Raw genomic sequence first — 112,558 nt, forward strand, 5'->3', positions numbered from 1 at the left:
GCGTTCACCACCACGGAGGCTTCGCCACCGGCGTTGTAGACGATCTCGCGCAGAGGCGCTTCGATGGCCTTGAGCACCAGCTTGATGCCGGCGTCCTGGTCAGCGTTGTCGCCCTTGATCTCGCCAGCCGATTGCTTGGCGCGCAGCAGTGCAACACCGCCGCCGGCCACGATGCCTTCTTCAACGGCAGCACGGGTAGCGTGCAGCGCGTCTTCGACGCGGGCCTTCTTTTCCTTCATCTCGACTTCGGTGGCAGCGCCGACCTTGATCAGAGCAACACCGCCGGCCAGCTTGGCCACGCGCTCTTGCAGCTTTTCACGGTCGTAGTCGCTGGTCGCTTCTTCGATCTGAACGCGCACTTGCTTGACGCGGGCTTCGATGTCGGCAGCGGCACCGGCGCCATCGATGATGGTGGTGTTTTCCTTGCCCACTTCGATGCGCTTGGCTTGGCCCAGATCGGCCAGCGTGACCTTCTCCAGCGTCAGGCCGACTTCTTCAGCGATGACCTTGCCGCCCGTCAGGATGGCGATGTCTTCCAGCATGGCCTTGCGGCGGTCGCCAAAGCCAGGTGCCTTGACGGCCACGACCTTCAAGATGCCGCGGATGGTGTTGACCACCAGGGTCGCCAGCGCTTCGCCGTCGACTTCTTCGGCAATGATCAGCAGCGGACGGCCAGCCTTGGCGACGGCTTCCAGCGTGGGCAGCAGTTCGCGGATGTTGCTGATCTTCTTGTCGAACAGCAGCACGAAGGGGTTGTCCAGCAACGCGGCTTGCTTTTCCGGGTTGTTGATGAAGTAAGGCGACAGGTAGCCGCGGTCGAATTGCATGCCTTCGACGACGTCCAGCTCGTTGTCCAGCGACTTGCCGTCTTCGACGGTGATGACGCCTTCCTTGCCGACCTTGTCCATCGCGTCAGCGATGATCTTGCCGATGGATTCGTCGCTGTTGGCCGAGATGGAGCCGACTTGCGCGATTTCCTTGGAGGTGGTGGTGGCCTTGGAGGCCTTCTTCAGCTCGGCGACCAGGGCGGTGACCGCCTTGTCGATGCCGCGCTTCAGGTCCATCGGGTTCATGCCGGCGGCCACGTACTTCATGCCTTCGCGCACGATGGCTTGTGCTAGGACCGTAGCGGTGGTGGTGCCGTCGCCAGCGTTGTCAGAGGTCTTGGAAGCGACTTCCTTGACCATCTGGGCGCCCATGTTCTGAAGCTTGTCCTTCAGTTCGATTTCCTTGGCGACGGACACGCCGTCCTTGGTCACCGTGGGGGCGCCGAACGAGCGCTCCAGCACCACGTTGCGACCCTTGGGGCCCAGCGTGACCTTGACCGCGTTGGCCAGGATGTTCACGCCTTCAACCATGCGTGCGCGGGCTTCGCCGCCGAAAATGACGTCTTTTGCTGCCATGAGTAATTCTCCGGATTCGTTTCAGTGAGTGGGTGGTAGGTGAGAAATTACTTCTCGACGACTGCGAACAGGTCGTCTTCCTTCATCACCAGCAGTTCGTCGCCGTCGACCTTGACGGTCTGGCCGGAGTACTTGCCGAACAGAACGCGATCGCCGATGCGGATGCTCAGTTCGATGCGCTTGCCGCTGTCATCGAGCTTGCCCGGGCCGACGGCCAGGACTTCGCCTTGATCGGGCTTCTCGGCAGCGTTGTCGGGGATCACGATGCCCGAAGCGGTCTTGGTTTCGCTCTCAACGCGCTTGACGATCACGCGATCGGCCAATGGACGAAGTTTCATATAGATCTCCTGAAATGGAATAAAGGGGGTGGCTGAACAGCCAGGAGGCCGAGGCCTCAAACACATGGGGCGGTGCTGTTAGCACTCAACCCCAGCGAGTGCTAATGATACGGCCTATTCGTGGCAATTCAAGCAAGCCGTCTGCAAAAGCATTCACAGGCGCACGCCCCTGGCTCCGACGGCGGCATGCCGGCTCATCCTGTGACGCCGATCGCGTCGAGATGGTTGATCAGGATGTGCGCGTTGGTGGTCCAGCTGTAGTGACGCAGGCGTGCGCGCCCCGCTTCCACGAGCTGGGCGCGCAGGTCCGGCTCTTCGGCCATGCGCGTCAACTGCGCTGCGACTGAGGCGGGGTCGTGCGGGTCGAAATACAGTGCGGCGTCGCCACAGATTTCGGGCAACGACGTGGCATGCGCGGCCAGGACCGGGCAGTCGTTGGCCATGGCCTCCACCGCCGGCAGCCCAAAGCCTTCGTATAGGGAGGGCAGCACGAAGCAGGCGGCCTGGCGGTAGAGCGCGGGCAAGTCGTCCTCCTGCACGAAGCCAAGGAACTGGAAGCCGGCCCCAGGGACTGCAGAGTCGTGCAGGCTGGCGAGGTCGCCTGCGCCCGCCACCGCGATCGGCCACGGAAAGTCCGGCAAGAGGTCCAAGGCGCGCGCGAGGACGCCGAAGTTCTTGTCCGGCCTTGCACTGCCGAGCGACAGCACGTAGGCACGGGGCGTCAGCCCGTGGCGGCGCAGCACGGCGGCGTCGTCCGTCTGGCGGCAGGCGTGTTCACCGCCCTGCACGCCCACGACGATGTCGGACCGCGAGAGCCCGAAGTGCAGCTGCAACTCATCGCGTGAGAAGTTGGAGACCGTCATGACCGATTTCGCGTGCCGCCCCAACAACGCGACACTGGCGTTGTGGAACCAGCGGTCGCTGCGCGAAAACGTCTCTGGCATCACGCGGACGGCGGCGTCGTGGACGGTGACGAGCTGGCGGTGCTTGAGCCAGGGGCCGGTATGGCTGAAATTGACGAGAAAGGCGCCGCGCGCGCAACGGCGCAGCGCCCACTGCTCCCACCCATGCCCGGCGCGACCTGGCACGTGCGCGACGCGCACCGCTGACAACACCGGCGCGGCGACGCCGTCGGGCAGCGCCAGTTCATAGCGCGCACTGCGCAGCCGAGCGGGGGATGCGTCCAGCAACTCGTCGAGCGCGCGCAGGGTTTCCAGTGCGTAGCGTTGGACGCCCATACGCGGCTGAGCCAGAAAGCGGCCATTGAAGACGACGCGTGCGCGAGGACCGATCAGTGGGGGCATCACCGTGCACCCTCGGGCGGGGTGGGCTGGTCGTCCACGTCCCATTGCGCGCGTGTCGCAGAAGAATGGTACGTAGAGGGGGGGGGAACACAGCGATTGAGCCTTGATTGTCGACAAGTATGCATTCGTGATATTTGTCATACAAGCTGGGTAAAAAAGTAATTTGTTCAGCTTTGTGTGTAGATGAAGAACGGTCAGATGGCCTGTCACATTCGGACACGATTTGCTGAATTCGCGCGCAGGCGCCCCTTTTGGCTCTTGCGGTGGTCGCTCAAGGTGGTCGTGCGTGGAGGACGAACGCCATGCGACGTGGGCGGTTGGGATCGGGCTGGCAGAACTTGCAGGTGTGCCGGCTGCAGCGTCGCGGCGCAGCAGGGATGGGGTGGCCGGCCTCGAAGCGCACACTGGTGCGTGCGAATGACGCCCGCCGTTTCAGCGGCCTACCTGCGCGAGGGACAGGTGTTCGGCGTCACATCGGCGTCTGGTCACACGGCTCAGGGTTGCTATACACGCAGCACGACGATTCATTCAGCAGGAGACCGCATGTACCAACCCTTTAACCTCACCGGGCGCACCGCCCTCATCACCGGCGGCAACGGCGGCATTGGCTACGGCATGGCGCGCGCGCTGCTGCAGGCCGGGGCGTCGGTGTCGATCTGGGGCTCCAAGGCCGACAAAACCCATCAAGCCGCGGCGGCTCTGATGGCGGAGTGCGGCGATGCGGACCGCGTGCACAGCACTGTGTGCGATGTGGGCGACGAGGCGGCCGTCGAGCAGGCCTTCGCGGCCACCGTTGCCGCGCTGGGATCGGTGCAGGCCTGCTTTGCCAACGCCGGGGTGTCGGGCAAGGGCACCGTGTTGATGGAAATGTCGCTGGAGGAGTTCCGCCGCGTCCAGCGCGTCAACGTGGAGGGCGTGTTCTTGACGTTTCGGGCGGCGGCGCGTCACATGGCTGCGCACGGGGGCGGTACGCTGGTGGCCACCGCCAGCACTGCGGCCATCGAGGGCGCGGCGCGCAACAGCCACTATGGTGCGTCCAAAGGCGCCGTCACGTCCATGGTGCGCGCATTGGCGATGGAAATGGCGCGCCACAAGATCCGTGTCAATTCCATCCTGCCAGGCTGGATCGAGACCGAGATGACCGAGCGCTCGTTTGGGAATGACAAGTTCGCCGCCGCCGTGCTGCCGCGTGTGCCGGCACGCCGTTGGGGCACCGGCGCTGACTTCGGCGGCATTGCCGTGTACCTGGCCAGTGACGCGGCAGCCTATACGACCGGCGAGCAGTTCGTCATCGATGGGGGCTACACGAAGTTCTGAAGAACTGAGTGGCTGGTGGGCCGGTGGACCGGCGCGCTGGCGGCGGTCCTTGCGCCCGCTCACTCGCGACGGCGATGGCTCGCCGCTGCGGTGACCAGTGACGCTCAGTTGCCGCCGCGCAACAGCTGCGCCGGCGCAATGCGCATCTGCTGCAGCAGATAGCGAGCGCCAAGCCCCAGGCTGACGGCACTCACGCCCAGCGCTGTCAAGGCGCCGGTCCAGTACAGGCCCTGCACAGTGAGTTCCAGCCGCCGCTCCAGCAGCAAGGTGGCCAGCAGGCTGCCCGCCGCGATGGCAAAGCCGGACGTGACCAGCGCCAGCAGCAAATACTCCCAGCGCAAGGTGCGGCGCAGGCTGGACAGCCGCGCGCCCAAGGTGTGCATCACGCTGGCCTCATACACCTGGCGCACCCGGCTGGCCGCGACCACGCTGGCCAACACCAGCAGGCTGGCCAGCAGGCAGGTGCCGCCGATCACAGCCAGTGCCGAACTGGCGCGGGCCATCAGCACGCGGGTCTCGTCCAGCAAGGCTGCGGTGCGCACGGTGACGATGTTGGGGGCGGCGGCGGCCAGGCGGTCCTGCGCGGCGATGGCTGCCTGTGGGGCCAGCCAGGCCGCGCCGACATGGCGCGTGACGAACGGGTCCAGCACGCCGTCGCTGAAGATGCCCTCCAGCCATAACCGCGCCTGCACGCGTCGCTGGCCATAAATGGCGGCGAGCTCGGCCTCAACCGCCTGGCCCTGGATGTCGAAGCGCAGTTGGTCGCCGACGACCAGGCCCAGCGCGTCGGCTTCGCGGTCTTCCATGGCCACCAGCGGCGGCCCCTGGTAGCTGGCCGGCCACAGCGCACCGCTTTGGACGACCACGTCGTCCATGTTGCCGGCGCGCGTGCTGAGCTTGTGCTCGTTGCGGGCTTCACGTGCGCGGCGCCCGTCGTTGCTGGCGCGCAGGTCCTCGCCATTCACGGCGGCCAGGCGGCCCAGTACCAGTGGCGCGGTCTGCAGCCGGTCGGCGCCTTGCAGGGTGTCGCGCAGCAGGTCGAGCTGTTCGGTTTGGACGTCGTGGAACACCATGCCAGGCGCCTGCTGCGGCACCGTCTCGTTGATCGTGCGCAGCAGCGAGGCGACGACCAGCGTGCAGGCCACCAGCAGCGTGAGCGAGGTGCCCAGCGACAGCAGCGCCGGGCGCAGCGGCGAGCCCGGCCGCTGCAGGCTGGCCAGCGCCAGACGCAGTTCGAAACCGGGTTGCCAACGCGGCAAGGCCAGCAGCCGCCGCGCTGCACTGCGCAGGGCGCGCAGCAGGCCTTCGAGCAATACCAACAGCAGGGCGGCCACGGCCAGGAATCCCAGGCCGAAGCGTGGGTCGGGCAGGGCCAGCACGAGCAGGGCCGCGATCGCCAGGCCGCACGCTGCGGTTGCGGCCCAGGCCAGCGGCGGCGTCCGCAGGCTGGCGCCATCGATGCCGCGGAACAGCGCGGCCGGCGTCACCGTCAGCGCACGACCCAGCGCCGGCAGCGCGAACGCCAGCGCGGTCAGCACACCAAAGGCCAGCGCCATGCCCATCGGCAAGGCAAGCTGGGCCAGTTCCGGGGTCAGCGGCAAGCTGCGCGCAGCAAGTGCCGCGCCGCCCAGCGCAAGCCCGGCGCCCAACAGCACGCCGACGCCACTGGCGGCCACCGCGAGCAAGAGGATCTGCAGCAGCACCATCCACGCAAGCCGGCCATCGCGCAGCCCCAGCGCACGCAAGGTGGCCAGCGTGCCCAGCTTGCCCTGCAGGTAAGCCTGTACGCTGTTGAACACGCCCAGGCCGCCGATGAAGAGCGCCGAGAAGCCGATCAGCATCAGCCCCGAACCGACTTGCTCCAGCACCTGCGCCACGCGTTCACTGCGCTGCGCGAAGCTGCGCACTTCGGCGTTCGAAGCGGGGAAGGCGGCGACGAAGTTGTCGCGCCACGCGGTCACGGGCTGCTCGGTGCGCACACGGTAGTGGTAGGTCACGCGCGACAGCGGTTGCACCAGGCCCGTGGCCTGCAGCGCGCCGTCGGCCAGCAGCACGGGGGCGCCGTTCCAGTCGGCACGCAAGCTGCGGTCAGGCTGGCGCTCGATCACGGCGCGCACGGCCAGTGTCAGATCGCCGACCTGGACACGGCCGCCAGTGGACAGCCCGAGCCGGCTGGCGAGCACGCGGTCCAGCGCGACGCCCCACACGCCATCGCGCTCGGCCAGCGCGTCGGCCAGCGGGCCGGCCGGCTCCAGCGTGACTTCGCCATACAGCGGGTAGCGCGCGTCCGCGCTCTGCAGTGCGATCAACTGCGCGCGGCCATCTGCGGTGCGCAGCATGGTGCGCAGCTCAACCAGGCGCGAGACGTCGCCGCGCGCGTGGATCCAGTCGAGCGCGATGCTGTCCAGCGGCTGCGTGTGCCGCACCTCCAGATCGCCGCCGAACAGCGCGCGCGCGTCTTGCTGCAGGGCACCGGCCACCTGCCGGTACAGGCCGCCGCCTGCTGCCACCAGCGCCACACCCAGTGCCAGGCAGGCACAGAACACCCACAGCGACCGGCCACTGGCACGCAGGTCGCGCCAGGCCAGGCTAAGCAGGAAGCGCATGCGCCGGCTCCTGTTCGTGCAGCCGGCCATCGTGCAGGCGCAGCACGCGGTCGCAGCGCGTGGCGAACTCCAGGTCATGCGTGACCAGCACCATGGTCGTGCCGGCATCGCGGTTCAGCTCGAACAGCAGGTCGCGCACCAGCGCGCCGGTGTGGTCGTCCAGGTTGCCGGTGGGCTCGTCGGCCAGCAGCAGGCGCGGGCTGTGCACCAGCGCGCGCGCGATGGCCACGCGCTGCTGCTCGCCGCCGGACAGCTGGCCTGGGTAGTGGCTCTGGCGCGCGGCCAGGCCGACGCGTTGCAGGAATTCGCGCGCACGCGGATAGGCATCGCGCTTGCCGGCGATCTGCAGCGGCAGCGCCACGTTGTCCAGTGCCGTCAGGCTGGGCAGCAGGTGGAAGGACTGGAACACGATGCCCACGCGATCGCGCCGCAGATCGGCCAGTGCGTCGCGGCCCAGTTGGTCCAGGCGCACGCCGTCGACGCTGACGTGGCCGGCGGCGGGTTGTTCCAGGCCAGCCAGCAGCAACAGCAGCGAGGTTTTGCCGGAACCGGAGGGGCCGGCCACCGCCACGCTCTGGCCGGCGGGAATCTGCAGGGACACGTCGCGCAGCACGTCGATGCGCGCATCGCCCAGGCGGTAGTGCATCGACAAGGCGTCGAGTTCGATCATGGTCATGGAGGAGGGGAGCGGCTGAAAACGAAGCCCATGGGAACCGCTGGCGCGCGATTCGTTCCATCGGCATGTCAGCCGGACGCGCTGGCCTCGCGCCCGATCTCGGGCCAGCGCCGGTGCAGCCAGACCCAGGCCACCAGGCCGATCGCCATCATGCACAGAGAACCCGCCGCCAGCAGCGCGGTGGAGTGCATGAGCAGCGGCGCGATGACGCCGGCGACGATCCCGTTGGCCGCGGAGCCCACGAAGGCCTGCAGCGACGAGGCCATGCCGCGTCGCTCAGGGTGCAGGTCCAGCGCCAGCAGCGTCACGACCGGCACCATCAGCGCCCAGCCGAAAGCAAACACCGCGATCGGCAGCAACGCCCACAGCGCATGGGCCGGCCACAGCAGGTTGGCCACGAGGTTGAGCACTGCCACCACGGTCATGATCAGAAAGCCGTGCCGTATCTGCCGCTTCGGCGTGATCCGGCCGGCCAACCGGCCGCTGAGCCAGGCCCCGCCCATGATGCCGGTGATGGTCAGGATGAAGAACCAGAAGAACTGCGTGGGCGCCAGGCCCAGCAGCGTGCCCAGGAATTCGGGTGCCGACAGCACGTACAGAAACATGCCGTTGAACGGCACGCCGCTGGCCAGCGCCAGCAGCACGAAGCGTGGGTCGGCGACCAGCAGCCGGTAGCCGCGCATGAGGTGCGGCACATTGAACGACTGGCGCAGATGCGGCTGCAGCGTTTCGGGCAGCAGCTTGTAGTTGCAGACCCACAGCAGCACGCCCACCAGCGTGAGGAACCAGAAGATGGCGTGCCAGTCCAGGTGCACGAACAGCCAGCCGCCCACGATGGGCGCAATCGCTGGCGCCACGCCAAAGTAAATGGTCACCTGGCTCATGACCTTCTGCGCCTGCGCCGGCGGAAAGACGTCGCGGATGACTGCGCGCGACACCACGATGCCGGCGCCGGTCGACAGGCCCTGCAGTGCGCGGAAGAACACCAGTTGCCCGATGGTCTCGGACAGCGCGCAGCCGGCCGAGGCCAGCGTGAACACGGCGATGCCCCACAGCACCACCGGCCGGCGGCCGAAGCTGTCCGACAGCGCGCCGTGGAACAGGTTCATGAAGGCGAACCCGAACAGGTAGGCCGACAGCGTCTGCTGCATCTGAACCGGCGTCGCGCCGAGGGAACGCGCGATGCCGGAGAACGCCGGGATGTAGGTATCGATCGAGAACGGCCCGAGCATTCCCAACAGGGCGAGCAGCACCGCCAGAGCCCAGCGCGGGCCGCGCCACAGCGGCGTGGCCTCAGCGCTCATCGCATCGCGGCCTTAGAGGCCAGCCGCTGCACGCAGCGCCGCAGCCTTGTAGCGCAAGGCTGCACATCCACTGGCGTGGATGATGGCCTTCACAGGCCAGCCGCTGCACGCAGCGCCGCAGCCTTGTGGCGCAAGGCTGCGCATCCACTGGCGTGGATGATGGCCTTCACAGGCCAGCCGCTGCACGCAGCGCCGCAGCCTTGTCCGTGCGCTCCCACGTGAACTCGGGCTCTTCTCGGCCGAAGTGGCCGTAGGCGGCGGTCTTTTCGTAGATCGGGCGCAGCAGGTCCAGCATCTGGATGATGCCCTTGGGCCGCAGGTCGAAGTGCTCCTGCACCAGGGCCGACAGCTTCTCGTCGGAGATGACGCCGGTGCCTTCGGTGTAGACCGTGATGTTCATGGGCCGCGCCACGCCGATGGCGTACGCCACCTGGATCTGGCACTGGCGCGCCAGGCCGGCGGCGACGATGTTCTTGGCCACGTAGCGCGCAGCGTAGGCGGCCGAGCGGTCGACCTTGGACGGGTCCTTGCCCGAGAACGCACCGCCCCCGTGCGGGCAGGCGCCGCCGTAGGTGTCCACGATGATCTTGCGACCCGTCAGGCCGCAGTCGCCCTGCGGGCCACCGATGACAAAACGCCCGGTCGGGTTGATCAGGTACTTGGTGTCCTTCAGCCACTCCTTGGGCAGCACCGGCTTGATGATCTCTTCGATGATGGCTTCGACGAACGAGGCCTTCATCTTCGTGGGCGTCTCGCTCTGGTCGGGGTGGTGCTGGGTCGACAGCACCACGGTGTCGATGCTGTGTGGCTTGCCGTCCACGTAGCGCATCGTGACCTGGCTCTTGGCGTCAGGCCGCAGGAAGGGCAGGCGGCCGTCCTTGCGCAACTGGGCCTGGCGTTCGACCAGGCGGTGCGCGTAGTAAATCGGCGCGGGCATGAGCTCAGGCGTCTCGTCACAGGCGTAGCCGAACATCAGCCCCTGGTCGCCAGCGCCGATGTTCAGGTGGTCGTCGCTGGCGTGGTCCACGCCCTGTGCGATGTCGTTGGACTGCTTGTCATAGCAGACCATGACCGCGCAACCCTTGTAGTCGATGCCGTACTCGGTGTTGTCGTAACCGATGCGCTTGATCGTGTCGCGCGCCACCTGGATGTAGTCCACGTGCGCGTTGGTCGTGATCTCGCCAGCCAGCACGACCAGACCGGTGTTGGTCAGCGTCTCCGCGGCCACGCGCGACAGTGGGTCTTGCTGAAAGATCGCGTCGAGGATCGCATCGGAAATCTGGTCGGCCACCTTGTCGGGGTGGCCCTCGGACACGGACTCGGACGTGAAAAGAAAGTCGTTCGCCATTGAATACACTCCATCGTTTCGTGAAAAGGCAGTTACGTGTGACGCGTTGCCTCTTGCGGGGAGCATGTGGCGAACGCTTTAGCAGATCTGTTTAAGGTCGCCCTGCAAGTAGTTCAATAACTCAGCGACCGGCGCGATTCTAGTTCCATGCTCCCACTCCCCGTGATTGCCGCCGAGAGGCCCTGCGCGAGATGATGTCGAGCGCCGCCATCGTGCTGATGCGCCTGCTGGCGCCACTGCCGCTGCCGTGGGTTCGCAGCCTGGGCGCCTTGCTGGCAGCGTTGCTGTACCGCGTGGTGGGCAGTCGGCGGCACATCGCGTTGACCAATCTGGCGCTGTGCTTTCCGCACATGCCGGCGGCCGAGCGCGAGGCCCTGGCCCGCCAGTCGTTCACCGTGTTCCTGCAGGCCTGGCTGGACCGCGCCTGGCTCTGGCACGGCCGGCCAGAGATCACGCGCCAGCGTCTGCAGATGACGGGCGACCTCACACAGTTCGACGGCAAATCGCCGCTGCTGCTGTTCGCGCCGCACTTCGTCGGCCTGGACGCCGGTGCCACGGCCCTGTCGCAGCAGATCGCGCGCCAGTTCGCGACGATCTACACGCCGCAGTCCAACCGCGTGGTCGACGCCTGGGTGGCGCGGGGGCGCCAGCGCTTCGGCAATGCCAAGCTGTACAACCGCGGCGACGGCATCAAGCCCATCGTCACCGCCTTGCGGGCAGGTGAGCCCGTGTACCTGCTGCCCGACATGGATTTTGGCGCGCGCGATTCGTTGTTCGTGCCCTTTTTCGGCGTACCCGCCGCCACCGTGCCATCGCTGGCGCGGTTCGCGCGCCTGGGCCGGGCACGCGTCGTGCCCGTGGTCACGCGGATGACGCCCACCGGATACGAGGTGTGCGTGATGCCGGGCTGGGAGCAGTTCCCCACGGACGATGTCGTGGCCGACACGACGCTCATGAACCAGCGGCTGGAGGCCTATATCGCCACCATGCCCGCGCAGTATTTCTGGGTGCACAAGCGCTTCAAGACGCGCCCGCCCGGGGTCGCCTCGGTCTACTGAGGTTCGGATTCGGGTGCCGATGCCGGCACCGGCACGGCCGGCCCGTCCGGGTGCGCCCAGCGCCACAGCAGCTGGCCGGCCTCGTCGATGCCCTGGCGCTTCAGCGCCGAGAACAGCATTGCCTGCCCGCCGCCGGCCTGCAGCTTGGCGATCGACAAGGCCTTGGTCGCTTCCATGCGCGTGAGCTTGTCGGCCTTGGTCAGCAGCAGCAGGAACTTGAGGCCCTGCTCAACGCGGGGGCGTATCACCTCCAGCAGCACCTCGTCCAGCTCTGTCAGGCCCAGGCGCGGGTCGCACAGCAGCACGATGCCGGTGAGGTTCTCGCGCGTGACCAGGTAGTTGGCCATGACCTGCTGCCAGCGCAGCTTGTCTTGCTTGGGCACGGCCGCGTAACCGTAGCCGGGCAGATCGGCCAGCACCGCATCCGTGATGCCCTGCTTGCCGAGCGAGAACAGGTTGATGTGCTGCGTGCGCCCGGGCTTCTTGGAAGCGTAGGCCAGCTGCTTTTGCTGGGTCAGCGTGTTGATGCAGGTGGACTTGCCGGCGTTGGAGCGGCCCACGAAGGCAATCTCGGGCAGATCCAGCTTGGGCAGGAACTGCAGTTGCGGCGCCGTGGTCAGGAAGCGCGCCGTGTGCAGCCAGCCGGAGGCGACGACGGGGGTAGGTCCGGTGGCGGGCGCCGAGGGGGCAAGTGGGGCGGCCGAGGTGGCGGCGGGAACGGGAGCGGTCATGTCGGCAATCGGGAGGGCGCGGGGTCGCATTGTAGAATCGTGAGGTTTTGCGCACCTAAAAAACCACCCTCGATATGAAGTTGCTCGCTCCCATGCTCCTGGCTGCCCTCTTCGCGGCAACGACCATCACCGGCTTTGCGGCTGATGGGAAGCCGGCCGCACCCAAGGTGCCCAAGCCCGATCTGGTCAAGGGTGAACAGAGCTTTGCTGCCGTGTGCGCCGCCTGCCACGGTGCCGATGGCAACTCAGCCATCCCCGCCAACCCCAAGCTCGCACAGCAGCACCCGGAATACCTGGTCAAGCAGCTGCAGGAGTACAAGGAAGGCAAGCGTGCCAACCCCATCATGCAGGGCTTTGCCGCCACGCTGAGCGCCGACGACATGCGCAACATCTCGTACTGGGCCAGCTCGAAAGAGGCCAAGCCCGGCTTCGCCAAGGACAAAGAACTCGTGATGCTGGGCGAGCGCATCTTCCGCGGCGGCATTCCCGACCGCCAGATCGCCGCCTGCGCGGGCTGCCACAGCCCCAACGGTGCCGGCATTCCTTCCCAGTACCCGCGCCTGTCGGGTCAGCACGCCGACTACACCGCCCTGCAGTTGGCCGCGTTCCGCGACGGCACACGCAACAACAACCTGCAGATGACCGGCGTGGCCGCCAAGATGAACGACCGCGAGATCCGTGCCGTGTCCGACTACATCGCCGGTCTGCGCTGATCTGCGCTGCTGAGTGCGCGCCTACGCGCGTGTTGCGGAACCAAATGCCCGAACTCCAGCCTAAGGATCGGGCCGAACGGGCGGGCCCTTCTTCGGATCGGCCCGCTTTTTGTTGGCCCCGTCTGCCTGGGCAGGCCTGAACTCCACCACGATGTCCACCACCACACACGGCCTTCGCGTCCGGACCGGCTCACATGCGTGGCGTGCCACGGTCGAGCTGCTGTCGTCCATGCGGTTCGCGATCTCGCTGCTGACGGTGATCTGCATCGCCTCGGTCATCGGCACCGTGCTCAAGCAGCACGAGCCCGCCAACAATTACGTGAACCAGTTCGGCCCGTTCTGGGCGCAGGTGTTCGACAAGCTCAGCCTGTCGGCCGTGTACAGCGCGTGGTGGTTTTTGCTCATCCTGGCGTTCCTGGTGACCAGCACCACGCTGTGCATCGCCCGCAGCAGTCCCAAGATTTTTGCCGACCTCAAGGTCTACAAGGAGGGCATCCGCGCGCAGAGCCTGCTGGCCTTCGGCCACCGCGCCCAGGGCCGGATCGAGGGCACGCCGCAGGCTGCGGCAGCGCGCGTCGGCCGCGCCCTGGCCGGTGCCGGCTGGAAGGTCAAGCTGCAGCGGCGCGACACGCCCGAGGGCGAAGGCTGGATGGTGGCGGCCAAGGCTGGCGCGGCCAACAAGCTGGGCTACATCGCGGCGCACAGTGCCATCGTGCTGGTGTGCATCGGCGGCCTGCTCGATGGCGATCTGGTCGTGCGGGCGCAGACCTGGTTCAACGGCAAGACGGTCTACAAGGGCGGCGGCATGATCGCCGACGTCGCGCCCGAGCACCGGCTGTCGGTGCGCAACCCCACCTTCCGCGGCAACCTGATGGTGGCCGAGGGCACGCAGTCCAGCACCGCCATCCTGGCCCAGTCCGACGGCGTGCTGCTGCAGGATCTGCCCTTCGCCGTGGAACTCAAGAAGTTCATCGTCGAGTACTACTCCACCGGCATGCCCAAGCTGTTCGCCAGCGAGATCGTGATCCACGACCGCGAGACCGGCGCCCAGACCCCGGCGCGCGTCGAGGTGAACCATCCGGCACGCTACAAGGGCGTGGAGATCTACCAGTCCAGCTTTGACGACGGGGGCTCCAGCGTGCAGCTGACGGCCGTGCCTTTGACGCCGGGCGTCAAGCCCTTCAGCATCGACGGCATCATCGGCGGCAGCTCCGAACTCACGCGCGGCGAAGGCCCCGGCGGCGAGAAGATGACGCTGGAATACACCGCGCTGCGTGTCATCAATGTCGAGAACTTCGGCGCCGGTGCCGGCGCGCCGGTCGATGTGCGCAAGGTCGATCTGCGTGGCGCCATCGACGCGCGCCTGGGCGCTGGCAACAAGACCGTCACGCAGCGCGAGCTGCGCAACGTCGGGCCCAGCATCAACTACAAGCTGCGCGACGCGGCCGGCCAGGCGCGTGAGTACCACAACTACATGCTGCCCGTGGACACCGGCGACGGTGCGCCCTCGTTCCTGCTCGGCGTGCGCGACACGCCAGCGGAGTCCTTCCGCTACCTGCGCGTGCCGGCCGATGAAGCCGGCACGATGGACACCTTCATGCGGCTGCGCGTGGCGATTCTCGATGCCGAGCAGCGGGACGCCGCCGTGCGGCGCTATGCAGCCCGCGCCGTCGACCCGGGGCGGCCGGAGCTGGCGGACCAGCTCGCCACGTCGGCCTCCAAGGCGCTGGCGCTGTTCGCCGGCGACAGCAGCGCGGGCGGCACGTCCACGGCGCCCGGTGGGCTGCAGGCGATCGCCGACTTCATGGAATCGAACGTACCCGAGGCCGAACGCGGCCGCGCCAGCGAAGTGCTGGTCCGCATCCTGAACGGCGTGCTGTTCGAGCTGGTGCAGATGGCGCAGGAGCGTGCCGGTGCCAAACCGCTGGACACCAGCGAGAAAACCCAGGCCTTCATGACGCAGGCCGTGCTGTCGCTGAGCGACGCGCAGATCTACCCCGCGCCCATGGCGTTCCAGCTCAGCAACTTCACGCAGGTGCAGGCCAGCGTGTTCCAGGTGGCGCGCGCGCCGGGCCGCAACATCGTCTACCTGGGCTGCCTGCTGCTGATCGTCGGCATCTTTGCGATGCTGTACGTGCGCGAGCGCCGGCTCTGGGTCTGGATGGCCCCACAAGATGGGGGCACGGCGGCCACGATGGCCCTGTCGTCCAACCGCAAGACCATGGACGTGGACCGCGAGTTCCAGGTGCTCGCCACTAAACTGATCGGCGCAACAGGAGACAAACCATGAACACCGTGACGCATGAAGACACCTTGGTGCTGAACGAGGGATTCCTGTCCCGCCGCAATTGGTTCGACTGGGTGTTCGCCCTGCTCGTGGTGGCCGGCGGCGTGCTGGCGTTCTCGCGCTACCACGCGTCCATGGACATCTACGAGAAGTGGATCCTCGCCGGCACCGTGCCCAGCCTGATCTGGCTCGGCTGGTTCTGGCGGCCGCTCAAGGCCCTGGTGCTGGTGGTGGCCGGCTTGGCGCTCGTCGCCATGGCTCTCTACCAGGTCGACGGCCAGGCCGACCTGGCGCGCGCCGACCAGGTGTTCTGGCTCAAGTACTTTCTGTCCAGCCAGTCCGCCATTCTGTGGATGAGCATGCTGTTCTTCATCAGCACGGCCTTCTACTGGGGCGGCATGGTGTCGCGCAACCCCGCAGCCGCGCTGGATCTGCTCGGCTCGCGCATCGCCTGGGCTGCGGTCACCATGGCGTTGGTCGGCACCATGGTGCGCTGGTATGAGAGCCACCAGATCGGCCCGGACATCGGCCACATTCCGGTCAGCAATCTGTATGAAGTGTTCGTGCTGTTCTGCTGGCTGACGGCGACGTTCTACCTGTACTTCGAGGCCCAATACCGCACGCGCGCACTCGGCGCCTTCGTGATGCTGGTGGTCAGCGCGGCAGTGGGCTTTCTGCTTTGGTACACGGTGGTGCGTGAGGCGCATGAGATCCAGCCGCTGGTGCCGGCGCTGAAGAGTTGGTGGATGAAGCTGCACGTGCCGGCCAACTTCATCGGCTACGGCACCTTTGCGCTGGCAGCGATGGTGGCCTTTGCCTACCTGATCAAGCAGCAGGCCGGCGAGACACGCTGGTGGCGACTGGCGCCGCTGTGGCTGCTGGGCATCGTGCTGTGCTTCGAGCCCATCGTGTTCCGCCAGGGCGGGGCTGAGGGCGGCAGCAGCTACTGGGCGGTGTACTTCGGCATCTCGGCGCTGATCGTCGCGGGCATCCTGTTCGGGCGCCGGCGCATTGCGTCGCGCCTGCCCAGCTTCGAGGTGCTGGACGATGTCATGTACAAGGCGATTGCCGTCGGGTTTGCGTTTTTCACCATCGCCACCGTGCTGGGCGCGCTGTGGGCGGCCGAGGCCTGGGGTGGCTACTGGAGCTGGGACCCGAAGGAAACCTGGGCGCTGATCGTCTGGCTCAACTATGCGGCCTGGCTGCACATGCGGCTGATGAAGGGTCTGCGCGGCACCGTGGCCGCCTGGTGGGCGCTGGTGGGCCTGGCCATCACCACCTTTGCCTTCCTGGGCGTCAACATGTTCCTGAGCGGCCTGCACAGTTACGGCACCCTCTGACATCTTTATTTCGTGCCGGCTGCAACCATGGCGGCTGTTCCAACGTACTAGAGCGCAAGGCCCTGACGCACTTTGGCGGCGGGCGATGTTCACGACAGGAAGCACGATGCTGATCAAGACGAATTCCGACGGCTTCACCCACCCGGCAGCCAGCGAGATCACTGCGCAAGGCGCCTACCAGAGCCGGCGCGACCTGATGCGCTGGATGGCAACCGGCGCTGCGGGCGCCGCGCTGGCGACGTGGGCCCAGCGCGAAGCTTGGGCGCAAGCGGCACGGCCGAACAAGCTCGCGGCCTTGCCCGGCGCCAAATCCGCTGTGGCCGGCGCGGTCACGATGGAGAAGCTGACCGACTACAAGGACGCCAGCACCTACAACAATTTCTACGAGTTCGGCACCGACAAGGCCGACCCGGCCAGGAATGCCCACACGCTGAAGACGGCGCCCTGGTCCGTCGAGATCGAAGGCCTGGTCAAGAAGCCCGGCAAATACGCCCTGGAAGACCTGCTCAAGATGGGCGCGCAGGAAGAGCGCACCTACCGCATGCGCTGCGTCGAGGGCTGGTCCATGGTGATCCCCTGGGTCGGCTATTCGCTGAGCACACTGATCCAGCGCGTGGAGCCGCAGCCCGGCGCCAAGTTCGTCGAATTCCTGACGCTGGCCGACCCCAAGACCATGCCCTTCGTCGGTTCGCGCGTGCTGACCTGGCCATACGCCGAAGGCCTGCGCATGGACGAGGCCATGCACCCGCTGACGCTACTCTCGTTCGGCATGTATGGCGAGGTGCTGCCCAACCAGAACGGCGCGCCGGTGCGCCTGGTCGTGCCGTGGAAATACGGCTTCAAGAACGCCAAGAGCCTGGTCAAGATCCGCTTCACCGACAAGCAGCCCGAGACGGCCTGGAACAAGGCCGCTGCCAACGAATACGGCTTCTACTCCAACGTCAATCCCGAGGTCGACCACCCACGCTGGAGCCAGGCCACCGAGCGCCGCATCGGCGAAGACGGCCTGTTCGCCAAGAAGCGCAAGACGCTGATGTTCAACGGCTACGAGGCCCAGGTGGGCCAGCTGTACGCCGGCATGGACCTGAAGAAGAACTACTGACGTGAAGGCCCTGCTGCTGCACCCGGCCGCCAAGCCGGTGCTGTTCGCGTTGTGCGCGCTGCCCTTCGCCTGGCTGGTGTGGAACGTGTTCCAGGCCCAGCTCGGCCAGGCCAACATCCTCGGTGCGAACCCGGCCGAATACCTCATCCGCGCCACTGGCGACTGGACGCTGCGCTTCCTGTGCATCGTGCTGGCCGTGACGCCGTTGCGCGTGCTGGCCGGCATGCCGGCGCTGGCGCGCTTTCGCCGCATGCTGGGCCTGTTTGTGTATTTCTACGTGGCGGTGCACCTGCTGTGCTACGCCTGGTTCGACATGGGCTTCGACGTGGCGGATATCACGGCCGACATCATCAAGCGGCCGTTCATCCTGGTGGGCTTCCTGGGTTTTCTGCTGCTGACAGCACTGGCCGCCACCTCGTTCAACCGCGCCATCAAGGCCATGGGCGCCAAGCGCTGGCAGACGCTGCACAAGCTGGTCTACGCCGTCGCCGGCCTGGGCATCCTGCACTTCTTCTGGATGCGCTCGGGCAAGAACGACTTTGCCGAAGTGGCCGTCTACGCCGCCATCCTCGGCGCGCTGCTGCTGTGGCGCGTGTGGCGCCGCTTCAAGCCGCCGGCAGCAGCACCTCGCCCCGCATCTGGTCCGTCACGCTCTCGCGCGCGCGGATGAGGTGGGACTGGGCGCCATCGACCAGCACCTCGGCCGGCCGGCCGCGCGTGTTGTAGTTGCTGGCCATGCTCATGCAATAGGCTCCGGCCGACAGCACGGCCAGCTGGTCGCCGGGCTGCACCGCCAGCGCCCGGTCACGTGCCAGCCAGTCGCCGCTTTCGCACACCGGGCCGACCACGTCGTAGACGGTGGTCGCATCTGCGCGTGGCGCTACCGGCACGATCTGGTGGAAGGCCTGGTACATGGCCGGGCGCGGCAGATCGTTCATCGCCGCGTCAACGATGCAGAAGTTCTTTTGCTCGCCCGGCTTGAGGTACAGCACCTGCGTCACGCACAGGCCGGCATTGCCAACCAGCGAGCGGCCGGGCTCGATCATCAACAGCCGGTCGCCATAGCCGCGTGCATCCAGCTTGGCCAGCAGCTGGGCCCACAGGCTGTCTGCTGCGGGTGGTGCAGTGTCGCCAGGGCCGCCATAGGCAATGCCCAGGCCGCCGCCGAAGTCGATGTGTTCCAGGCGAATGCCTGCTGCCTCGATCGCATCCACCAGATCGAGCACGCGGTCCATCGCGTCCAGGTAGGGCGCCTCCTGCGTGATCTGCGAGCCGATATGGCAGTCGATGCCCACCACGCGCAGGCCCGGCAGACTGGCAGCGCGGCGGTACAGCGCCAGCGCCTCCTCGTGTGCCACGCCGAACTTGTTGCCCTTCAGGCCGGTGGAGATGTAGGGGTGCGTCTTGGGGTCGACGTTCGGGTTCACGCGGATGCTGACCGGTGCCTTGTGGCCGGCCTGGCGGGCGATCTCGTCCAGTACCTCCAGCTCGGCCGCGCTTTCGACGTTGAAGCAGGCAATGCCATGGTCCAGCGCCAGTCGCATCTCGGCGCGTGTCTTGCCCACGCCCGAGAAGATCACCTTGGCGGCATCACCGCCGGCGGCCAGCACGCGCTGCAGTTCGCCGCCGGAGACGATGTCGAAGCCGCAGCCCGCGCGCGCAAACACCTGCAGCACGCCCAGCGACGAGTTGGCCTTCATCGCATAGTGGATCTGTGCGCGGCGTCCGGCAAAGCCGCGCTGGTAAGCCGCCAGCGCCGCCAGCATCGAGGCCTTGGAGTAGACGAACAGCGGCGTGCCATGCGCCTGCGCCAGCGCCGCCACCGAAACGTCTTCGACCTGCAGCACGCCGTCGTGGTGGTGCACATGGGGATGGCCGGGCAGGGGAGTGGACGTCATGGGGCAGGCAGAGCAAAAGGTAGGAATGATAGGCAGCCGTGCGTGCCCGTGCCATGTGCAAAACAAGGCCCGCGCGCTCTGCAGGCGAGACTTTGAACGATGCGTGGACCGGCGACCGTGAGATCGCAGGTGGTGCCGATTAACGCCCGGGCAGGGGCAGCGGCGGCGTGCCGTACTGCGTGCTGACTGGCGCCGATGCGGCGGCGGCTGGCAGCGTGGGCACAAGCGATTGGCCCAGTGAGGCGCGCGTGCCGCCGGGCGCAGGGCCATACGCCAGATCACCCTTCTGGCCGCAGGCTGTCACGATCAGCGGGACGAGGGCGATTACTAGAATGCGGGTCACTTTGCACATGGCGGAAATTATGACCGACCCCGAATTCCTGGACCGCGCCGAGCAGCTGCTCGCGGCCGTGGAAGCGAGCTGCGACCGCATCAACGACAGCACCGATGCCGATCTGGACAACCAGCGCAGCGGCGGCATGGTCACCATCAGTTTTCGCAACGGCAGCCAGATCGTGGTGAATCTGCAAAGGCCGCTGCACGAGGTGTGGCTTGCGGCCCGCTCCGGCGGCTACCACTACAAGGTTGACAGCGGCCAGTGGCGCGACACCAAGGGCCAGGCCGAGTTCTTCGACCAGCTCTCGCGCGACGCCAGCGTGCAGGCCGGCCAGCCGCTGGCGTTTCGGCCGGGTTAGGGCTCCGACGGGCGCCTAGTTGCGGAACAGGTCGAGGATGCGGTTGCGCTCCTCGGGCGGTGGGGGGGCAGCCGCAGGCGGCATGCCATTGGCCGGGGGCGGTGTCTCCAGGCCCAGGCTGCTCACACCGCTGCTGCGCGCGTACTCTTCGTAGAACCACTCGCCGCCGTTGTTGACGACGCCGGCGGGCGGCACCAGTGGCGCCACCGGCACGCCCTTCAACGCCGTTTCCATGAAGTTGATCCACACCGGCAGTGCCAGGCCACCGCCGGTTTCGCGTGCGCCCAGGTTGCGCGGCGTGTCATAGCCGATCCAGGCCACCGCCGTCAGCGTCGGCTGGAAGCCGGCGAACCAGGCATCGATCGCGTCGTTGGTGGTGCCGGTCTTGCCGTAGATGTCGGGCCGCTTCAGCGTGGCCTGCGCGCGTGCTGCAGTGCCGCGCGAGGTCACTTCGCCCATCAGGTTGGTCATCAGAAAGGCATTGCGCGCCGAGATGCCGCGCATCGATTCGTCCAGCTCATGGGGCCGGGGCTCGACCAACGTGCGGCCCTTCTGGTCGGTGACCTTGGTAATCAGCCAGGGGTTGACGCGGTAGCCGCCGTTGGCAAAGACCGAATAGGCGGTGGCCATCTGCATCGGCGTGACGGAGCCTGCGCCCAGCGCCATCGTGAGGTAAGCCGGGTGCTTGTCGCTGTCGAAGCCGAAGTGCGAAACCCACTCCTGCGCGTTGCGCGGGCCCACGGCCTGCAGCACGCGGATCGACACCATGTTCTTGGACTTCGCAAGGCCGGTGCGCAGGCTCATCGGCCCGTCGAACTTGCCGTCGTAGTTCTTCGGCTCCCAGGGCTGGCCGCCGGTGAAGCCGGCGTCGAAGAACAGCGGTGCATCGTTCACCACCGTCGCGGGCGTGAACCCCTTTTCCAGCGCAGCAGAGAAGATGAACGGTTTGAAGCTGGAGCCCGGCTGGCGCCAGGCTTGCGTGGCGTGGTTGAACTTGTTCTTCTGAAAGTCAAAGCCGCCGACCAGCGCACGGATCGCGCCGTCACGCGGGTCCATGGCGACGAAGGCGCCTTCGACCTCGGGCAGCTGGGTGATCTCCCAGCCGCCCTTGGCCATCTTCACGACGCGGATGATCGCGCCGCGGCGGATCTTGATGTTGGGCGGCGCGCTAGCGGCCAGACCCGACTGCGCCGGCTTCAGGCCGTCGCCGGTGATCTCCACTGTGTCGCCGTTGGCGCGCACTGCGGCGATGCGTTTGGCATTGGCCTCCAGCACGATGGCCGACAGCACATCGCCGTTGTCCGGATGCTCGGCGAGCGCATCGTCGATCGCGTCTTCCAACGTGGCCGGGTCGGTGGGCAGGGTGACGAATTTTTCTGGGCCGCGGTAGATCTGGCGGCGCTCGAAATCCATCAAGCCCTTGCGCAGCGCGCGGTAGGCGGCGTCCTGATCGGCGGCGTTCAGCGTGGTGTAGACGTTCAGCCCGCGCGTGTAGGTCTCGTCGCCATACTGCGCGTACATCAGCTGGCGCACGGTCTCGGCCACGAATTCGGCATGCACCCGGTTGGCCTCGCCGCCTGAACGGATGCGCAACTCCTCGGTCTTGGCAGCCGACGCCTGGGCCGCCGTGATGAAGCCGTTCTCCAGCATGCGGTCGATGATGTGCAGTTGACGCACGCGCGCCCGCTTCGGGTTGCTGATCGGGTTGTAGGCCGACGGGGCCTTGGGCAGGCCCGCCAGCATGGCCGCCTCGGCGATGCTGAGATCTTTCATCGGCTTGCCGAAATAGGTGTCCGCCGCCGACGCAAAACCATAGGCCCGGTTGCCCAGGAAGATATGGTTCATGTAGATCTCCAGGATCTGGTCCTTGCTGAGCCTGTGTTCCAGCTTGAAGGTCAGCAGCATCTCGTAGATCTTGCGCGTGTACGTCTTCTCCGACGTCAGGTAGACATTGCGCGCCACCTGCATCGTGATGGTGGAGGCGCCCTGGCTCTTGAGCTGGCCCATGTTGGCCAGTGCCGCGCGTACCACGCCCTTGTAGTCCACGCCACCGTGGTCGTAGAAGCGCGCGTCTTCGATCGCCAGCACCGCGTCCTTCATCACTTGCGGGATCTCGCCGATCGGCGTCATGTTGCGGCGCTCTTCACCGAACTCGGCCAGTTGCACGCCCTCACTCGAGTACACGCGCAGCGGCAATTTGGGCCGGTAATCCGCCAGCTCGGAGATGTCGGGCAGGTTGGGGTAGGCCACCGCCAGCGCCAGGCCGACCAGCAGCGCAAGCCCGGCCACGCCCGCCAGAGCGATGCCCGTGACCCACAGCAATGCGCGACCCAGCTGCGCCAGCAAGCCGCGCGCGGGGGGCCGGCCGGAGGCCTCGGCATGGCGGGGCTTGGGGTCGTGGGAAGGTGGGGACATAGGGGGCTTGGGTCTGCGTCTGAAAGGCGGGGCTGAGGCTCAGCCAGTCCGCCATTTTGCCCTGCCACCGTTGGCCCGCGCTGGCGCAAGGCCGCAGCATGTCTGGCGCTGTTGGCACCGGTAGCCTGCGCAGCGCCGTCGGCTTTTGACAACGCTCATTCGGCCCTCGGCCTCAGGCGGCTTCCTGCACATAACTGTTGCTGATAGCATCCCAAAAGCTTGTCAGTATTTGTATCTCTTTGCGAGCAATTCGGGAGACGGTTTTGATCTCTTTAGGATCGCTTTTCAGTCGAAAGCCCGGACCGCTTCTCGGAATCGACATCAGCTCCTCCAGCCTCAAGCTGGTGGAACTGGCCCATGACGCCGGCGGCAACCTGGTCCTCGCGCACTGCGCGATCGAGCCGCTCGAGCGTGGGTGGATCACCGATGGCAGCATCGAAAAGTTCGACGAGGTCGCCGAGGCCGTGCGTCGGCTCGTCAAGAAGAGTGGCACGCGCACGCGCAACGTCGCCATGGCCCTGCCACCTTCGGCCGTGATCACCAAGAAGATCGTGCTGCCCGGTGGCATGACCGATCAGGAGCTGGAGTTCCAGGTCGAGTCCGAGGCCAACCAGTACATCCCGTTCTCGCTCGAAGAGGTCAGCCTCGATTTCTGTGTCATCGGCCCCAGCGCCACTTCCGTCGGTGATGTCGAGGTGCTGATCGCCGCTTCGCGCAAGGAGAAGGTGCATGACCGCCAGGGCCTGGCCGAGGCGGCAGGTCTCAAGCCTGTGGTGCTGGACATCGAGTCGTATGCCTCGCGGCTGGCCGCCAGCCGCCTGGTGGCTCGGCTGCCGCAGCAGGGCGTGGGCATGGTGGTGGCGCTGTTCGAGGTGGGCGCCATGACCACCAGCATGCAGGTGATGCGTGACGACGAGGTGCTGTACGACCGCGACCAGGCCTTCGGCGGCGCACAGCTCACGCAGCTGATCGTGCGCCAGTACGGCTTCTCGGTCGAAGAGGCCGAAGCCAAGAAGCGCAGCGGCGAGTTGCCCGAGGACTACGCCGAGGGCGTGCTGCGGCCCTTCGTCGAAAGCCTGGCGCAGGAGATCGGCCGCGCGCTGCAGTTCTTCTTCACCAGCACGCCGTACAACCGCGTCGACCACGTCATGCTGGCCGGCGGATCTGCCGCACTGCCGGGCCTGGCCGAGGCCGTGGCGACGCATTCGTCCTTCCCCGCCAGTGTGGTGAACCCATTCGAAGGCATGGAGATCGGCAAGGATGTGCGCATGAGCAAGATGGCGCGCGAGGCTTCCTCCTATCTGACCTCCTGCGGTCTGGCGATGCGGAGATTTCTGCAGTGATCCTGATCAACCTGCTGCCCCATCGCGAGGCGGCGCGCAAGCTCAGGCGGGACACCTACAACGTCCTTCTGGGTGTGGCGGCGCTGGTCGGCCTGCTGATCGGGGTCGGCATCTACCTGGCCTATCAGAATCGCATCACCGAGCAGCAGGGCCGCAACGCCTTTCTGCAAAGCCAGATCAAGGTGCTGGACAACCAGATCAAGGAAATCGCCACGATCGAGCAGGAGATCGCCGCCCTGACCGCGCGCCAGAAGGCCGTGGTAGACCTGCAGGCCGACCGCAACCTGCCGGTGCACCTGCTCAACGAAATGGTCCGCCAGATGCCCGATGGCGTCTACATCACCAATCTGCGACAGGACAACCAGGCCGTCACCATCCAGGGCGTGGCGCAATCCAACGAACGCATCTCCGAGCTGCTGCGCAATCTGGCAAACAACACGCCCTGGCTGTCCAAGCCTGATCTGGTCGAGATCGTGGCCGGCAACCTGGCGCTGACGCCACGCGACACCCGGCGCGTGGCCAACTTCAATTTGCGCGTGCGCTTGATGCGCGCCAGTGAAATCCAGCAGCCGGCGCCGGCCCCGGCTCCAGCAGCTGCCGCCTCGCGGCCGGCCGCGCCCAGCCGCTAGCAGGGCACCCCATGGCCACCAAATCCGCCCCCAAAGTCGACATGCCCGCCCTGCAGGAGCAGCTGGCGCGGCAATTTCGCAACCTGCATCCGTCCGACCCCTCGCAATGGCCGGCGCTGCCGCGCTCGTTGCTGCTGCTGTTCGTCACGCTGGGCGTCGTGCTGCTGCTGTGGTTCGCCTATTTGAATGGCTTTGAAGACGAACTCGTTGCCGAGCAGGCCAAAGAGGCCGAGTTGCGCCAGGCCTACCAGACGCGCGTCGTCAAGGCCGTCAACCTGGAGGCGCTCAAGAAGCAACGCGAGCAGATCCAGCAGTACGTGATGCAGCTTGAAAAGCAGCTGCCCAGCAAGGCCGAGATGTCGGCCCTGCTGTCCGACGTGAACCAGGCCGGCCTCGGCCGCAGCCTGCAGTTCGACCTGTTTCGCCCCGGCCAGGTCGTGGTGCGGCCCTACTACGCGGAGCTGCCGATCGCGCTGCGCGTGACCGGCCGCTTCCACGACATCGGCGCCTTTGCGGCCGACGTCGCCAACCTGTCGCGCATCGTGACCCTGAACAACCTGACCATCGTGCCCGGCCGCGACGGTGCGCTGACCATGGACGCCACGGCCCGTACCTTCCGCTACCTGGACCAGGACGAGATCGCCGCGCAACAGGCCGCGTCGCGCCCCGCCGGAGCCAAGCCATGATGCGCATCCTCGCGCGTCTGCTGCTGTGCACCGCCCTGGCCGCGCTGCTGGCCGGCTGCGGTGCCTCGGGCGAGGCCGAGCTGCAGGAATGGATGACCGAGCAGCGCAACCAGGTGCGCCCCCGCATCACGCAGCTGACCGAGCCCAAGCAGTTTGTGCCGCAGGCCTACACCCAAGAGGCCGTGCTCGACCCCTTCAACCTGCAGAAGCTGACCCAGGCCATGCGCCAGGACGCGGCGCAGAGCACCGCCAACGCTGCGCTGGTGGCGCCCGAACTGGCGCGCCGCAAGGAGCCGCTGGAGTCGTATCCGCTGGACGCGATGACCATGGTGGGCAGCCTGCGGCGCGAAGGTGCGCCGGTCGCGCTGGTGCGCATCGACAACCTGCTGCACCAGGTGCGCGTTGGCAGTTACCTGGGCCTGAACTACGGGCGGGTCACCAAGATCGACGAGACCGAAGTGAGCTTGCGGGAGATCGTGCAGGACGGCGGCGGGGATTGGATAGAACGCACGGCGAGCCTGCTGCTGCAAGAAAGGTCAAGATGAAGAAGATGAATACGCACGACGGCGCCAGGCTGAGCCGTTGGCTGGCGGCCGTGGTGCTGGCCGCGGCGTCCTGTAGCGCGCTGGCCCAGTCCGCGATCGAAGCCGTCACCGGTGCCCTGCAGAACGGCAACGAAGTCATCCGCATCGACCTGACCCAGGCGCCTGCTGCGCTGCCCTCGGGCGTGTCGATCCAGTCGCCTGCGCGCATCGCGCTGGACTTTCCCGGCGTCATCAGCACGCTGCCACGCACCCCGATCGTGATCAACCAGGGCAACCTGCGCTCGGCCACCGTGCTGCAGGTCGGCGACCGTTCGCGCGTGGTGTTGAACTTGAAGCAGGCCACCTCGTACAAGGCGCAGCTGCAAGGCAATTCCGTGTTGATCGTGCTGGAACCGGCCGCCATCGCCATGCCGTCCACGCCGACGCCGGTGTTCCCCACCGCCGGGGCACGCGGCCGCGCGCCGCTGAAGGACCTGGACTTCCGCCGTGGCACCGACAACGCCGGCCGCGTCATCATCGGCCTGGGCAGTGCCGATGTCGGCGTTGACCTGCGCCAGCAGGGCCAGACCCTGGTGGTCGAGTTCCTGAACTCCTCCCTGCCCGAAGGCCTGCGCCGCCGGCTGGACGTGACCGATTTCGACACGCCGGTGCAGACCATCTCCACCTTCCAGGCTGGCGACCGCGTGCGCATGGTGATCGAGCCCAAAGGCCCGTGGGAACACAGCGCCTACCAAAGCGGCAGCCAGTTCGTGGTCGAGATGCGGCCACAGCGGCAGGACCCGAGTCGCCTGAGCCAGGGCCCCGGTTTCACTGGCGACAAGCTGTCGCTGAACTTCCAGAACATCGAGGTGCGCGCGCTGCTGCAGGTGATCGCGGACTTCACGAACTTCAACGTCGTCACCTCTGACTCGGTCACCGGCTCCGTCACGCTGCGTTTGAAGGACGTGCCGTGGGACCAGGCGCTGCAGATCATCATGGACGCCAAGGGCCTGGGCATGGAGAAGAACGGCTCGGTGCTGTGGATCGCGCCCAAGGACGAGATCGACGCGCGCAAGAAGAAGGATCTGGAGGCCATCGCAGCGCTGCAGAACCTGGAGCCGCTGCGCACGCAGTCGTTCCAGATGAACTATGCGCGGGCGGTGGACATCGCTGCGCAAATCGGCAGCTCCGGCGGCGCAGGCGGTGGTGGTGCGGGCGGCAGCAGCCGCTTTCTGAGCAGTCGGGGCACGGCCATCCCCGAGCCACGCACCAACCAGCTGTTCGTGACCGACATCGCCAGTCGCCTGGAGGCCGTGGCCGAGCTCATCAAGAAGCTGGACATCGCCGTGCGCCAGGTGCTGATCGAGGCGCGCATCGTCGAGGCCTCCGACACCTTCGGCAAATCGCTGGGTGTGCGGCTGGGCGGCGGCGACCTGCGTGCGCAGCTGGGCGGCAACGGGGGGTATAGCCTGACCGGCGACAACCGCATCGCGTTTGGCACCAACTACTCGAACGCCGTGGCGAGCAGCGGCGCTGGCGGCGCGGTCAACACCAGCAGCAACTTCGTGAATCTGCCGGCCAGCGCGCTGGGCGCGGCCGACACGGCGGCCAGCTTCGCCGTCTCGATCTTCAGCGCGGCGGCCAACCGGTTCTTGACGCTGGAGCTGTCGGCGCTGGAATCGGACGGCAAGGGCAAGATCGTCTCCAGCCCGCGCGTGGTCACGGCCGACCAGACCAAGGCGCTGATCGAGCAGGGCACCGAGCTGCCCTACCAGGTGGCCACGTCCAGCGGCGCCACGTCGATTGCGTTCCGCAAGGCGAACCTGAAGCTGGAAGTCACGCCGCAAATCACGCCCGAGGGCAACATCATCCTGGACCTGGACGTCAACAAGGACAGCGTGGGCCAGTCCACCGCCGCCGGTTTTGCCATCAACACCAAGCACATCAAGACGCAGGTGCTCGTCGAAAATGGCGGCACCGTCGTGATCGGCGGCATCTTCGAGCTAAACGAGGTGGACACTGTCACCAAGGTGCCGCTGCTGGGCGACATCCCGATCGCCGGCAACCTGTTCAAGAGCCGCACGCGGACGTCGAACAAGCAAGAGATGCTGATTTTCATCACGCCGAAAATGATCGCCGACCGTTCTGCGAGCCGCTGATCACAACAATTCGAAGAGGGTGAGGACACCAATGCGTTACGTGAAGTACTGGATGGGGTTGCTGCTGGTGAGTTTGCTGGCGGCTTGTGGGGGTGGGGGTGGGAGTGCGGGGGGGACGAGTGGGGGTGGCACAGTCGCGCCTACACCAGCGGTTGCCGCACTGGAGATCCTCACATCTTCAACGAATTTGGCGTCGGCCAGTGCAAATACCGTCACCATCACAGCGCTTGTGAAAGACGTTGCCAACAACGGGATGGCCGCCACGCCAGTGGCTTTCTCGGCCGATTCCGGGGTTTTACAGTCTGTGGCGACGACCACGGACGCTAGCGGCGCTGCAACCGCCACGCTGTCGACGGGAGCTGATCGGTCCAATCGCGATATTCGAGTAACGGTGACCTCTGGCGGAATAACCGGCACGATTGTCGTCCCGGTGATTGGAACCGACTTGAGGCTCGTTGGCATCGGGTCTGTGCTCGTGGGTGGAACGACGACATACGTCGCAACCTTGCTAGACAGTGTAGGTAATCCAATTTCGGGCGCCCCAGTTACTGTTCGCTCTAGCCTGGCTAACAGCGTTAGCCCTACGGTCTTAAACACGGATGCGAATGGGAGCGCCAGCTTCAACTACATTGCGAACACAAGTGGGAGCGAAATCTTGACGGCCAATGGGGCGGGGGATAGCGATATATTGAATGTGGCAGTGAGCGGCGAGGACTTTTCAGTCGTCGCTCCCAGCGCTGGCACAGAGGTCGTTGTTGATACCTCACGTGAAGTCCGGGTCCGTTACCGGTCGAATGGTGCTGGTGTACCTGGGCAGATAGTTGCTTTCAGCACCACCCGAGGTGCGCTGTCCACCACAACCGATGTGACCGACGCTAATGGAGAAGCAAAAGTAAATGTGCAGTCGGCGACTGCAGGCCCTGCAACGGTGACCGCTCAGATTGTGGGGGGCACGCTGACCAACGTGCCGATACTGTTCACGGCTTTGACGCCAGACACAGTTGTCCTTCAAATCAACCCTGGTGCGGTCCCTCCTAATCCCAGTGGGTCAAATGCTAATCAAGCACGGTTGCAAGCTGTTGTCCGTGATCCGTCGGGAAATCCCGTGAAGGGCCGCATTGTTAATTTCACCTTGTTGTCTGACACTAGCGGTGGGCGAATCGGTACGGGATCGGGTACTACGGATGCAAATGGAACTGTCAGCGACACGTTCATTCCTGGACCGCTGTCCACCGCTGCCGATGGCGTGCGGATTCGCGCTGCCGTCCCCGGCACGATCAAAGAAAGCGTCGCCACCATGACGGTAAGCAACCAAGCGTTGTTCGTTTCTATCGCTACTAGCAATACGATCGGGAATGTAGACGAGACGACGTACAGCAAGCCTTTCTCGGTGCAAGTCAACGATGCAAATGGTACAGCTGTTGCAAATCAGACAGTCGTACTGTCGGTGTTTCCTTTGCGCTATCGCAAGGGATCTATGGCTTACAGTCTCTTAGATTTGAAGTGGGTAGTAGGCACAAGCCAATGGTGTCCGAATGAGGATGAAAATCGCAATGGTGTGTTGGATACTGATGAGGATTCTGTCGATAAACACAGCGGCAACGGGAATAAGCGCTTGGAGCCCGGATCGCCGGTAATCATTGGGCCAGGTAGTGTCACAACCGACATTAACGGTCGCGCGACCTTCAACCTCACCTATGGCGAGCAGTACGCACACTGGCTGGAGGTCGAAGTTGTAGCACGGACCTTGGTTGCCGGCACCGAGTCGCGAGCGTTTTATAAGGATGAAACCTGGGTGCTCACGTCGGATGTGACGAGCGTAACTACAGCTCCGGCCGGCCAGCGGAGCCCTTTCGGTGTTGAACTCTCTTGTACTGTCCCTGATTGATCGCTTACGCCCGTGAACATCGCCCTCGTCGGCATGCCCGGCTCGGGCAAATCCACAGTCGGCCGCCAGCTGGCGCGCCGGCTGCAGTTGCCCTTCACCGACGCCGACCATTGGGTTGAGCAGAGCATTGGTTGCTCCATCCGCGAGTTCTTCGAGCGCGAGGGCGAGGCCCGCTTTCGCGAGGTGGAAGAAGCCGCGCTGGACGCGATCACCTCCAGCGCGACCGGCGGGGTCGTCGCAACCGGCGGTGGCGCCGTGCTACGGCCGGCCAACCGGGCCTGTCTGCACCGCAACGCCCAGGTGTTCTACCTCTGGTCCTCGCCCGAGGAAGTGTTCCGCCGCCTGCGCCACGACCAGAACCGGCCGTTGCTCCAGGTGGCCGACCCGCTGGCCACGCTGCGCGAGATGTTCACTGTGCGCGACCCGCTGTACCGCGAGACGGCGCACCACGTGATCGAGACCAGTCGGCCCTCGACCTCGGCGCTGGTGCGCATCATCATCGCGGCGCTGGAGCGGTCTGGCGCCTTGCCGACGCCCCCACCCCCACCCCCACCCCCGCCTCCGCCTCCCGCTTCCCGCCACTGACCACGCCGGCTGACCCCGTCGCGACCAGGGGCCATACGACCAGAGCCCACAGGGGGCCGCCTTACACTTGCCGCCTCATGAGCGCCCCTGCCCACGCCACCCCCGCAGCCCACGCCACGGTGCGCATCGCCCTGGGCGATCGCAGCTACGACATCGCCGTCGGCAGCGGCCTGCTCGACGCCGCTTCCACCTGGGCCGGCCTGCCGCGCGCGGCCACGGCGCTGATTGTCACCAACACCACCGTTTCCCCGCTCTACGCGCAGCGCCTGCAGGCCGCGCTGGCCGGCCACTACGCGGCCATCCACACCGTGGTGCTGCCCGACGGCGAGGCGCACAAGACCTGGGAGACGCTGAACACCGTGTTCGACGCCCTGCTCTCGCGCGCGGCAGACCGCAAGACCGTGCTGTTCGCGCTGGGCGGCGGCGTGGTGGGCGACATCACCGGCTTTGCCGCCGCCAGCTACATGCGCGGCGTGCCCTTCGTGCAGGTGCCCACCACCTTGCTGGCGCAGGTCGATTCGTCGGTCGGCGGCAAGACGGCCATCAACCACCCGATGGGCAAGAACATGATCGGCGCGTTCTACCAGCCCGAGCGCGTGGTGTGCGACCTTGGTGTGCTGAAGACGCTGCCCGCGCGCGAGCTTTCTGCCGGGCTGGCCGAGGTCATCAAGTACGGCCCCATCGCCGACCCGGCTTTCCTCGACTGGATCGAGACGAATCTGGACGCCATGCTGGCCGGCGACACCACTGCGCTGGCCTACGCGGTGCAGCGCAGCTGCGAGATCAAGGCCTGGGTGGTCGGCCAGGACGAGCGTGAGGCCGGCCTGCGCGCTGTCCTAAATTTCGGCCATACGTTTGGCCACGCGATCGAGGCCGGCATGGGCTATGGCGAGTGGCTGCACGGCGAGGGTGTGGGCTGCGGCATGGTTATGGCGGCGCGGCTGTCTCAGCGGCTGGGCCTCATTGACACGGCCGTGGTCGAGCGCCTGACGCATCTGATCGCCCGCGCCGGCCTGCCCACCGTGGGCCCGGTGCTCGATGGCGCCGACAACGCCGGCCGCTATCTGTCGCTGATGCGCGTGGACAAGAAGGCCGAGGGCGGCGAGATCAAGTTCGTGCTGATCGACGGCCTGGGCCGCGCCGTGGTGCGCGGCGCGCCGGACGCGCTGGTGCGTGAGGTCATCGAGGCCAGCTGCGCCTAGCCAGCATGCAAGCCGCGCTGGCCCCCTATGCCTGCGACCCGGCCGACAGCCGGGGCCGCCGCTACGCCGAGGCGCCCGCCCCCACACGCACCGACTACCAGCGCGACCGCGACCGCATCGTCCACTCCACGGCGTTTCGCCGCCTGGTCTACAAGACCCAGGTGTTCCTGAACCACGAAGGCGACCTGTTCCGCACCCGGCTGACGCATTCGCTGGAGGTGGCGCAGTTGGGCCGCTCGATCGCGCGTTCACTGCGGCTGAACGAAGACCTGGTCGAGGCCATCGCGCTGGCGCACGACCTCGGCCACACGCCCTTCGGCCACGCCGGGCAGGACGCGCTGAACGGCTGCATGTCCGAGTTCGGCGGCTTCGAGCACAACCTGCAGAGCCTGCGCGTGGTTGACCAGCTGGAAGAGCGCTACCCGCACTACGACGGCCTGAACCTCAGCTTCGAGACGCGCGAGGGCATCCTCAAGCACTGCTCACGCGCCAATGCCGAGCGCATCGAGGCCGCTTGCGCGCCCGACCCGAGCGGCCGTGGGGATGTCGGCCGCCGATTCCTGGAGCGCCTGCAGCCCAGCCTGGAGGCGCAGCTGTGCAACCTGGCCGACGAGATCGCCTACAACGCGCACGACATCGACGACGGCGTGCGCTCGGGCCTCATCACGGTGTCGCAGTTGGAAGATGTGCCGCTGTTCGATGATTTTCGCTGCGAGGCGCTGCGCGAGCACCCGCAGCTGGCTGGCCGCCGGCTGCTGTACGAGAGCATCCGGCGCATGCTGAGTGCGCAGGTCTATGCCGTGATTGCAGCAACCAGCGAAGCCCTTGCCCGCCACCGCCCGCGCAGCGTGGACGAGGCGCGGCGCGCCGGCCCTCTGGTGGGCTTCGGCCCTGGCATGGTCGTGGCCTCGCAGACGCTCAAGCGATTCCTGACGGCCAACCTGTACCGCCACCCGCAGGTGACCGAGATCACAGCGCAGGCCCAGGCCGTGGTACGCCAGCTGTTCGTGGCCTACCAGCAGGCGCCGACCGAGATGGCCGGCGGCTTTGCCGAGCAAGCGCAGCGCAGGCTGGCCAGCGAAGGCGTGGGCGCCCAGGCCCGCGTGGTCGCCGACTACATCGCCGGCATGACCGACCGATTCGCCTCGCGCGAGCACGAGCGGTTGACCGGGCAGAAGCTGCTGGGATGAGCCGCGCCCGGCCGCCCGAAGAGGCTCGTTGCGCGGGCCGCCAGGCCGAAGGCTCGCTGCTGGGCACACCCGCGCCCGGCGACGAGACCGCCCGCGCCGATACGCTGGCGTGGCTGGAGCGCGCCGTCATCGGCCTGAACCTGTGTCCGTTCGCCAAGGCCGTGCATGCCAAGGGCCAGGTGCACCTGGCCGTCAGCGCTGCCCGGGACGCCGATGCCGTCGACGCCGACCTGCGCGCCGAGCTGCGTGACCTGCTGACGCTGGACGCGGCGGTGCGCGACACCACGCTGCTGGTGCTGCCCCACGCGCTGGCCGACTTTTTCGATTTCAACGACTTCCTGGACCGGGCCGACGCCGCGCTGGACGCGCTGGACCTGGACGGCGAGATCCAGATCGCCAGCTTCCACCCCGACTACCAGTTTGCCGGCACCGCCCCTGACGACGTGACCAACTGCAGCAACCGCTCGCCCTATCCCATCCTGCACCTGCTGCGCGAAGACAGCGTCGAGCGCGCGGTCGAGGCTTTCCCCGATGCCGCCGACATCTTCGAGCGCAACATGGCCACGCTGCGGGCGTTGGGCCCGGCGGGCTGGGCCGCGCTACGGGTCGGCCGGTCCACGGGGGAGGGGGCGCCATGAAGCGGCCGCAAGCCGACCCTGCCACCGCGCTGGCCGCGGAGCTGCGGCCCGGCCAGTCCATCGAGCTGCTGAAAGAGCTGCATATCCTCACGCGCGAGGGCAAGCTCAACCAGGACTCGCGCCGCAAGCTCAAGCAGGTCTACCACCTGGTGCAGTTCATCGAGCGTGAGCTGGCCGACAACTTCGCCGCCGACGCGCCGGTGACGCTGGCAGACCACGGGGCCGGCAAGTCCTACCTCGGCTTCATCCTGTACGACCTGGTCATCGGCCAGCGGCCCGGCCATGTCTACGGCATCGAGACGCGCGCCGAGCTGGTCGCCCGCTCGCGCGAACTGGCCGCGCGGCTGGGGTTCGCGCGCATGTCGTTCCTGAACCTGTCGGTCGCCGAATCGACCGACGCCGCCGCACTGCCGCCGCGCATCGACATGGTGACTGCCCTGCACGCCTGCGACACCGCCACCGACGACGCCATCCGCTTCGGCCTGCTGAAGCAGGCACGCAGCATGGTGCTGGTGCCCTGCTGCCAGGCGGAGGTGGCAAGCTGCCTGCGCCTGGGCAAGGCGCTGCAGCTGTCGCGCACGCCGCTGGCCGAGCTGTGGCGCCACCCACTGCACACGCGCGAGATGGGCAGCCAGATCACCAACGTGTTGCGATGCCTGTACCTGGAGGCATGCGGCTACCAGGTCACCGTGACCGAGCTGGTGGGCTGGGAGCACAGCATGAAGAACGAGCTGATCGTCGCGCGCCACACCGGCAAGCCCAAGCGCAGCGCCGCCGAGCGCCTGGGCCAGCTGTTGGACGAATTCGGGCTGGACAGCCTGCGCGCCACGCGCTTCGACCAGATCCCCGTCGCCGCCTGAGCATGGCCCGGCTGCCCCGGTTGTCGCTGGCCGGCCATGTGCACCACGTGTTGCAACGCGGCAACAACCGCCAGCCCATCTTCACCAGCACCGGTGAGCACGTCGCGATGCTCGAACTGCTGGCGCAAGAGGCGCGCCGCCACGCCGTGGCGCTGCACGCTTATGTGTTGATGCCCAACCATTTCCACCTGCTGGCCACGCCCGAGGCGGCCGATGGGTTGCCGCGCATGATGCAGGCCGTGGGCCGCGCCTATGTGCGCACGTTCAACCAGACGCACGGCCGCAGTGGCACGCTGTGGGAGGGGCGCTACCGCTCGACTTTGGTGCAACCCGAGTTGCACCTGCTCGCGTGCATGGCGTACCTGGACCTCAATCCGGTGCGCACCGGGCTCGTCGGCGCGGCAGCCGACCACCCCTGGTCCAGCCATGCGCACTACGCTGGCCTGCGCCACGACGCCTGGCTGGTGCCGCCGCCGATGTACTGGGCGCTGGGCAACACGCCGTTTGCGCGCGAGGCGGCATACGCCGAAATGGTGCATGCGGGTGTCACGGCTGCCCAGCAAGATGCATTCACGCAGTCGGTGCTGGGCGGCTGGGTGCTGGGCGACGCGGACTACATCGCGCGGTTGCAACAAGACGTGCCGCGCCGGCTGACCCGGGCGCGGCCCGGTCGGCCATCGAAAAGCCCTTGAGTTTGTAGGGCGTCCACGCGGACGGCAGTCTCTGAACCGGTTGTTCAATATGTCCCCAATTAAATTCTCGCGAGACGCGACGCTCAAATTCGAGGGTCTGACCCCATTTATTCTGGTTGGCATTGTTGTTGCAAGACTTTATGCTCCGCTTCCCCGCGAATAGAACCCCAAGGAGTGCGTCGATGACCACAGATGCCGAAATTCAACACCTGGAACAGCACGGCCTGTATTCCGCCGCCAATGAACACGACGCCTGCGGGCTGGGCTTCGTGGCCCACATCAAGGGCGAAAAGCGCCATGACATCGTGACCCAGGCGCTGAAGATCCTCGAGAACATCGACCATCGCGGCGCTGTCGGTGCCGACAAGCTGATGGGCGACGGGGCCGGCATCCTGATCCAGATCCCCGACGCGCTGTACCGCGAAGAGATGGCCAAGCAGGGCGTCACGCTGCCGCCGGCTGGCGAATACGGCGTGGGCATGATCTTCCTGCCCAAGGAACATGCCTCGCGCATGGCATGCGAGCAGGAGATGGAGCGCGCCATCAAAGCCGAAGGCCAGGTGCTGTTGGGCTGGCGCGATGTGCCGGTCAACAAGGACATGCCGATGTCGCCGGCCGTGCGCAAGACGGAGCCCATCCTGCGCCAGGTCTTCATCGGCCGTGGCAATGACGTGATCGTGCAGGACGCGCTGGAGCGCAAGCTCTACGTCATCCGCAAGACGGCCAGCGCCAACATCCAGAACCTGGAACTGAAGCACTCCAAGGAGTACTACGTCCCCTCCATGTCCAGCCGCACCGTGGTCTACAAGGGCCTGCTGCTGGCCGACCAGGTCGGCGTGTACTACCTGGACCTGTCGGACGCGCGCTGCATCTCCGCCATCGGCCTGGTGCATCAGCGCTTCTCGACCAACACCTTCCCCAAGTGGCCCCTGGCCCACCCCTACCGCTATGTGGCGCACAACGGTGAGATCAACACCGTGCGCGGCAACTACAACTGGATGCGCGCGCGCGAGGGCGTGATGTCCTCCCCCGTGCTGGCCGCCGACCTGGCCAAGCTGTACCCCATCAGCTTTGCCGGCCAGTCCGACACCGCCACCTTCGACAACTGCCTCGAACTCATGACCATGGCGGGCTACCCCATCGCCCAGGCCGTGATGATGATGATCCCCGAGCCGTGGGAGCAGCACGAGAAGATGGACGAGCGCCGCCGCGCTTTCTACGAATACCACGCCGCCATGATGGAGCCCTGGGACGGCCCGGCCTCCATCGTGTTCACCGATGGCCGCCAGATCGGCGCCACGCTGGACCGCAACGGCCTGCGCCCTTCGCGCTACTGCGTGACCGACGACGACATGGTCATCATGGCGTCCGAGTCCGGCGTGCTGCCGGTGCCCGAGCACAGAATAGTCAAGAAGTGGCGCCTGCAGCCCGGCAAGATGTTCCTGATCGACCTGGAACAGGGCCGCATGATCGACGACGACGAGCTCAAGTCGATGATGGTCAACACCAAGCCGTACAAGCAGTGGATCGAGAACCTGCGCATCAAGCTGGACAGCGTGGAAGCGCCGGCTGCCGTCGTGCCGACCAGCACCGTCTCGCTGCTGGACCGCCAGCAGGCCTTCGGCTACACGCAGGAAGACATCAAGTTCCTGATGAGCCCGATGGCGCAGGCCGGCGAAGAGGGCATCGGCTCCATGGGCAACGACAGCCCGCTGGCCGTGCTGTCGAGCAAGAACAAGCTGCTGTACAACTACTTCCGGCAAATGTTCGCGCAGGTGACCAACCCGCCGATCGACCCGATCCGCGAGGCGATCGTGATGTCGCTGAACAGCTTCATCGGCCCCAAGCCCAACCTGCTGGACATCAACCAAGTCAACCCGCCGATGCGGCTGGAGGTGAGCCAGCCGATTCTGGACTTTGCCGACATGGCCAAGCTGCGCGACATCGCCCAGCACACCCAGGGCAAGTTCCGCAGCAGCACGCTGGACATCACCTACCCGGCCGATTGGGGCCGTGAGGGCGTGGAAGCCAAGCTGGCCTCGCTGTGTGCCGAAGCCGTGGACGCGATCAAGGGCGGCAGCAACATCCTGATCGTCAGCGACCGCGGCGTCAGTGCGACCCGGGTGGCCGTGCCTGCGTTGCTGGCCTCCAGCGCGATCCACCAGCATCTGGTGCGTGAGGGCCTGCGCACCACGGCCGGACTGGTCGTGGAAACCGGCAGCGCGCGTGAAGTGCACCACTTCGGCGTGCTGGCCGGCTACGGTGCAGAAGCCGTCCACCCCTACCTGGCCATGGAAACGTTGGCCGCCATGCACGCCGACCTGCCAGGCGCGCTGTCGGCCGAGAAGGCCATCTACAACTACGTGAAGGCGATCGGCAAGGGCCTGTCGAAGATCATGTCCAAGATGGGCGTGTCGACCTACATGAGCTACTGCGGCGCGCAATTGTTCGAGGTCATCGGCCTGAACAGCGGCACGGTCGACAAGTACTTCTCCGGCACGGCCAGCCGCGTCGAAGGCATTGGCGTGTTCGAAATCGCGGAAGAGGCCTTGCGCATGCACGCCGCCGCTTTCGGCGACGACCCGGTGCTGGCCAGCATGCTGGACGCCGGCGGCGAATACGCCTGGCGCACGCGCGGCGAAGAGCACATGTGGTCGCCCGACGCGATTGCCAAGCTGCAGCACAGCACGCGCGCCAACAACTGGAACACCTACAAGGAATACGCCCAGCTCATCAACGACCAGAGCCGCCGGCACATGACGCTGCGCGGGCTGTTCGAGTTCAAGATCGACCCGTCCAAGGCCGTGCCGATCGAGGAAGTGGAGCCTGCGGCCGACATCGTCAAGCGCTTCGCCACGGGCGCCATGTCGCTGGGTTCCATCTCGACCGAAGCTCACGCCACCTTGGCCGTGGCGATGAACCGCATCGGCGGCAAGAGCAACACGGGCGAGGGCGGCGAAGACCCGGCGCGTTACCGCAACGAGTTGAAGGGCATCCCGATCAAGCTCGGCGACACCCTGAAGAGCGTGATCGGCGACGCACATGTCGAGGTGGACTTGCCGCTGAAGGCCGGCGATTCGCTGCGCTCCAAGATCAAGCAGGTGGCCTCGGGCCGCTTCGGCGTCACGGCGGAATACCTGTCGTCCTCCGACCAGATCCAGATCAAGATGGCCCAGGGCGCCAAGCCGGGCGAGGGCGGCCAGTTGCCCGGTGGCAAGGTCACCGAGTACATCGGCAAGCAGCGCTACGCCGTGCCCGGTGTGGGCCTGATTTCCCCGCCGCCGCACCACGACATTTATTCGATCGAGGACCTGGCGCAGCTGATCCACGACCTGAAGAACGTGGCGCCGCATGCCAGCATCAGCACCAAGCTGGTCAGCGAAGTGGGCGTGGGCACGATTGCCGCCGGTGTGACCAAGTGCAAGAGCGACCACATCGTGATCGCCGGGCACGACGGTGGCACGGGCGCCTCGCCCTGGTCGTCCATCAAGCATGCCGGCAGCCCGTGGGAAATCGGCCTGGCCGAAACCCAGCAGACGCTGGTGCTGAACCGCCTGCGCGGCCGTGTGCGCGTGCAGGCCGACGGCCAGATGAAGACTGGCCGCGACGTCGCCATCGGCGCGCTGCTGGGGGCGGATGAGTTCGGCTTTGCGACCGCGCCGCTGGTGGTCGAGGGCTGCATCATGATGCGCAAGTGCCACCTGAACACCTGCCCCGTGGGCGTGGCCACGCAGGACCCGGTGCTGCGCAAGAAGTTCTCGGGCAAGCCCGAGCACGTGGTGAACTACTTCTTCTTCGTCGCCGAAGAAGTGCGCCAGATCATGGCCCAGCTGGGTATCCGCAAGTTCGACGACATGATCGGCCGCTCGGAGCTGTTGGACATCAAGAAAGGCATCGCGCACTGGAAGGCCAGTGGCTTGGATTTCAGCCGCCTGTTTGCGCAGCCCCAGGTGCCTGCCGATGTCGCACGTTTCCATGTGCAGGACCAGGACCACGGCCTGGAGCACAACCTGGACACGCGCCTGATCGAGAAGAGCCGCGCCGCCATCGACAAGGGCGAGAAGGTGCAGTTCATCGAGATTGCGCGCAACGTCAACCGCACGGTGGGTGCCAAGCTCTCGGGCGCACTGACCCGCGTGCACCCCGAGGGCCTGCCGGACGACACCATCCGCATCCAGCTCGAAGGCACCGGCGGCCAGTCGTTCGGCGCGTTCCTGGCCAAGGGCATCACGCTGTATCTGATCGGCGACGCCAACGACTACACGGGCAAGGGCTTGTCGGGTGGCCGCGTGGTCGTGCGGCCGAGCCTGGACTTCCGCGGCGAGGCCGTGCGCAACACCATCGTGGGCAACACCGTGATGTACGGTGCGACGACGGGCGAGGCGTATTTCTGCGGTGTGGCCGGCGAGCGTTTCGCGGTGCGCCTGTCCGGCGCCACCGCTGTGGTGGAGGGCACGGGCGACCACGGCTGCGAATACATGACCGGTGGCACCGTGGCGGTGCTCGGCAAGACCGGCCGCAACTTCGCCGCTGGCATGAGCGGTGGCGTGGCCTATGTGTATGACGAGGACGGCCAGTTCGCCAGCCGTTGCAACCCCTCCATGGTCACACTGGAGAAGGTGCTGACGACGGCCGAGCAGACCGCCACCGTCAAGCGCGGCCACTGGCACAACGGCCTGACCGACGAGGCCCAGCTGCGCAAGCTGCTCGAAGAGCACAACCGCTGGACCGGCAGCAAGCGCGCGCGCGAACTGCTGGACGACTGGGCCGTGGCGCGGACCAAGTTCGTGAAGGTATTCCCGAACGAGTACAAGCGCGCGCTGGGCGAAATCCATGACCGCAAAGTCGAGCTGGCCAGCAGCGGCAACAACGCCCATCTGGGCCTGGAGCCCCACGCCATCCTCACCCCGGCTGCGGCTTGACCGGTCAAAGAGAACTAGGAAGAACACGATGGGAAAGATCACCGGCTTCATGGAGCATGAGCGCATCGAAGAGGGCTACAAGCCCGTGGACGAGCGCCTGAAGCACTACAAGGAATTCGTGGTGGCGTTGACGCCCGAGCAGGCCAAGATCCAGGGCGCGCGCTGCATGGACTGCGGCACGCCGTTCTGCAACAGCGGCTGCCCAGTCAACAACATCATTCCGGACTTCAACGACCTGGTCTACCGCAACGACTGGCAGAACGCGTTCGCGGTGCTGGACTCGACGAACAACTTCCCCGAGTTCACGGGCCGCATCTGCCCCGCGCCCTGCGAGGCGGCCTGCGTGCTGAACGTGAACGACGACGCCATCGGCATCAAGTCGATCGAGCACGCCATCATCGATCGCGCGTGGGACGAAGGCTGGGTCACGCCGCGCCCGGCACGGCACAAGACCGGCAAGAAGGTCGCCGTGGTCGGTTCCGGCCCGGCCGGCCTGGCCGCTGCCCAGCAGCTGGCGCGCGCGGGCCATGACGTGACGCTGTTCGAGAAGAACGACCGCATCGGCGGCCTGCTGCGCTACGGCATCCCGGACTTCAAGATGGAGAAGACGCACATCGACCGCCGCGTCAAGCAGATGGAGGCCGAGGGCGTCACCATCCGCACCGGCGTGGTCGTCGGCAACTGGCCGAAGGACTCCAAGGTCACGAACTGGGCCAAGCAGACCATCACGCCCGAGGAGTTGAAGAAGGACTTCGACGCCATCGTGCTGACCGGCGGCTCCGAGCAGTCGCGCGATTTGCCGGTGCCCGGCCGCGACCTGGACGGCATCCATTTCGCGATGGAATTCCTGCCGCAGCAGAACAAGATCAACGCCGGCGACAAGCTGAAGGGCCAGTTGCGCGCCGACGGCAAGCACGTCATCGTCATCGGCGGCGGCGACACCGGAAGCGACTGCGTGGGCACCAGCAACCGCCATGGCGCCGTCAGCGTCACGCAGTTCGAGGTGATGCCCCAGCCGCCGGTGGAAGAAAACCGGCCCATGACCTGGCCCTACTGGCCGATCAAGCTGCGCACCAGCTCCAGCCATGAGGAAGGGTGCGAGCGCGCGTTCGCCGTCTCCACCAAGGAGTTCATCGGTGAGAAGGGCAAACTCACCGGCCTGAAGACCGTGAGAGTGGAGTGGAAGGACGGCAAGATGGTCGAGGTGGCCGGCAGCGAGCAGGTGCTCAAGGCCGACCTCGTGCTGCTGGCCATGGGCTTCGTGCACCCGGTGGGGTCGGTGCTGGAATCCTTCGGCATCGAGAAGGACGCGCGCGGCAACGCCAAGGCGACGACCGAGTTCGACGGTGGCTATGCCACCAACGTGCCCAAGGTCTTCGCCGCCGGCGACATGCGGCGCGGCCAGTCGTTGGTGGTCTGGGCCATCCGCGAAGGGCGCCAGGCGGCGCGCGCGGTCGATGAGTTCCTGATGGGCTTTTCCGACCTGCCGCGATGAGCGCGGTGCCACGTTGAAACGCAATCCGTGGCATCCCTTATCATCGACTGGGGCTGGAGTCATTCCGGCCTTGCCGTTTGATGGACTCCTCGATCTCTTCCCCCGCACCTTTGGTCGCCTTGCGCGACCTTTCCTTTGGCTATGGTGAGCGCCCTATTCTGGATGGCGTGTCGCTGACCGTGCCGCGCGGCAAGGTCACGGCGCTGATGGGGGCCTCGGGTGGTGGCAAGACCACGGTGTTGCGGCTGATCGGTGGGCAGATCAAGGCGCAGAAGGGCGAGCTGCTCTTCGACGGCCAGGACGTGGCGGCGATGAACGCCGAGGCCCTCTACGCCGCGCGGCGCCGCATGGGCATGCTGTTCCAGTTCGGCGCGTTGTTCACCGATCTCAGCGTGTTCGAGAACGTGGCGTTTCCCCTGCGTGAGCACACCGACCTGTCTGAAGCACTGGTGCGCGACATCGTGCTGATGAAGCTGAACGCCGTGGGCCTGCGCGGCGCGCGTGACCTGATGCCCAGCGAAGTTTCGGGCGGCATGGCCCGGCGCATCGCCCTGGCACGCGCCATCGCGCTGGACCCGGAACTCGTGATGTACGACGAACCCTTTGCCGGGCTGGACCCGATTTCGTTGGGCACGGCTGCCAAGCTGATCCGCCAGCTCAACGACACCATGGGGCTGACCAGCATCGTGGTCTCGCACGACCTGGACGAGACCTTTGCGATTGCCGACCAGGTCATCGTGCTGGCCAACGGCAAGATCGCTGCGCAGGGAACGCCCGACGAAGTGCGCGCCAGCACCGACCCGCTGGTGCACCAGTTCGTGAACGCCGAGGCCGAGGGACCGGTGCGCTTCCATTACCCCGGGCCATCGGTGGCGGATGATTTCGGGCCGGGGCATGCGGTGCCGGGAGCGCGGTCATGAGCGCCGCGCCGGGCCGCCCCAAGCCAGCTTGCTCCCCCTCGGGGGGACAGGCCGCAGGCCGAAGGGGGTACCTATGAGTTGGTGGCGGCCTGCGGATATCGGCTTCGCCGTGCGCACTTCGCTTGCCGACATCGGCCAGGCGACACGGCTGTTTCTGCGGTTGCTGGCGTTGGCGGGGCCGACGTTTCGCCGCTTCGGCCTGGTGCGCGACCAGATCCACTTTCTGGGCAACTATTCGCTGGCCATCATCATGGTCTCAGGCCTGTTCGTCGGCTTCGTGCTGAGCCTGCAGGGGTACTACACGCTGCAGCGTTACGGCTCGTCGGAGGCGCTGGGCCTGCTGGTCACGCTGAGCCTGGTGCGCGAGCTCGGTCCGGTGGTCACGGCGCTACTGTTCGCCGGGCGTGCCGGCACCTCGCTGACGGCGGGCATCGGCCTCATGAAAGCCGGCGAGCAGCTGACGGCCATGGAGATGATGGCAGTCGACCCGGTGCGCCGCGTGCTGGCACCGCGTTTCTGGGGTGGCGTGATCGCCATGCCGCTGCTGGCCGCGTTGTTCAGCGCGGTCGGCGTGATGGGCGGCTGGCTGGTGGGCGTGGTCATGATCGGCGTGGACGCCGGCGCGTTCTGGAGCCAGACGCAGGGCGGCGTGGACTGGTTGCGCGATGTCGGCAACGGCGTGCTCAAGAGCATCGTGTTCGGCTTCATCGTGACCTACGTCGCGCTGCTGATGGGCTGGCGCGCACAGCCCACGCCCGAGGGCGTCTCACGTGCCACCACGCGCACCGTGGTGGTGGCCTCGCTGGCGGTGCTGGGCTTCGATTTCGTGCTCACGGCACTGATGTTCAATATATGAAAAGATCCTCGCCTGGATCCCGGAGAGTTGGCAATGCAACGTGCGAAGACTGATGTGTGGGTGGGGCTGTTTGTGCTGCTGGGCGCGGCGGCGCTGCTGTTCCTGGCGCTGCGTGCCGCCAACCTGACCAGCCTCAGCCTGTCTTCCACCTATCCGCTGACGGCCAAGTTCGACAACATCGGCGGGCTCAAGCCCAAGGCGGCGGTGAAGAGCGCCGGCGTCGTGGTGGGCCGGGTGGAATCCATCGATTTTGATGATGCATCCTTCCAGGCGCGTGTACAGCTGGCCATGCAGACCCGCTACACTTTTCCGAAGGACAGTTCGCTGAAGATTCTGACGAGTGGCCTGCTGGGTGAACAGTACATCGGCATCGAGGCCGGTGCCGACGAGAAGAGTCTCGCCGCTGGCGACACGATCACCACGACGCAGTCCGCCGTCGTGCTGGAGAACCTCATCGGCCAGTTCCTCTACAACAAAGCAGCCGAACCGTCCGCGACGGCGGCCCCCAAGAATTAGCCCACACCGCAAGACGACCCGCCATGAAGAAAGCCTTTGTCCGATCGATCGCCACCATCGCATGCGTGGCCCTGCTGGCGCTGGCCAGTGGCTGCGCCAGCGGCCCTGGCGCCGACCCGCGCGACCCGCTGGAGCCGTTCAACCGCGGCGTGACGAAGTTCAACGACGGCATTGACCGGGCCGTGCTCAAGCCGGTCGCTCAGGCCTATGACACGTTGACGCCCGACATGGTGCGGACCGGCGTCAGCAACTTCTTCAACAACCTGGCCGACGCCTGGACCACCGTGAACGCGGTGTTGCAGCTCCAGCCCCAAGCCGCAGTGGACAGCTTGTTTCGCTTCCAGATGAACACCCTGTTCGGACTCGGCGGCCTGCTGGACGTGGCCAGCGAGGCCAACATCGAGCGGCACCGCAAGACCTTCGGCCAGACGCTGGGCCACTGGGGCGTGCCGGCAGGGCCCTACCTGGTGCTGCCGGTTCTCGGCCCGTCGACGCTGCGCGATGCGGCGGCGATCCCGGTGGACACCTGGGGCAATGGCGTCTCGCACCTGCACGTCGAATCGGCGCGCGTCGGCCTGTACACCCTGCGCACCGTGGAGGCCCGGGCCAATTTGCTGCGCGCCAGCAACGTGCTGGACCAGGCCGCACTGGACAAATACACCTTCACGCGTGATGTCTATCTGCAGATGCGCGGCACCCAAGTGCACGACGGCAATGCGCCCAATCCCGACGCCGAGCCGGCGCCCGCGCCTGTATCGCAACCGAAGTAGGCCGGCACAATTCGTTGCATGCGCGCCTGGGATGCCGGAACCGGCAGTGCCTGCGCGTTGACTAACGCTGGTATGAACGTGGCCTCGGCCCTTTTGGAGAATACATGTTGAATCGCAGGAATCTGGCCCGCTGGGCCGGCGTGGTGGGTTTGGTGCTGGCGCAGGGCGCGAGCGGGTTGGCGTTCGCGGCCGATGAGGCGCCCGACGCGATGATCAAGCGCTTGTCCGGCGAGGTGCTGAACACCATCAAGGCCGACAAATCCATGCAGGGTGGTGACATCAGCAAGGTGATCATGCTGGTGGACAGCAAGATCATGCCGAACGTGAATTTTCAGCGCATGACGGCTTCAGCCGTGGGCCCGGCGTGGCGCCAAGCCTCTGCCGAGCAGAAGCAGAAACTGCAGGACGAGTTCAAGGTGCTGCTGGTGCGCACCTATTCCGGCGCGCTGGCGCAGGTCAGCGACCAGGACATCGTGGTGCGCCCGCTGCGTGCAGGCGCGGATGACAAGGAAGTGGTGGTGCGCAGCGAGGTGCGCGGTCGCGGCGAGCCGGTCCAGCTCGACTACCGTCTGGAGAAGACCCCCGGCGAGGGCGCCGGCTGGAAGATCTACAACCTGAACGTGTTGGGCATCTGGCTGGTGGAAACCTACCGCAGCCAGTTCGCGCAGGAAATCAACACCAAGGGCGGGCTGGACGGGCTGATTGCCTCGCTGGCACAGCGCAACAAGTCCAACGACGGCAAGAAGAGCTGATGCTCGTGCTGCCCGCCGAGCTGACGCACGCGCACGCGACGGCTTCGCTGCGCATGCTGCTGCAAGGCCTGGCGTCGCAGCAGGGGCCGGTGCTGGTGGACGCCACGGCGCTGGCCAAGTTCGACTCGTCAGCGCTTGCGGTGCTAATGCAGTGCCGCCGCGAAAGCCTCAGCCTGGGCCGTGACTTCGCCGTGCGCGGGCTGCCCGAGCGGCTGCGGGCATTGGCCGCGCTGTATGGCGTCGATGCGCTTCTGCCCGCGCCTGCCCCCTGAAAGCTTGCCAGGCGCAGTTTGGTGAGCCCAGATCAGCCGGCTCTCAAGCCCTGAGACCCGCCTGCCTGCCAGGAGCACGACAGGGCTTTAGAATGCTCGGTTGCCCATGCCAGCCATCTCGTTTCAGTCCGTCAGCAAGTCGTATTCCAGCGCGCGTGGTGGACCTGCCACGTTTCGAGCGCTCGACAACGTCAGCTTTGACATCCGCGAGGGCGAATTCTTCGGCCTGCTCGGCCCCAACGGCGCCGGCAAGACCACGCTCATCAGCATCCTCGCGGGCCTGACGCGGGCCAGCGGTGGTCACGTCAAGGTGCAGGGTCACGACGTGCAGGCCGACTATGCCGCCGCCCGCCGGCATCTGGGCGTGGTGCCTCAGGAACTGGTGTTCGACCCCTTTTTCAATGTGCGCGAGGCGCTGCGCATCCAGTCCGGCTACTTCGGCGTGCGCAACAACGACGCCTGGATCGACGAGCTGCTGGAAAGCCTGGGCCTGACCGACAAGGCGCATTCCAACATGCGCCAGCTCTCTGGTGGCATGAAGCGGCGCGTGCTGGTGGCCCAGGCGCTCGTGCACCGGCCGCCCGTCATCGTGCTGGATGAACCCACTGCCGGGGTGGACGTGGAGTTGCGCCAGACCTTGTGGCAATTCATCGCTCGCCTGAACAAGCAGGGCCACACCGTGCTGCTGACCACCCACTATCTGGAAGAGGCCGAGGCCCTGTGCACCCGCATCGGCATGCTCAAGCAAGGCCGGCTGGTGGCGCTGGACGACACCAGCGCGCTGCTGAAGTCGGCGTCCAGCAATGTGCTGCGCTTCAAGGTCGATGGTGAGCTGCCGGCAGCATTGGCTGCCAGCGCGCGCGTCACAGGCCGCATCGTGCAATTGCCGGCGCATGGCGCGCTTGAGATCGAGCAGTACCTGGCGGCAGTGCGCCAGGCTGGCCTCACGGTCGAGGATGTGGAGATCCGCAAGGCCGACCTGGAAGACGTCTTCCTGCAGGTCATGGCGGCCGATCGCAGCCCAGCAGCGGCTGCGGCGTTGGTAGCCTGAGGTATGGCGATGACCGGCTGGCAAACCCTGTTCTACAAGGAAATCCTGCGCTTCTGGAAGGTGGGCTTTCAGACCGTGGCCGCGCCGGTGCTGACGGCTGTGCTGTACCTGCTGATCTTCGGCCACGTGATGGAGGGCAACGTCAAGGTCTACGACACCATTGGCTACACCGCCTTCCTGGTGCCAGGCTTGGTCATGATGAGCGTGCTGCAGAACGCGTTCGCCAACAGCTCGTCCTCGCTGATCCAGAGCAAGATCATGGGCAGCCTGGTGTTCGTGCTGCTGACCCCGCTGTCGCACTGGAGCTGGTTCGTCGCCTACGTGGGCTCGTCCGTCGTGCGTGGCGTCCTGGTGGGGTTCGGCGTGTTCCTGGCGACAGTGGCCTTCACCGGCGTACATCTGGTGGCGCCGCTGTGGATCGTGGTGTTCGCGGTGCTCGGCGCGGCGCTGCTCGGGGCGATGGGCATCATCGCCGGCCTGTGGGCCGAGAAATTCGACCAGATGGCGGCGTTCCAGAACTTCGTCATCATGCCCATGACCTTTCTGTCCGGCGTGTTCTATTCCATCCATTCGCTGCCGCCGTTCTGGCAGACCGTGAGCCACCTGAATCCGTTCTTCTACATGATCGATGGCTTTCGCTATGGCTTCTTCGGCGTCAGCGATGTGTCACCGTGGATCAGCCTGGGCATCGTCGGCACCGCGCTCGTGCTGGTCAGTGCGATCAGCGTCCACCTGCTGCGCATCGGCTACAAGATTCGGAGCTAACGGTGTTGGCCCCCCAGCTTTTCACTCCCTGCGGTCGTGCAGCGCCAGCCCGCAAGGGGGCGGCGCGGCCGGCTTGGGGCGGCCCGGCGCTCGGCCGGATCAACTCGTTTCACTCGTCATGACCGCAGAACAATTGCAAGCCATCATCGCCGCAGGTCTTGCCTGCGAGCACATCGAGGTGCAGGGCGATGGCCGGCACTGGTACGCCACCATCGTGTCGCCCGCCTTCGAAGGCCGGCGAGCGATCCAGCGGCACCAGCAGGTCTATGCCACGCTCGGTGAGAAAATACGCAACGACGAGGTGCACGCCTTGTCGATGAAGACGCTGACGCCCGCCGAGTGGGCGGCGCAGGGCCAGCCGCAGAGCTGAAGCCGATCTCGCTGGCGCAGGCCAGCCCCCGACACGATTTCTCAAGCAGGTTTTGATGGACAGACTTCTGATTCGCGGCGGCCGCCGCCTGACGGGTGAGGTGCGTGTTTCCGGCGCCAAGAACGCGGCGCTGCCGGAGCTGTGCGCCGCCTTGCTGACGGACGAGCCGGTGCGCCTGTCCAACGTGCCGCGGTTGCAAGACGTCAACACCATGCTCGCGCTGATCCGCAACATGGGCGTGGCCGTCGACCATGCCGAAGACCGCGTGACGATCGACGCGCGCGCGCTGTCTTCGCCCGAGGCGCCGTACGAGCTGGTGAAGACCATGCGCGCTTCCGTGCTGGCGCTGGGGCCGCTTTTGGCGCGCTTCGGCCATGCCACCGTGTCGTTGCCAGGCGGCTGCGCCATCGGCTCACGCCCGGTGGACCAGCACATCAGGGGGCTGCAGGCCATGGGTGCGGAGATCGTGGTCGAGCATGGCTACATGCTGGCCAAGCTCGCCAAGGGCCGCACGCGCCTGCACGGCGCCCACATCACGACCGACATGGTGACCGTCACCGGCACCGAGAACCTCATGATGGCCGCCACATTGGCCGAGGGCACGACGGTGCTGGAGAACGCCGCGCAGGAGCCCGAGATCCCCGATCTGGCCGAGATGCTGATCGCCATGGGCGCGCGCATCACTGGCCACGGCACGCGCCGCATCGTCATCGAAGGTGTCGAACGGCTGCACGGTTGTGACCACCAGGTCGTGGCCGACCGCATCGAGGCCGGCACCTTCCTGTGCGCCGTGGCGGCGACCGGTGGCGATGTGCTGCTGCGCCATGGCCGTGCCGACCACCTGGACGCGGTCATCGACAAGCTGCGCGACGCCGGTGCGCGGGTGAATGCGGTCGAGGGCGGCATCCACGTGCAAGCCGACGCGCCGGCGTACGAGTTTCTCAAGGCGCAGAGCTTCCGCACCACCGAGTACCCCGGCTTTCCAACCGACATGCAGGCGCAGTTCATGACGTTGAACTGCATCGCGCAGGGCGCCAGCAAGGTCACCGAGACGATCTTCGAGAACCGCTTCATGCACGTGAACGAGCTGGTGCGGCTGGGCGCCAACATCCAGATCGACGGCAAGGTGGCCATGATCGAAGGCGGGCCGCGTCTGTCGGGTGCCACCGTGATGGCGACCGACCTGCGCGCCTCGGCCAGCCTGGTCATCGCCGGCCTGGTGGCCGAGGGCGAGACGGTGGTGGACCGCATCTACCACCTGGACCGCGGCTACGACCAGATGGAGGCCAAGCTGCGCGGCATCGGCGCCGACATCGAGCGGGTGAAAGCATGATCACACTTGCCCTGTCCAAGGGCCGCATCTTCGACGAGACGCTGCCGCTCTTGCGCGCTGCCGGCATCGAGGTGCTGGAAGACCCGGAGACGTCACGCAAGCTGATCCTGGCCACCAACCAGCCCAACCTGCGCGTGGTGCTGGTGCGCGCCACCGACGTGCCGACGTACGTGGAGTACGGCGGTGCCGATCTCGGCATCACCGGCCGCGACACGCTGATCGAGCACGGCGGGCAGGGCCTGTACCAGCCGCTGGACCTGGACATCGCGCGCTGCCGCATCAGCGTGGCCGTGCGCAAGGATTTCGACTATGCGTCGGCCGTGCGCCAGGGTTCGCGTCTGCGCGTGGCCACCAAGTACGTGGCGATTGCGCGCGAGTTCTTCGCCACCAAGGGCGTGCATGTGGACCTGATCAAGCTGTACGGCAGCATGGAGCTGGCGCCGCTGACGGGCCTGGCCGACGCCATCGTCGACCTGGTGTCCACCGGCAACACGCTCAAGGCCAACAACCTGGTCGAGGTCGAGGCCATCATGGACATCAGCGCGCGGCTGGTGGTCAACCAGGCGGCCCTCAAGCGCAAGCCAGCGCTGCGCCAGACCATCGACGGCTTTGCCGCAGCGCTGCTCCAGGCGCAGAACGGGAAGGCCGTGAATGGCTGAGTCCGCACGTCCCCTGCGCCTGTCCACTGCCAGCGCTGACTTCGAAGCCCAGTTCCGCAAGCGGCTGCACTGGTCTGCCGATACCGACGCCGCCATCGAGCAGCGCGTGGCCGAGATCCTGGCCGATGTGAAGGCCCGCGGCGATGCAGCCGTGCTGGACTACACGGCACGCTTCGACGGGCTGGCGGCGGCGTCCGTGGCCGAGCTGGAGCTGACGCAATCGGACTTCAAGCAAGCCTTCGATGCCCTGCCCACCGACCAGCGTGACGCCCTGCGCGCGGCTGCCGAGCGTGTCCGCGCCTACCACGAGGCGCAGAAGAAGGCCAGCGGCGAGAGCTGGAGCTACCGCGATGCCGACGGCACGTTGCTGGGCCAGAAGGTGACACCGCTGGACCGCGTCGGCATCTATGTGCCGGGCGGCAAGGCAGCGTACCCGTCCAGCCTGCTGATGAACGCCATTCCCGCGCATGTGGCGGGCGTGCAAGAGATCATCATGGTGGTGCCTACGCCCGCCAAGGGCAGTGTTGCGACCGGCGGCAGCGGCCTGGAGGCTGCCACCAAGGGCGAACGCAACGTGCTGGTGTTGGCCGCCGCCCATGTGGCCGGCGTCGCCCGCGCCTTCACCATCGGCGGCGCCCAGGCCGTGGGCGCTTTGGCATACGGCACCGCCAGCATTCCGGCCGTCGACAAGATCACCGGCCCCGGCAACGCTTACGTGGCCGCCGCCAAGCGCCGCGTGTTCGGCACAGTGGGCATCGACATGATCGCCGGCCCCAGCGAGATCCTGGTGCTGGCCGACGGCAGCACGCCGGCCGACTGGGTGGCCATGGACCTGTTCAGCCAGGCCGAGCACGACGAGCTGGCGCAGAGCATCCTGCTGTGCCCCGACGCGGCCTACATCGAGCAGGTGCAAGAGGCGATCGACCGCCTGCTGCCCCAGATGCCCCGCGCGGCCATCATCGCCGCCAGCCTGAACGGCCGCGGCGCGCTGATCCACACGCGCAGCATGGAAGAGGCCTGCGCCATCAGCAACCGCATCGCGCCCGAGCACCTGGAGGTCAGCAGCAGCGACCCCCACCGCTGGGAGCCGCTGCTCAAGCACGCTGGCGCCATCTTCCTGGGCGCCTACACCAGCGAAAGCCTGGGCGACTACTGCGCCGGCCCCAACCACGTGCTGCCCACCTCGGGCACGGCGCGCTTCTCCAGCCCGCTGGGCGTCTACGACTTCCAAAAGCGCAGCAGCCTGATCGAGGTCAGCGCTGCTGGCGCGCAGGCCCTGGGCGGCATCGCCTCGGTGCTGGCGCATGGCGAAGGCCTGCAGGCCCATGCCCGCGCGGCAGAAATGCGCATGCGTTCCGAATGACTGAGCAAGCCTTGAACCCCCGCCTCGCGCCCTTGATCCGCCAGGACGTGCAGTCCATGCACGCCTATGCGGTGCAGGACTCCACCGGCCTCTTGAAGATGGACGCGATGGAGAACCCGCACCGGCTCTCTGCGCAGTTGCAGACCGAGCTTGGCCAGCGTCTGGGCGCCGTGGCCCTGAACCGCTACCCCGGCGCCCGGCTGGACGACCTGCGCCGCGCGCTGGCCGACTACGCGCAAATGCCCGCAGGCTTCGACCTCATGCTGGGCAACGGCTCAGACGAGCTGATCTCGCTGATCGCCATGGCCTTCGATGTGCCCGGCGCCACCATCGTCGCGCCGGTGCCGGGCTTCGTGATGTACGCCATGAGCGCCCAACTGCAGGGCCTGCGATTTGTCGGCGTGCCCCTGACGGCCGATTTCGAGCTGGACGAAGCCGCCATGCTCGCCGCCATCGCCGAGCACCAGCCGTCCATCGTGTACCTGGCCTACCCGAACAACCCCACGGCCAACCTGTGGGACGACGCGGCGATCGAGCGCATCGTGCAGGCCGCGCCCGGTATCGTGGTGATGGACGAGGCCTACCAGCCCTTCGCCAGCCGCAGTTACATCGACCGCGTGGCGCGTCACCCGCATGTGCTGCTGATGCGCACACTCAGCAAGTTCGGCCTCGCAGGCGTCCGGCTGGGCTACATGATGGGGCCGGCCGCGCTGATCGCGCAGATCGACAAGGTGCGCCCGCCCTACAACATCAGCGTGCTGAACGCCGAATGCGCGCTGTTCGCGCTGGAGCATGCCGAGGTCTTCGCCGAGCAGGCAAGCGACCTGCGTGCGCAGCGCGACGCGTTGCTGGTGGCCCTGCGCGCCATCCCCGGCCTGAAGGTCTGGAACAGCGACGCCAACATGGTGCTGGTGCGCGTCCCCGGCGAAAGCGGGCATGCCCAGGCCGTGTTCGAGGGCATGCGTGCGCGCGGCGTGCTGGTAAAGAACGTTTCTAAAATGCATCCGCTGCTGGCGAACTGCCTGCGCCTGACCGTCGGCACGGCCCACGAGAACGCGCAGATGCTGCAGGCGCTGCAGAGCTCCCTATGACCCAAGCCCCCACCCCCCTGGCCTCTTCGGCCCGCATTGCCGAAGTCAGCCGCAACACCGCCGAGACCAAGATCACGGTGCGCGTGAACCTGGACGGCACTGGCCAGGCCAAGCTCTCCACAGGCATCGGCTTCTTCGACCACATGCTGGACCAGGTGGCGCGCCATGGGCTGATCGATCTGGACATCGCGTGCGAGGGCGACCTGCACATCGACGGACACCACACGGTGGAAGACGTCGGCATCACGCTGGGCATGGCCGTGGCCAAGGCCGTCGGCGACAAAAAGGGCTTGGTGCGCTACGGCCACAGCTATGTGCCGCTCGACGAGGCGCTGTCGCGCGTGGTGGTCGATTTTTCGGGCCGCCCGGGCCTGCACCTGCACATCCCGTTCACCAGTGGCGCGATCGGCGGCTTCGATACCCAGCTCACCTACGAGTTCTTCCAGGGTTTCGTGAACCATGCGCTGGTGTCGCTGCACATCGACAACCTGAAGGGCATCAACGCGCACCACCAGTGCGAAACGGTGTTCAAGGCGTTTGGCCGTGCGCTGCGCATGGCGATGGCGATCGATCCACGCGCTGCCGGCGTGATTCCGTCCACCAAGGGGAGTTTGTAGACCGTGGCCAGACTGATCGCCGTCGTCGACTACGGCATGGGCAACCTGCGTTCGGTGTCGCAAGCGGTGATGCACGTGGCGCAGGGCACGGATGCGAAGGTCATCGTCACTTCGCGGCCCGAGGAGGTGCGTGCCGCCGACCGCATCGTGCTGCCGGGCCAGGGCGCCATGCGCGAGTGCATGCGCGAACTGCGCGAGTCGGGGCTGCAGGAGGCCGTGCTGGAGGCCGCAGCCAGCAAGCCGTTGATGGGCGTGTGTGTCGGCATGCAGATGCTGCTGGAGCACAGCGAGGAGCAGGACACGCCCGGGCTGGGCCTGTTCGCTGGCAACTGCCTGCGCTTTCGCCTCGATGACCAGATCCAGGCCGACGGCAGTCGCTTCAAGGTGCCGCAAATGGGCTGGAACCGCGTGACCCAGCAGGTGCACGACGGCCGGCGGCATCCGGTATGGGCAGGGGTGCCGGACGACAGCTACTTCTACTTCGTCCACAGTTTTTATGCGCGGCCGTCGGATGCGCGCCACAGCGCGGGCTTGACGGACTACGGCGCAAGCTTTACCGCTGCCTTGGCGCGCGATAATATTTTTGCCACCCAGTTCCATCCGGAGAAGAGTGCAGCGCACGGCTTGGCGCTGTATCGCAACTTCCTCCACTGGAATCCCTGATTCCCCACCCTTTTTCCATCCGGCTGTCCACAGCACCATGCTCCTTATTCCAGCGATCGATTTGAAAGACGGTCAGTGCGTGCGCCTCAAGCAAGGCGACATGGAACAGTCGACGATCTTCAGCGAAGACCCCGCCGAGATGGCGCGGACCTGGGTCGACCGCGGTGCCCGCAGGCTGCACCTGGTCGACTTGAACGGCGCTTTTGCCGGCAAGCCCAAGAACGAAATGGCGATCCGCCGCATCCTCAAGGAAGTGGGCGGCGAGATCGATGTGCAGTTGGGCGGCGGCATTCGCGACCTGGACACAATCGAGCGCTACCTGGACGCCGGCCTGCGCTACGTGATCATCGGCACGGCAGCTGTGAAGAACCCCGGCTTCCTGCACGACGCCTGCACGGCCTTCGGTGGCCACATCATCGTGGGCCTGGACGCCAAGGACGGCAAGGTCGCCACCGACGGTTGGAGCAAGCTGACGGGCCACGAAGTCATCGATCTGGCCAAGAAGTTCGAGGACTACGGCGTCGAGTCCTTCATCTACACCGACATCGGCCGCGACGGCATGCTGACCGGCATCAACATCGAAGCCACCGTCAAGCTGGCCCAGGCGCTCACGACGCCGGTGATCGCGTCCGGCGGCCTGTCCAACATCGGCGACATCGACAAGCTCTGCGAAGTCCAATACGAAGGCATCGAGGGCGTGATCTGCGGCCGGGCCATCTACACCGGCGACCTCGACTTCGCCAGCGCCCAGGAGCGCGCCGACCAGTTCGGCAATGCCTGATTGCACGGCGACCGAGGAGCGTTTCGAGGGCCAACCCTGCCTGCGACTGCAGTGGGGGCCGCAGGACAGCGTGCTGGTGGCGCTGCACGGCGCGCATGTGCTGTCTTGGATCGGCGGTGGGCAGGAGCGCCTGTACTTGAGCCCCAAGGCCATCTTTGACGGCCGGGGCGCGATCCGCGGCGGCGTGCCGGTGTGCTTTCCGCAGTTCAACGAGCGCGGGCCGTTGCCCAAGCATGGCTTTGCGCGCAATCTGGCGTGGACGCCGGGGCCCATGACGCGTGATGCGGCCAGCGGCGATGCGGTGCTCGACCTGCAACTCGTGAGCGGGCCCGCCAGCCAGGCCATCTGGCCGGCCGGCTTCCAGTTCGACCTGCGGCTGACACTCGGGCCCGCCCATTTGCAGATCGATCTGTCAGCGCGCAACACGGGCGACACGGCCTGGTCGTTCACCGGGGCTTTGCACACCTACTTGCGCGTGAGCGACATCGGCGCCGTGCGGCTCGACGGCCTGGACGGCCAAGCCTGCTGGGATGCACTCGCCGATACGCGCACCACCCATGCCGGGGCGGTCCGCTTCGACGGGGAGTTCGACCGCGTGTTCCTCGCCGCGAGCGCGCCGCTGGTGTTGCGCGACGGTGCGTCAACGCTGCACATCAGCCAAAGCCCCGCCTTCGCCGACACCGTGGTCTGGAATCCAGGCCCGGCCAAGCGCCTGGCCGACATGCCTGCCGACGGCTTTGCGCAGATGCTCTGCGTGGAAGCTGCGCAGGTCGAGCCACCGCTGACGCTGGCGCCGGGGGCGTCCTGGTCGGGCTGGCAGCATCTCGCTCTGGCCTGATCCAACTCTCTTTCGCGACACACCGACCCACATGCTGGCCAAACGCATCATCCCCTGCCTGGACGTGACCGGCGGCCGCGTCGTCAAGGGCGTCAATTTCGTCGAGTTGCGCGATGCCGGCGACCCGGTGGAGATCGCCGCGCGCTACAACGATCAGGGGGCGGACGAGCTGACGTTTCTGGACATCACCGCCACCAGCGACAACCGCGACCTGATCCTGCACATCATCGAGGCGGTGGCGTCGCAGGTCTTCATTCCGCTGACGGTGGGCGGCGGCGTGCGCACCGTCGACGATGTCCGCCGGCTGCTGAATTCCGGCGCCGACAAGACCAGCTTCAACTCCGCAGCGATCGCCAACCCCGATGTCATTTCCGACGCGTCGGCCAAGTACGGCGCGCAGTGCATCGTTGTGGCGATCGACGCCAAGCGCCGCAGCGAGGCGGATGCCCAGGCCCGCGGCCCGGGTTGGGACGTCTACAGCCATGGCGGCCGCAAGAACACCGGCCTGGATGCCATCGAATGGGCCCGGCACATGGCGGCACGCGGTGCCGGCGAGATCCTGCTGACCAGCATGGACCGTGACGGCACCAAATCCGGCTTCGACCTGGCATTGACCCGTGCCGTGAGCGATGCGGTGAACGTACCCGTGATCGCGTCAGGTGGCGTCGGCACGCTCGACCATCTGGCAGACGGCGTGCAGGCGGGCGGCGCCGACGCCGTGCTGGCTGCCAGCATCTTCCACTACGGTGAGTTCACGATCGGGCAGGCAAAGGCTTGCATGGCAGGGCGCGGCATCCCCGTGCGTCTGTAGTGGCTTCGTCGGCGCCGGGCGATGACCGAGAATCCGGCCATGAACTGGTTGGATGATGTGAAGTGGGATGCCCAGGGCCTGGTGCCGGCGATTGCGCAGGAGGCCTCGAGCGGTGACGTGCTGATGTTGGCCTGGATGAACCGCGAGGCCCTGCAAAAGACCTTCGAGCTGCAGCGTGCGGTTTACTTCAGCCGCTCGCGCGGCAAGCTCTGGTTCAAGGGTGAAGAGTCCGGCCATGTGCAGACGGTGCACGACATCCGGCTCGATTGCGATGCCGACGTCGTTCTGCTGAAGGTGACACAGCTCGGCCATGCGCCCGGCATCGCGTGCCACACCGGCCGCCACAGCTGTTTTTTTCAGAAGCTCGAAGCGAGCGCCGAGGGCCAGGGCCATTGGCAGTCCGTCGATCCGGTCTTGAAAGATCCGGAATCCATCTACAAATGACGGCCATGCCCCTAGATTCCCAAGACGCTCTGGCGCGCCTTGCCGCTGTCATCGAAAGCCGCAAGCCTGCGGCCGGCGGTGACGCGCAGACCAGTTACGTAGCGCGCCTGCTCCACAAGGGACCGGACGCGTTCCTGAAGAAGATCGGCGAGGAGGCGACCGAGGTCGTCATGGCCGCCAAAGACATCGACGCCGGCCAGGCCGACGCCGAGATGCTGCGCGCCAAGCTGGTTGGCGAAGTGGCCGACCTGTGGTTCCATTCCCTGGTGGCGCTGGCGCACTATGGGTGCGGCCCACAGCAGGTGATCGCCGAGCTGCTGCGCCGTGAGGGCACCAGTGGCATCGAGGAAAAAGCATTGCGCAAGGCTGTTGCGCGCGAAGGAGAAGCCCGTGGCTGACATTACCGATATCGAAGTGGTGGACAACGACAAGGCGCAGGGCCTGAAGACGGTCGGCTGGATCAGCTACCTGCTGCATCTGGTCGTCGCGGTGGCGGCGGTCGTGCCGTCGGCGCAGCCCAGCATCGCGCTGCTGATCATCGCGCTGGTCATCGACCTGGTGAAGAAGTCGGAGGCCGAAGGCACCTGGCAGGCCAGCCATTTCTCCTGGCGCATCCGATCCGTTCTGTGGGCCGGCGTGTTGTATGTGGTCACGCTGCCGCTGTTCTTCCTGCTGTACCTGCCTGGCGCCATCGCCTGGCTGGTGATCTCCATCTGGTTCCTCTACCGCATCGTGCGTGGCATGGTCGATATGAATGCCAACCGCCCCGTCGGTCTGTCACGCTGAGCCGCACCATGCACGATCCCGACTGCCTGTTCTGCAAGATCGTCCAGGGCAAGATCCCGTCCCGCAAGGTGCACGAAGACGAGGATTTTTTCGCCTTTCACGACATCCGCCCCGCCGCCCCCATCCACTTCCTGATCGTGCCCCGGCATCACATTGCGTCGATGGCGCAGCTCACGCCCTATCACGCCGAGCTGATGGGGCGCATGATGCTGTTGGCTCCGCAGTTGGCCCTGCAGGAGGGCTGCAATCCCTACCCGGACGGTGGCTTCCGCACCGTGGTGAATACTGGTGAGGAAGGCGGCCAGGAAGTCCACCACCTGCACATGCACGTGATGGGCGGGCCCCGCCCATGGGCGCGCGGCTAGGCGTCCAGCCGGCCATTGGCCTTGTGTCGGGACTGGTTCATCCCGCCGACTAAAATTCGACGCAATTCGTTAGGAGCAATTCCATGGGTTCTTTTTCCATCTGGCACTGGCTGATCGTGCTGTTGATCGTGGTGATGGTGTTCGGTACCAAGAAGCTCAAGAACATGGGCGGGGACTTGGGCGGGGCTGTCAAAGGTTTCAAGGACGGCATGAAGGACGGATCGGCCAGTGCCGACGATAAGACCGCCGCCACCGCGCAGGTGGGCACCGCCCCGGTTGCGGCCGACAAGTCGACGATCGACGTCGAAGCCAAGACCAAGTCTTGAGCCCCACGCTGTGATCGATCTCGGCATCTCCAAGATGGCGCTGATCGGCGCGGTGGCGTTGATCGTCATCGGGCCCGAGAAGCTGCCGCGTGTCGCGCGTACCGTGGGCGCCTTGCTGGGCAAGGCGCAGCGCTATGTGGCCGACGTCAAGGCCGAGGTCAACCGCTCGATGGAGCTGGACGAACTCAAGAAAATGAAGGAGACGGTGGAAGGGGCTGCGCGCGACGTCCAGAGCTCCGTGCACACTGCCACCAGCGATTTCGAGAAGGACTGGGCCGCCACCACCAGCGGCATCACGTCCGACGACTCGGGCACGACGAGCACGACGAGCACGACGAGCACGACGGGCGAAAGCTTCGCGCGCTACCCGGAATACAAGCACCCCAAGAAACACTGGCGCGTCAAGCAGGGCGCCATGCCGCAGTGGTACAAGGCCCGGGCCGGCGTGCGCACCAAGGCGCTTTCAGGCGCGGCGCGCGTGGCCCGGTTTCGCCCACAAAAATTCAATTGACCGCGTCTCGCGCCAGGCTTCGGCTACGGCGAGTCCGTCGCCCCTTCTGCTAGCACCATGCCTGATCCGAACACCAAGGAAGACGAACTCGCCGGCACCGAACAGCCGTTCGTGCAGCACCTCATGGAGCTGCGCAACCGGCTGGTCTATTGCCTGATCGGCTTGGGCGTCTGCATGGCGGCGCTAGCCATCTGGCCGTCACCCAGCGGCCTGATCGACATCATTGCGCATCCCATCCGGGCCCACATGCCGCCTGGCGCCAAGCTGATTGCCGTCGGTGTGTTTTCGCCATTCTTCGTGCCGCTCAAAGTGCTGATGATGGCCGGGGTGCTGCTGTCACTGCCGTGGCTGATGTACCAGATCTGGGCCTTCGTGGCGCCCGGCCTGTACTCGCACGAGAAGCGCCTGGCCGTGCCGCTGATCACATTCGGTAGCGCTCTGGCCTATATCGGCATCGCCTTCGTGCAGTTCTTCGTGCTCGACAAGATGTTCGCGTTCATCCAGGCCGTGACGCCGGAGAGCGTGAATGCGACGCCGGACATCGCGTCGTATGTCGAGGCAATCCTGGGCCTGTACCTGGCCTTTGGTCTGGCGTTCCAGGTGCCCATCGTCGTGATGCTGCTGGTGCGCACGGAAATGGTCACGATCGAGAAGCTCAAGAGCTTTCGAGGCTACTTCATCGTGCTGGCGTTCGTGATTTCAGCGGTGGTCACGCCACCTGACGTGATCTCGCAGCTGGCACTGGCCGTGCCGATGTGCATCCTGTACGAGGCGGGCATCTGGGGCGCGCGCTTCTTCGTGAAGTACAGCCGTGCGCCCGAGGAAGAAAACACCCCTTCGTCGGGCACCTGAGCGGCAGCTCTATTGCCCGGCGCGGCGCGGCTTCGGCCGTACGCCGGGTGTCACATCGATCTTGAGCGTGTCGTCGCGGCGCAGCACTGCAAAAGCCGAGGCCGTACCCGGCTTCAGGGTGGCCACGCTGGTCAGCAGTTCCGACACATTGCCCACCGGCTTGCCCGCCACGTCAATGATGACATCGCCCGGCCGGATGCCGGCCTGCGCGGCCGGGCCGTTCTGCAGCACGCCGGTGATGATCACGCCCGCCCTGGCCTTGACGCCGAACGTCTCCGCCAGCTCGGGCGACAGGTCGTTGGGTTCGACGCCGATCCAGCCACGCGTGACCTGGCCGTCGCGCACGATACCTTCCAGCACCAGCTTGGCCGTCGAGGTCGGGATCGCGAAGCCGATGCCCATGCTGCCGCCAGAGCGCGAGTAGATCGCCGTGTTGATGCCCATCAGGTTGCCCGATATGTCCACCAGCGCGCCGCCGGAATTGCCGGGGTTGATCGCGGCATCGGTCTGGATGAAGTTCTCGAACGTGTTGATGCCCAGCTGGTTGCGCCCCAGCGCACTGACGATGCCGCTCGTGACGGTCTGGCCGACGCCGAAGGGGTTGCCGATGGCCAGCACCTGGTCGCCCACCTGCAGAGCATCCGAGCTGCCCAGCACCATGACAGGCAGCTTGTCCAGCGCGATCTTCAGGATGGCGAGGTCGGTGTCCGGGTCGGTGCCGATGACCTGGGCCTGGGCGCGCCGCGCATCGTTCAGGATGACCTCGATCGCATCCGCACCTTCGACCACATGGTTGTTGGTGAGGATGTAGCCGTCGGGGCTCACGATCACGCCACTTCCCAAACCGGCCTGGGACTCACCGCCACGGTCGCCGAAGAAAAATCGAAACCACGGGTCGTTGCTCTGCGGGTGTCGTGTCGCCTTGCTGGTGTTGATGCTGACGACAGCGGGCGATGCGCGCTTGGCGGCCGCGCTGAAGCTGCCCGCCGGAATGTTGCCTGGCGGCGCGGTCGCCGCTTCGATCAGGGACACCGTGCCCCCACGCGTTGTGCGCTGGTTCAGCCACTCGGGCTTCAGCGTGGCGACCACGAAGTACGCTGCGAGCAGCACAGTGACGGATTGGGAGAAGAGCAGCCAGAATCGCTTCATGCCTCAATTGTCTTTCAAACCTCGAACACCTTCACAGGCCCCATGACCGATCGCCCGACGTTGCTCGCCGCGCTGGACGCCTTGCTGCACCCTGCGCAATTCAAGGACTACGGGCCCAACGGGTTGCAGGTGGAGGGCCGCACCGAGATCCGCCGCCTGGTCTCCGGGGTCACCGCCAGCCGGGCGCTGATCGAGGCCGCCATCACCGCGGGTGCCGATGCGATGCTGGTGCACCACGGCCTGTTCTGGCGCGGTCAGAGCGGGACTGTCACCGGCTGGATGAAGCAGCGCCTCGCGTTGCTGCTGGCGCACGACATCAATCTGCTGGCCTACCACCTGCCGCTCGATGCCCACGCCGAGCTGGGCAACAACGCGCAGCTGGGACGCGTGCTGGGGCTGACGCCGCTGGAGCAGCGGTTCGGCGAACAGGATCTGGGTTTCCTCGGTGAGCCTGCGGATGGCGAGCCGTTCGCCGCTGCGTGCGATCTGGCGCACCGGGTCGAGCAGCGGCTGGGCCGCGCTGTGACCTTGGTCGACCCGGGGCGGGGCCCGGTGCGGCGCGTCGCCTGGTGCACGGGCGGCGCTCAAGGCTACTTCGAGGCGGCCATTGCCGCCGGCGCAGATGCGTTCATCACGGGCGAGATTTCTGAGCCGCAGGCCCACCTGGCCCGGGAATGCGGCGTGGCCTTCCTGGCCTGTGGACACCATGCGACCGAGCGCTATGGTGCGCCGGCCGTCGGCGCCTATGTGGCCAGCGCGCTGGGTATCGAACACCAGTTCATCGACATCGACAACCCCGCCTGATGAACCTGCCACCGATCGCCATCAGCATGGGCGATGCCGCAGGCATCGGCCCGGAAATCATCGCCCGCGCCTTTCGCGAGGCGCCACACGCCACGCGTGCGAGCTTCGTGGTGGGCGACATCGCCGTTATGCGCAGGGCCGTTGCCCTGTGCGGCGGCGTCGCGATGCCGGTGGCGCAGATCGAGTCCGTGCAGGACCTCGGAGACGTGCCGCCGCGCTGCATGCCGGTGCTGCAGCCTGGCGCCGATGCCCCGGCCATCGCGATCGGGGCCGTCAGTGCGGCGGCAGGGCGCCTGGCCGCCGAGTGCGTCGTGTGGGGTGCGCGCGCAGCGTTGCGGGGCGAGATCGCAGCGCTGGTGACAGCGCCGCTGCACAAGGAGGCTCTCGCTGCGGCAGGCGTCCCTTATCCCGGCCACACGGAGTTGCTGCAGGCTGAAGCGGCGGCGCACTTGCGGCGCCCCGTAGCCGACGTTCCGGTGCGCATGATGCTGGCCAACCCGGACCTGCGCACGGTGCTGGTCAGCATCCACGTGGCCCTGCGCGATGCGATCGACGCGGTCACCTACGCCAACGTGCTGCAGACCTTGCGCATCACCCATGCATCGCTGCAATCGGTCTTGGGGCGTGCACCGCGCATCGCCGTGGCCGGTCTCAATCCGCATGCGGGCGAAGGTGGGTTGTTTGGGCGCGAGGAGATCGACATCATCGCGCCGGCCATTGCAGGCGCGTGCGCCGAAGGCATTGCAGCCCTCGGCCCGTTCGCACCGGACACGGTCTTCATGCGGGCCCGCGCCAAGGATGGCCGGGTCGGCGAATTCGACGTCGTCGTGGCCATGTACCACGACCAGGGCCTCATCCCCGTCAAATACATGGGCGTGGAGCAGGGCGTCAACGTGACGCTGGGTCTGCCCCTGGTGCGCACCAGCCCCGACCATGGCACGGCCTTCGACATCGCCGGTCAGGGCCGCGCCGATGCGCGCAGCCTCATCCAAGCCTTGCGGATCGCGCGTCAGCTGGCCGGCAACTGACGCGCTGCGCGCAGGCTCAGGGCCGCTTCAGGCTGTCGCGGATTTCGCGCAACAGCACGATGTCTTCGGGTGCGGTTGCCGGCGGCGGTGCTGGCTCCTCGCGCTTTAGACGATTGATCTGCTTGATCATCATGAAGATGATGAACGCCAGGATGATGAAGTTCACCGCAATGGTGATGAAGTTGCCGTAAGCCAGCACCGGAACGCCCGCCTTGCGCAACGCATCCAGCGTCATGGGAACACCGGGCGGCGCCGTGCCGAGCACCACGAACAGATTCGAAAAATCAAGCTTGCCAAAGACCATCCCGATGACCGGCATGATCAAGTCCGCCACCATCGAATCGACGATCTTGCCGAACGCACCGCCGATGATCACACCGACGGCCAGATCGATCACGTTGCCCTTGACGGCAAATTCCCGGAATTCCTGCACCATTCCCATGAAGCCACCCCCCTCGTTTAGTAATCAGCGGCGTGCATTCTCGCTTCAAGAATCGGAGCCGCTGTGACCATTTGCACGCTTGCGCGGCTGGCAAGAATGCGGAAGTCGGTCCGCTACAATCTTTGGTTGACTCCAATAAGAGATGTTGTTTGAGGAACCCCATGAGTGACATTCCAGTCGACCGCAGCAAACGGACATGGCTGATCGCCTCCGGTTGCGCGGGGGCCGTCGGTGGCGTTGCAGTCGCCGTGCCCTTTGTGAGCACCTTTCAGCCTTCCGAGCGCGCCAAGGCCGCTGGCGCTGCGGTCGAGGTTGACATCTCGGCGCTTAAGCCCGGCGAGAAGGTCACCGTCGAATGGCGTGGCAAGCCGGTGTGGATCATCAGGCGCACGCCCGAACAATTGGCTGAGCTGCCAAAGTTCGACCAGCAATTGGCGGACCCCAAGTCCGAGCGCAAGCCCGCCGAACTGACGCCTGAGTACGCGCGCAACGAAGGCCGTTCGATCAAGCCTGAACTGCTGGTCGTCGTCGGTATCTGCACGCACCTGGGTTGTTCTCCGGTGGACAAGTTCCAGCCCGGAGCGCAGCCATCGCTGCCCGACGATTGGGCCGGTGGCTTCCTGTGTCCTTGCCATGGCTCGACCTTCGACATGGCCGGGCGCGTGTTCAGCAACAAGCCGGCGCCCGACAACCTCGAGGTGCCGCCGCACATGTACCTGTCCGACACCCGCCTTCTGATCGGCGAAGACAAGAAGGCTTGAGACGCGACATGGCACAGTTCAACGAGATCAATCCGAATGCCCCGATCAGCGCCAAGCTGCTGAACTGGGTCGACAACCGCTTCCCCGCGTCCAAGCTGTACAAGGAGCATCTCTCCGAGTACTACGCGCCGAAGAACTTCAACTTCTGGTACTTCTTCGGCTCGCTGGCGATGCTGGTGCTGGTGATCCAGATCGTCACCGGCATCTTCCTGGTGATGCATTACAAGCCCGACGCGGCCCTGGCGTTCGCATCGGTCGAGTACATCATGCGGGATGTGCCCTGGGGCTGGCTGATCCGCTACATGCACTCCACAGGCGCATCGGCATTCTTCGTGGTCGTGTACCTGCACATGTTCCGCGGTCTGCTGTATGGGTCCTACCGCAAGCCGCGCGAGCTGGTCTGGATTTTCGGTTGTGCGATCTTCCTGTGCCTGATGGCCGAAGCCTTCATGGGTTATCTGCTGCCCTGGGGTCAGATGTCCTATTGGGGTGCCCAGGTCATCGTGAACCTGTTCGCCGCCATCCCGTTCATCGGCCCGGATCTGGCGCTGCTGATCCGTGGTGACTACGTGGTCGGCGACGCCACGTTGAACCGCTTCTTCAGCTTCCACGTCATTGCCGTGCCACTGGTGCTGCTCGGCTTGGTGGCAGCGCACATCATTGCGCTGCACGAAGTGGGCTCGAACAACCCCGACGGCATCGAGATCAAGGGCCCGAACGCCCCCAAGGATGCCAACGGCCATCCGCTGGACGGGATTCCCTTCCACCCCTACTACTCGGTGCATGACATCCTGGGAGTCGGCGTGTTCCTGATGGCGTTCACCGCGATCATCTTCTTCGCGCCCGAGTTCGGCGGGTACTTCCTGGAGTACAACAACTTCATCCCGGCCGATCCGCTGAAGACGCCGTTGCACATCGCACCGGTGTGGTACTTCACGCCGTTCTATTCGATGCTGCGCGCGGTCAACAGCGAGATGATGTATGTGCTCATGGCCTGCGTGGTGCTGGGTGCCGGCCTGATGGTGGCCAAGCTGCGCCTGCCGGGCCTCGTCAAGGGCGCCATCGTGGTCGCTGCCGTCGTGGCGGTCGCCATGATGATGGCCATCGATGCGAAGTTCTGGGGCGTCGTGGTGATGGGTGGCGCTGTGATCATCCTGTTCTTCCTGCCCTGGCTGGACTACAGCCCGGTCAAGTCGATCCGCTACCGCCCCGACTGGCACAAGTATGTGTACGGCGTGTTCGTCGTGAACTTCCTGGTGCTCGGGTATCTGGGCGTGCAGGCACCGTCGCCGATCGGCGAGCGTGTGTCGCAAGTCGGCACCTTGTTCTATTTCGGCTTTTTCCTGCTGATGCCATGGTGGAGCCGCCTGGGTGATCCCAAGCCCGTGCCCGACCGCCTGACGTTCACGCCGCACTGAGCCGCTTGCTGACCATGAAAAAAAATATCCACGGTTTTCTCGCGGGCCTGTTTCTCTCGTTCGGTTTGATCGCTGGCGCGCATGCTGCCGGCGGCGGCATGGCCTGGGACAAGGCGCCCGTCAAGACGAACGACATGGCCGCGCTGCAAAACGGCGCCAAGCTCTTCGTCAACTACTGCCTGAATTGCCACTCTGCGGCTTTCATGCGCTTCAACCGCTTGCGCGACATTGGCCTGACCGAGCAGCAGATCAAGGACAACCTGCTGTTCACGACCGAAAAAGTCGGCGACACCATGAAGGCTGCCATCGATCCGCAAATGGCCAAGGAATGGTTCGGCGCCAACCCGCCCGACCTGACCTTGATGACGCGTTCGCGTTCTGGTCCTGGTGGCAGCGGTGCGGATTACGTCTACACCTACCTGCGCACTTATTACCGCGACGACACCAAGGCGACGGGTTGGAACAACCTGGCCTTCCCGAACGTGGGCATGCCGCATGTGCTGTGGCAGTTGCAAGGCGAGCGCCGTCCGATCTATGAGGAGGTCCAGAGCCACGGTCAACCCACGCAAGTGTTGAAGGGCTGGGAGCAGATCACGCCCGGCACCATGACGCCGCTGCAATATGACCAGGCGATGGGCGATCTGGTCAGCTTCATGGCCTGGATGGCCGAGCCGGCGCAGAACACCCGTGTTCGCATCGGCGTGTGGGTGCTGTTGTTCCTCGGGGTGTTCACTGTCATCGCGTGGCGGCTGAATGCGGCGTTCTGGAAAGACGTCAAGTAGCGCGCAATCGGCCCGGGCCAGAGGCCCGGGCATCCGCAGAGTGGGTGCGTGTGACGCAGCCCACTCTTTTTGATTTTTAGGAGTGTTTGCTCATGATGGTCTTGTACTCGGGAACGACCTGCCCCTTCTCCCACCGCTGCCGCTTTGTCTTGTTCGAGAAGGGCATGGACTTCGAAATTCGCGACGTCGATCTCTACAACAAGCCAGAAGACATCAGTGTGATGAATCCGTATGGCCAGGTGCCCATCCTGGTCGAGCGCGACTTGATTTTGTATGAGTCGAACATCATCAACGAGTACATCGACGAGCGCTTTCCGCATCCGCAGTTGATGCCCGGCGACCCGGTCGACCGCGCCCGCGTGCGCCTGTTCCTGCTGAATTTCGAGAAGGAACTGTTCGTGCACGTGGGCCTGTTGGAATCGCGTGCCTCCAAGGGCAACGAAAAGGCGCTGGAAAAGGCCCGCGCCCACATCCGCGACCGCCTGACGCAGTTGGCCCCCGTGTTCCTGAAGAACAAGTACATGCTGGGCGAGAACTTCTCGATGCTCGACGTGGCCATCGCGCCGCTGCTGTGGCGCCTGGACTTCTATGGCATCGATCTCAGCAAGAACGCTGCACCGCTGCTGAAGTACGCCGAGCGCATCTTCTCGCGCCCCGCCTACATCGAGGCGCTGACACCGTCCGAAAAGGTCATGCGCAAGTAAGCAGCAGGGCCCACATGGCATGAACGCGCTCGATTCCACCTCCACCCGACCCTACCTGATACGGGCTCTATACGAATGGTGCACCGACAACGGTTTCACGCCCTATGTCGCTGTGCTGGTCGATGAGTCCGTGCAGGTGCCGCGTGAGTACGTGAAGGACGGCGAGATCGTGTTGAACATCAGCTTCGATGCCACCAGTGCATTGAAGCTGGGCAACGATTTCATCGAGTTCAAGGCCAGGTTTGCAGGCACCGCGCGTGAGATCCTCGTGCCGATCACCCGCGTCATCGCGATCTACGCACGCGAGAACGGCCAGGGCATGGCGTTCCCGTCGCCCGTGGCGGGCACCGGCGTGAGCCCAACACCCGGCGGGCGCCCCGACAGTGCGCCGGGCGGCATGGGTGAAGCCGCAGTGGCGCCCAAGATCCGGCCCTTGGCCCCGGTCGATGGTGCACCCGGCGACGGTGCCGCACCGGAGCCACCAAAGCCCGGCGGCACCAGCCCGCGTCCCTCGCTCAAGCGTGTGAAGTGAGCGGTGGCTGCGGCGGCTTCAGTAGAATCCGCGTTCCGCCGATTTAGCTCAGTTGGTAGAGCACCCGCCTTGTAAGCGGACGGTCGTCAGTTCGATTCCGACAATCGGCACCAGAATGGTGCATCATGAGGTTTCAAGTAGTCTCATGAAGTACCCGAAACCCGCATGCCTACTGGGCATCGCGGGTTTTTCTTTGTCTCAAGCAGTCCCACGCCGTACGATGCCATGTCGGCATTCTGTGGGTACTTGTGTCGGTATCACGCCGTCGTACCCTTCCAGGTACCGACAAAGGAGGTGTGAAATGTCACTGACTGATACATTCGTGCGTAACGTGAAGCACCAGGGCGCGGAGATCGGCGAAAGGTACGCCGACGGTGGTGGTTTGTACTTGCGCGTCAAAGCGGCCGGCAAGTACTGGCGGATGGACTACCGCTTCGCCGGCAAGCCCAAAGTCCTTTCTTTCGGCGTGTACCCCGCGGTGACGCTCGCCAAAGCACGGAAGCGACGGGACCAGGCCAAGGAGTTGCTGGCCGATGGCAAGGACCCCGGAGAGGTCAAGCGTGAGGCCGAGACTGCCCAGGCGGCCGCCGTTGCCAATACTTTCCGACTCGTGGCGATGGAGTGGCACGTCATGAAGGCGAAGGGTGGGGAGGTCGAGACGACCACGGGCAAACGTCTGGCGCATCTCGAAACCCATGTGTTCCCGGAGATTGGCGCTCGGCCGATTGCCGAGATCAAACCATCCGAAGTGCTGGCCATGCTGCGCAAGGTCGCAGCGGGCGGCAGTGCCTACACCGCCACCCGCTTGCGCGAGATCTGCGGACAGATCTTCCGCTTTGCCATCGCCACGGACCGTGCCGAGCGCAACCCTGCGGGCGACCTGCGCGGCGCCCTGGAAGTGCCGCCGGTCAACCACCGCCCAGCGCTGACCACGCGGCGCGAGTTCGGCACGTTCCTACGCGACTTGCTGACCTATGAGAACTGCCAGCCTCTGACCCGGCTGGCGGCGCGCTTTGCCGTGCTGACCTGGACCAGGCCGGTCGAGTTGCGCACTGCGCGCTGGGAGCACTTCGACATCGAAGCCAGAGAGTGGCGCGTGCCCGCTGCGAACATGAAGGCAGGCAAACACCTGCAAGCGCACACGGTGCCGCTATCCACGCAGGCGCTGGCCGTTCTGAAGGGCATCCGAGCACTCAGCGATGACCGTGTGCCGTGGCTGTTCCCGGGCAACCACGGTGCCAACAGCATAATGAGCGAGAACACCTTGAACCTGCTGTTCAAGAGGATGGGCTATGCCGGCCAGCAGAGCCACCATGGCCTGCGGGCCTCAGCCCGCAGCCTGCTGTCTGAACGAGGCTGGTCGGCGGCGGCCTTAGAAACGCAACTGGACCATGCCGAGCGCAGCAAGGTCGTGGCCGCCTATGCGCGGAGCGAACATCTTGTCGAGCGGCGCAAGATCATGGACGACTGGGGGGAGCTGGTGGCAGCCATGGAGAGCGGCGACAACGTGGTGCCGTTGCGGCCAGCGGCATAGCCTGCGATTGCGCGCACGGCGCATGCCGTCAGCGACTGCTGCTCAGAAATCGTGCTCGGCCGGCCGAGGCGGCCGAGGTGAGCCCCTGAACGAGTACGTCGACGGTTCGACTCGAAACAAGGTGTCTGATATCTCGATGGTTCGAAGGTCGCCGGAATTACCAACAAGTGCTGTGCGCATGCTGAGACAAAGTCGCGTAAACGCCAGGACCTCGCCCTCTCGCTCAAGAGTTCCTCCCTCCGCCCAGAACGCGACCAATGCCGCAACGACTTGAGGTTCGCCGCAGATGCATATGCGTGTCTTGGCATCGTTAAGGATCGCCAATTCTTCCGGTTGGTCGATGACGTGTTGCGCGTCAATCCGCCTGAGAGGCGCACGACAATCTGGATGAGAACGGTGTCGCGGCCTGGCGATGATGCCCGAGGTTTGATTGTCGCGGACCAGTTTCTAGGCTGACGCTTGAATGTCGCTGGGTTTGGGAACGCCGACGTTCCTCGGTGTCGCATAGCTGGCCGGGCGCCCCGCGCCGATCTGTTTGCGCTCGATGGCCGTGCGCCGACGGTAGCTCTCGACGTTCATCTCGAAGATCGTGGAGTGATGAACGAGCCGGTCGACGGCGGCCAGCGTCATTGCGGGGTCCTGGAAGACCTTGCCCCATTCTCCGAAGGGCTGGTTGGCCGTGATGATCATCGAGCGCCGTTCGTAGCGCGTGCTGATCAACTCGAACAGGGCCGACGTTTCAGCCTGGTCCTTGGTGACGTAGGCCAGGTCATCGAGGATCAGCACATCGAAGTGGTCAAGTCGGGTCAGCGCCGCTTCAAGCGCCAGTTCGCGACGCGCCACCTGTAGACGCTGAACGAGGTCGGACGTGCGTGCGAATAACACCCGCCAACCCTTCTCCAGCAATGCCAGGCCGATGGCTGACGACAAGTGCGACTTGCCTCCACCTGGTGGTCCCAGAAGAAGCACGTTGGAGCCATTGCGCAGCCACTCGTCGCCTGCGCACAGCGCCATGACCTGCGCCTTGGAGACCATCGCGACGGCGTTGAAGTCGAAGTTGTCCAGCGTCTTGCCAGGCAGCAGCTTGGCCTCGGCCAGGTGACGCTCGATGCGCCGCCGGTCACGCTCGGCCAGCTCGTTCTCGGCGAGCACCGTGAGCAGCCGGGCGGCTGGCCATCCTTCCTTGTCTGACTGCTCGGCGAAGACCGGCCACATCTGCTTGGTGGCCGGCAGCCGCAGCTCCGACAGCAGCAACGTCAGCCGCGCAGCATCGAAGTTCTCGTTCATGCCATGACCTCCATGGCCGAGGCCACCAGGACGTCGTAGGAACTCAGCGGTGCCAGTCGCACCGAGACCTCCGGCAAGCGCGCCGGGTCTGGGGCGAAGCGCACCAGCAGCGCGTTGAGGTCGGGCAAGCGCCGGTGATCGAGATCGTCTGCCAGCACGCTTGCCAGTTGGGCCTCGCACGATCGGTCGTGCGCCAGACTTAGCAGCGCGACCATCGTCTTGCAAGCGACGCGTTCGGCCAACTGCTCGCGCAGGAACTCGAACGTCAGCCGGTAGGCATCCCGGGGGAACAGCTGATCACGGTAGACCAGACTGAGCAGCGCCATCGGCTTGCGTCGAAGCGCATGGATGACGTGGTGGTAGTCGACGACGTGGCCATGCTTGCCGTTGGCCCCACCGCGCCCACGCTCCAGCGTCATGAGCTGCGTCGCGCCCAGCAGCAATTCCAGCCGGTCGTCGTAGAGCCGCACCCGCAGCCGATGGCCGATCAGCCGCGACGGCACGGTGTAGAAGACCTTGCGCAGCGTGAAGCCACCAGAGGAAGTGACGTAGACGAACGTCTCCTCGTAGTCGCAAGTTCGCGCCGGCGGTAAAGGCTGCAGCAGCGCACGTTCGGCGTCGATGCGCTTGCCATTGCGGGCATTCTTGCGGCTGACGATCTCGTCGATGAAGCGGCGATAGGCGGCCAAGTCGACGAACTCGGCGGCACCGCGCAGCAGCAGCGCATCGTTCACCGCGTTCTTGAGATGCCCATGCGCGCTCTCGATGGAGCCGTTCTCGTGAGCGACACCGCGGTTGTTGCGCGTGGGCTCCATCAGATAGTGCGCGCACAAGGCGTCGTAGCGCGAGGTCAGGTCCTCGCGCGCGTCGGCGTCCAGATTGCGGAACGCCGCCGACAGGCTGTCGCTGCGGTGCTCGCGCGGTGCGCCACCCAGCGCCCACAGCGCGTTCTGCAGGCCTTCGGCCAGCGCGACATAACTCTCGCCGCCCAGGATGACATGCGCATGTTCGAAGCCGGAGCGCACCAACCTGAAGTGGTAGAGGCGGTGATCCAGTGCAACGCCCAGCACCGTGACCCCGAGGTCGCGCATCTCGGTGAAGTCGGACAAGCCCATGCGGCCGGCTTCATGGACCTGGCGGAACATCACATCGCGATCCTGCCCATGCAACGCGCGCCATGCACGGATACGGCGTTCGAGGGTTCGACGAACGCCCGGGTCGAGCTCGGCGTGGCGCCGTCTCAACTCGTCGAATACCGCCACCGGCCGGATGCCCGGAGCCGCCTCGAGTAGGGGTACGACTTCGGCATCAAAGATGTCGACAAGCGGGTCGGGACGCCGTCGCTCGCGAGGAGCCTTCTTGGCCGAGGGCAGGCGTGGATCGTGCTCGATACGGTACGCGCTGGCCACGCTGATGCACGCCTGCGCGGCCGCGGCCGGCAGCGTCTTGGAGAGTCTGAGCTTCATGAACAACCTCATCTGATGATCGTGGATGTGACTTCCAGGCACGGCAGGGCCTCGCTAGATCGAGAAACCCCTTCGTACCTCACTTACCGCGATCACCGACGAAGCGCCCCTACGAGTCGCCCCTTCGCAGGCATGGTCGGGAGCCAGTCGGGCTACGCCCGCCAGTCTCCCGACCATGCTGAACTTCTCACTTGATTGACGCGCTCCTCGCATCTTGATTGACGCTAGACAATGACGTTTCCCAGGCGCCGAGCTGAAACTAAGCGACTGGCCGAATTTACAAAGTCTGTATAAGCCTTGAGCCGTGCGTCTGCCAATTCATCGCGCTGCTTGCGCCGCTTGCCCAACATATGTGTCACTACTGCGACGATGAGTGCGCTGGCGATGGAGAAAAGCGCGGCCACTAAGGTCGTCATGAAAACGCGGTGCCAATGGTGTTGAACGAAGGTTGCATTCTGGTTCGATTGTGGCGGTGCGGTATTGATGACCGGCAGTTAACGCCCAAGATAGACCGCCGTGATCTGCTCGCGCTCGTGGCCCAGCTCGCGTGAGATTGCCAGCCGCGCCTCCCGGTCGATCTTCTTCTGCTCCGGGCTCAGATCCTTCGATAGCGGCCCGCCTGCGGCCGGCGCCTTCCACCCGGTCAGTTCCAGGTAGCGCGTCTGAGCATAGGCATGCCGCAGCCCGTGCACGCGATCGATGCCCGCACGCGCCGTCTGTGCCTTGAAGCGGTTCAGCTGGTCGCGGTATTTCATCTGCGTGGGGATGAGGCTGCCGCTCTGGGCCAGTGTCTTGGCCTCGTCGAGCACTTGGCGCTGCTGGTCGTTGGTGATGGGCACATCGCGCTCCCGGCCTCCCTTGGTCCAGGTGGCTTTCAGATGCAGCGAATCGCCTCTGTCGGCCCAGCCGGGGCGCACTTTGATGCTTTCCTCGCGCCGTAGCCCGAAGGCCTCCTGCAGCCGCAGCGACATCGCGGTGTAGGAATCGGTGACGCGGCTCAGTTGGTCGCCGTCCAGAGCTCTGGCTTTCGAGGTGTTGCTGACATGCTGGCGCTCGGCGATCCCGTAGGCCGCGTTCTCCCGCGCCACGATGTTCTGCTTGTCGATCTTCTCGGCCAGCCAGCGCAGCGCGCTCATGCGGTTCTTGAAGGTGCCGGCCGCGATGCCTTCCCCGTGCCAGCGCTGCACCAGGTGGTCGATGTGCTTGCTGCGCACGCCCTGTGCGCGCAGATGCCGATAGCCACCTTCGTCCAGCTGGTCGGCCACCAGGCTCAAGATCACCTCGCGGTCGTGCTGCGTCGCCATCGCGCCGTCCCGGTTGCGCTGGCACAGCCGTTTGAAATCGTGGTTCAAGTCGCGCATCGCTCGCTCCTTTCCGTTCGTCCTCTTCCTCATCCACTCGACCCGCACGGAGTGCGGCATCTGCAAGACCGAAGGCCGAAGCCGTCGGGGTGTCTGACAGTCAGGTCAGTGTTTCTGTCCGTCCCTGGCGCCATGGCGCCAGGGAACTACGAGGGACGCGGGACACCACTCCCGTGTGTGCAAGAACTTCCAACCGGTCGCCGGCGTTGCACGCGCTGTGGCGCCGCGCGGTGTGCCTGCTGGCACTTCGTTGCGCGGGGACCGTTCACCCGAGGTCCGTGGGATGTGCGAAGCACATGAGGGGCGATCCGTTCACGGGGATCAGGCGGCGCAGCGTCGTCGAGCAACGCGTGCGCATCGGATGCCGCGAGGGCATCGAGAACGAGGGCGGGGAGCCCTGGAGGAAATGCCACTTCCGGAGCGGCCGAGCCCGTCACTGCGGGCCATCACTTCGCGCAATGCGCCTGAAGGTCAGGCGCGGCGCGGACTTACAGCGTCGTCACTGTCAGCAAGCTTCCAGTGACGACGCGGAGGGCGCTGCGATGCACAGGGCAGATGCCCAGACATCGCAGCACACGGGCGCCATTGGGTGGCACACAGGATGCCGTCGCGCAAGGCACGACGACGCGAGCAGCGGCACAAGCTGCAGGTGGCTCTACGCAGATTAAGTCTGCGTGGCAAGCCGAAGCCCGCGCAAGGCGAACTCGGCATCTCCGGCCGGCGCGAACGCACGGCAATCTCTACAAGGGCAGGTAACGACTGCGACAGCCGCGTTGCCGCGACACCTGTTTGCACCGTCAGGATGAGGACAGGGCACCTCACGAGAGGCTTTAGTGGACACCATCTCGGCCGCGTTGTCTACACCCATCCAACGCATTTGCTGGGGTCGAGAGGCAGCCGTGGGTGGAGCCCGCGATCATCTGTCGAAAGAGCGATGAATTTCGGTCGACACTTCTTAGCGGCTATCTGTATTTCAATTCAAAGAACGCGATGGCAAGCCCTCTGTTGCGCCGGCCGCTCCAAGTTTGATTCCGCTCAATACCCAGTAGTGGAATGGCCCTAAGCTGGCAGCCACGATGAGCGGCGCATGCTCAAACGCTTGTAAAAGAGGCTGAGCGGTCAGCCAGCACGAGTTCAAATCAGTTCCAAGTGAAGTGCTGACTTGCACTTCCTGATACAAGTGTGTTGTAATGTAATTACTTTCCTTTCGTGCAAACAGTTCGGCCATCGGCTGGTTGGGCTGGAGGGTGAAAATTCAAAAGGAGCGATGTTCTTGAGCTTCACAGTTGAGGATATAAGAAAGGCGCTGGATAGCGCAGACGCTGAAATTAGTCTGGGAGGCGTTGTTGCTGAGGATGTCCTTCTAGGGGCGGCCGGGCCTGTGCCATGCACTATTCATCTTGGATGGGATCTGCAAATTGCACATTTGTGCGACCGTACATGGGGGGCTTTCAACAATACACTTCTACGTTATATTCGAAAGCTGGAGAAAGACGGCGTTGACATCGAGCCGATCCTAGCGGCAGCCCAGCTCGAAGATCATCACTGGAAGTGGCTTAATAAATCACTGCACTATCGCGGCGACAGCTATAAGTGGTTCTTCCTTGTGGCGGAAAAATACCCACAAGCTGCATGCATGATTTACCATCCAAAAGAAAGCGTGGCAAATGGCGGCCAGGTTTTTTATGTGGAATACATCGCTGCCGCTCCTTGGAATAGGGGGAATGTATGTGCGGAAAGAGTTTTTAAAGGTGTGGGGCCTAAGCTTCTCACTTATGTTGTCAACTACGCGCAAGAACGCCTTGGGCTAACGCCGGGATTTTCGCTTCACTCACTTCCGCAAGCCACTCAGTTTTATGAGAAGACGCTTGGGATGACTCCTTTCCCGATATATGACAAAGACGGGCTGCGGTTCTTCGAATGGGTGCCGCCGAGTGTCATGGGGAGCGTGTCGTGCTGAAGGCAAGCTTCGAGTTCGAGGACGACTTTCCTAGTAGTGTTGGGTCCGAGCTTGAGTCACGCAAGTTCTATGAGGCCTTCTTAAAGGCAGAAGCCTTAGTCGAAAACTCTCCTAATATCGCGCGTGAACTGAGCGACGATAGACTCGCTGAAATAACCAGCTATCTGTATCGTGGTGGGGATGCCGCTACAGCACTATTTCGGAAGCGAGGCGATGCTTCGGAGATAACCATCAGTCTATGGCTGTCTTCTGTGCGAAGGCTCTCTGGGTGGTTTGCTGCTGCAAACAAAATTCCTGTTTTCGGCGGTCTGGATAGAGAGGTTTTGACCGATTTGCCGCGGCGTTTTTGCCGTGCCGACAGTATTCGAGAAATTCCTTCCTACCTCGCTCAATTTGGTATTGTTCTTGTCTGGGAAAAGTCGCTTCCATCGATGAAGTTAGACGGAGCCATTTTTTGCTCCCCATCAAGTCATGTTGTCATTGCCTTAAGCTTGAGGTATTCCCGGCTAGACAATTTCTGGTTTACGCTGCTTCACGAACTCTCACATGCGGTTTTGCATTCGGATCAGCTCGAAAATCCAATTCTGGAGAATCTCGATCTTAAATCCGAAAGTCTGATCGAGCAACAGGCAGATAGACTGGCTCTGGATAGCCTTATTCCTCGAAACGAGTGGAGAAGCTGTTCCGCACGTTATTCTAATTCGGCAGCGGATGTCGTTGCCTTTGCTGCCCGTTTGGGAATACCGGCTCAGTGCGTTGCGGGTCGGTTGCAGCGCGAGCAAGGACGCTACGACTTGTTCTCGAAGATCATTAACGAATTTGATGTGAGGGAGTTGCTTGATGGCCGCCAATCATAACTACACGCCCTTTCTGAAGTTTAAAGTTAATGAGGTTTCAGGGCTTTCGGTTTTGAATAGTGGGCTGAAGGAGAGGTTGACGCCATTTTTTGATATGCCCCGTAAGGATGGGATGACGCGGCAGGATTTTTTGAGTTCCGTGGCGGCGGCTAGAAAGAAGTCAGAAAAGTATCTTTCTGATTTCCCCTATCTTTTTATTGATTCCTTTGATATACCGGACTCCATTGCGGTCGCGGGTGCTCCAAACTGCAGAGCGATAATTGAGGAATTTTCTGGAATCTGCTATACGCCAGTTATGGGTCTTGATCGTGCTGCCGACCATAACCTCGCGATAGTTCAAGCCAAACGTGCTGGGGAGCTCGTATCCGATAAGGTGGCTATTCGCTTTCAACATGAGGAATTTGCTTCCTTTGACTTAGTTAAAAGCGAGCTTGAAGACTTGGTTCAGCAAGCTTCTGAAGTATTCAACGAACTAGTCTTCATCTACGATTGCCGGGTTTGTCTTGCAAGCAATAGAGCCAAATTAGCATCTGACGTCGCGGATTTTGTTAAATCTGCGCAGAGCAATTTTGGTGTACAGCGGCACATTGTTACTGGATCCTCGGTCCCGTCGACGATAACTGATATCGCGCGCCCGAGCGATGAGTCAGTAATCGCGCGTGCGGAGTTGGAGATATTCCATGCCGCACAGGCGATACTGGGTGATGATATTTTGAGTTTGGGGGACTACACGATTGTAAGTCCCACTTATTCGGAGCTCACAATTGCGCCTGAGTTAATACTCAGCGTAACCGCTCCAAAAGTTTTTTATACTTATCAAAACTACCACTTTATAGCGCGTGGCGGGCGCATAAAGACCAATGGCTATGGTCAGTACGACAGTATTGCAGAAGGAATTGTAGTGAAAAGGTTTTACCGAGGCGCCGTCTATTCGTGGGGCGATAATTTTTTAAAGTTGCGGGCAGACGGATTCCGGGAGAAGAATGTTACGCCGTCGACAATTTTGAAGCCGACGATTTGTTCTCACATAACGTACATGGCAACGCACTATCCCGTATAACTGGGCGCCGTTCGCGGGCTGATAGGATCTGCCCCACAGTTTGATTGACAATATTTACGGACGTTGTTGAGGCAAAAAATTCTGCGATTTTCTGTCGATTCATCTTCTCCAAGGATAACTCCACCAGATTTGGTAGATTTATCATTTCTGATCGCCATAGGCTGAGCAGTGCTATTTCGGGCTTGTATGCTGGGTTTTTTGAAGCGCCCCTTTCGTGCCTGAGTTGAATTTTCCCGGCCTTTGAAAGCGTTGCGACAATAATTCCCCAGTGGCCCGGCAGTATGTCTTTGGCTCTGCGGAGGTGGTTGGTTGTGGTCACCAAGGAAATTATCGGCGCGGCTTGGTCGTAGTATTGAGACTGGCGTTGAAGCCGATTAACGGAATCGGTCTCCCCTTTGATTTCGTAGCAGTGAAGAGACTTGTAAACTGCCACCACATCAACGATCGCATTGCCGTTGCAGACATGTACTTCTTGAAGAATTGCCTCGGGAGGTGTTTTCCGCTTTTCCAAGCTGGAAACTAAAGCCTGCCTAATCTCTTTATCGGTGAGGGGTTGCATAGGGTTGGCAAGATTTCGTGTTACTGCCATTCTCCGAGAATCTGTAGGAATGCTGACCCTAGAGCTTTCGCCTCCAGGCCATGGGCACTAGTGCTTCTGAGCGTGAGCGGTGGTTGCTAGCCTAGCAGAATGCTGTATCAAAATACAGTTTCTTGCCTGTGCACCTGCCAGTCGAAGCCAAGTATGCGGCTGAACGTCGTTCACCGTCCGCGTGCGCTCACGTGTCGTATCTGGCTTGCGGTGTTGCGCAAAGCAGACGTGACGAGAGTTGTCGGTATTTTTGTCGGTACTTGCATTCCAAGAGGAGTGAAAAGTCATTTCATGAAAATGACTTACAAGTCAATTTCGATTCCGACAATCGCACCACACCCGGACCCCGGCTTCCATGCGGAAGCCGGGGTTTTTCGTTGACGGGGCTCGCACAGCCCACCCGACGCATCCACGCGTGCACGCACGCGGCGCTTCTGGCGTCAGAACAGCACGCGGCTGCGGATCGTGCCCGGCACCTGCGCCAGTTTCTCCAGCGCCAGTTCCGACGAGCTTGCATCAAGATCGATGACCACGTAGCCAATCTTCTCGTTCGTCTGCAGGAACTGCGAAGCGATGTTGATCTGGTTGTCCGAGAAGATCCGGTTGATCTCGGACAGCACGCCGGGCACGTTGTGGTGCACGTGCAGCAACCGGTGCTTGCCCGGGTGCGAGGGCAGCGAGACTTCCGGAAAGTTGACCGAAGACGTGCTCGTCCCTGTATCGCTGTAGCGCACCAGCTTCTCGGCCACTTCAATGCCGATGTTGGCCTGCGCTTCCAGCGTGGAGCCGCCGATGTGCGGTGTCAGGATGACGTTGTCCAGCCCCCGCAGCGGCGACTGGAATTCGTCCTTGTTGCCGCGCGGCTCGACCGGGAACACGTCGATGGCCGCACCGTTGAGCTTGCCTGCGCGCAGCGCCTCGGCCAATGATTCGATCTCCACCACGGTGCCGCGCGATGCGTTGATCAGAATGCTGCCCGGCTTCATGGCCGCGATCTGTGCGGCGCCAATCATCCATTGCGTGGACGGCGTCTCGGGCACATGCAAGGTAACGATGTCGCTTGCGGCCAGCAGCTCCGTCAGGCTGGCCACTTGGCGGGCATTGCCCAGCGGCAGCTTGGCCACGATGTCGTGGAACAGCACCTGCATGCCCAGCCCTTCCGCCAGCACAGACAACTGCGTGCCGATGGCGCCGTAGCCCACGACGCCCAAGGTCTTGCCGCGGATCTCGTAGGCGTTGTCGGCCGTCTTCAGCCAGCCGCCGCGGTGGGCAGCCGCATTCTTGGCAGGCACGCCCCGCAGCAGCAAGATGGCCTCCGCGATGACCAGTTCAGCCACAGAGCGGGTGTTGGAGTAGGGGGCGTTGAACACCGCGATGCCGAGCGCGCGCGCCGCCTGCAGATCGACCTGGTTGGTGCCGATGCAAAAGCAGCCCACGGCCGCCAGCTTGTGCGCGTGGGCGAAGACTTCGGACGTCAACTGCGTGCGCGAGCGGATGCCCAGGAAGTGCACGTCGGCGATCTTCTGCTTGAGCTGTTCGTCCGGCAGCGCTGCGGGCAAAGACTCGATCTGCGTGTAGCCGGCGGCGCGCAGCATGTCCACTGCCGAGGCATGCACGCCTTCAAGCAACAGGAATTTGATCTTGGCTTTGTCCAGGGAAGTGGTCGGGAGCGTCATGGAGTGCCGCAGTGCGGGGCGGCCGGAGCAAAGGAGCGCGATATTACGATGCGCTCGGCGCACGCCTGCGCGCCAGGCCAGTTGGCAACGTTGCAAGTGCGGGGAATCGCAGGCGGTGCTCTGCGGGCGCCAGCACGTTGCAGCGATGATCGATGCTCAAGCCCTGGTCTGGATCTTCACGCGGATGGCGGCCACGTCCCAGCCGCGCGAGCGCAGGGCCGCCTGTAGTGCCGGCAGCAGCTGGCGCAACTTGGAGGCTGCAGCGCTGTTGTCCACCAGCAGGCACCATTGGTTGCCGTCGATCGGGCCCGGCTGGATGCCGCGCCGCAGCGGCGCGGGTATCAGCGCTTCGACGGCTTTGAGGCGCTCGCTCGATTCCCTGGAGAGCGCTGCAAGACGCGCCAGCGGGGCAGAGTCCTGCACCGCTTGCTGCAAGGTGAACGAGCGATGGCCTGTGTGCATGGCGGTCGATTATGGGCGCCGCCGGCCAGCACCACGGCCCGGCTTAAAATCGCCGGTTTGGCACGGGCAGGCGGCGCACGGCGCGGCCGGGTTCTGGCTCTCGCAGCCGCCACGAATTCCACTTCTTTCTAGGGATTTCGGTCGTACCGCAGCGCTCACGCGCACGCGCGACCTCGCATTCATGACCACCAATTTCCTGACCAAGATTTTCGGCAGCCGCAACGAGCGGCTGTTGAAGCAATACCGCAAGTCGGTGCAGGCGATCAATGCGCTGGAGTCCCAGTTCGAAGCGCTCTCCGACGATGCGCTGCGCGCCAAGACGCTGGAGTTCAAGGAACGCGTCGCCGCCGGCACCGCGCTCGATGACCTGCTGAATGAAGCATTTGCCGTCGTGCGCGAAGGCTCCAAGCGCGCCATGAAGATGCGGCATTTCGATGTGCAGTTGCTGGGTGGCATGGCGCTGCATTTCGGCAAGATCTCCGAGATGCGCACCGGCGAGGGCAAGACGCTGACCGCCACGTTGGCCGTGTACCTGAATGCCCTGTCGGGCAAGGGCGTGCATGTGGTCACGGTCAACGACTACCTGGCCAGCCGCGACGCCAAGTGGATGGGCCAGCTGTACAACTTCCTGGGCCTTTCGGTCGGCATCAACCTGCCGCAGATGTCGCGCGAGGAGAAGCAGGCCGCCTACAACGCCGACATCACCTACGGCACGAACAACGAATACGGCTTCGACTACCTGCGTGACAACATGGTCTACGAGGTGCGCGACCGCGTGCAGCGCGGGCTGAACTACGCCATCGTCGACGAGGTCGATTCGATCCTGATCGACGAGGCGCGCACGCCGCTGATCATCAGCGGCCAGGCCGAAGACCACACGCAGCTGTACCTGGCGATCAACAAGGCCGTGCCGGCGCTGACGCGCCAAGAAGGCGAGGCCGACCCGCGCACCGGCGAGGGTGTGACCAAGCCGGGTGACTTCACGCTGGATGAGAAGACGCACCAGGTCTACCTGACGGAGCAGGGCCACGAGCATGCCGAGCGCATCCTCTCCGGTTTGGGTCTGATCCCCGAAGGCGCGTCGCTGTATGACCCGGCCAACATCACGCTGATGCACCACCTGTACGCAGCGCTGCGTGCCAACCACATTTACCACCGCGACCAGCACTACGTGGTGCAGGACGGCGAGATCATCATCGTGGACGAGTTCACCGGCCGCCTGATGAGCGGGCGCCGCTGGAGCGAAGGTCTGCACCAGGCCGTCGAGGCCAAAGAGGGCGTGGCGATCCAGCCTGAGAACCAGACGCTGGCCTCCATCACCTTCCAGAACTACTTCCGCCTGTACGGCAAGCTGGCCGGGATGACCGGCACGGCCGACACCGAGGCCTACGAGTTCCAGTCCATCTACGGCCTGGAGACCACGCTGATCCCGCCGAACCGCCCCAGCAAGCGTGACGACCAGCTCGACCGCGTCTACAAGACCACGCGCGAGAAGTACGAAGCGGCGATCAAGGACATCCGTGAGTGCCACGAGCGCGGCCAGCCGGTGCTAGTGGGCACGACCTCGATCGAAAACTCCGAAATCATCGACCAGCTGTTGCAACAGGCCGATCTACCGCATCAGGTGCTGAACGCCAAGCAGCATGCACGCGAGGCCGATATCGTGGCCCAGGCCGGTCGGCCCAAGATGATCACGATCGCCACCAACATGGCCGGTCGCGGCACCGACATCGTGCTCGGCGGCAATCTTGAAAAAGCGGTGGAGGCCGTGCATGCCGATGCGTCGCAGGACGAGGCCGCACGGCACGCCGCCGAGGCCGGCGTGCGCGCGCAGTGGGAGAAGGACCACGAGTTCGTCAAGTCGCTCGGCGGCTTGCGCATCATCGCCACCGAGCGCCACGAGTCGCGCCGCATCGACAACCAGCTGCGTGGCCGTTCAGGCCGCCAGGGCGACCCTGGCTCCTCGCGCTTCTATCTGAGCCTGGACGATCCGCTGATGCGCATCTTTGCGGGCGACCGCGTGAAAGCCATCATGGACCGGCTGAAGATGCCGGACGGCGAGGCCATCGAGGCGGGCATCGTCACGCGCAGCATCGAGAGCGCGCAGCGCAAGGTCGAGGCGCGCAACTTCGACATGCGCAAGCAGCTGCTCGAATACGACGACGTCTCCAATGACCAGCGCAAGGTCATCTACACGCAGCGCAACGAGATCCTTGACGCGGCCGACCTGTCCGACGTGATCCGTGGCCTGCGCCATGGCTGCTTTACCGATCTGGTGCGCCAGTACGTGCCGGCAGAATCGGTCGAAGAGCAATGGGACTTGCCGGGCCTGGAGAAGACGCTGGCGGAGGACTGGCAGATCAGCCTGCCCCTGGCCGCCGAAGTAGAGGCCTCCAACGCCATCACCGACGAGGACCTCGTCGAGAAGGTCGTCGCCGCTGCCGATGCCGCATTCGCGGCCAAGGTCGCTCTTGTCGGTGGCGAGAACTTCACGCAGTTCGAGCGCATGGTGCTGCTGCAAAGCATCGACACGCACTGGCGCGAACACCTCTCGGCGCTGGACTACCTGCGCCAGGGCATCCACCTCCGCGGCTATGCGCAAAAGCAGCCCAAGCAGGAATACAAGCGCGAGGCCTTCGAGCTGTTCGGCCAGCTGCTGGACGCCGTGAAGAACGACGTGACCAAGCTCTTAATGACGGTGCGTATCCAATCCAACGAGCAGATCGACCAAGCGGCGCTCGACCTGGAAGCGCGCGGCGAGCGCGTGGCCAACGTCACCTACACCGCGCCCACCGAGACCGGTGAGGTCGAGACGCGGCTGGACGAATCCACGGCGCGCGCCAACCCGCTGGCCATGGACGGCCAGCGCGTGGGCCGCAACGACCCCTGCCCCTGCGGCAGCGGCAAGAAGTTCAAGCAGTGCCACGGCAAGCTGGCCTAAGGACAACCATGCCCGTTCATCTCTCCCCCCCGAATCCAGCCGATCTGCACGCCGTTGCCGGGCTGCGCCTGGGCATTGCCGAAGCCGGCGTGCGCAAGGCCAACCGCAAAGACTTGACGGTGGTGTTGCTCGACGAAGGCGCGGCCGTGGCCGGCGTGTTCACGCAAAACCGCTTTTGCGCCGCACCGGTGCAGATCTGCCGCACGCACCTGGCAGCGGGCTACGGCGTGCGTGCCATCCTGATCAACACCGGCAACGCCAATGCCGGTACCGGTGACGATGGCCTGGCGCGTGCGCTCTCGACCTGCGTGGCCCTGGCCCAGCACCTGGACATCGCGCCCGAGCAGGTGTTGCCGTTCTCCACAGGCGTCATCATGGAGCCGCTACCGGCCGACCGCATCATTGCCGGGCTACCCGCCGCACTCGCCGATGCCCAGCCCGGCAACTGGGCCCGTGCCGCTGAGGGCATCATGACCACGGACACCGTGCCCAAGGCCTTCAGCACGCAGGTGCAGCTGTCCGGCGTCACGGTCAGCATCACCGGCATCAGCAAGGGCGCCGGCATGATCCGGCCCAACATGGCCACCATGCTGGGCTTCCTCGCGACCGATGCACGCGTCGCGCCGGCGCTGGTGCAAGGCCTTGCGAAGGATCTGGCCGACGCCTCGTTCAACCGCGTGACCATTGACGGCGACACTTCTACCAACGACTCGTTCGTGGTGATCGCCACGCACAAGGCGGCGCACCCGGTCATCAGTTCCTGGGACACGCCGGACGGTCAGGCGCTGAAGGCCGGCATGCTGCAGGTCGCGCAGAAGCTGGCTCAGGCCATCGTGCGCGATGGCGAGGGCGCAACCAAATTCATCACCGTGCGTGTCGAGGGCGGCAGGACGGCGGAAGAGTGCCGGCTCGCCGCCTACGCGATCGCGCATTCGCCGCTGGTCAAGACGGCGTTTTTCGCAAGCGACCCGAACCTGGGCCGCATCTTGGCGGCCGTGGGCTACGCCGGCATCCTGGATCTGGACCAGACGAAGATCGAGCTGCACCTGGACGACGTGCATGTGGTCGCGCGCGGCGGCCGCCGGCCCGAATACCGTGAAGAGGACGGCCAGCGCGTCATGAAGCAAAGTGAGATCACCATCCGCGTGCACCTGGGCCGCGGTGAAGCTGTCGACACGGTCTGGACGTGCGACCTGAGCCACGACTACGTGAGCATCAACGCCGACTACAGGTCCTGATCGCGGTATGGACACATCCTCGCCCATCGCTCCGCGTGTTGCTGCCCCCCGAGCGGGCGCTCCAGTGCCTTCGGGCGGCCCGGCGGCCCTCGTATGAACGAGAGCTTCGAACGCCTGCTGCAAAAGGCCGAGCAGCTGATGGCGCGCATCGAGCGCGTGTTGCCGGCGCCATTGTCCGAACCCGATTGGAATGCATCCATCGCCTACCGCTACCGCAAGCGCAGCTCGGGCCACGCCTTGCTGGAGCCGGTGCGCCACGTGGGCCGCATGCAGCTGTCTGACCTGAAGGAGATCGACGGGCAGAAGGACAAGATCCAGCGCAACACCCTGCAGTTCGTCGATGGCAAGCCGGCCAACAACGTGCTGCTGACGGGCGCGCGCGGCACCGGCAAGTCTTCGCTCATCCGCGCCTGCCTGAACGAATACGCGCCGCGCGGCCTGCGCCTGATCGAGGTCGACAAGGCCGACCTGACGGATCTTCCCGACATCGTCGACGTCGTGGCCGAGCGGCCCGAAAAGTTCATGATCTTCTGCGACGACCTGAGCTTTGAGGATGGGGAGCCAGGCTACAAGGCGCTCAAGTCGATCCTCGATGGCTCGGTGGCCGCGTCCACGCCCAACGTGCTGATCTACGCGACCAGCAACCGGCGCCACCTGTTGCCCGAGTACATGAAGGAAAACCTCACGTACAAGCACACGGACGATGGCGAGGTGCATCCGGGCGAGGTGGTCGAAGAGAAGATCTCGCTGTCCGAGCGCTTCGGCCTGTGGGTCAGCTTCTACCCGTTCTCGCAAGACGAGTACCTGGCCATCGTGGCGCAGTGGCTGGGCTCGTTCGGCGTGCCGGCCGCGGCCATCGAGGCATCACGCGCCGAATCCCTGGTCTGGGCGCTGGAGCGTGGTTCGCGCAGTGGACGCGTGGCCTACCAGTTCGCACGCGACTTCGCCGGGCAGCATTCGGCATGACGCGTGCGCCGCTGGTGGCCGATGGCGACCGCCCACGCGTCGGCGGAGCGGACCGGCAGGCGCTGGATGTGGCGGTCGGCATCCTGGTGGCGCGCAATGGTGATTTCCTGCTGACCTCTCGGCCCGAAGGCAAGGTCTACGCCGGCTACTGGGAGTTTCCGGGGGGCAAGTTCGAAGCCGGGGAAACGGTCGAAGAGGCTCTGCGTCGCGAGTTGCAGGAAGAGATCGGCATCGTCATTGCATCGGCTCAGCCCTGGAAGACCGAGCTGGTCGACTACCCACACGCACTGGTGCGCCTGCACTTTTGCAAGGTGCAGGAATGGACGGGTGAGTTGGACATGCGTGAGGCGCAACGCTTTGCGTGGGCATCGCTGCCCGTGCGCCTGTCACCGGTGTTGCCTGGAGCCCTTCCGGTGCTGGACTGGTTGGCTGCCGAGCGCGGCTATGCCGGTCCGACCTGCGCCTGAGCTTGCGCTACTGCAGACGCGGATCGCCGAACGGCTGGTCGTCTGGCGGGGCCGCATCGGGCACCGCGAAGGTCTCGCTCGCCCAGGCGCCGAGGTCGATGTTCTTGCAGCGTTCGCTGCAGAAGGGCCGGTAGCGGTTGGCCGGGCCGTACAGGCTCTGGCCCTTGCAGGTCGGGCAGACGACCCAGCGTGCGGGCGAACTCATCCGGTCGCCACCCTCAGGCACACAAGGCCAGTTCGAACGCCGCGTCTTGCGCCGACTGGTGCAGCTTGTCGTCCTCACCGTGGTGCATCAGCCGCACCGACACCATCAACCGGTTGCCGCTGATCTCCGGGATCAACCCGGACGCTGGATCGATGCGCAGGCGCAGCAGGTGGTAAGTGCGGCCTTGCGGCAGGTTCTGCTGGAACTGCCCTGCCAGTGCCATCACCTTCTGCGGCGCACCCGAATCGCGCAGCATCCGCAGCAGGTGAGCAATCGCCTCGGCCAGCGGCGCCAGGGTGGAGGCCCACTGGCCGATGTCACGGCGCCGCAGGTCTGCGTCCTTGTGCTGCCAGGCGTAGTAGGCGGGCAGGTCGAAGCCGCAGGTGCCACCCGGAATGCTGACGCGGCTGCGCAGGCTCATGAGCCAGTCGTTCTCCGTCAGCGACTGGCCGGCCTTGCCGGGCTGCTCGTGCAGCGCCGTGAAGCTCGCATCGAGCTGGGTGATCACGTCTTCCAGCACGTCCTGCGCGATCGAGGGGTTGTTCCGGTAGCCTGCGAGCTGGGCCTTGTGCCGCTCCAGGTCTTTCAGCACATCGGACTTCAAGTCGGCGCGGCCCGCTACTTCCACGATCTCGAACAGCGTGACGAGTGCGAAGTGGTGGTCGATCGGGTCGGCCCGGGGCACCAGCTCGACCAGCCTGCGGAACAAGTGCTCCAGGCGCAGGTAGGTGCGGATGCGTTCGTTGAATGGGTACTCGTAAAGGATCACGCTTGGCTTCCGGTGGGCGGCAATGATAGCCCGATGCCCTCGGCGAACCTGTTTACTTCAACCTGCAGCTGGGCAAGGGAAAGGCCGTCGTTGTAGATCACGGCGTCAGCCGCAGCCAGGCGCAACAGCCGCGGGGCCTGGGCCGCGATGATGGCTTGCACGGCGGCTTCATCCAGCCCGCTGCGCTGCTGCACGCGCAGGACTTGCGTGGCGGGCAGGCAGTCGACCACCAGCACGGCATCCAGCTGCGCGCGCCACCGGCCGGATTCGACCAGCAAGGGAATGTCGTAGACCACAAAGTTGCAGCCGGCGGCCTGCGCCTCTTCCAGCTGCTGCTGGCCAAGACGCGCCACCAGCGGGTGCACGATGGCCTCCAGCCGCTGCTTGGCGCCAGCGTCCTGGAACACCGACGTGCGCATGCGGGCGCGGTCCAGCGCGCCGTCGGCTGTGATCAGGTCGTCGCCAAAGCTGGCGCGGATGGCATCGATCGCGGCGCCGTGCGGCGTCGTCACGGCGCGCGCGTTCGCATCTGCATCGATGACGGCAGCACCCAGCACTGCAAGCATCGCCGAGACCGTGCTCTTGCCGCTGCCGATCCCGCCCGTGAGGCCCCATGTTTTCATCGCCCGAAGACCCAGTCAGCGCATGGGAAAAGGGAAGGCGAACGGCGCCAGATGCCGCACTTGCTCAGGTCCGGCGATCAGGCAAAGCAGGCCGGCACCGGCAAGGAACGGGCCGAACGCGATGGGGATGTCTTTGTGGGCCAGACGCCCCACCAGCAGCATGGCACCGCCCAGCAGTGCGCCCACGATCGAGGACAGCAGCAGGATGGCCAGCAAGTGGTCCGCCCCCAGCCAGGCGCCGAGGGCGGCCAGGAGCTTGAAGTCCCCGTAGCCCATGCCCTCCTTGCCGGTCAGCAGCCGGTAGGCGTGGAAGAAGAACCACAGGACCAGGTAGCCAGCGACTGCGCCCCATACAGCCAGGTCCAGCGACACCGTCCAGCCCAGCGCGGCGGCGGCCAGGCCGCTCCACAGCAGCAGGTAGTTCAGGTTGTCGGGCAGCAACTGCGTGTCCAGGTCGATGAGGAACTGGCACACCAGCAAGGCCGCAAACGTCGCCCATGCCAGCGCCACCGGCGTGAGGCCCCAGCGCCAGGCGCACAGGGCGAACAACAGGCCCGTCGCCCCCTCCACCAGCGGGTAGCGCACGCCGATGGGGGCGCGGCAGGCGGAACAGGCGCCGCGCAATGCCAGGTAGCTCACGACCGGTATGTTCTCGTACCAGCGGATGGTGTGTCCGCAGTGGCCACAGCGCGAGCGCGGGCGCATCAGGTCGAAGGCGGGCAGCGCGTCAAGCGCCTGGCCGGCCGCCGCCGCACTGCTGTGCAGATGGGCCGGCGGCGCCGTCTTGCCGCCGAACACCAGACTCCACAGCGAGGAGGGCACACCCAGTTTGGGGTCGGCGGCCATCAGGTTGTCACTCGATTCGCGCAGCCAATCGCGGTACATCATGCGCGGCACGCGGTAGACGACGACGTTCAGGAAGCTGCCGATCAACAGCCCCAGCACACCGCCCACGCAGGCGTCCAGCCAGACCGCCGGCAGCATCAGACCACTTGGCCCAGCTTGAAGATCGGCAGGTACATGGAAATCACGATGCCGCCGATCAGCGTACCCAGGAAGACGATGATGATGGGTTCCATCAAGCTGGACAAACCGGCCACCATGTCGTCGACCTCGGCTTCGTAGAAGTCCGCTGCCTTGCCCAGCATGTGGTCGATGGAGCCTGACTCCTCTCCGATGGAGCACATCTGCAGCACCATCGTGGGGAACACATTCGCGTTGGTCATCGCCGATGTCAGGCTGGTGCCGATGGACACCTCTTGCTGAATTTTCTCGGTGGCCGTGGCGTAGACCGAATTGCCGGAGGCCCCGCCCACCGAGTCCAGGGCCTCGACCAGCGGAACGCCTGCCGCGAACATCGTCGCCAGCGTGCGGGTCCAGCGGGCGATGCAGGATTTCTCGACCAAAGTGCCGAACACCGGCAGCTTGAGCATCAGCCGGTCCATGGCCTTCTGCACGCGTTCGTTGCGTTTCCAGGCCTGCATGAAAAAGTACAGGCTGCCGCCGATGCCGCCGAAGATCAACCACCAGTAGTCGACGAAGAACTCGCTGATCGCGATCACCATCAGCGTGGGAGCGGGCAGGTCTGCGCCGAAGGAGCTGAAGACTTCCTTGAAGGCCGGGATCACGAAGATCATGATCACCGAGACCACCACGAAGGCCACCACCACCACGGAGATCGGGTACATCAGCGCCGACTTGATCTTCGACTTGATCGCCTCGGTCTTCTCCATGTAGGTGGCCAACCGATCGAGCAGTGCTTCCAGAATGCCGGCCGCCTCTCCAGCCTCGACCAGGTTGCAATACAAGGTGTCGAAGTACATCGGAAACTTGCGGAACGCACCGCTCAGCGAGCTGCCTGTCTCCACGTCCATGCGCACATCGTTGAGCAGCTTGGTCACGCTGGCATTGGAGTTGCCGCGGCCGACGATGTCGAACGCCTGCAGCAGCGGCACGCCGGCCTTCATCATGGTGGCCAGCTGCCGCGTGAAGATCGCGATGTCCTTGGGCTTGATCGACCGGCCCGAGCGCATGCGGCGCTTCTTGATCTTGGTCGGGAACACGCCCTGGCGACGCAGCGACGCCTGCACCTGGTTCTCGCCGGCGGCGCGCGTCTCGCCACGCACCTGCTTGCCATTGCGGTCCTTGCCCTCCCACTCGAAGACGAATTCCTTGACGTTGCGGGAGGCTGCGGTGGCCATAGATCCTTGGAGCGCTATTCGTTGCTGACGGCGAGCACTTCTTCCAGCGAGGTCACGCCCAGCTTGACCTTGTGCAGCCCGGCCTGGCGCAGCGAACGCACGCCCTCGCTCTTGGCCTGCCTGTCGATGTCCAGCGCGCTGCCGTCGGCCAGGATGATGCGCTGGATCTCCTCGGTGATCGGCATCACTTGGTAAATGCCGACCCGGCCCTTGTAGCCGTTGTTGCATGCGTTGCAGCCGACGGGCCGATACGGCTTCCAGGTTCCATCGATCTCTTGCGGCGTGTAGCCCGATTCGAGCAGCGTCTCATGCGGAATTTCGATCGGCACCTTGCAGGCGGGACACAGCTTGCGTGCCAGGCGCTGGGCCGTGATCAGGATCACGCTGGAGGCAATGTTGAACGGTGCGATGCCCATGTTGCGCATGCGCGTCAACGTGGTCGGCGCGTCGTTGGTGTGCAGCGTCGAGAGCACCAGGTGGCCCGTCTGCGCGGCCTTGATCGCAATGTCGGCCGTTTCCAGGTCGCGGATTTCGCCAACCATGATGATGTCCGGGTCCTGCCGCAAAAACGATTTGAGCGCGACGGCAAAGGTCAGCCCGGCTTTCTCGTTGACGTTGACCTGGTTGACGCCAGGCAGGTTGATTTCGGAGGGGTCTTCTGCCGTCGCGATGTTCACGCCCGGCTTGTTCAGCAGGTTCAGGCAGGTGTAGAGCGAGATCGTCTTGCCCGAGCCGGTCGGGCCGGTGACGAGAATCATGCCGTACGGCCGGCCGATGGCGTGCAACAGGCGCTGCTTCTCTTCGGCCTCGTAGCCCAATGCATCGATGCCCAGCTTGGCGCTGCTGGGGTCGAGGATCCGGATCACGATCTTCTCGCCGAACAGCGTCGGCAAGGTGGAGACCCGAAAGTCGATCACCCGGTCCGGCCCGATCTTGAGCTTCATGCGGCCGTCCTGCGGCACGCGTTTCTCGGAGATGTCCAACCGCGAGATCACCTTGATGCGGGAAGCCAGCTTGTCCTTGATCGCCACTGGCGGTGATGAGATTTCGCGCAGCTCGCCGTCGATCCGGAAGCGCACGCGGTAGTTGTGCTCGTAGGGCTCGAAGTGCAGGTCCGACGCGCGCATGCCGAAGGCGTCCAGCAGCATCTTGTGCAGGAATTTGACGACCGGCGCGTCTTCAACCTCGGCCACGCCGGGATCGTTGGTTTCGTGGGCAGCTTCGACGGCCGCATCGTCGAACTCGAACTCACTGTTCATGAGCTCGTTCATCGCCTCGGCAGTGCTGGCCGTGCCGGCCTCCACGACGCGGGTCAGCTTGTCGTATTCGGCGATCACCCAGTCCACCCCCATCTGGGTGGCGAACTTGATTTTTTCAGCGGCTTCCTGGTCCGAAGGATCGGCCGTCGCCACGATCAGGCGGTTGTTGCGCTTGCTCAGCACCACGACCCGCAAGGCTTGGCAGATCTTCGGGTCGAGCAGGTCCTTGGGCAGGCGTTGCGGGTCGATTGCCTCGATGTCCAGCAGCGGCGCTGCGAAGGCCGAAGACATGGTGTGCGCCAGATCGAACGGCGACACCGAGCCCGAGCCCGTCAGTTCCGCGATGAAACTGGTGCGGCTGCTCTGCGCCTTGCGGAAGATGTCTTCGGCCGCCTTCTGGCCCAGCTTGCCTGCCGCAATCAGCGCCCGGCCCAGCCCCGGCAGCGCCATCGGCGGACTTTCCTTCAGAGCGGTGTCGACTGCGGCCATGTGGGCGGAAATGTATCAGGTGGGCACTGGACGGATCATCATCCGTGATTCGCTATGCGTTGTAAACGAACGACGCTTTCCACTTGTCCCAAAAACTGCACGTTGCGACTGACAATATCCGGCCGGGGCCGCCCACCGCCGATTTCGCGCGCACCATGGTGTTCCCGCCTCCATCGCACGACCATGACCAGTACTTCCAGACCCAATCTTGCTGAAGGCTTCAACCGGTTCTTCACGATCGCCCCCGCGTTGACGCAGGCGGAGAAGGATGACGGCTACTTCATCCGCCACGATGTCTACGCGCGCGAACTGGGGTTCGAGCCGGTCAGGCCGGACCAGAAAGAGTCGGATGTGTACGACGCGCATTCCGCGCATTGCCTGCTGAGGACGGCAGAAACGGTGAGGCGTCTGGTGGGTTGTGCGCGGCTGGTGTTCCCCAACCCTCAAGCGCCGGACGAGCCCATGCCCTTTGAGCGCTATTGCCGTGACTCTCTGTTCCGTGACGTCGTCGACCCTGCCAAGCTGCCGCGTGATCGTGTGGCAGAGGTGTCGCGCCTGGCGGTGCTGGGCGATTTTCGGCGTCGTCGCGGCGAAGAGCAGCGCGAGGTGGCGATCGACGTGCGCGATTTCGGCGATGCGCAGCAGCCCAGGTTTCCTTACATTCCCGTCGGCCTGTACATGGCCGCGGTGCAGATGGCGCAGCGCAACGGCATCGAGACCATCTTCACGCTGACCGAGCCGCGGCTGGCCGAGCACTTCGCCAAGCTTGGCGTCAAGATCATTCCGATCGGCACGCCGATCGAACACCGGGGGCTGCGCGTGCCCTCGATGATCCAGGTGCCCACGGTCGAAGGCGGCTTGCGGCTGATGATCCGGCCGCTGTGGAAGGCCATCGAGGCGCAGATGGAGTACGGCTACGCCGCGGCCGCCGACGAAGAAGGGCCCGACGCATGAAGGTGCTGGTCACCGGCGCGGCCGGCTTCATTGGCATGAGCGTGGCCACGCGGCTGTTGCAGCGGGGCGATGAAGTCGTCGGCCTGGACAACGTCAACGATTACTACGAAGTCTCGCTGAAGGAGAGCCGTCTCGCGCAACTGCGGCCCCACGCGGGGTTTCATTTCGAGCGGCTGGACGTTGCCGACCGCGCCGGCATGGAGGCGTTGTTTGCTGCCCACAGGTTCGACCGCGTGGTGCACCTGGCGGCGCAAGCCGGCGTACGTTATTCGCTGCAGAACCCGCACGCCTACGTTGAAAGCAATCTGGTCGGCTTCCTGAACATCCTGGAGGGTTGCCGCCACCACGGCGTGGGGCATCTTGTATATGCCTCCAGTTCCAGCGTCTACGGCGGCAATACCAAGATGCCGTTCACCGAACGCGATGCGGTCGACCATCCAGTCAGCCTGTACGCGGCGACGAAGAAGGCCAACGAACTGATGGCCCATACCTACAGCCACTTGTATGGGCTTGCGACCACCGGGCTGCGGTTTTTCACCGTCTACGGGCCCTGGGGCCGGCCTGACATGGCGTTGTTCCTGTTCACAAAGGCGATCCTGGAAGGGCGCCCCATCGACGTGTTCAACCACGGGCAGATGCAGCGCGACTTCACCTACATCGACGATGTGGTCGAAGGTGTGGTGCGCGTGCTGGACCGCGTGGCCAGTCCCGATGCCGCATTCGACGCAGCCGTGCCGAACTCCGCGACCAGCCACGCACCGTACCGCGTGTTCAACATCGGCAACCGCGACCCTGTGCGGCTGCTGGACTTCATCGGCTGCATCGAGCGGGCGCTTGGTCGCACGGCGGAAAAGCGCCTGTTGCCGATGCAGGATGGCGATGTGCTGGCGACCTTCGCCGATGCCGACGCATTGAATGCGTGGGTGGGGTTCCTGCCTTCGACGCCGGTGGACGTCGGCGTGCGCAGCTTCGTGGATTGGTACCGCGCGTACTACGGCGTGTAGCGGCCGGGCTCGCCGGCGCGGCCTTCAGCGGTAGCGCCCGGGCGAGAGGATGTCGTGTGGATCGAGGTTTTCACGCAGACGGGCGTGAAAGTGCGTGGCCCGGTCCTGCAGTCCGACCACGGTCGCCATGCCGGCAATGCCGACCCGGTACGGAAAGAAGCCGAGGGCACGGCCGGTATGCACCAGCTCGTCGTAGCACGCCTTCGCGGCCAGGACGCTGGCCGGGTCGTCGCGTCGGAAGATGATCGGCACAGTGCTGTCCACCAGCTTGTCACTTAATGTTGTGAAGGTGATGAGTGGCTCGATGCCGTGGCGCCTTGTCACTTCGTGAACCATCCGCGTATAGGCACGCACGGCCTGGGGCCGCATGGGGACGAGCGGCGCATACCAAATCAACCCGCAACCGTCGCGCGCCGGATCGCGTGCCGCGCCCGTCGGTGGGAGCGGGTTGCGCCAGTACGCCAGCGGCAGCGCCGTCTCGTTGGGCCGGCCTGCGACCAACTGCAACGACAAGGCCAGCGTCTCTGCAGTGCTGCCCAGGCGTTGACCCAGGCCACCGGGTAGCCGGTTGGCGAATTTGGCCAGCGTCTTGGCGCCCTGCGGCGTCAGGAAGATGAGCCGACTGGCCACGCCGGAGAGGGCACTCCTGATCTCGTGCTGCGCGGCTGCCACCACGCGCTGCGTTCCGTAGAGCGTGCCGAATCCGGTCCACGGCAAGATCTGATACTGCTTACCCAGGAACTGAACGACTTCCGCTGGGATCAGGCCATCCGCGCCGATCCGTTCCTGCGGGTAGGGGGCCGACATCGACAGCACCCGGTGCTGGTTCATCAGATTGATGGCGCCCACGATCCCCGGCAGCCGCCCCAGGATCTGGCGCAGCCGTTCCATCGCGGTTTCGAGCAGTGCATCGTCCTTCAGACTGAAGAGACAGACCTTGGTCGCTTCCGGGCGCCGCGCGAGCACGATGCTCATGCGCGTGACGATGCCGAAGCCGCTTTGCGTGAACAGGCCCACTGAATAAGGACCGATCCCCCACTTGAACAGACGCGCCAGATCCTCGCCGCCGGCTTCGCGCAGCGCCGTCCGGTAGAGCGAGCCGTCCGGCAGCACGGCCTCAATGTCGGTCACCGCGGAGAAGTGGTCCGTCAGTGGCGTCACACCATAGCCGCGCTCCAGGGCATTGGACAGCAGGCTGCAAGTCGGGCCGGCACCCGTCACGGGGACGAGGAACGGATGCTGGCCCGCCTCTAGAAAGTCTGCCAGCATGCCCTGGGTCACACCGGGCTCGACCGTCACGACGCCGAACTCGGCGTCGAAGTGCACGATACGCTGCAGACCACCGAGGTCGACGATCACGCAGCCGTCCCGTACCGGCAGGGCGGTTCCGTAACCCCAGTTGTGACCGGTGCTGATCGGATAGACCGGAACCCGGAAGTCGCTGGCGATGCGCATGACCGCTGGCAACGTGGTGGCATCGGTGATGCGCAGCGCGCCGGCGATCACCCGCTCGTTGCCGCTGGTGTCCGCTCCATAGCGGCGTTGTGATTCTGCGGAATCCAGCACATGGTCGGCACCTAAAAGCTGCACCCAGGCCGCCAATGCTTGATCAAGGTTCATTGTGTGCATTCTTAGCGCTAATGCTGGGGCCGAAACACCGAGAATATGTGCTGCAGGATGAAAGAGTCAGTGTTTGTAAGCATGACTTTTGCGTCGTCGTCCGGCACAGTGAAACGCCGGATTGACGTAGGGGAAGTACGCTATAGTGCCCCGCACGTTGCATCCACCATTCGGATAATGTAGGGGATTTGTCTTGAAAAATCATCATGCTTGGGCTCGCGGCCTGGTTGGCAAAGTCGGGCTGCTGGTCGCGGCTGTCGTGCTTGCGGGGTGCGCCTCAAATAAGCATCCCCCTGCGCCGATGCTCGCGGCTTCCAGTGACTACAACTACATCATCGGCCCCGGCGATGCGCTGAACATCATCGTCTGGCGCAACCCGGAGCTGTCGCTGGTGGTGCCGGTGCGTCCGGATGGCAAGGTATCGACGCCGCTGGTCGATGAGCTGGTTGCCCAGGGCAAGAACTCGACCGAGGTGGCGCGCGAGATCGAAAAGGCGCTCAGCAAATTCGTGCGCGACCCCGTGGTCACGGTCATCGTGAGCGGCTTCATCGGTCCTTATAGTGAGCAGATCCGTGTCGTCGGTGAAGCGGCCAACCCGCAGTTCTTGGCCTACAAGCAGAAGATGACCCTGCTCGACGTGATGATCGCGGTGGGCGGCCTGACTGATTTCGCCGATGGCAATGGCGCCACCATCCTGCGGACGGCCGAAGGCGGAAAGCAGTATTCGGTGCGCCTGCGTGATCTGATCAAGCGCGGTGACATCTCGAACAACGTCGAAATGAAGCCAGGCGACATTCTGATCATTCCGCAAAGCTGGTTCTGAACATGGATGAGCTGGTCAATCAGATTTTCACGTTCGCCAAGGGGGCGTGGAAGCATCGTTGGTGGGGGCTGTTGGCGGCCTGGGTGGTCGCGATCGTCAGTTCGGCCGCAATTTTGCGGATTCCCGACAAGTACGAAGCCACCGCACGGATCTTCGTGGACACGCAGTCCATCCTGAAGCCATTGATGTCTGGGTTGGCCGTGCAGCCGAACGTGAACCAGCAGGTGATCATGCTGAGCCGGACTTTGATCAGCCGCCCGAACGTAGAGAAGCTGATTCGCATGGCCGATCTCGACCTGGGCTCCCAGTCGCCTGCCAAGCGCGATGCGTTGATCGAAAGCTTGATGAGCACGCTCGAAATCAAGAGCGCGGGGCGCGACAACCTCTACACGATCACTTACCAGGACCCGGTCCCGCCGCGCGCGCAGAAGGTCGTTCAGTCGCTGGTGTCGATCTTCGTCGAGTCCAGCTTGGGCGATTCGCGCAAGGACACCGAGACGGCGCAGAAGTTCATCGCCGACCAGATCCGCACCTACGAGACGCGTCTGGAAGAAGCCGAGACCCGTCTGAAGGATTTCCGACTGCGCAACATCGACATGCAGACCAAGGCTGGCCCGGACGTTGCAGGTCGCATTGGCGAGATGGCTGCGCAGTACAACCAGGCCAAGCTCGAATTGCTCGAAGCGGAACGGGCCCGCGATGCCGCCAAAAGGCAGCTGGATGCCGAACGCGCCTTGCTGACGGCCGCCTCCAAGAGCGGCATCAGCGACTCCAAACTGTTTGCCACGCCGGAACTCGATGTGCGCCTGGAGGCGCAGAAGTCCAATCTGGACACGTTGCTGCAGCGCTATACAGAGCAGCACCCGGACGTGCTGTCGACGCGCCGGCTGATCAAGGAACTCGAAGCGCAGCGGCGCACCGAGGTCGAAGAGCTGCGCAAGGCCGCTGTTGCCAACCCCGCGCGTGCGGTGAGCAGCAGCCCGGTGGCGCAGGAGCTTGGCCGCCTGCTGGCCACCGCTGAGGTGCAGGTGGCATCGCTGAGTGCGCGCGTTGCTGAGTACAGCAACCGCTACGCCCGTGCACAGGAGATGGTCAAGACCGCGCCGCAAATCGAAGCGGAGTTCGCCCAGCTGAACCGCGACTACGCGATCAACAAGAAGAACTACGAAGACCTCGTGTCCCGGCGTGAGTCCGCTTCGCTGACCGGCAATCTGGATTCGGTTGCCGGAGTGGCAGATTTCCGGCTAATCGATCCGCCACGCGTGTCGCAGCAGCCCGTGGCGCCCAACCGCTCGTTGCTGCTGCTGGCGGCATTGTTCGGTGCGATCGGTGCCGGCGTCGCCGTGGCCGTCGGTCTGAGCCAGTTGCGCCCGGTGTTCCACGATGCGCGCTCGTTGCGCAATGTGGTCGGCTTGCCGCTGCTCGGGGTCGTGACGCTGGTCGTGGGGGACGCCGTCAAGCGCAAGGAACGCAACAACCTCGTCAAGTTCGCTCTTGCTTCGGGAAGCCTGGTCATGTGCTTCGCCGTTGGAATCGGTCTCATGATCGCCATGACAGGTCGTATAGGGTGAACGCCGAATGAGTAGTCTTATCGAACAGGCCTCGAGACGCCTGGAGCAGTTGCGCCAAGCCGGGGCTGTGATGCCCGACGAAGTGCGTGTCGGCGATGTTCCCCCGGCCATGCCGAGGGCCGTCGTGCCCGAGCCCGTCGTCGTGGCGGTGCCTCCCAAGCCCATCGTCAATTCGCGCCAGATCAATCTGGACCTGGACGCCATGGTCGCCGCCGGGTTGGTCAGCCCAAATGCGCCGCGCTCGCACATCGCCGATCAGTACCGCGTCATCAAGCGGCCACTGATTGCCAACGCCATGGGCAAAGGCGCCGTGCCTGTGGCTAATGGCAACCTGATCATGGTCACCAGTGCGGTGGCCGGTGAAGGCAAGAGCTTCACCGCCCTGAATCTGGCGATGAGCATTGCCACCGAATTGGACAACACCGTGATGCTGGTGGACGCCGACGTCGCGCGCCCCTCCATCCTGCGCATGCTGGGGCTGCCGGCGGGTCGCGGTCTGCTGGACCTGCTGGTCGACGACACGGTTGAGTTGCACGATGTCTTGCTGCGCACCAACATCGACAAGCTCACGCTGCTGCCCAGCGGTACGCCGCATACGCGGGCAACCGAGTTGTTGGCCAGCGATGCCATGACCTTGTTCATCGAGGACATCGCCAAGCGCTATTCGGACCGCATCGTGATTTTCGATTCGCCGCCGCTGCTGCTGACCACGGAATCTCGTGTGCTGGCATCGCACATGGGGCAGATCGTCATCGTCGTGCACGCGGAGAAGACTTTGCAGAGTGATGTGCAGCAGGCGCTGTCCACGATCGAATCCTGTCCCGTCAAGCTGCTGGTGCTGAACCAGGCCAAGGCGGCAGCCGTGGGTGGATATGGCTACGGTTACGGCCAGGGCTACGGCTATGGCTACGGCCACTAGCCGCAAGCGCCCATGCGTTTCCTGAATATGCCGACCGTGCGTGGCGCATGGCCGTCCAGGCCTTTGAAGGTGTGTTGGGCGATCGGTTTGCTCGGCGTGACGGCACTGGCCCAGGCCCAACCGTCCGACGGAGCTTCGTCGTCGGGGTCTTCTGGTGGCTCGGGTTCGTCGGGCGCCGCTGCCTCTGGTGCTGACGCGGGATCGGGCGGGACCGGAAAGCTCGGGACGATCGGTGGTACGCGCGCCATGGCTGTCGTGCCACGCGTGACGGTCGATACGCTGTGGACGAACAACGCGCGCCTGCGCAGCGGCGGCCGCAGTTCCGATGTCGTGACGACCGTTCGACCGGGGGTGCATCTGGCCGCCAACGGGGAACGGCTGAAAGCCGACGTCGACTACTCCCTTGGGCAGATCTACCACGCCAGGGACTCATCGCTGAACCGTACGCAGCATGCGCTGCGGGCGCAGGGCAAGTTGGAGGCCGTCGACAATTTTGCGTTCGTGGATTTCGGCAGCACGATTTCCCAGCAGACGATTTCGGCGTTCGGTACGCAGTCGGACAACGACTCGAGCTTCAATCCCAACCGCACTGAAGTCTCCACCTACCTGCTGTCCCCGTACGTGCAGGGCAGGCTGGGCCAATGGGCCACTTATCAGGCTCGCTATACCCGACAGGCTTCGCGCAGCAAGTCGTCTCTGGTGGGTGATCAGGACATCGAATCGATCACCGGCGTGTTGACCGGGGACAGTCAGCGCCGTGCGTTCACCTGGAGTGTCGACGTTGCGCACATGACGCTGGACTACAGCGCCGGTCGGACGTACGAGTCCGACCGCGTGCGCGCCATACTCGGCTACCCGGTCACGCCGCAGCTGCAGTTCGCGTTCATCCCCGGCTGGGAGTCGAACAACTACGCATCGCTGACCGGAGACAAGGAAAGCCACGCCACCTACGGCGGTCGCGTCGTCTGGACACCGTCGAACCGCACCACCGTTTCGGCGCTGCTGGAAGAGCGGTTCTTCGGCCGGGCCCACCAGATCAGTGCCGAGTACCGGACACCGCGCACGGCGTGGCGGTTCTCGGACATCCGCGACGTCGCCACGCAGGAAAACCAGATGGGCCGTGTCAACGTGGGCCCGCTGTCCGACCTGCTGTTCAACCAGTTCGCCAGCATCGAGCCCGATCCGGCCAGGCGCGCGCAATTGGTGCAGGGTTTCCTGGTCGCCAACGGGCTCAATGGCAACACCGACGTCAACGTGGGGTTCCTGACGTCCGGCGTTTCGTTGAATCGGCGTCAGGACTTGTCGTTCACGCTGCTGGGGCGTCGCGACACGTTCACGGTGTTGGCCGTCAAATCCCACAGCAGCCGGTTGCTGCAGGTGCCGGCGGGTCTGGCCGGCCTGGATGACCTGGCCACGTCGTCCCAGGTGCGCCAGCAGGGCTTCAGCCTGATCTACTCCCGGCGGCTGACACCCGTCACGACCTTCAACGTGTTGGCGTCGCAAGTGAAGTCTTCAGGCGACCTGGCGCTGCAGTCGTCGACGCTGCGCGCCGTGAATCTCAGCGTCTCGACGCGCCTGGGCCAGCACACCACCGGCACAGTCGGCGTGCGCCGCTCGCTTTCTGACAATTCCATATCCCCATATTCCGAGTCCGCCGTCACGGGCGCATTGATTGTCCAGTTCTGACCCATGTATGAATCTCACTATGGGTTGAGCACCAAGCCGTTCCAACTCAACCCCGACCCCGCGTTCTACTACGCCAGCAAGCAGCACCGGCGCGCCAAGGCGTATCTGGACTACGGCGTGCTGCGCAACGAAGGTTTCATCGTCATCACCGGGGAGATCGGTGCCGGCAAGACCACCATCGTGCGCGGCCTCTTGGACAGCCTGGACCCGAGCAAGGTGGTCGCGGGCAACGTGGTCAGCACGCAACTCGAAGCCGACGACACCTTGCGCATGGTGGCTGCCGCGTTCGGCGTCAAGACCAAGGACACCTCGAAGGCCGACCTGCTCATGGCGCTGGAGGCGTTCCTGATCGGCCAGACCATGCAGGGCAAGCGCTGCCTGCTGATCGTCGATGAGGCGCAGAACCTGTCGCCGCCCGCAGTCGAAGAGCTGCGCATGCTGTCGAACTTTCAGTTCGGCAACCAGGCGTTGCTGCAGAGCTTTCTGGTCGGCCAGCCCGAGTTCCGGGACATCCTGCAGCATCCGCAGATGCAGCAGCTGCGTCAGCGTGTGATCGCCGCCTGCCACATCGGGCCGCTGGATCTGGAGGAGACGCAGGGCTACATCGAGCACCGGCTCAAGTGCGCCGGCAGCACCGGCCGCCCGCATTTCGAGCCCGAATCCTTTCCCGCCATCTTCGAGGCCAGCGGTGGCATCCCGCGCCGCATCAATTCCATCTGCGACCGCCTGCTGCTGCTGGGTTACCTGGCCGAGCGCGAGAGCCTGACGGCCGACGACGTGAACGAGGTGGCCAAGGAAATCCGCGAAGAATCCGGCCTGACGCCGCCTGGCTTGGTGCAAGCGCCGATGTCGCGCGCTGTCGCCGAGGTCGAGATGGATGTCTCGGGCCTCAATTTCGATCCCGCCGTGCTCGACGCCATGGATGTGCAGCTGTCCAGCCTGGATGCCGAGCAGCACGGTGACCGTCTGCAGCGCCTCGAGCGCAGCCTGCTGCGGCTGGAACGGATCAATCTGGAAATCCTCACCATGATGAAGAAGCTGGTAGTTTCGGCCAAGCGTTCGGTCGGTTCGATCGAGGAGAACGCGCCATGAACCTTGCCCACAAGACTGCCGATGGCGTTCACGGCGGCGCTGTCGTCTCGGCCATGCGCACGGCCGCTGCCGACCAGCGCATTACCAATGCACTGACCATCGACGTCGAGGACTACTTCCAGGTGTCCGCGTTCGCCCCGTATATCCGACGCGACGACTGGGACACGATGGAGTGCCGTGTCGAGCGCAATGTGAACCGCATCCTGGACATGCTGGACACCCATGGCGCGAAGGCCACCTTCTTCACGCTGGGGTGGATCGCCGAGCGCTATCCGCAGATCGTGCAGCGCATCGTTGCCGATGGGCACGAGCTGGCCAGCCATGGCTACGGCCACGAGCGCGCCAGCGACCAGAGCGCTGCGGCGTTCCTGTCGGACATCGTGCGGGCCAAGAAAATTCTGGAAGACCTCTCCGGCCAGCAGGTGCAGGGCTACCGCGCGCCCAGTTTCTCGATTGGCACCGGCAACCTCTGGGCTTTCGATTGCCTGCAGAGTGCCGGCTACCGTTACAGCTCGAGCATCTACCCGATCCAGCACGATCACTATGGCATGCCGGATTCGCCGCGCTTCGCCTACCCGGTGCGCGAGGGACTTCTCGAAATCCCGGTGACCACGCTGCGCGTCATGAACCGCAACCTGCCCTCCAGCGGCGGTGGGTATTTCCGCTTGCTGCCCTATCAACTTTCGCGCTGGATGCTGAGCCAGGTGAATGCGGGCGACCGCCAGGCCGCGATCTTCTACTTCCATCCATGGGAGATCGACGTCGACCAACCCCGGGTCGCAGGCGTGGGCGCGAAGGCGCGCTTTCGTCACTACGTGAACATCGGGCGCATGGAAGCGCGCTTGGGTCGGTTACTGGGCGATTTCCGCTGGGGCCGCATGGACCACATCTTCCTGCCTCGCGCTGTTGGCGCCGCGGCTGGCTGACCCCGCGCGATGCTGACGGTCAAACGTCTTTCGCCTCGGGATGCAGAGGCGGCGCGGCGCTGGGACGCGTTTGTGCTGGCCTGTCCACAGGCCAGTTTCTTCCACCGCGCCGGCTGGCAAAAAATCCTGCGCGAGATCTTCCGGCACGACGCGTATTTTCTGTACGCCGAAGTAGATGGCCGCATCGAAGGCGTGCTGCCGCTCGGCCATGTGAACAGCCGGCTGTTTGGCAATGCGCTGGTCGGCCTGCCGTTCGGCGTCTACGGTGGCGTGGCGGCGGTCGGTGCCGAAGCTGCGGACGCGCTGGAGCAGGAAGCACAGCGCCTTGCCCGTGAGCTCGGCGTCGACCACCTCGAATTGCGCAATGTCGAGCGGCGCCATGCCGACTGGCCATTGCAGGATTTGTATGTGACCTTTCGCAAGGCAATCGTGGCCGACGACGAGGTCAACATGAAGGCCATCCCGCGCAAGCAGCGCGCGATGGTGCGCAAGGGCATCAAGAACGGCCTGCAGAGCACGATCGATGCGCAGGTGGATCGCTTCTTCGCGCTCTACGCGGACAACGTGCACCGGCACGGCACGCCGGCCATGTCCAAGCGCTATTTCCAGGCGCTCAAGACCGAGTTTGGGTCCGATTGCGAAGTCCTGACTGTGACCACGGCCGAAGGGCAGCCCGTCAGCAGTGTGCTGAGTTTCTACTTCCGTGATGAGGTCTTGCCGTACTACGCTGGTGACGCCGAGGCGGCGCGCGACCTGGCGGCCAACGATTTCAAGTACTGGGCCTTGATGTCCCATGCCGCAGCGCGCGGCGTGCGGCTGTTCGACTACGGGCGCAGCAAGCAGGGCACGGGCTCCTACGACTTCAAGAAGAACTGGGGCTTCGAGCCGCAACCGCTGCACTACGAGTACTGTCTGTACAAGCGCGATGCGGTGCCGCAGAACAACCCGTCAAACGCCAAGTACCAAATGGTGATCCGCACCTGGCGCCGGCTGCCGCGCGCGCTGGTCAATTTCATCGGCCCGCACATCGTGCGCAACCTGGGCTGAACATGGCCCGGCTGCTGTACCTGGTCCACCGGATGCCGTACCCGCCCAACAAGGGCGACAAGGTGCGCTCTTACCATCTGCTGCGGCATCTGCAACGCGAGCACCAGGTCTTTCTGGGCACCTTCCTGGACGACCCCGAAGACGAGGCTCACCTGCCGGCGCTGACGGCACTGTGCCCCGATCTGCATGTCGTGCGCCTGCATCCGCGCAGCGCGCGAGTGCGCAGCCTCACTGCGCTGCTGAAGGGCGAGCCGTTGACGCTGGCTTACTACCGCAACGCCGGGCTGTCGCAGTGGGTGGCCGATACCACTTCGCGCCACCAGATCGACGCCAGCGTCGTGTTCTCGTCCGCCATGGCGCAGTACGCACCGCCGCAGCTGCCGATGCTGGTCGATTTCGTCGACCTCGACTCGGCCAAGTGGTCGCAGTACGCGCCCACCAAGCCCTGGCCGCTGTCGTGGCTGTACCGCCGCGAAGGCGAGCGCCTGCTGGCGTTCGAACGAGCGGTGGCCCAACGGGCACAGCATGCATTTTTCGTGACCTCGCAGGAGACCGACTTGTTCCGCCAGCGGGCCCCCGAGAGCGCCACGCGCGTGGACCCTCTGGGCAATGGCGTGGACGCGCGCTTCTTCTGCGCGGACTCCGGCCGTGCCTCGCCTTACGCCGTTGGCGAGCAGCCCCTGGTGTTCACCGGCGCGATGGACTACTGGCCCAACATCGATGCTGTGGTGTGGTTCTGCGCGGAGGTGCTGCCCACACTGCGCGCGCGCCGGCCCGGCCTGCGTTTCTACATCGTTGGCCGCAACCCGGCTGCGGCCGTGCAGGCGCTGGCATCTGACAGCGTGGTAGTCACCGGCACCGTGGACGACGTGCGCCCGTACCTGCAGCACGCGGCGGTCGTGGTGGCGCCGCTGCGCATTGCCCGCGGCATCCAGAACAAGATCCTCGAAGCCATGGCCATGGGCAAGGCGGTGGTCGCCACCGCCGAATGCGCGCACGCGATCGGCGCGCGCGAGGGCGTCGAGATGTTCTCTGCCGCCGACGCCGCGGCTTTTGGCGCCCAGGTCGAGGCGCTGTTGCTGGACCCGCAGCGCGCCGCCGCCGCTGGTGTGCAGGCCCGCGATAAGGTGCTGCGCAGCTTCAGCTGGGATGCGCACCTGTCCGGCATCGACCGCTTCCTGCCCCAACTCGAGCCGGCCGCTGCGGCCTGGTCACCCGCATGACGACCCCTGCTACTGCCTCCCCCTCCGCGATGCCGGCCTACTGGCGCGTGCCGATGGCCTTGTTCGTGTTGGTCGTGGCCTGGCTTCTGGTGCTCTACCGGGGCACTGCCATGGCCATGGTGGACATCTGGGAGCGCTCGGACACATACGCCCACGGCTTCCTGGTGTTGCCCATCGTGCTGTGGCTGGTCTGGCGCCAGCGCCATCGCCTGGCTGGCATCGTGCCGCGGCCCGCCGTCAGCGCCATGCTGCTGATGCTGGGCGCGGTGGCCTTGTGGCTGGCGGGTGATCTGGTCGCCGTCAATGCCGCCACGCAATTGGCACTGACGATGCTGCTGGTGCTGGCCGTGCCGGCCGTGTTGGGCTGGCAGGTCGCGTGGGCCTTGCTGTTCCCGCTGAGCTTCATGTTCTTCGCCGTGCCCATCGGCGATTTCATGATGCCCCAGCTCATGGAGTGGACGGCCGACTTCACCGTTCTGGCGTTGCGCCTGTCGGGCCTGCCGGTGTACCGCGAAGGCCAGCAGTTCGTGATTCCCTCTGGCAACTGGTCGGTGGTCGAGGCCTGCAGCGGCATCCGTTACCTGATCGCCTCGGTCACGGTCGGCTCGCTGTTCGCCTACCTCAACTACCAGTCATGGCAGCGCCGCGCGCTGTTTGTGCTGGTGTCCATCCTGGTGCCGGTGCTGGCCAACTGGCTGCGCGCCTACATCATCGTGATGCTAGGCCACTATTCGGGCAACGAGATCGCCACCGGGGCGGACCACCTGGTCTACGGCTGGGTGTTTTTCGGCATCGTCATCGTCGTCATGTTTGCCATCGGTGCGCGCTGGTCCGAGCCCGACCCGACCGACGACGCCGTGGTGCAGACAGCTGCTGCCTCCCCCACGCAAGCCCGCCCGTTCCGCCATGCGCTGCTGGTTCTGGTGCTGGCGATCTCGCTGCTGCCGCATGGCGTGATCTGGGCGCTCGAACGCTCCCAGACCCGCGCCATCCCGCAGTTGGCGCTGGACAACAGCCTGCAGGGGGGCTGGGCGCCGGCCGAGGCGCCTTCGTCCGGCTGGAAGCCGGCGTTTGAAGGCCCATCGGCCGAGCTGACGGTCGGTGCCACCAAGGACGGCCGCCCGGTGGGCCTGTACATCGGCTACTACCGCAACCAGGACGCCAAACGCAAGCTGGTCAGCTCGGTCAACCTGCTGGTGACCTATGCCGACCGCGACTGGGCGCAGACCAGTGAATCCAGCAGCACGGCCGAGATCGCAGGCCAGAACGTGACGGTGCGCACGGCCGAACTGCGCTCGTCGCACGCCGACAGCCTGAGCGCTGTGCGTTTGACGGCCTGGCGCGTCTACTGGGTCAACAACCGCTTCATCGCCGGCGATGCCATGGCCAAGATCCACGGCGCCTTGTCGCGCCTGACCGGGCAGGGCGACGACTCTGCCGTGGTCATCGTCTACACGCCGGCCGGTGAAGGCACCAACCCGCAGGCAACGTTGGCAAATTTCCTGCGGGCCAACGGCGGGTTGATCGCCTCTAGCCTGCAGCGCACACGCCAACCCTGAGGCGAGCAGATTTCCCATGTGCAGCATCGCTGGTCTTTTCGATCTGCGTGGACAGCGCCCGTTGTGCGAACGACTGCCGGACCAGCGCTTGCGCGATGCCGTGCTGGGCGCGCCCACGGCCGATTCCGACTATTCCTTTCCCAAGACCTTGCAGGCCATGGTGCGCCAGCATCCAGACGGCGAGCGCTGCTTCTCTGCACCGCGATGGACGCTGCGGACGGTGCAGACCTTCCCGCGCAAGGTCCAAGCGCCACCGGCTGTTGCAGGGTCGAGCGTCACTGCCCCATGAAAATCCTCTACCACCACCGCACCGCTTCCAAGGATGGCCAAGCCGTCCACATCGAGGAGATGATCCACGCCCTGCGCAGCCAGGGGCACGAGGTGCGCATCGTTGCGCCGGGCGAGGCTGACGACGGCAAGAGCAAGGGTGAGGGTCAGATGGGCAAGGACATGGACTGGGTGCACCGCCTCAAGGAACGCCTGCCCAAGGCGGCCTATGAGCTGATGGAGCTGGCCTATTCCGCATTGGCCTACCGCAAGCTGATGGCCGTTGCGCGCGACTTTCAGCCCGACATCGTGTATGAGCGATACAACCTCTTCCTGCTGGCCGGCCTGATGGCCAGCCGCCGCCTGCGTGTCCCATTGCTGCTGGAGGTCAACGCCCCGCTGGTGCAGGAGCGATCGCAACACAGCGGTGGGCTGGCTCTGCAGCGTCTGGCGCGCTGGGCCGAGGGCCGCGCCTGGAAGGGCGCCGACTGGGTCTTGCCGGTGACACAGGTGCTGGCCGACCATGTGCGGGCCTACGGCGTGCCGGACACGCGCATTGCCGTGATCCCCAACGGGATCAACGAGGCGCACTTCCATGCCGCGCCGGCACCCGACGACGCCAAGGCGCGGCTCGGCCTGCAGGGCCAATTGGTGCTGGGCTTTACCGGTTTCGTGCGTGACTGGCATGGCGTTGACCGCGTCATCGCCTGGATGGCCGGCGCCAGTGCACCGCGCAACAGCCACCTGCTGGTGGTCGGTGACGGCCCGGTGCGCGAGGAACTGCAGGCCCAGGCACTCCAGCTGGGCATCGCCGACCGCGTCACCTTCACAGGCGTGGTGCACCGCGACCAGGTGCCGGCGCATGTGAGCGCTTTCGACATCGCGCTGCAGCCCGCCGTCGTGCCCTACGCCTCGCCGCTCAAGCTGATGGAGTACCTGGTGCTGGGCAAGGCCATCGTCGCGCCACGCGTGCCCAACCTGCTGGAAGTGCTGACCGACGGCGACAACGCATTGTTGTTCGACGAACAGGAGCCCGGTGGCTTCGAGCGCGCGTTGGCTACGCTGGGGGCCGATGCGGCCCTGCGTCAGCGGCTGGCGGAGGGCGCCCGCACCAGCATCGCCCGCCAGAGCCTGACGTGGAACGGCAATGCCCAGCGTGTGGTGCGGCTGGCCGAGCAGGCCTTGCAGCGACCCGCGCGCTGACGGGCGGCCCATCTTCGACCCGTTGCCCCTGTCCTCGGGCACCGAGGCGTGCAAGGGGCCAGCCACAAGTGCCGATGCGGCAGGCGCAGCGCAGCGCTTGCCGGCTCACGGTCATCGCAGCACCAGCACCGGGACCGCGCTGGCGCGCAGCAGCGCGGTGGTCGTGCTGCCGACGATGAACTGGCGGATGCGCGAATGACCGTACGCACCGACCACCAGCACCGTCCCGCTTTCATTCGCCCGGGCCGGCAGCGCCAGTTCCGGCTCGCCAACGAGTACCTCGGAGCTGACCTGGAAGCCGGCCGCCTGCAGCGCACGCTCGGCCTGGGCCATGGGCTCGCGCGATCCGCCCGAGCCCGCCGAGGCCAGCACGATCGGCAAGCCGGCCAGTAGCGGGCTGGCCGCCACGCGCGCGACGAGCTTGCCGGCGGTCGCGCTGCCATCGAAAGCGATGACGGCCCGCCGGGGCGCCGTGAATGCCGGGCCGGGCACCACCAACACCGGTTGGCGCACGCTGCGCACCAGTTGCTCCAGATGGTGGTTCAGGTGGGGCCGGGTGTCGGTGCTGGTGCGGTGCCCCAACACGAACAGCCGGGCACCCGCTTCCAGCTCAACGGCCGTTTCGGCCAGCGCGCCGTGGCGCATCAGCGTGTCAACGCCAGGCAGGCCGGCCTGTTCAGCATGGGCGCGGGCAGCGGTCAGCAAGCGCCGCCCGGCCTCCTGCGCGAGTTGACCGCGCCGGTGGTCCAGCTCGCTCAGCTCCTGCAACAGCGAGTCGCGGGCGTCCCAGCCGATGGCGCCGCTGTAGTCGGCCAGCGCCGCGCGCTCGGGGTGACGCTCCAGAACGTGCAGGAACTGGAGGGGCGCGGACAAGGTCCTGGCGGCCCAGATGGCGCCGTCGATCACCGCGTGGGTGTTGTCGTGCCCGTCGACGCAGGCGTAGATGGTGTGCATGTGCGGGTCTCCCGTGTTCAATGCATCAGCTGCTCGACAGCGCCCGGCTTGTCATGGACGCCAAAGCGGTCCACCAGCGTCGCGCTGGCTTCGTCCAGGCCCAGCACCTCGACCTCCGTGCCCTCACGCCTGAACTTCATGACGACTTTGTCCAGTGCGCTGACCGCCGTGATGTCCCAGAAGTGCGCGCGTCCCACGTCGATGACAACCCTTGGCACCAGTTCCTTGAAGTCGAACGCGGCGATGAAAGCTTCCGACGAAGCGAAAAACACCTGGCCGACGACCTGGTAGCGGCGCTCCAGCCCGTCTGCATCGATGCTGCGGTCGATGCGCAGCACCCGGCCGACCTTGTGTGCGAAGAAGACGCCCGAGAGCAGCACGCCAACGAACACGCCCTGCGCCAGGTCATGCGTGGCCACCGTCACCGCCACGGTCGCCACCATCACGATGGAGGAGCTCGGTGGGTGGCTGCGCAGCTTGCGCAGCGAATCCCAATTGAAGGTGCCGATCGAGACCATGATCATCACGGCCACCAAAGCCGCCATCGGAATCTGGCTGACCCAACGGCCCAGAAACACCACCATCAGCAACAGGAACAAGCCGGCCGCCAGCGTCGACAGTCGTCCGCGCCCACCAGATTTCACGTTGATGACCGACTGGCCGATCATGGCGCACCCCGCCATGCCGCCGATGAAGCCGGTGGCGATGTTCGCCACGCCCTGGCCCACACACTCACGGTTCTTGTCGCTGCCCGTGTCGGTCAGTTCGTCGACGATGGCCGCCGTCATCATCGACTCCAGCAGCCCCACCACGGCCAGCGTCAGCGCGTACGGGAAGATGATGGCCAGCGTCTCCAGGTTCAACGGCACGTCGGGCAGCAGGAACACCGGCAGGCTGTCGGGCAGCTGCCCCATGTCGCCCACGGTGCGGATGTCCAGGTCCAGCACCAGCGCGACGATGGTGAGCACCACGATGGTGACGAGTGGCGACGGCACCGCCCGCGTGAGGGAGGGCAGGCCGTAGATGATGGCCAGGCCCGCGGCGGTCATCGCGTACACCTGCCAACCCACGTTGGTCAGCTCGGGCAGTTGGGCCATGAAGATCAGGATCGCCAGCGCATTGACGAAGCCGGTGATGACCGAGCGCGAGACGAAGCGCATCAGCGCGCCCAGCCGCAGCACGCCGGCCAGGATCTGCAGCAGACCGGTCAGCACCGTGGCGGCCAGCAGGTACTGCAGGCCATGCTCCTTCACGAGCAAGACCATCACCAGCGCCATGGCGCCGGTGGCGGCAGAGATCATGCCGGGCCGCCCGCCGGTGAAGGCGATGATCACCGCGATGCTGAACGAGGCGTAAAGGCCCACTTTTGGGTCCACGCCAGCAATGATGGAGAAGGCGATGGCCTCGGGGATCAGGGCCAGCGCGACCACCAGGCCGGCCAGCAGATCGCCACGGACGTTGGACAGCCACTGCTGTCGGATAGAAGAAGAAAGGGCCATGGCACGGGTGCATCCGCACGGGTGCCCATGCGGTGCAATTCTGGAAGGTGGACAAGTGCGGACAGGCTGGGCAGCTCCGGGCATCCGCCGATGAGGTCGACGCGCGCAGGCGTCGCAGGCAGGCCGTGCCCGCTATGGTGGAGTCGCGGCGCAGAAGTAGCCGCGGGGCAAGTCGCGGCCTCGGCAGGCAGCCGATCGGGCGCGACGCAGGCGAGTAGTGGGCACGAGGCGATTGTGTCAGACCAAGGCGGACGGCCCGGCCCGACGGCGACGCCACCGCTTCATCGCCCAGTGGGGTGTGGCTGGCGGGGCGCCCGTCCGCCATATGGTCCGCTGTGGCGCCGCAGCGCCAGGGCAAACCCGCTGAGCACCAGCAGCAGCATGAGAAAGCGCGGCGTGTCCAGCAACGCGTCGAAGATGCCGACGGCGAGGAACCCCACCAGCGCTGCCAGCACCGCCCCGGCCGGCGCTTCGGCACGCAGCGCACCCCGGCCGGCGCGCCACAGCGCCGCCATCAGCCACAGCGCCAGCACCCCGAGCCCCACGACGCCCTGGTCGACGTACCAGGCCAGCGGCAGGCTCTTGACGTGCCAGGCCAGGTGGTCGTCGGCGGTGAAGTGCCAGTGGTCCATGCCGGACGCGAAGTCGCCGTTGCGCAACAGGTTGCGTCCGCGCGCGTCTTCCAGCCGCACAGCGTCCAGTTCGATGGCGCCGGTACCGGTGCTGTAGAGCGAGAGCTTGACCGGCCGGCGGTGGTCCAGCGCGTCCGACCCCAGCGGGCCGGTGTTCAGCATCTGCGTCACGGCAGACCACTGGCCACCGGGTTTGTCGGGCGCGAAGCTGAGCGAGCGGCAGTCCTGCGATTCCAGCATCCATTTGTGGCACAGCATGACGGCCACACGCCCTTTGTCCTGCGGCGCGCGGATGTTCAGGCGCACGCGGTAGTTGGTGTAGGGCTGCACGTCGACGAGCTGGTCCAGGTACAGAGGCTGCCCGCTGCCCAGGCGCAGGCCGCTCTTGCCGTCGTGTGCGAACAGCTGGTAGGTGGCGGTACGCGACTTTTCTTCGCTGCTCCAGTAGTGCGCCGCCGGAAAGCCGCCAAGGCCCAGGCCCAGCAGGCTGCGCGTCCAGTCGCCCTCGTGCAGTGCCAGCGCGCCGGCCCAGTGCTGCTCGCGGGTGCTGAGGTCCTGCCCGCTGGCGGCCAACCGCGTTTGCGCGAAGCCGCCGCCCAGGATAGGCAGCGCGACGGCGGCCACCCCGGCGAGCATCAGCGCCGCCGCGATCCAGGCCTTGCGCCCCGCCACATCGGCCCGCAGCGCGCTGGCCACAGCCAGCAGCAGCGCCAGCGCAAAGGCCACGTAGCCGCCGCGCGAGAACGTCACCATCACTGCGTAGGCGGTGCCCAGCAGCAGAACGCCGCCGGCCAGCCGGGCCCACAGCAGGCGCGCCTGTGCGATGGCATGCACCAGGAAGGGTGTGGCGACAACCAGAAAGCACTCTACATAGGCACCGCCGGTGTGCATGGCCGAGAACGGCCCGGTCACGCGGTACTGGTTGGTGAAATCGAGCCAGTCCGTGAAGCTGCGCCGCTCCCACAACACGAACAGCACCGTGTACGCCAGCCCGGCCACAAGGCCCTGGCCGAAGAGTTGCGCGGCCAGCCGCCAACCGTGGGGCTGGCGCGTGGCCAGTGCCAGCAGCAGCAGGGCCCACAGCCCGCCTTTGGCGATGCGCAGCGCGTTGAACGGGCTCAGGTCATTCAGAAAGCTGTTGGCGTCGATGCCGGGCCAGGGCAGCAGCGCACGGGCCACGCTGATCATCAGCGCACCCGCCATCAACAGGGACAGCAGGCGCAGCGTGCCGTGGCGGGGGCGGCGCCGTTGGGCCGGCGGCAACCGCGCGAAACCAACGCACAGGCCGACCGCCAGCAGCGCGTCGTATTCGTCCAGGAAGGTGCGGCCGCTGAACGGCGCCAGGTCGAGCATCGGCAGCAGCGCCGGCGTGGCAAAGAACACCAGCAGCGGGCGCTGCCAGACCAAGGCCGCGTAGCCCAGCAGGCCGGCCGCCAGCAGCCAGGGCAGGGTCGGGAACTGCAGCGCCCAGGCCAGGCACAGCGCCACGCCGACGCCAGCGGCCACGAGACGGGCCGGGCCGGTGGCAGGCGGCGCGGCGGGCGCCAAGGCCGTCGCTTCAGCGGCGTCGGTGGGGGCGCCTGTGGCCGGGTCGAGGGGCCTGGCCGTCGCCCTGGCCGTGCCCATGGTGGAGGGTGCGGCTGTCGCTATGGGCGGGGGCGCGAGCGAGACTGTCGCTTCCGGTGCGTACGATCGCTCGTGCGGCGAGGCCTGCGCCATCGCGCGCGGCGCGTGGGGCGATCTTCCCGCCGGGGCGGCTGTTGCAGGCGCCAGCCGGCCCGCCGCCATCAGCCCCGGTGCCAGGCGCAGCAGCCACACCGTCAGCCAGACGGCGCCGGCCACGATCAGCAGGTTGGTCGGGTCCGGGCGGCTGTCGAAGACGAACAGCTTGCCGGTCTCCACCAGCGCCGCCACCACCGCGCCCAGCGCCATGGTCGGCCCCAGCCGCCAGCCCCGCGCCCAGGCGGCGATGCCGATGGGCACATACATCAGCGCGACCGAGGCCAGGCTGAACACCGCCTTCGCCTCGGAGGTGAAGTAGTGGTAGTAGAACGGCATGAAGCGCACGCCGCCGTCCAGGCGGCCCAGTGCTTCGTCCAGGCCGATCCAGCGCGAGGAGAACCAGCCGCTGAACATCACCAGCGTCAGCAGATAGGGCAAGACCAGCCACGGCACCGCGCGCGCCAGCAGACCCTGCAGGTGGGCCTGGTCGAGATGCCCCCGGTGGCGCCACAGCTGCGCGCCGATGCCACAGCCCAGCATGCGCATCACCACCGACCAGCCTTGGCTGACGCCCGAGGCGATGAAGAACTGCGTGACCTCCAGCGCCACGCCCAGCAGCGCGCCGGCAAAGACCGCAAAGGCAGTCGGCGAGCGCCCGCGCGATGCATGGGCGAACAGCAGGCCCAGCGGCACGGCCGTCAGCGTATCGACCACCGACAGGCCCATCAGGACGCGCACCCGCGCGCCCACGCTGTCGGCCACTACCCACCCCCACAGGTCGGACGCCAGCTTGTTCGCCACCTCCTGGCCCGTGAGCAGCAGGTCGTACGGAAACAGGCTGTACGCCACGTACAGCGCCAGATACAGCAGCCCGGCGTGGCTGGCCTTCAGGTGGGCGCGCCCTGCCATGGCATGCGCCAGCCGCCGCAGCGAATGGCCCCATCCGGCTGCCAGTGCCGCGCCGGCAAAGCCGCCGATGCACTCGGCGTAGACGTCGTTGAGCGACACCGTGCGCTGCGGAAAATACAGCTGCGTGAACTCGACCGCCAGCGCCAGCACCACCGCGAACGGAACCGCCAGCGCCGCCGCCATCACGCGACCAGCCAACGTGGCGGTGTGCCGCGCCAGCAGCAGCGTGGTGAGAAAGCCCACCGGCAGGTAGAGCACGCCGTTGGCGATCCAGTCCGCCCGCTCGGTCACGCCCAGGGCCAGCATCGGCAACCGCGAGAAGCGCGCCAGCGCCGTGTCGAAGTCGATGGCCACGTGTTCCAGCGGAACCAGGCTGCCGTAGACGACGAACCCGATCCACAGTGCCCACAACGCCGACACCGAGACGACCGGGCCGGGGCGCGCAACAGGGATGGAGGAGGTGGCCACGTTGCCGAGCGGGGTGGTGGAGCTTTGGGAGGCGCAGTCTACCGGCGCTGCAACGCACGACCGAGCGGTTGCACCAGGCGCTGGAGTTCTTCGCGCAGCGGGTGGCGCACAGCGAAGACAGCGGCCAGCCAGGTCAGCCCGCAGCCCAGGCTGACCACCGGCACGGTCATGGCTGGCGGCCAGTCGGCCGGCAGCCCGGCGCTGAGCAGCCAGGCCGCGCCGGCGCATGCCAGCGTGACAGCCAGGCTGCGTCCTTGTGCGGCCAGCGACGCGCGCAGGGGATAGCCCAGATGCCGCGCCATCAGCCAGGCCGGAACCGGCAGGCTCACCACGTCGGCGATGCACAGCGCCAGCGCAAACGTCCACAGGTCGGCGCTGCCCAGCCACCAC

106 protein-coding genes, 1 tRNA gene and 1 pseudogene (2 of these 108 running past the window's edge) are annotated in these 112,558 nt (G+C 65.4%); 76 read left to right on the forward strand and 32 right to left on the reverse strand.

Going from position 1 to position 112,558, the window contains the following annotated elements; all coding sequences use genetic code 11:
* The 3 genes from groL to AC099J_RS04785 all read right to left on the reverse strand — a co-directional run.
* Positions 1-1,403: the 5' portion of a chaperonin GroEL gene (gene groL / locus AC099J_RS04775; protein ID WP_479614074.1), read on the reverse strand. It extends 250 nt beyond the left edge of the window; the window shows 1,403 of its 1,653 coding nt (coding positions 1-1,403); it begins with the start codon at positions 1,401-1,403; its stop codon lies beyond the left edge, outside the window.
* Positions 1,404-1,450: 47 nt separating this feature from the next.
* Positions 1,451-1,741 (reverse strand): co-chaperone GroES, encoded by a 291-nt coding sequence (gene groES / locus AC099J_RS04780; RefSeq protein ID WP_479614075.1) that lies wholly within the window; start codon positions 1,739-1,741, stop codon positions 1,451-1,453.
* A gap of 194 nt (positions 1,742-1,935) precedes the next feature.
* The gene (locus tag AC099J_RS04785; RefSeq protein WP_479614076.1) at positions 1,936-3,045 is read right to left on the reverse strand and encodes a glycosyltransferase family 4 protein; all 1,110 of its coding nucleotides are present in this window, start codon (positions 3,043-3,045) and stop codon (positions 1,936-1,938) included.
* A 543-nt stretch (positions 3,046-3,588) separates the two neighbouring features.
* On the opposite strand from AC099J_RS04785, the gene AC099J_RS04790 reads away from it, so the two are divergent.
* Complete coding sequence (locus tag AC099J_RS04790) at positions 3,589-4,362, forward strand: SDR family NAD(P)-dependent oxidoreductase (RefSeq protein ID WP_479614077.1); 774 nt, start codon at positions 3,589-3,591, stop codon at positions 4,360-4,362.
* Between the two features lie 104 nt (positions 4,363-4,466).
* Here AC099J_RS04790 and AC099J_RS04795 read toward each other — a convergent pair whose 3' ends face one another.
* From AC099J_RS04795 to metK, 4 genes are all read right to left on the reverse strand, one after another.
* Entirely contained in the window at positions 4,467-6,968 is a 2,502-nt protein-coding gene (locus AC099J_RS04795; RefSeq protein WP_479614078.1) for an ABC transporter permease, read from the reverse strand.
* Positions 6,952-7,638, reverse strand: coding sequence for an ABC transporter ATP-binding protein (locus AC099J_RS04800; RefSeq protein WP_479614079.1), 687 nt, complete (start codon positions 7,636-7,638; stop codon positions 6,952-6,954). Before AC099J_RS04800 ends, AC099J_RS04795 begins: the two co-directional genes overlap by 17 nt.
* 74 nt (positions 7,639-7,712) lie before the next feature.
* A complete protein-coding gene (locus tag AC099J_RS04805; RefSeq protein WP_479614080.1) occupies positions 7,713-8,948 on the reverse strand; it encodes a multidrug effflux MFS transporter in 1,236 nt (411 codons plus the stop codon).
* A gap of 166 nt (positions 8,949-9,114) precedes the next feature.
* Positions 9,115-10,296, reverse strand: coding sequence for a methionine adenosyltransferase (metK, locus tag AC099J_RS04810; protein WP_479614081.1), 1,182 nt, complete (start codon positions 10,294-10,296; stop codon positions 9,115-9,117).
* A gap of 173 nt (positions 10,297-10,469) precedes the next feature.
* Here metK and AC099J_RS04815 point away from each other — a divergent pair.
* Positions 10,470-11,354, forward strand: a pseudogene (locus AC099J_RS04815) (LpxL/LpxP family acyltransferase); the annotation flags it as partial.
* On the opposite strand, the gene yihA reads toward AC099J_RS04815, so the two are convergent.
* Complete coding sequence (gene yihA / locus AC099J_RS04820; RefSeq protein ID WP_479614082.1) at positions 11,348-12,085, reverse strand: ribosome biogenesis GTP-binding protein YihA/YsxC; 738 nt, start codon at positions 12,083-12,085, stop codon at positions 11,348-11,350. The pseudogene AC099J_RS04815 and the gene yihA overlap by 7 nt on opposite strands.
* A gap of 74 nt (positions 12,086-12,159) precedes the next feature.
* Between yihA and AC099J_RS04825 the strand changes: the two genes are divergently transcribed.
* The 5 genes from AC099J_RS04825 (at position 12,160) to AC099J_RS04845 (ending at position 18,197) form a co-directional block, all read left to right on the forward strand.
* A complete protein-coding gene (locus tag AC099J_RS04825) occupies positions 12,160-12,798 on the forward strand; it encodes a c-type cytochrome (RefSeq protein ID WP_479614083.1) in 639 nt (212 codons plus the stop codon).
* 151 nt (positions 12,799-12,949) lie between these two features.
* Positions 12,950-15,088 carry a cytochrome c biogenesis protein ResB gene (locus tag AC099J_RS04830; protein ID WP_479614084.1) on the forward strand — a complete coding sequence of 713 codons (2,139 nt, stop codon included), beginning with the start codon at positions 12,950-12,952 and terminating at the stop codon, positions 15,086-15,088.
* Positions 15,085-16,425 carry a c-type cytochrome biogenesis protein CcsB gene (ccsB, locus tag AC099J_RS04835; protein ID WP_479614085.1) on the forward strand — a complete coding sequence of 447 codons (1,341 nt, stop codon included), beginning with the start codon at positions 15,085-15,087 and terminating at the stop codon, positions 16,423-16,425. The genes AC099J_RS04830 and ccsB overlap by 4 nt, the downstream gene beginning before the upstream one ends.
* A gap of 106 nt (positions 16,426-16,531) precedes the next feature.
* Positions 16,532-17,527: a protein-methionine-sulfoxide reductase catalytic subunit MsrP gene (msrP, locus tag AC099J_RS04840; protein ID WP_479614086.1), complete on the forward strand. Its 996-nt coding sequence runs from the start codon at positions 16,532-16,534 to the stop codon at positions 17,525-17,527.
* A 1-nt stretch (position 17,528) separates the two neighbouring features.
* Complete coding sequence (locus AC099J_RS04845; RefSeq protein WP_479614087.1) at positions 17,529-18,197, forward strand: protein-methionine-sulfoxide reductase heme-binding subunit MsrQ; 669 nt, start codon at positions 17,529-17,531, stop codon at positions 18,195-18,197.
* Here AC099J_RS04845 and lysA read toward each other — a convergent pair.
* Complete coding sequence (gene lysA / locus AC099J_RS04850; RefSeq protein WP_479614088.1) at positions 18,133-19,425, reverse strand: diaminopimelate decarboxylase; 1,293 nt, start codon at positions 19,423-19,425, stop codon at positions 18,133-18,135. The two genes, AC099J_RS04845 and lysA, sit on opposite strands and share 65 nt — an antisense overlap.
* Before the next feature lie 139 nt (positions 19,426-19,564).
* The gene (lptM, locus tag AC099J_RS04855; protein WP_479614089.1) at positions 19,565-19,777 is read right to left on the reverse strand and encodes an LPS translocon maturation chaperone LptM; all 213 of its coding nucleotides are present in this window, start codon (positions 19,775-19,777) and stop codon (positions 19,565-19,567) included.
* A 10-nt stretch (positions 19,778-19,787) separates the two neighbouring features.
* Between lptM and cyaY the strand changes: the two genes are divergently transcribed.
* Entirely contained in the window at positions 19,788-20,120 is a 333-nt protein-coding gene (cyaY, locus tag AC099J_RS04860; protein ID WP_479614090.1) for an iron donor protein CyaY, read from the forward strand.
* A gap of 15 nt (positions 20,121-20,135) precedes the next feature.
* Here cyaY and AC099J_RS04865 read toward each other — a convergent pair whose 3' ends face one another.
* Positions 20,136-22,535, reverse strand: coding sequence for a penicillin-binding protein 1A (locus AC099J_RS04865; RefSeq protein WP_479614091.1), 2,400 nt, complete (start codon positions 22,533-22,535; stop codon positions 20,136-20,138).
* A 263-nt stretch (positions 22,536-22,798) separates the two neighbouring features.
* Between AC099J_RS04865 and AC099J_RS04870 the strand changes: the two genes are divergently transcribed.
* The 39 genes from AC099J_RS04870 (at position 22,799) to tatC (ending at position 59,060) form a co-directional block, all read left to right on the forward strand.
* A complete protein-coding gene (locus AC099J_RS04870; protein WP_479614092.1) occupies positions 22,799-23,878 on the forward strand; it encodes a pilus assembly protein PilM in 1,080 nt (359 codons plus the stop codon).
* The gene (locus AC099J_RS04875; protein ID WP_479614093.1) at positions 23,875-24,507 is read left to right on the forward strand and encodes a PilN domain-containing protein; all 633 of its coding nucleotides are present in this window, start codon (positions 23,875-23,877) and stop codon (positions 24,505-24,507) included. The genes AC099J_RS04870 and AC099J_RS04875 overlap by 4 nt, the downstream gene beginning before the upstream one ends.
* Positions 24,508-24,518: 11 nt before the next feature.
* Positions 24,519-25,193: a type IV pilus inner membrane component PilO gene (locus AC099J_RS04880; protein ID WP_479614094.1), complete on the forward strand. Its 675-nt coding sequence runs from the start codon at positions 24,519-24,521 to the stop codon at positions 25,191-25,193.
* Positions 25,190-25,738: a pilus assembly protein PilP gene (locus AC099J_RS04885; RefSeq protein ID WP_479614095.1), complete on the forward strand. Its 549-nt coding sequence runs from the start codon at positions 25,190-25,192 to the stop codon at positions 25,736-25,738. Before AC099J_RS04880 ends, AC099J_RS04885 begins: the two co-directional genes overlap by 4 nt.
* A gap of 5 nt (positions 25,739-25,743) precedes the next feature.
* Positions 25,744-27,876 (forward strand): type IV pilus secretin PilQ, encoded by a 2,133-nt coding sequence (locus AC099J_RS04890; protein ID WP_479614414.1) that lies wholly within the window; start codon positions 25,744-25,746, stop codon positions 27,874-27,876.
* Positions 27,877-27,907: 31 nt separating this feature from the next.
* The gene (locus AC099J_RS04895; RefSeq protein ID WP_479614096.1) at positions 27,908-29,764 is read left to right on the forward strand and encodes an Ig-like domain-containing protein; all 1,857 of its coding nucleotides are present in this window, start codon (positions 27,908-27,910) and stop codon (positions 29,762-29,764) included.
* Between the two features lie 12 nt (positions 29,765-29,776).
* The gene (locus AC099J_RS04900) at positions 29,777-30,349 is read left to right on the forward strand and encodes a shikimate kinase (RefSeq protein WP_479614097.1); all 573 of its coding nucleotides are present in this window, start codon (positions 29,777-29,779) and stop codon (positions 30,347-30,349) included.
* Positions 30,350-30,426: 77 nt separating this feature from the next.
* Positions 30,427-31,551 carry a 3-dehydroquinate synthase gene (gene aroB, locus AC099J_RS04905; protein WP_479614098.1) on the forward strand — a complete coding sequence of 375 codons (1,125 nt, stop codon included), beginning with the start codon at positions 30,427-30,429 and terminating at the stop codon, positions 31,549-31,551.
* A 5-nt stretch (positions 31,552-31,556) separates the two neighbouring features.
* Positions 31,557-32,741 (forward strand): deoxyguanosinetriphosphate triphosphohydrolase, encoded by a 1,185-nt coding sequence (locus tag AC099J_RS04910; protein ID WP_479614099.1) that lies wholly within the window; start codon positions 31,557-31,559, stop codon positions 32,739-32,741.
* Positions 32,738-33,379: a DUF1415 domain-containing protein gene (locus AC099J_RS04915; RefSeq protein WP_479614100.1), complete on the forward strand. Its 642-nt coding sequence runs from the start codon at positions 32,738-32,740 to the stop codon at positions 33,377-33,379. The genes AC099J_RS04910 and AC099J_RS04915 overlap by 4 nt, the downstream gene beginning before the upstream one ends.
* Positions 33,376-34,239, forward strand: a complete 864-nt coding sequence (locus AC099J_RS04920; protein WP_479614101.1) for a class I SAM-dependent methyltransferase — start codon at positions 33,376-33,378, stop codon at positions 34,237-34,239. The genes AC099J_RS04915 and AC099J_RS04920 overlap by 4 nt, the downstream gene beginning before the upstream one ends.
* A gap of 2 nt (positions 34,240-34,241) precedes the next feature.
* On the forward strand, positions 34,242-34,931 hold the full coding sequence (locus tag AC099J_RS04925; protein WP_479614102.1) for a transposase: 690 nt from the start codon (positions 34,242-34,244) through the stop codon (positions 34,929-34,931).
* 182 nt (positions 34,932-35,113) lie between these two features.
* Entirely contained in the window at positions 35,114-39,853 is a 4,740-nt protein-coding gene (locus AC099J_RS04930; RefSeq protein WP_479614103.1) for a glutamate synthase-related protein, read from the forward strand.
* 28 nt (positions 39,854-39,881) lie between these two features.
* Positions 39,882-41,348 (forward strand): glutamate synthase subunit beta, encoded by a 1,467-nt coding sequence (locus AC099J_RS04935; RefSeq protein ID WP_479614104.1) that lies wholly within the window; start codon positions 39,882-39,884, stop codon positions 41,346-41,348.
* An 80-nt stretch (positions 41,349-41,428) separates the two neighbouring features.
* Positions 41,429-42,268, forward strand: a complete 840-nt coding sequence (locus AC099J_RS04940) for an ABC transporter ATP-binding protein (protein WP_479614105.1) — start codon at positions 41,429-41,431, stop codon at positions 42,266-42,268.
* 73 nt (positions 42,269-42,341) lie between these two features.
* Entirely contained in the window at positions 42,342-43,124 is a 783-nt protein-coding gene (mlaE, locus tag AC099J_RS04945; protein WP_479614106.1) for a lipid asymmetry maintenance ABC transporter permease subunit MlaE, read from the forward strand.
* 33 nt (positions 43,125-43,157) lie between these two features.
* Positions 43,158-43,640 carry an outer membrane lipid asymmetry maintenance protein MlaD gene (mlaD, locus tag AC099J_RS04950; RefSeq protein ID WP_479614107.1) on the forward strand — a complete coding sequence of 161 codons (483 nt, stop codon included), beginning with the start codon at positions 43,158-43,160 and terminating at the stop codon, positions 43,638-43,640.
* A 23-nt stretch (positions 43,641-43,663) separates the two neighbouring features.
* Positions 43,664-44,410, forward strand: a complete 747-nt coding sequence (locus AC099J_RS04955) for an MlaA family lipoprotein (RefSeq protein ID WP_479614108.1) — start codon at positions 43,664-43,666, stop codon at positions 44,408-44,410.
* A 104-nt stretch (positions 44,411-44,514) separates the two neighbouring features.
* The gene (locus AC099J_RS04960) at positions 44,515-45,162 is read left to right on the forward strand and encodes an MlaC/ttg2D family ABC transporter substrate-binding protein (RefSeq protein WP_479614109.1); all 648 of its coding nucleotides are present in this window, start codon (positions 44,515-44,517) and stop codon (positions 45,160-45,162) included.
* Entirely contained in the window at positions 45,162-45,434 is a 273-nt protein-coding gene (locus AC099J_RS04965) for an STAS domain-containing protein (protein ID WP_479614110.1), read from the forward strand. Before AC099J_RS04960 ends, AC099J_RS04965 begins: the two co-directional genes overlap by 1 nt.
* Positions 45,435-45,540: 106 nt before the next feature.
* Complete coding sequence (locus tag AC099J_RS04970; RefSeq protein ID WP_479614111.1) at positions 45,541-46,485, forward strand: ABC transporter ATP-binding protein; 945 nt, start codon at positions 45,541-45,543, stop codon at positions 46,483-46,485.
* Positions 46,486-46,494: 9 nt separating this feature from the next.
* Positions 46,495-47,250, forward strand: coding sequence for an ABC transporter permease (locus AC099J_RS04975; protein WP_479614112.1), 756 nt, complete (start codon positions 46,495-46,497; stop codon positions 47,248-47,250).
* A 118-nt stretch (positions 47,251-47,368) separates the two neighbouring features.
* On the forward strand, positions 47,369-47,620 hold the full coding sequence (locus AC099J_RS04980; RefSeq protein WP_479614113.1) for a BolA family protein: 252 nt from the start codon (positions 47,369-47,371) through the stop codon (positions 47,618-47,620).
* Between the two features lie 55 nt (positions 47,621-47,675).
* Positions 47,676-48,953: a UDP-N-acetylglucosamine 1-carboxyvinyltransferase gene (gene murA, locus AC099J_RS04985; RefSeq protein ID WP_479614114.1), complete on the forward strand. Its 1,278-nt coding sequence runs from the start codon at positions 47,676-47,678 to the stop codon at positions 48,951-48,953.
* The gene (hisG, locus tag AC099J_RS04990; RefSeq protein WP_479614115.1) at positions 48,950-49,612 is read left to right on the forward strand and encodes an ATP phosphoribosyltransferase; all 663 of its coding nucleotides are present in this window, start codon (positions 48,950-48,952) and stop codon (positions 49,610-49,612) included. Before murA ends, hisG begins: the two co-directional genes overlap by 4 nt.
* A complete protein-coding gene (gene hisD, locus AC099J_RS04995; RefSeq protein WP_479614116.1) occupies positions 49,605-50,975 on the forward strand; it encodes a histidinol dehydrogenase in 1,371 nt (456 codons plus the stop codon). The genes hisG and hisD overlap by 8 nt, the downstream gene beginning before the upstream one ends.
* Positions 50,972-52,066 (forward strand): histidinol-phosphate transaminase, encoded by a 1,095-nt coding sequence (hisC, locus tag AC099J_RS05000; RefSeq protein ID WP_479614117.1) that lies wholly within the window; start codon positions 50,972-50,974, stop codon positions 52,064-52,066. Before hisD ends, hisC begins: the two co-directional genes overlap by 4 nt.
* A complete protein-coding gene (hisB, locus tag AC099J_RS05005; protein ID WP_479614118.1) occupies positions 52,063-52,683 on the forward strand; it encodes an imidazoleglycerol-phosphate dehydratase HisB in 621 nt (206 codons plus the stop codon). The genes hisC and hisB overlap by 4 nt, the downstream gene beginning before the upstream one ends.
* 3 nt (positions 52,684-52,686) lie before the next feature.
* Positions 52,687-53,346 (forward strand): imidazole glycerol phosphate synthase subunit HisH, encoded by a 660-nt coding sequence (gene hisH / locus AC099J_RS05010; RefSeq protein ID WP_479614119.1) that lies wholly within the window; start codon positions 52,687-52,689, stop codon positions 53,344-53,346.
* A gap of 37 nt (positions 53,347-53,383) precedes the next feature.
* Positions 53,384-54,127 (forward strand): 1-(5-phosphoribosyl)-5-[(5-phosphoribosylamino)methylideneamino]imidazole-4-carboxamide isomerase, encoded by a 744-nt coding sequence (hisA, locus tag AC099J_RS05015; RefSeq protein ID WP_479614120.1) that lies wholly within the window; start codon positions 53,384-53,386, stop codon positions 54,125-54,127.
* Positions 54,120-54,965, forward strand: a complete 846-nt coding sequence (locus AC099J_RS05020) for a D-hexose-6-phosphate mutarotase (protein WP_479614121.1) — start codon at positions 54,120-54,122, stop codon at positions 54,963-54,965. Before hisA ends, AC099J_RS05020 begins: the two co-directional genes overlap by 8 nt.
* A 31-nt stretch (positions 54,966-54,996) precedes the next feature.
* Positions 54,997-55,776, forward strand: a complete 780-nt coding sequence (hisF, locus tag AC099J_RS05025; protein ID WP_479614122.1) for an imidazole glycerol phosphate synthase subunit HisF — start codon at positions 54,997-54,999, stop codon at positions 55,774-55,776.
* 21 nt (positions 55,777-55,797) lie between these two features.
* Positions 55,798-56,220: a phosphoribosyl-AMP cyclohydrolase gene (gene hisI / locus AC099J_RS05030; RefSeq protein ID WP_479614123.1), complete on the forward strand. Its 423-nt coding sequence runs from the start codon at positions 55,798-55,800 to the stop codon at positions 56,218-56,220.
* Positions 56,217-56,618, forward strand: a complete 402-nt coding sequence (locus AC099J_RS05035) for a phosphoribosyl-ATP diphosphatase (RefSeq protein ID WP_479614124.1) — start codon at positions 56,217-56,219, stop codon at positions 56,616-56,618. The genes hisI and AC099J_RS05035 overlap by 4 nt, the downstream gene beginning before the upstream one ends.
* Positions 56,611-57,006 carry a DUF4870 family protein gene (locus tag AC099J_RS05040; RefSeq protein WP_479614125.1) on the forward strand — a complete coding sequence of 132 codons (396 nt, stop codon included), beginning with the start codon at positions 56,611-56,613 and terminating at the stop codon, positions 57,004-57,006. The genes AC099J_RS05035 and AC099J_RS05040 overlap by 8 nt, the downstream gene beginning before the upstream one ends.
* An 8-nt stretch (positions 57,007-57,014) precedes the next feature.
* Entirely contained in the window at positions 57,015-57,371 is a 357-nt protein-coding gene (locus AC099J_RS05045) for a histidine triad nucleotide-binding protein (protein WP_479614126.1), read from the forward strand.
* 83 nt (positions 57,372-57,454) lie between these two features.
* Positions 57,455-57,697 (forward strand): Sec-independent protein translocase subunit TatA, encoded by a 243-nt coding sequence (tatA, locus tag AC099J_RS05050; protein WP_479614127.1) that lies wholly within the window; start codon positions 57,455-57,457, stop codon positions 57,695-57,697.
* A 10-nt stretch (positions 57,698-57,707) separates the two neighbouring features.
* Positions 57,708-58,208, forward strand: coding sequence for a Sec-independent protein translocase protein TatB (tatB, locus tag AC099J_RS05055; RefSeq protein ID WP_479614128.1), 501 nt, complete (start codon positions 57,708-57,710; stop codon positions 58,206-58,208).
* A gap of 57 nt (positions 58,209-58,265) precedes the next feature.
* On the forward strand, positions 58,266-59,060 hold the full coding sequence (gene tatC / locus AC099J_RS05060) for a twin-arginine translocase subunit TatC (protein WP_479614129.1): 795 nt from the start codon (positions 58,266-58,268) through the stop codon (positions 59,058-59,060).
* Positions 59,061-59,069: 9 nt separating this feature from the next.
* Here the strand turns inward: tatC and AC099J_RS05065 are convergent, their stop codons facing one another.
* Positions 59,070-60,209: a trypsin-like peptidase domain-containing protein gene (locus tag AC099J_RS05065; protein WP_479614130.1), complete on the reverse strand. Its 1,140-nt coding sequence runs from the start codon at positions 60,207-60,209 to the stop codon at positions 59,070-59,072.
* A 42-nt stretch (positions 60,210-60,251) separates the two neighbouring features.
* Here AC099J_RS05065 and AC099J_RS05070 point away from each other — a divergent pair, with 42 nt between their 5' ends.
* Entirely contained in the window at positions 60,252-61,013 is a 762-nt protein-coding gene (locus tag AC099J_RS05070) for a Nif3-like dinuclear metal center hexameric protein (protein ID WP_479614131.1), read from the forward strand.
* Positions 61,013-62,041: a 4-hydroxythreonine-4-phosphate dehydrogenase PdxA gene (pdxA, locus tag AC099J_RS05075; protein ID WP_479614132.1), complete on the forward strand. Its 1,029-nt coding sequence runs from the start codon at positions 61,013-61,015 to the stop codon at positions 62,039-62,041. Before AC099J_RS05070 ends, pdxA begins: the two co-directional genes overlap by 1 nt.
* 16 nt (positions 62,042-62,057) lie before the next feature.
* Here the strand turns inward: pdxA and mscL are convergent, their stop codons facing one another.
* Positions 62,058-62,483, reverse strand: a complete 426-nt coding sequence (gene mscL, locus AC099J_RS05080; RefSeq protein ID WP_479614133.1) for a large conductance mechanosensitive channel protein MscL — start codon at positions 62,481-62,483, stop codon at positions 62,058-62,060.
* Positions 62,484-62,644: 161 nt separating this feature from the next.
* On the opposite strand from mscL, the gene petA reads away from it, so the two are divergent.
* From petA to AC099J_RS05115, 7 genes are all read left to right on the forward strand, one after another.
* The gene (gene petA, locus AC099J_RS05085) at positions 62,645-63,244 is read left to right on the forward strand and encodes a ubiquinol-cytochrome c reductase iron-sulfur subunit (RefSeq protein WP_479614134.1); all 600 of its coding nucleotides are present in this window, start codon (positions 62,645-62,647) and stop codon (positions 63,242-63,244) included.
* An 8-nt stretch (positions 63,245-63,252) separates the two neighbouring features.
* Positions 63,253-64,662 (forward strand): cytochrome b, encoded by a 1,410-nt coding sequence (locus tag AC099J_RS05090; RefSeq protein WP_479614135.1) that lies wholly within the window; start codon positions 63,253-63,255, stop codon positions 64,660-64,662.
* A gap of 14 nt (positions 64,663-64,676) precedes the next feature.
* Positions 64,677-65,444: a cytochrome c1 gene (locus tag AC099J_RS05095; RefSeq protein ID WP_479614136.1), complete on the forward strand. Its 768-nt coding sequence runs from the start codon at positions 64,677-64,679 to the stop codon at positions 65,442-65,444.
* Between the two features lie 92 nt (positions 65,445-65,536).
* Positions 65,537-66,148, forward strand: a complete 612-nt coding sequence (locus tag AC099J_RS05100; RefSeq protein WP_056177195.1) for a glutathione S-transferase N-terminal domain-containing protein — start codon at positions 65,537-65,539, stop codon at positions 66,146-66,148.
* A 19-nt stretch (positions 66,149-66,167) separates the two neighbouring features.
* Entirely contained in the window at positions 66,168-66,680 is a 513-nt protein-coding gene (locus tag AC099J_RS05105; RefSeq protein WP_479614137.1) for a ClpXP protease specificity-enhancing factor, read from the forward strand.
* A gap of 37 nt (positions 66,681-66,717) precedes the next feature.
* Positions 66,718-66,793: transfer RNA gene (locus tag AC099J_RS05110), tRNA-Thr, on the forward strand.
* A 188-nt stretch (positions 66,794-66,981) separates the two neighbouring features.
* A complete protein-coding gene (locus AC099J_RS05115; protein ID WP_479614415.1) occupies positions 66,982-68,214 on the forward strand; it encodes a tyrosine-type recombinase/integrase in 1,233 nt (410 codons plus the stop codon).
* Positions 68,215-68,661: 447 nt separating this feature from the next.
* Here AC099J_RS05115 and istB read toward each other — a convergent pair whose 3' ends face one another.
* The 5 genes from istB to AC099J_RS05140 all read right to left on the reverse strand — a co-directional run bounded on the left by istB (position 68,662) and on the right by AC099J_RS05140 (position 73,556).
* Positions 68,662-69,501 carry an IS21-like element helper ATPase IstB gene (gene istB / locus AC099J_RS05120; RefSeq protein ID WP_479614138.1) on the reverse strand — a complete coding sequence of 280 codons (840 nt, stop codon included), beginning with the start codon at positions 69,499-69,501 and terminating at the stop codon, positions 68,662-68,664.
* Positions 69,498-71,009, reverse strand: coding sequence for an IS21 family transposase (istA, locus tag AC099J_RS05125; RefSeq protein WP_479614139.1), 1,512 nt, complete (start codon positions 71,007-71,009; stop codon positions 69,498-69,500). Before istA ends, istB begins: the two co-directional genes overlap by 4 nt.
* A gap of 182 nt (positions 71,010-71,191) precedes the next feature.
* Entirely contained in the window at positions 71,192-71,383 is a 192-nt protein-coding gene (locus AC099J_RS05130) for a hypothetical protein (RefSeq protein WP_479614140.1), read from the reverse strand.
* 78 nt (positions 71,384-71,461) lie between these two features.
* On the reverse strand, positions 71,462-72,328 hold the full coding sequence (locus AC099J_RS05135; protein ID WP_479614141.1) for a phage integrase N-terminal domain-containing protein: 867 nt from the start codon (positions 72,326-72,328) through the stop codon (positions 71,462-71,464).
* A gap of 973 nt (positions 72,329-73,301) precedes the next feature.
* A complete protein-coding gene (locus AC099J_RS05140) occupies positions 73,302-73,556 on the reverse strand; it encodes a hypothetical protein (RefSeq protein ID WP_479614142.1) in 255 nt (84 codons plus the stop codon).
* A gap of 45 nt (positions 73,557-73,601) precedes the next feature.
* Here AC099J_RS05140 and AC099J_RS05145 point away from each other — a divergent pair, with 45 nt between their 5' ends.
* From AC099J_RS05145 to AC099J_RS05155, 3 genes are read left to right on the forward strand one after another with little or no spacing between them, the layout of a single operon-like run.
* A complete protein-coding gene (locus AC099J_RS05145; protein ID WP_479614143.1) occupies positions 73,602-74,288 on the forward strand; it encodes a hypothetical protein in 687 nt (228 codons plus the stop codon).
* Entirely contained in the window at positions 74,282-75,145 is an 864-nt protein-coding gene (locus AC099J_RS05150) for an ImmA/IrrE family metallo-endopeptidase (protein WP_479614144.1), read from the forward strand. The genes AC099J_RS05145 and AC099J_RS05150 overlap by 7 nt, the downstream gene beginning before the upstream one ends.
* Entirely contained in the window at positions 75,129-76,205 is a 1,077-nt protein-coding gene (locus AC099J_RS05155) for a beta family protein (RefSeq protein WP_479614145.1), read from the forward strand. The genes AC099J_RS05150 and AC099J_RS05155 overlap by 17 nt, the downstream gene beginning before the upstream one ends.
* Here the strand turns inward: AC099J_RS05155 and AC099J_RS05160 are convergent.
* The 3 genes from AC099J_RS05160 to AC099J_RS05170 all read right to left on the reverse strand — a co-directional run bounded on the left by AC099J_RS05160 (position 76,132) and on the right by AC099J_RS05170 (position 78,932).
* Positions 76,132-76,764, reverse strand: coding sequence for a sce7726 family protein (locus tag AC099J_RS05160; protein ID WP_479614146.1), 633 nt, complete (start codon positions 76,762-76,764; stop codon positions 76,132-76,134). The genes AC099J_RS05155 and AC099J_RS05160 overlap by 74 nt on opposite strands.
* 470 nt (positions 76,765-77,234) lie before the next feature.
* The gene (gene serA, locus AC099J_RS05165; RefSeq protein WP_479614416.1) at positions 77,235-78,470 is read right to left on the reverse strand and encodes a phosphoglycerate dehydrogenase; all 1,236 of its coding nucleotides are present in this window, start codon (positions 78,468-78,470) and stop codon (positions 77,235-77,237) included.
* A 156-nt stretch (positions 78,471-78,626) separates the two neighbouring features.
* Positions 78,627-78,932, reverse strand: coding sequence for a DciA family protein (locus AC099J_RS05170; RefSeq protein ID WP_479614147.1), 306 nt, complete (start codon positions 78,930-78,932; stop codon positions 78,627-78,629).
* Positions 78,933-79,113: 181 nt separating this feature from the next.
* On the opposite strand from AC099J_RS05170, the gene secA reads away from it, so the two are divergent.
* The 4 genes from secA to AC099J_RS05190 all read left to right on the forward strand — a co-directional run bounded on the left by secA (position 79,114) and on the right by AC099J_RS05190 (position 84,544).
* Positions 79,114-81,873 carry a preprotein translocase subunit SecA gene (gene secA, locus AC099J_RS05175; protein WP_479614148.1) on the forward strand — a complete coding sequence of 920 codons (2,760 nt, stop codon included), beginning with the start codon at positions 79,114-79,116 and terminating at the stop codon, positions 81,871-81,873.
* A gap of 8 nt (positions 81,874-81,881) precedes the next feature.
* The gene (argJ, locus tag AC099J_RS05180) at positions 81,882-83,111 is read left to right on the forward strand and encodes a bifunctional glutamate N-acetyltransferase/amino-acid acetyltransferase ArgJ (RefSeq protein WP_479614149.1); all 1,230 of its coding nucleotides are present in this window, start codon (positions 81,882-81,884) and stop codon (positions 83,109-83,111) included.
* Between the two features lie 93 nt (positions 83,112-83,204).
* Entirely contained in the window at positions 83,205-84,077 is an 873-nt protein-coding gene (locus AC099J_RS05185) for an ATP-binding protein (RefSeq protein ID WP_479614150.1), read from the forward strand.
* Positions 84,074-84,544 carry a (deoxy)nucleoside triphosphate pyrophosphohydrolase gene (locus tag AC099J_RS05190; RefSeq protein ID WP_479614151.1) on the forward strand — a complete coding sequence of 157 codons (471 nt, stop codon included), beginning with the start codon at positions 84,074-84,076 and terminating at the stop codon, positions 84,542-84,544. Before AC099J_RS05185 ends, AC099J_RS05190 begins: the two co-directional genes overlap by 4 nt.
* A gap of 7 nt (positions 84,545-84,551) precedes the next feature.
* Here the strand turns inward: AC099J_RS05190 and AC099J_RS05195 are convergent, their stop codons facing one another.
* The 6 genes from AC099J_RS05195 to pilB are packed head-to-tail and all read right to left on the reverse strand — an operon-like array spanning position 84,552 to position 90,090.
* A complete protein-coding gene (locus tag AC099J_RS05195; protein WP_479614152.1) occupies positions 84,552-84,749 on the reverse strand; it encodes a DNA gyrase inhibitor YacG in 198 nt (65 codons plus the stop codon).
* A gap of 13 nt (positions 84,750-84,762) precedes the next feature.
* Entirely contained in the window at positions 84,763-85,518 is a 756-nt protein-coding gene (zapD, locus tag AC099J_RS05200; protein ID WP_479614153.1) for a cell division protein ZapD, read from the reverse strand.
* Entirely contained in the window at positions 85,515-86,141 is a 627-nt protein-coding gene (gene coaE, locus AC099J_RS05205; protein WP_479614154.1) for a dephospho-CoA kinase, read from the reverse strand. Before coaE ends, zapD begins: the two co-directional genes overlap by 4 nt.
* A 15-nt stretch (positions 86,142-86,156) precedes the next feature.
* Entirely contained in the window at positions 86,157-87,125 is a 969-nt protein-coding gene (locus tag AC099J_RS05210; RefSeq protein WP_479614155.1) for a prepilin peptidase, read from the reverse strand.
* Entirely contained in the window at positions 87,125-88,342 is a 1,218-nt protein-coding gene (locus AC099J_RS05215) for a type II secretion system F family protein (protein WP_479614156.1), read from the reverse strand. Before AC099J_RS05215 ends, AC099J_RS05210 begins: the two co-directional genes overlap by 1 nt.
* 14 nt (positions 88,343-88,356) lie before the next feature.
* Positions 88,357-90,090, reverse strand: coding sequence for a type IV-A pilus assembly ATPase PilB (gene pilB, locus AC099J_RS05220; protein ID WP_479614157.1), 1,734 nt, complete (start codon positions 90,088-90,090; stop codon positions 88,357-88,359).
* 183 nt (positions 90,091-90,273) lie between these two features.
* On the opposite strand from pilB, the gene AC099J_RS05225 reads away from it, so the two are divergent.
* Together AC099J_RS05225 and AC099J_RS05230 are read left to right on the forward strand one after the other, a co-directional pair.
* Positions 90,274-91,044, forward strand: coding sequence for a PEP-CTERM/exosortase system-associated acyltransferase (locus AC099J_RS05225; RefSeq protein WP_479614158.1), 771 nt, complete (start codon positions 90,274-90,276; stop codon positions 91,042-91,044).
* The gene (locus tag AC099J_RS05230; protein ID WP_479614159.1) at positions 91,041-92,048 is read left to right on the forward strand and encodes an NAD-dependent epimerase; all 1,008 of its coding nucleotides are present in this window, start codon (positions 91,041-91,043) and stop codon (positions 92,046-92,048) included. Before AC099J_RS05225 ends, AC099J_RS05230 begins: the two co-directional genes overlap by 4 nt.
* Positions 92,049-92,072: 24 nt before the next feature.
* Here the strand turns inward: AC099J_RS05230 and AC099J_RS05235 are convergent, their stop codons facing one another.
* Positions 92,073-93,668: an FAD-binding oxidoreductase gene (locus AC099J_RS05235; protein WP_479614160.1), complete on the reverse strand. Its 1,596-nt coding sequence runs from the start codon at positions 93,666-93,668 to the stop codon at positions 92,073-92,075.
* Between the two features lie 301 nt (positions 93,669-93,969).
* Between AC099J_RS05235 and AC099J_RS05240 the strand changes: the two genes are divergently transcribed.
* Genes AC099J_RS05240 through AC099J_RS05290 form a run of 11 tightly spaced genes read left to right on the forward strand, consistent with a single transcriptional unit; the run spans position 93,970 to position 105,984 of the window.
* Positions 93,970-94,491, forward strand: a complete 522-nt coding sequence (locus tag AC099J_RS05240; RefSeq protein WP_479614417.1) for an XrtA/PEP-CTERM system exopolysaccharide export protein — start codon at positions 93,970-93,972, stop codon at positions 94,489-94,491.
* A gap of 2 nt (positions 94,492-94,493) precedes the next feature.
* Positions 94,494-96,062 carry an XrtA system polysaccharide chain length determinant gene (locus AC099J_RS05245; protein ID WP_479614161.1) on the forward strand — a complete coding sequence of 523 codons (1,569 nt, stop codon included), beginning with the start codon at positions 94,494-94,496 and terminating at the stop codon, positions 96,060-96,062.
* A 7-nt stretch (positions 96,063-96,069) separates the two neighbouring features.
* Positions 96,070-96,981: an XrtA-associated tyrosine autokinase gene (locus tag AC099J_RS05250; RefSeq protein ID WP_479614162.1), complete on the forward strand. Its 912-nt coding sequence runs from the start codon at positions 96,070-96,072 to the stop codon at positions 96,979-96,981.
* 12 nt (positions 96,982-96,993) lie between these two features.
* Positions 96,994-98,667: a TIGR03016 family PEP-CTERM system-associated outer membrane protein gene (locus AC099J_RS05255; protein ID WP_479614163.1), complete on the forward strand. Its 1,674-nt coding sequence runs from the start codon at positions 96,994-96,996 to the stop codon at positions 98,665-98,667.
* A gap of 3 nt (positions 98,668-98,670) precedes the next feature.
* On the forward strand, positions 98,671-99,759 hold the full coding sequence (locus AC099J_RS05260) for an XrtA/PEP-CTERM system-associated ATPase (RefSeq protein ID WP_479614164.1): 1,089 nt from the start codon (positions 98,671-98,673) through the stop codon (positions 99,757-99,759).
* A 53-nt stretch (positions 99,760-99,812) separates the two neighbouring features.
* Positions 99,813-100,685, forward strand: coding sequence for an XrtA system polysaccharide deacetylase (locus AC099J_RS05265; RefSeq protein WP_479614418.1), 873 nt, complete (start codon positions 99,813-99,815; stop codon positions 100,683-100,685).
* A 9-nt stretch (positions 100,686-100,694) separates the two neighbouring features.
* The gene (locus AC099J_RS05270; RefSeq protein ID WP_479614165.1) at positions 100,695-101,732 is read left to right on the forward strand and encodes a FemAB family XrtA/PEP-CTERM system-associated protein; all 1,038 of its coding nucleotides are present in this window, start codon (positions 100,695-100,697) and stop codon (positions 101,730-101,732) included.
* Positions 101,733-101,734: 2 nt separating this feature from the next.
* Complete coding sequence (locus AC099J_RS05275) at positions 101,735-102,955, forward strand: TIGR03087 family PEP-CTERM/XrtA system glycosyltransferase (protein ID WP_479614166.1); 1,221 nt, start codon at positions 101,735-101,737, stop codon at positions 102,953-102,955.
* Complete coding sequence (gene xrtA / locus AC099J_RS05280) at positions 102,952-104,514, forward strand: exosortase A (RefSeq protein ID WP_479614167.1); 1,563 nt, start codon at positions 102,952-102,954, stop codon at positions 104,512-104,514. The genes AC099J_RS05275 and xrtA overlap by 4 nt, the downstream gene beginning before the upstream one ends.
* Positions 104,515-104,530: 16 nt before the next feature.
* Complete coding sequence (locus AC099J_RS05285) at positions 104,531-104,803, forward strand: hypothetical protein (protein ID WP_479614168.1); 273 nt, start codon at positions 104,531-104,533, stop codon at positions 104,801-104,803.
* Complete coding sequence (locus AC099J_RS05290; protein WP_479614169.1) at positions 104,800-105,984, forward strand: glycosyltransferase family 4 protein; 1,185 nt, start codon at positions 104,800-104,802, stop codon at positions 105,982-105,984. Before AC099J_RS05285 ends, AC099J_RS05290 begins: the two co-directional genes overlap by 4 nt.
* Before the next feature lie 111 nt (positions 105,985-106,095).
* On the opposite strand, the gene AC099J_RS05295 is transcribed toward AC099J_RS05290, so the two are convergent.
* The 4 genes from AC099J_RS05295 to AC099J_RS05310 all read right to left on the reverse strand — a co-directional run.
* Entirely contained in the window at positions 106,096-106,938 is an 843-nt protein-coding gene (locus tag AC099J_RS05295; RefSeq protein ID WP_479614170.1) for a universal stress protein, read from the reverse strand.
* 17 nt (positions 106,939-106,955) lie between these two features.
* The gene (locus AC099J_RS05300) at positions 106,956-108,437 is read right to left on the reverse strand and encodes a SulP family inorganic anion transporter (RefSeq protein ID WP_479614171.1); all 1,482 of its coding nucleotides are present in this window, start codon (positions 108,435-108,437) and stop codon (positions 106,956-106,958) included.
* A 281-nt stretch (positions 108,438-108,718) separates the two neighbouring features.
* Positions 108,719-112,168, reverse strand: a complete 3,450-nt coding sequence (locus AC099J_RS05305) for a VanZ family protein (RefSeq protein WP_479614172.1) — start codon at positions 112,166-112,168, stop codon at positions 108,719-108,721.
* Positions 112,169-112,206: 38 nt separating this feature from the next.
* Positions 112,207-112,558, reverse strand: partial view of an oligosaccharide flippase family protein gene (locus AC099J_RS05310; protein ID WP_479614173.1) — the 3' end only. The gene runs 1,094 nt beyond the window's last position; 352 of the gene's 1,446 nt are visible here — the last part of the coding sequence; its start codon lies beyond the right edge, outside the window; the stop codon is at positions 112,207-112,209.

The sequence above is a fragment of the Rhodoferax sp. RT4P68 genome (genome assembly GCF_056521305.1).

What these genes read in the sequence shown, in the direction of transcription:
- argJ (WP_479614149.1), top strand. Translation starts at nt 81,882, where the DNA reads ATGCCCGTTCATCTCTCCCCCCCGAATCCAGCCGATCTGCACGCCGTT.
- AC099J_RS05245 (WP_479614161.1), top strand. Translation starts at nt 94,494, where the DNA reads ATGGATGAGCTGGTCAATCAGATTTTCACGTTCGCCAAGGGGGCGTGG.
- AC099J_RS05235 (WP_479614160.1), bottom strand. Translation starts at nt 93,668, where the DNA reads ATGAACCTTGATCAAGCATTGGCGGCCTGGGTGCAGCTTTTAGGTGCC.
- AC099J_RS05020 (WP_479614121.1), top strand. Translation starts at nt 54,120, where the DNA reads ATGCCTGATTGCACGGCGACCGAGGAGCGTTTCGAGGGCCAACCCTGC.
- groES (WP_479614075.1), bottom strand. Translation starts at nt 1,741, where the DNA reads ATGAAACTTCGTCCATTGGCCGATCGCGTGATCGTCAAGCGCGTTGAG.
- lysA (WP_479614088.1), bottom strand. Translation starts at nt 19,425, where the DNA reads ATGACGTCCACTCCCCTGCCCGGCCATCCCCATGTGCACCACCACGAC.
- AC099J_RS05190 (WP_479614151.1), top strand. Translation starts at nt 84,074, where the DNA reads ATGACGCGTGCGCCGCTGGTGGCCGATGGCGACCGCCCACGCGTCGGC.
- AC099J_RS05265 (WP_479614418.1), top strand. Translation starts at nt 99,813, where the DNA reads ATGCGCACGGCCGCTGCCGACCAGCGCATTACCAATGCACTGACCATC.
- yihA (WP_479614082.1), bottom strand. Translation starts at nt 12,085, where the DNA reads ATGACCGCTCCCGTTCCCGCCGCCACCTCGGCCGCCCCACTTGCCCCC.
- AC099J_RS05230 (WP_479614159.1), top strand. Translation starts at nt 91,041, where the DNA reads ATGAAGGTGCTGGTCACCGGCGCGGCCGGCTTCATTGGCATGAGCGTG.
- hisF (WP_479614122.1), top strand. Translation starts at nt 54,997, where the DNA reads ATGCTGGCCAAACGCATCATCCCCTGCCTGGACGTGACCGGCGGCCGC.
- AC099J_RS04880 (WP_479614094.1), top strand. Translation starts at nt 24,519, where the DNA reads ATGGCCACCAAATCCGCCCCCAAAGTCGACATGCCCGCCCTGCAGGAG.
- ccsB (WP_479614085.1), top strand. Translation starts at nt 15,085, where the DNA reads ATGAACACCGTGACGCATGAAGACACCTTGGTGCTGAACGAGGGATTC.
- AC099J_RS05255 (WP_479614163.1), top strand. Translation starts at nt 96,994, where the DNA reads ATGCGTTTCCTGAATATGCCGACCGTGCGTGGCGCATGGCCGTCCAGG.
- AC099J_RS05170 (WP_479614147.1), bottom strand. Translation starts at nt 78,932, where the DNA reads ATGCACACAGGCCATCGCTCGTTCACCTTGCAGCAAGCGGTGCAGGAC.
- AC099J_RS05185 (WP_479614150.1), top strand. Translation starts at nt 83,205, where the DNA reads ATGAACGAGAGCTTCGAACGCCTGCTGCAAAAGGCCGAGCAGCTGATG.
- hisI (WP_479614123.1), top strand. Translation starts at nt 55,798, where the DNA reads ATGACCGAGAATCCGGCCATGAACTGGTTGGATGATGTGAAGTGGGAT.
- AC099J_RS04805 (WP_479614080.1), bottom strand. Translation starts at nt 8,948, where the DNA reads ATGAGCGCTGAGGCCACGCCGCTGTGGCGCGGCCCGCGCTGGGCTCTG.
- xrtA (WP_479614167.1), top strand. Translation starts at nt 102,952, where the DNA reads ATGACGACCCCTGCTACTGCCTCCCCCTCCGCGATGCCGGCCTACTGG.
- AC099J_RS05290 (WP_479614169.1), top strand. Translation starts at nt 104,800, where the DNA reads ATGAAAATCCTCTACCACCACCGCACCGCTTCCAAGGATGGCCAAGCC.
- AC099J_RS05260 (WP_479614164.1), top strand. Translation starts at nt 98,671, where the DNA reads ATGTATGAATCTCACTATGGGTTGAGCACCAAGCCGTTCCAACTCAAC.
- AC099J_RS05240 (WP_479614417.1), top strand. Translation starts at nt 93,970, where the DNA reads ATGCTCGCGGCTTCCAGTGACTACAACTACATCATCGGCCCCGGCGAT.
- AC099J_RS05250 (WP_479614162.1), top strand. Translation starts at nt 96,070, where the DNA reads ATGAGTAGTCTTATCGAACAGGCCTCGAGACGCCTGGAGCAGTTGCGC.
- AC099J_RS05275 (WP_479614166.1), top strand. Translation starts at nt 101,735, where the DNA reads ATGGCCCGGCTGCTGTACCTGGTCCACCGGATGCCGTACCCGCCCAAC.
- hisC (WP_479614117.1), top strand. Translation starts at nt 50,972, where the DNA reads ATGACTGAGCAAGCCTTGAACCCCCGCCTCGCGCCCTTGATCCGCCAG.
- AC099J_RS04800 (WP_479614079.1), bottom strand. Translation starts at nt 7,638, where the DNA reads ATGATCGAACTCGACGCCTTGTCGATGCACTACCGCCTGGGCGATGCG.
- AC099J_RS04960 (WP_479614109.1), top strand. Translation starts at nt 44,515, where the DNA reads ATGTTGAATCGCAGGAATCTGGCCCGCTGGGCCGGCGTGGTGGGTTTG.
- AC099J_RS05160 (WP_479614146.1), bottom strand. Translation starts at nt 76,764, where the DNA reads ATGCAACCCCTCACCGATAAAGAGATTAGGCAGGCTTTAGTTTCCAGC.
- msrP (WP_479614086.1), top strand. Translation starts at nt 16,532, where the DNA reads ATGCTGATCAAGACGAATTCCGACGGCTTCACCCACCCGGCAGCCAGC.
- AC099J_RS04930 (WP_479614103.1), top strand. Translation starts at nt 35,114, where the DNA reads ATGACCACAGATGCCGAAATTCAACACCTGGAACAGCACGGCCTGTAT.
- pilB (WP_479614157.1), bottom strand. Translation starts at nt 90,090, where the DNA reads ATGGCCGCAGTCGACACCGCTCTGAAGGAAAGTCCGCCGATGGCGCTG.
- cyaY (WP_479614090.1), top strand. Translation starts at nt 19,788, where the DNA reads ATGACCGACCCCGAATTCCTGGACCGCGCCGAGCAGCTGCTCGCGGCC.
- AC099J_RS04920 (WP_479614101.1), top strand. Translation starts at nt 33,376, where the DNA reads ATGAAGCGGCCGCAAGCCGACCCTGCCACCGCGCTGGCCGCGGAGCTG.
- AC099J_RS05295 (WP_479614170.1), bottom strand. Translation starts at nt 106,938, where the DNA reads ATGCACACCATCTACGCCTGCGTCGACGGGCACGACAACACCCACGCG.
- AC099J_RS05270 (WP_479614165.1), top strand. Translation starts at nt 100,695, where the DNA reads ATGCTGACGGTCAAACGTCTTTCGCCTCGGGATGCAGAGGCGGCGCGG.
- tatC (WP_479614129.1), top strand. Translation starts at nt 58,266, where the DNA reads ATGCCTGATCCGAACACCAAGGAAGACGAACTCGCCGGCACCGAACAG.
- AC099J_RS04885 (WP_479614095.1), top strand. Translation starts at nt 25,190, where the DNA reads ATGATGCGCATCCTCGCGCGTCTGCTGCTGTGCACCGCCCTGGCCGCG.
- mlaE (WP_479614106.1), top strand. Translation starts at nt 42,342, where the DNA reads ATGAGTTGGTGGCGGCCTGCGGATATCGGCTTCGCCGTGCGCACTTCG.
- hisG (WP_479614115.1), top strand. Translation starts at nt 48,950, where the DNA reads ATGATCACACTTGCCCTGTCCAAGGGCCGCATCTTCGACGAGACGCTG.
- murA (WP_479614114.1), top strand. Translation starts at nt 47,676, where the DNA reads ATGGACAGACTTCTGATTCGCGGCGGCCGCCGCCTGACGGGTGAGGTG.
- AC099J_RS05285 (WP_479614168.1), top strand. Translation starts at nt 104,531, where the DNA reads ATGTGCAGCATCGCTGGTCTTTTCGATCTGCGTGGACAGCGCCCGTTG.
- AC099J_RS04865 (WP_479614091.1), bottom strand. Translation starts at nt 22,535, where the DNA reads ATGTCCCCACCTTCCCACGACCCCAAGCCCCGCCATGCCGAGGCCTCC.
- aroB (WP_479614098.1), top strand. Translation starts at nt 30,427, where the DNA reads ATGAGCGCCCCTGCCCACGCCACCCCCGCAGCCCACGCCACGGTGCGC.
- AC099J_RS05105 (WP_479614137.1), top strand. Translation starts at nt 66,168, where the DNA reads ATGAACGCGCTCGATTCCACCTCCACCCGACCCTACCTGATACGGGCT.
- coaE (WP_479614154.1), bottom strand. Translation starts at nt 86,141, where the DNA reads ATGAAAACATGGGGCCTCACGGGCGGGATCGGCAGCGGCAAGAGCACG.
- hisB (WP_479614118.1), top strand. Translation starts at nt 52,063, where the DNA reads ATGACCCAAGCCCCCACCCCCCTGGCCTCTTCGGCCCGCATTGCCGAA.
- AC099J_RS04955 (WP_479614108.1), top strand. Translation starts at nt 43,664, where the DNA reads ATGAAGAAAGCCTTTGTCCGATCGATCGCCACCATCGCATGCGTGGCC.
- mscL (WP_479614133.1), bottom strand. Translation starts at nt 62,483, where the DNA reads ATGGGAATGGTGCAGGAATTCCGGGAATTTGCCGTCAAGGGCAACGTG.
- AC099J_RS04790 (WP_479614077.1), top strand. Translation starts at nt 3,589, where the DNA reads ATGTACCAACCCTTTAACCTCACCGGGCGCACCGCCCTCATCACCGGC.
- AC099J_RS04935 (WP_479614104.1), top strand. Translation starts at nt 39,882, where the DNA reads ATGGGAAAGATCACCGGCTTCATGGAGCATGAGCGCATCGAAGAGGGC.
- secA (WP_479614148.1), top strand. Translation starts at nt 79,114, where the DNA reads ATGACCACCAATTTCCTGACCAAGATTTTCGGCAGCCGCAACGAGCGG.
- AC099J_RS04915 (WP_479614100.1), top strand. Translation starts at nt 32,738, where the DNA reads ATGAGCCGCGCCCGGCCGCCCGAAGAGGCTCGTTGCGCGGGCCGCCAG.
- hisA (WP_479614120.1), top strand. Translation starts at nt 53,384, where the DNA reads ATGCTCCTTATTCCAGCGATCGATTTGAAAGACGGTCAGTGCGTGCGC.
- AC099J_RS04830 (WP_479614084.1), top strand. Translation starts at nt 12,950, where the DNA reads ATGTCCACCACCACACACGGCCTTCGCGTCCGGACCGGCTCACATGCG.
- AC099J_RS04925 (WP_479614102.1), top strand. Translation starts at nt 34,242, where the DNA reads ATGGCCCGGCTGCCCCGGTTGTCGCTGGCCGGCCATGTGCACCACGTG.
- AC099J_RS05225 (WP_479614158.1), top strand. Translation starts at nt 90,274, where the DNA reads ATGACCAGTACTTCCAGACCCAATCTTGCTGAAGGCTTCAACCGGTTC.
- hisD (WP_479614116.1), top strand. Translation starts at nt 49,605, where the DNA reads ATGGCTGAGTCCGCACGTCCCCTGCGCCTGTCCACTGCCAGCGCTGAC.
- AC099J_RS05115 (WP_479614415.1), top strand. Translation starts at nt 66,982, where the DNA reads ATGTCACTGACTGATACATTCGTGCGTAACGTGAAGCACCAGGGCGCG.
- AC099J_RS04910 (WP_479614099.1), top strand. Translation starts at nt 31,557, where the DNA reads ATGCAAGCCGCGCTGGCCCCCTATGCCTGCGACCCGGCCGACAGCCGG.
- AC099J_RS04825 (WP_479614083.1), top strand. Translation starts at nt 12,160, where the DNA reads ATGAAGTTGCTCGCTCCCATGCTCCTGGCTGCCCTCTTCGCGGCAACG.
- AC099J_RS04795 (WP_479614078.1), bottom strand. Translation starts at nt 6,968, where the DNA reads ATGCGCTTCCTGCTTAGCCTGGCCTGGCGCGACCTGCGTGCCAGTGGC.
- AC099J_RS04970 (WP_479614111.1), top strand. Translation starts at nt 45,541, where the DNA reads ATGCCAGCCATCTCGTTTCAGTCCGTCAGCAAGTCGTATTCCAGCGCG.
- AC099J_RS05090 (WP_479614135.1), top strand. Translation starts at nt 63,253, where the DNA reads ATGGCACAGTTCAACGAGATCAATCCGAATGCCCCGATCAGCGCCAAG.
- AC099J_RS05045 (WP_479614126.1), top strand. Translation starts at nt 57,015, where the DNA reads ATGCACGATCCCGACTGCCTGTTCTGCAAGATCGTCCAGGGCAAGATC.
- AC099J_RS04890 (WP_479614414.1), top strand. Translation starts at nt 25,744, where the DNA reads ATGAATACGCACGACGGCGCCAGGCTGAGCCGTTGGCTGGCGGCCGTG.
- mlaD (WP_479614107.1), top strand. Translation starts at nt 43,158, where the DNA reads ATGCAACGTGCGAAGACTGATGTGTGGGTGGGGCTGTTTGTGCTGCTG.
- serA (WP_479614416.1), bottom strand. Translation starts at nt 78,470, where the DNA reads ATGACGCTCCCGACCACTTCCCTGGACAAAGCCAAGATCAAATTCCTG.
- AC099J_RS04940 (WP_479614105.1), top strand. Translation starts at nt 41,429, where the DNA reads ATGGACTCCTCGATCTCTTCCCCCGCACCTTTGGTCGCCTTGCGCGAC.
- AC099J_RS05130 (WP_479614140.1), bottom strand. Translation starts at nt 71,383, where the DNA reads ATGACGACCTTAGTGGCCGCGCTTTTCTCCATCGCCAGCGCACTCATC.
- petA (WP_479614134.1), top strand. Translation starts at nt 62,645, where the DNA reads ATGAGTGACATTCCAGTCGACCGCAGCAAACGGACATGGCTGATCGCC.
- AC099J_RS04975 (WP_479614112.1), top strand. Translation starts at nt 46,495, where the DNA reads ATGACCGGCTGGCAAACCCTGTTCTACAAGGAAATCCTGCGCTTCTGG.
- pdxA (WP_479614132.1), top strand. Translation starts at nt 61,013, where the DNA reads ATGAACCTGCCACCGATCGCCATCAGCATGGGCGATGCCGCAGGCATC.
- AC099J_RS05210 (WP_479614155.1), bottom strand. Translation starts at nt 87,125, where the DNA reads ATGCTGCCGGCGGTCTGGCTGGACGCCTGCGTGGGCGGTGTGCTGGGG.
- AC099J_RS05215 (WP_479614156.1), bottom strand. Translation starts at nt 88,342, where the DNA reads ATGGCCACCGCAGCCTCCCGCAACGTCAAGGAATTCGTCTTCGAGTGG.
- AC099J_RS05135 (WP_479614141.1), bottom strand. Translation starts at nt 72,328, where the DNA reads ATGCGCGACTTGAACCACGATTTCAAACGGCTGTGCCAGCGCAACCGG.
- AC099J_RS04980 (WP_479614113.1), top strand. Translation starts at nt 47,369, where the DNA reads ATGACCGCAGAACAATTGCAAGCCATCATCGCCGCAGGTCTTGCCTGC.
- AC099J_RS04895 (WP_479614096.1), top strand. Translation starts at nt 27,908, where the DNA reads ATGCGTTACGTGAAGTACTGGATGGGGTTGCTGCTGGTGAGTTTGCTG.
- AC099J_RS05065 (WP_479614130.1), bottom strand. Translation starts at nt 60,209, where the DNA reads ATGAAGCGATTCTGGCTGCTCTTCTCCCAATCCGTCACTGTGCTGCTC.
- AC099J_RS05155 (WP_479614145.1), top strand. Translation starts at nt 75,129, where the DNA reads ATGGCCGCCAATCATAACTACACGCCCTTTCTGAAGTTTAAAGTTAAT.
- AC099J_RS05195 (WP_479614152.1), bottom strand. Translation starts at nt 84,749, where the DNA reads ATGAGTTCGCCCGCACGCTGGGTCGTCTGCCCGACCTGCAAGGGCCAG.
- istB (WP_479614138.1), bottom strand. Translation starts at nt 69,501, where the DNA reads ATGAACGAGAACTTCGATGCTGCGCGGCTGACGTTGCTGCTGTCGGAG.
- AC099J_RS04785 (WP_479614076.1), bottom strand. Translation starts at nt 3,045, where the DNA reads ATGCCCCCACTGATCGGTCCTCGCGCACGCGTCGTCTTCAATGGCCGC.
- metK (WP_479614081.1), bottom strand. Translation starts at nt 10,296, where the DNA reads ATGGCGAACGACTTTCTTTTCACGTCCGAGTCCGTGTCCGAGGGCCAC.
- AC099J_RS05035 (WP_479614124.1), top strand. Translation starts at nt 56,217, where the DNA reads ATGACGGCCATGCCCCTAGATTCCCAAGACGCTCTGGCGCGCCTTGCC.
- AC099J_RS04965 (WP_479614110.1), top strand. Translation starts at nt 45,162, where the DNA reads ATGCTCGTGCTGCCCGCCGAGCTGACGCACGCGCACGCGACGGCTTCG.
- AC099J_RS05095 (WP_479614136.1), top strand. Translation starts at nt 64,677, where the DNA reads ATGAAAAAAAATATCCACGGTTTTCTCGCGGGCCTGTTTCTCTCGTTC.
- AC099J_RS05300 (WP_479614171.1), bottom strand. Translation starts at nt 108,437, where the DNA reads ATGGCCCTTTCTTCTTCTATCCGACAGCAGTGGCTGTCCAACGTCCGT.
- tatA (WP_479614127.1), top strand. Translation starts at nt 57,455, where the DNA reads ATGGGTTCTTTTTCCATCTGGCACTGGCTGATCGTGCTGTTGATCGTG.
- AC099J_RS05140 (WP_479614142.1), bottom strand. Translation starts at nt 73,556, where the DNA reads ATGGCCGAACTGTTTGCACGAAAGGAAAGTAATTACATTACAACACAC.
- lptM (WP_479614089.1), bottom strand. Translation starts at nt 19,777, where the DNA reads ATGTGCAAAGTGACCCGCATTCTAGTAATCGCCCTCGTCCCGCTGATC.
- AC099J_RS05070 (WP_479614131.1), top strand. Translation starts at nt 60,252, where the DNA reads ATGACCGATCGCCCGACGTTGCTCGCCGCGCTGGACGCCTTGCTGCAC.
- AC099J_RS05100 (WP_056177195.1), top strand. Translation starts at nt 65,537, where the DNA reads ATGATGGTCTTGTACTCGGGAACGACCTGCCCCTTCTCCCACCGCTGC.